The sequence below is a fragment of the Heliomarina sp. genome, from assembly GCF_052826185.1.
On record NZ_JBRBUI010000054.1, the window covers coordinates 52,178 to 164,644 of the forward strand.

Consider the following 112,467-nt stretch of genomic DNA (forward strand, 5'->3'; position numbering starts at 1 on the left):
GGACCGGCTGCGGAAAATACCGCCTGAGGTTCTTGTGCCTCGCCTGATCCTGCGCCACGATGACACAAGGCGGCCCAAAATGAAAACCCGAGGGAGTGCAAGCGTGCCAAGAGAGCGTTTGAGTGTTGTCGTAACGCGACGGTTACCGGAGCAGGTAGAGGCGCGGTTGAGCGAATTGTTCGACACGAAATTACGCGGATCCGACGAGCCGATGTCGCGTTCCGAACTGGTAGAGGCGGCAAAGGGCGCGGATGTGCTCGTGCCGACCGTAACCGATGAAATCGACGCGACGCTGATCGCGCAGGCGGGCGACAGGCTCAAGCTGATCGCCAATTACGGCGCGGGCGTCGATCATATCGACGTGGCCACCGCGCGGCAGCGCGGGGTGCTGGTGTCGAATACGCCGGGTGTGCTGACCGATGATACGGCGGACATGACGATGGCATTGATTCTTGCCGTCACCCGCCGCATCCCCGAAGGTCTTGCGATCATGCAGCGGGGCGACTGGCAGGGCTGGGCACCGACGGCCTTGCTGGGCGGTCGGGTTGGCGGGCGTCGTCTTGGCATCCTTGGCATGGGCCGGATCGGGCAGGCGGTGGCGCGACGCGCGGCGGCTTTTGGCATGCAGGTGCACTACCACAACCGCAAGCAGCTGCGCTCGGAAACCGAAGAGGAACTCGGCGCGCGCTATTGGGAAAGTCTCGACCAGATGGTCGCACGGATGGACATTCTGTCGATCAACTGCCCGTCGACGCCCTCGACCTTTCACTTGATGAACGCGCGGCGGCTCAAGCTGATGAAACCGGACGCGGTGATCGTGAATACCTCGCGCGGGGAAGTCATCGACGAAAGCGCGCTGGTGCGGATGCTGCGGAACCGGGAAATCGCCGGGGCGGGGCTCGACGTGTACGAACACGGAACCGACATCAACCCCGAGCTGCGCAATCTCGATAACGTGGTGCTGCTGCCGCATATGGGTTCGGCCACCGTCGAGGGACGGATCGAGATGGGCGAAAAAGTCATCATCAACATAAAGACCTTCGAAGACGGGCACCGCCCGCCGGACCAGGTCATCCCGTCCATGTTGTAACCCGCGCCGATGGCGCAGAGGGAGAGTGCTGTCATGTTACGAAGACCGTTTGCGATCCTGTTCCTTGGTCTTGTGTCGGGCGCTGCTTTTGCGCAGCAGGCGGCGGATGCGGTAGAGCCTGAAACGGCGACGAAACCGGCGGTCACGCAAACTGCAGATATGTCCCCCGCCATTGCGGCGGCGCAGGCGGCAAAATCGGCGGGCGAGCCGGTCGAGGCGCAGAACTGGATGGTCGCTGCTGCCAACCCCCTTGCCGTTGAAGCCGGGGCCCAGGTTCTTCAAAACGGTGGCAGTGCGGCGGACGCGATGATCGCCGTGCAGGCGGTGCTCGGTCTCGTCGAGCCACAATCCTCGGGGCTGGGCGGTGGCGCCTTTCTGATCTGGTACGACGCAGAAACCGGCGAGCTGACCACGCTGGACGGGCGAGAGACCGCGCCATTGGCGGCCACGCCGCGCCTGTTTCAGGACGAGACTGGCACACCGCTGAAATTCTTTGACGCCGTGATCGGGGGCCGTTCGGTCGGGACGCCGGGCACGCCCGCGCTCTTGCAGGCGGCGCATGATCGCTGGGGCAAATCCGACTGGGCAACGCTTTTTGATCCCGCGATCCGTCTGGCCGAAGAGGGGTTCGCGGTTTCGCCCCGGCTTTCCGAACTGGTGGCCGAGGATGCCGACCGGCTGGGCCGCTTCCGGCCCACGGCGAACTATTTCCTGCCGAATGGCACGCCGCTGACCGAGGGGCAGATCCGGCGCAACCGTCCCTATGCCAAGACGCTGCGCACATTAGCGGAGGGCGGCGCGGATGCGTTCTATACCGGGCCGCTGGCGCGATCCATTGTCCGTCGGGTGAATCGGGCCGAGGGTTATCCCGGCGTGTTGTCCGAACTTGATCTGGCGATCTATCAGGTGCGCGAACGCGAACCGGTCTGCGTGACCTATCGTGCCCATGATGTCTGTGGCATGGGGCCGCCATCTTCGGGCGCGCTGACTGTCGGGCAGATCCTCGGGATGCTGGAACCTTACGATCTGGCGGCACTTGGTCCCGAGAGCGCCGAGGCCTGGCGGCTGATCGGCGATGCCTCGCGTCTGGCCTTTGCGGATCGCGGACGGTTCATGGCGGATGAGGATTTCGTGCCGATGCCAACGAGGGGCCTTGTCGATTCGGATTATCTGGAGGAGCGATCCGGGCTGCTGAGCGGCGACAGCGCGCTTGAAACGGTCGAACCGGGCGCGCCCGAATTCGATCATGCGATGCTTTGGGCCGATGACCAGTCCATCGAATTCCCCTCGACCTCGCATATCTCTATCGTTGACGGGGCAGGTAATGTGCTGTCGATGACCACGACCATCGAAAACGGGTTCGGCTCGCGCCTGATGGTCGGCGGGTTCCTTCTGAATAACGAACTGACCGACTTCTCGTTTGCCAGCCATGACGACGGCATGCCGATCGCCAACCGGGTCGAGCCGGGCAAACGGCCGCGTTCCTCGATGGCGCCGACCATCGTGATGAAAGATGGCAAGCCGGTGCTGGCCATTGGCTCGCCCGGGGGCAGCCGGATCATCGGATATGTGGCGCAATCGGTGATCGGCTGGCTTGACTGGGGGATGAATGTGCAGCAAGCCGTGTCCGCAGGACATGCGGTCAACCGATTTGGCCAATTCGATCTGGAAGAGGGCACGGTGGCCGCCGACATGGCCGCACCGCTCGAGCAGATGGGATACGAGGTTTCGGTGAGGAATTTGAACTCTGGCCTGCATGCGATTGAAATTGGGGCGAGCCTTTTCGGCGGTGCCGACCCGCGCCGCGAAGGGATCGCGCTGGGCGACTAGCCCGCAACAGGAGTAGAAAGTATGGTTCAGGTAAAGGATCTGCCGCGTAACGAGGCCGGGATTAACGCGGTGATCGACGTGCTGAAAAAGCGGTTTGGTGACAAGGTCCATACCGGTCATTCGATGCGCGAGCAGCACGGGCATACGACCACGTGGCTGACCAACCAGCTGCCCGATGCGGTCATCTTTCCGCAGAACACGGCCGAGGTTTCCGAGATCATGCGCAGCTGTTCGGCCCATGCGGTGCCGGTGATCGCCTATGGCACGGGCACGTCGCTGGAAGGGCACGTGAACGCACCGGCCGGCGGTATCTGCATCGACATGAGCGAGATGAACCAGATTCTTGCCGTCCATGCCGAAGATCTGGATTGCGTCGTGCAGCCCGGTGTGACGCGCGAACAGCTCAATACCTATCTGCGTGACCAGGGCTTGTTCTTTCCCATCGATCCCGGTGCCAATGCCTCGCTTGGCGGGATGACGGCAACGCGGGCTTCCGGAACAAACGCCGTACGCTATGGGACGATGAAGGATAACGTGATCGCGCTCGAGGCCGTGATGGCCGATGGCGAGGTCATCCGCACCGCGCAGCGGGCGCGCAAATCCTCGGCGGGATATGACATGACCCGGCTTCTGGTCGGATCGGAAGGCACGCTTGGCCTGATCACCGAGATCACGCTGCGCCTGCAGGGTATTCCCGAAGCGATCAGTTCCGCGCGCTGCTCTTTCCCTACAGTCGAGGCAGCCTGCCGGGCGGTGATGATGACGATCCAGTTCGGCATCCCGGTCGCGCGGATAGAACTGCTCGATTCGCTGAGCGTGAAAGCGGCCAATGCCTATTCCAAGCTGGACCTGCCGGAAGAGCCGCTGCTTTTGCTGGAATTCCACGGCTCCGAAGCTGGCGTCGTTGAGCAGTCGGAGACATTCGGCACCATCGCCGAGGAATTCGGCGGCAGCGGGTTCGAGGCCACAACCAGCACCGAGGAACGCAACCGGCTGTGGCAGGCGCGTCACGACATGTATTGGGCGTCGATGCAACTGCGTCCGGGGGCCAAGGGCTTTTCCACCGATGTCTGCGTGCCAATCTCGCGGCTGGCAGAATGTGTCGAGGCCGCGCAGCGCAAGGCGGATGAACTGGGGCTGATCTGCCCCATCGTCGGCCATGTTGGCGACGGCAATTTCCATACGCTTCCCCTGATCGACATGGACAATCCCGAAGAAATCGCCAAGGCCGAAGGCTTTGTCAGCTGGCTGGCCGAACTGGCAATCGGCATGGACGGAACCTGCACCGGCGAGCACGGGATCGGGCAGGGCAAGAAGGCTTATCTTGAAAAGGAGCTTGGCGCGACCCCCCGCTATATGGCGGCGGTCAAGGCGGCGCTGGATCCGGACAATATCCTCAACCCGGGCAAGATCTTTCCCATGTAAGCCCTTTGCGCGGCGGGTTTGACCGGGAATCGCCACGGAACCGGTTGACTCGCAGCGATCCATGGGTAAAAGGCGAACTTCATAAGTTTCACGGGGGCTCAACGCCTCTGGCGTAGGAGACCGACAATGGCCAAGCCAACCACCATCAAGATCCGCCTGAATTCGACCGCAGGCACGGGCCACTTCTATGTCACCAAGAAAAATGCGCGGACGATGACCGAAAAGATGTCGATCCGTAAATATGACCCGGTGGCCCGCAAACATGTCGAATATAAAGAAGGCAAGATTAAGTAAGCCTTTCTATTTCGACGTCAGAAGTTATGGGGTCGCGCCGAAAGGCGTGGCCCTTTTTCTTTGGAGGATTGATACGTGAGCGGATTTAGCCTGCGCCGAACAACGTCGCTGGACATGGCAGAGATCGACGCGCTGCTTGCGCGCAGTTTTCCAAAGCTGGTCCGGGATTGTTACCCTCCTTCTGTGATGGTGACGGCGCTGCCGCTGATTTCGCGGGCACAACCCTGGCTTTTGGATTGCGGGACCTATTACGCGGTCGAGCATGACAATCGTATCGTCGGGGTCGGTGGCTGGACCGTCGATCTTCAAACGCCTGATATCGGTCATATCCGGCACGTGGCCACCGATCCGGCTCAGGTACGGCAGGGCGTCGGTCGGATGCTGATGACGCATATCCGACGCGAGGCCGCCTCGGCCGGGATGCGGATACTGGAATGCTGGTCGACCCGGAACGCGGTGCCATTCTATGCCGCGCTCGGGTTTCTGGAGCTGGGGCCGATCGACGTGCCCTTGCAGCCGGGTATCACCTTTCCGGCGATCGAGATGCGGATGGTCTTGGCCTCGGCGCTGGCGCGCGATTAACGTTGTCTCAATTGAAGCTGCCTCTGTGGTAGCTCAAGTTAATTACGAGACTGCTAATTCCGGGCGCGATACAGGCTCTGGCGGCCTGTGAGAAGGGAAAAGGTGTGGGATTCAAGGGCGTTGGCGGTTCGACATCGCGCGCCGCTCAGGCCGCTTTTGGGCTGGAGTTCTCCGGGGCGACGGCTGCGCGGCAGGTTTCGGAGTGATCTGAAAGCGGCTCGCCGGGTTGGCTGTAACCGCGGAAAAGGGCGGTGCACAACCCGGCTGCTATCTGTACACCCCCTGTACACCCCCCGTGCACCGTTTTCGAGAATTCGGGCGATTCGGCACAGATATGCCGGGCCAGTTCTATGCGGAGAGGGCGGTTTTTACAGTGGCAAGGCGGTTATCTGACAAGCTGTTGCGCCATCAAAAAACCCGCCAGAGGAGGCTCTGGCGGGTTTCTTTTTGGGTCTGTTGCTGACGCTTATTCGCGGTTGCCCAGCAGTTGCAGCAGGAACATGAACATGTTGATGAAGTCGAGATACAGGCTCAGCGCGCCCATGATCGCGGCTTTACCCAGCCATTCGCTATCGCCCGAATGGGCGTGCTGCAGGTAGGTCGTCTTGATGTTCTGTGTGTCATAGGCGGTCAGACCGGCAAAGATCAGCACGCCAAGGATCGAAATCGCAAAGGCGAGGCCCGGCATCGGCCAGAAGATGTTGACGATCGACGCGACGATGAGGCCGATCACACCCATGATCAGGAAGCTACCCCAGCCGGAGATGTCCTTTTTCGTGGTGTAGCCCCAGAGGGACAGGCCGGCAAAAGCGATCGAGGTGATCAGGAAGACCTGCATGATCGAGTAGCCGGTGAACACGAGGAAGATCGAGCTGATCGATACACCCATCACTGCGGCGAAGGCATAGAACACGGTCTGCGCGGTTGCGGCCGACATGCGGTTGATCATGGCCGAGAAGCCAAAGACAAAGGCCAGCGGGGCGAACATCACGACCCATTTCAGCGGCGAGGCATAAAGCGCATAGCCGAAATCGGTCAGGTACTTGTCGGCACCGATCTGCATTTCGTTGGGAACGTTCGTCACGGCGAGACCGGACAGGGCCCATGCTGCAGCAAAGGTGATCAACATGCCCACGGACATGGTGCCGTAGACTTTGTTCATATGGGCGCGGAGGCCCTCGTCAATGTTGATTGCGCGAGATCCGGCCGCTCCCCGGCCAGCTACGCGGGTCGTGTCGAATTCAGCCATTTAGGTCTCCATCCAGGACAACAGGTTCAGCGGTGGCACATTCCACCAGCTATCGTTTTTGAATATCGGGAAGAGACCGTCGGTTTTCAAGTGTTTCCGACGCGAATAATTCGCATTTGCGTGAACGGAAAACACCCCGGCGAGGCGGGGTGTTCAGTTACGTGCTGTGTGCATGTGTCCGGCCCTGTTCAGCAGGTCCAGTTTGTCGGTGCGTCCCAGATCGGACGGGATGCTTCGCGTTCCGCTTCGCTGCGGGTCAGCCCGATATCGGCAAGCGCCGCGTCATCGAGCTTGCGCAGGCTCTGGCGCTGACGCCAGACGGCATGCATGTGGGCGAGGCTTGCCAGCGGCGAAAAGCTGCGCCGGCGAAGGGGGCGGTGGTGAACTGCAACGGTCATGATCCATGTCCTTTCATCATTATGTGATCGTATATCGCATCTTCATCAAATTCCTTGATGTATATGGCGGGATGTGGTTCATTTTGGAAACGAATGTTTTTGACGTTACCCATCAAGGAATGTGATGATGCGAAATCTGGACATAACGACGCTTCGTTCTTTCGTGGCGGTGGCGGACAGCGGCGGCGTGACACGGGCGGCCGGATTTCTGCATTTGACCCAGTCAGCGGTCTCTATGCAGCTGAAGCGGCTGGAAGAATTGCTGGGCCTCGAATTGCTTGACCGCTCGGGCAGGGGGATCGCCCTGACCGCCTCGGGCGAGCAGTTGCTGGGGTACGCAAGGCGCATGGTGGCGATGAATGACGAGGTGATCGGGCGTCTGACTGACAAGGCCTATGAGGGCGAGATCGTGCTCGGCGTGCCACATGACGTGGTTTATCCGGCGGTTCCGAGGGTTCTGCAGCAGTTCAACGCGGCCTTTCCGCGCTATCGGGTGAACCTGCTGTCATCGAATACGCGGGCGCTGAAAGAGCAGTTCGCGCGGGGCGAATGCGACATGATCGTGACGACCGAGGCGGAACGCATGCCCGGATCGGAAGAGCTGGCGCGCAAGGATCTGATCTGGGCGGGGGCAATCGGCGGATCGGCCTGGCGGCAGCGGCCGCTGGATCTGGCGTTCTGCCGACATTGCATCTTCCGTCCCTTGGCGCTGCGGGCGCTGGATAACGCGGGGATCGACTGGAACCTCGCGGTGGATTCCGATTCTGACAGGACGGTTGAAGCGACGGTTTCCGCGGATCTCGCCGTGCAGGCGCTGCTGGACGGGACTTTACCGCCGCATCTGGAAAAGGTCGATCACGGCGGAGACCTGCCGCAACTGCCGCAGCAGTTCATCAACTTCTACGGTGGCAGCGAGGCGCGGGACGAGGTGCACGAGACGCTGGCGCGGCTGTTGCGCGACGCTTTCGCGGAAACCCACGCGCGTCCGCGCCTCAAGGTCTCGGCCTGAGATCAGCGCATCCGGATCACGACCTTGCCGGTTGATTTGCGCTGGCGCAGCAGCTCCATGCCCTCTTCGACCTCGGAAAGCGGCAGAACGTTGCTGACATGCGGCTTTAGCCGGCCCTGATCGTACCAGTCGAGCAGGGTAGCAAAGCTGTCGCGTACCGCCTGCGGGCGGAAGTGCATATAGGCGCCGATGTAAAAACCGATGGCGGTGAGGTTCTTGACCATCAGGTGATTGGCGGGGATCTGCGGGATGTCGCCGCTCGCAAAACCGATGCAGATCAGGCGCGCCTCGGGGTTGCAGGCCCGGAATGCGGCCCGGAAAGCATCGCCGCCGACCGCGTCATAGACCACGTCGGCCCGCCCGAGTTCGAGAAGGCGCGCGCGCAGGTCCTCGCTGTCGTCGATCAGGTGGTCGGCCCCGGCGTCCTTGGCCACGGCCAGCTTGTCGGCACCGCGTGCATGGGCGACAACAGTCGCGCCCATCAGCTTGCCGATCTCGACCGCGGTGAGCCCGACACCACCGGCGGCCCCGGTTACAAGGAGCGTCTCGCCGGGCTGAAGCTGGGCGCGATGGGCCAGCGCCATGTGGCTTGTCCCATAGGCGATCTGGAATCCGGCGGCGATATCAAAGGGCATGGATTCGGGAATCGGAATCACCCTGTCGGCGTCGAAAACGCCCATCTCGGCCAGTCCGCCCTGTCCGGCGTAGACCATCACGCGATCACCGATGCAAAAATGCCCTACCGACTCACCGACGGCTTCGATTTCACCGGCGATTTCCATGCCAAGTGTAAACGGTGGGCTTGGAATCTCCTGATAGGTTCCATTTTGGATCAAAAGGTCGGCGAAGTTCAGACCACATGCATGTATGGTTAATCGTACCTGGTTCGGTCCTGGTTCTGGCGTAACAATTTGTTTTAAAACAGCTTTTTCTTTCGGAGCTTCTATTCTGTAGGCGAGCATCGGGCGAAACGCTTTTCTTTTGGTTGCAGACGTGCGGCTTTGGCTGTGCCATACAATAGCCATGAACGGCAACGGGCCGCCGGTTATCGAGGGTCCTTGTTAAAGAGTAAATGTTTGGCAACGAAACGGGAATAGCATCCACCGCATCAGGTCGTGTCGTGCATAGCGGCTCAACTTCCTTGATAAATGCGCAGTATACCTTATGTTTCGGCCCTATGATGTCCTCATGGGGTACAGAGGGGGGCGTTGACTGGGAAGAAAGTCGTACATCTTGCACGAATTTTTACCCGACCATGCGGGGGTGGTCCCAATCGGAAACCAGACCTGTATGTAATAAGTGTGGTAAGGAGAATAAGGGATGGCTCACCCGGTTGATGTGCATGTTGGAATGCGCGTTCGTCACCGCCGCTGGCTGATCGGAATGACACAGCAGCAGCTGGCCGAAAAGGTCGGCATCAAGTTTCAGCAGATCCAGAAATACGAAACCGGCGCTAACCGCGTCAGCGCATCGCGTCTTTGGGACATCGCCGAGGCGCTGGACGTGCCGGTCGCGTTCTTCTTCGAAGGTATCGAGGATCAGGCCGATGCCCCGGTCGAGGGCAACGCGATGCCCGCCGATATCATGGGTGACAAGGAAGCGCTGGATCTGGTGCGTTCCTATTACGCTATCCCGGAAAATCAGCGGCGCCGCCTGTTCGATCTTGCCCGGGTTCTGAGCGACGTCGCCTAAGCCTCCGCTTGCATCTCGGACTAGCTGATGGCAGTGGAAGCTATGACTTCTGCTGCCCTCACCGATATGGATGTTGCGCACTTGCTGGCCGATGCGGCCGGCAAGGCCATTCTGCCGCATTTCAGGCAGGCCCACCTAAGCGCCGAAAACAAGCTGACCGAAGGGTTTGATCCGGTCACCATCGCCGACCGCGCCGCCGAAGAGGCGATGCGGGCGGTTCTGGCAGAACATCGCCCCGAGGACGCGATCCTTGGCGAGGAATACGGTCAGCAAGAGGGAACCAGCGGACGGCAATGGGTGCTTGACCCCATCGACGGCACGCGCGGTTTCATTTCCGGCACCCCGACATGGGGCGTGCTTATCGCGCTGGGCGATGAGAATGGTCCGTTTCTTGGCGTGATCGATCAGCCCTATACGGGCGAGCGTTTCTCCGGCGGGCAGGGCCATGCCGGAATGACCGGCCCCTTGGGGCCGCGTGACCTCTTCGTCAAGAAAACCGCGACGCTGGCCGAGGCCATTCTGTTCACCACATTCCCCGAAGTCGGCACCCCGGCCGAGGGCGATGCGTTCCGGCGGGTGGCCGAAAACGTGCGCCTGACCCGCTATGGCGTGGACTGCTACGCCTACGCCCTGCTGGCTGCCGGGCAGATCGACCTCGTGATCGAGGCCGGGCTGAACGCCTATGACATTCAGGCGCCGATCGCGGTGATCGAGGCGGCGGGCGGCATCGTCACCGACTGGCAGGGCGGACCGGCGCATCAGGGCGGACGCTGCCTTGCAGCGGCGAACCCGGCATTGCACCGTGCCGCGCTGGACCTTTTGCGAGACACGCCAACCGCCTGATCCCGCGCCCGGAGCTTTGCCTTGATCCGGCCGGACCGGCTGCGTATCAATGGCCAATGCGCGATCTCTTCGTCGTTTTCCGATCGTGCCGATGGATGTTTTCCATGAGACGGCATTATCTTTGGCACGGGGACGTCAATGCAGGAAATACTGATCAAGGATGCCGGTCTGCTACTGACGATGGACGGCGACCGGCGCGAACTGGCCGGGTCCGATATCCTGATCCTAGACGGCAAGATTACAGAGATCGGCAAAGATCTTATCACCAAAGGTAAGGTCATCCCGGCGCGCGGCTGTCTGGTCACGCCCGGTCTGGTCAATACCCATCACCACATGTTCCAGTCGCTGACCCGCGCGGTACCGGCGGCGCAGGATGCGCTGCTCTTTGACTGGCTCAAGGTGCTCTACCCGATCTGGGCACGGCTCGGCCCCGAGGAAATCCACGTCTCGACCCAGGTGGCGCTGGCGGAACTTGCGCTGTCGGGCTGTTCGCTAAGCTCGGATCACCTCTACATCATGCCCAACGGGGCGAGGCTGGACGATTCCATCGCCGCTGCCTCCGAGGTCGGTCTGCGCTTTCACCCCACACGCGGCTCGATGAGCATCGGGGAAAGCAAGGGCGGCCTGCCGCCCGACAGTCTGATCGAAGCCGAGCGCGACATTCTCGAGGATTGCATCCGCGTCGTCGATGCCTTTCACGACAGCGCCGAAGGGGCCATGTGCCGGGTGGGGCTTGCCCCCTGTTCGCCTTTTTCCGTAAGCCGCGAGCTGATGCGCGACACGGCCCTGCTGGCTGCGGACAAGCAGGTCATGCTGCACACACATCTGGCCGAAAACGATCAGGACATCGCCTATAGCGAGGCTCATTTTGGCTGCCGCCCGGGGCAATATGCCGAAGAACTCGGCTGGACCGGGCCGCATGTCTGGCACGCCCATTGCGTGAAACTCGACGCAGGCGAGGTCGATCTTTTCGCACGCTCGAAAACCGGGGTCGCCCATTGCCCCTGCTCCAACTGCCGCCTCGGTTCCGGCGTCGCGCCGATCCGGGCGATGCGCGATGCCGGTGTGCCGGTGGGGCTGGGCGTCGATGGGTCGGCCAGCAACGATACCGGCAATCTCGTCGCCGAAGCGCGGCAGGCAATGCTGTTGCAGCGGGTCACACGGGGGGCAGATGCGATGAGCGCACGGGAAACCCTGGAAATCGCCACGCGGGGCGGGGCGGATGTGCTGGGCCGCCCCGATTGCGGCCGGATCGAACCGGGCAAATGCGCCGATATCGCGATCTGGGACATCTCCGGCGTCGACACCGCCGGAAGCTGGGATCCGGCCGCGCTGCTGCTCGCCGGTCCAATGCGGGTGCGCGATCTGCTGGTCCAGGGTCGCGAGGTCGTGCGCCACAGTCAGCTCGTGACACTCGACCTGCCGCATCTCGTCGAACGCCAGAACCGGCTGACCCGGCAACTTATGGAGTCCGCATGATGATCCGCTTTCTCGTTTCGCTGCTGATGGCAGCAACACTCGCCACCGGTGCGGCACAGGCCGAGCCTGTCGCCAACGCGACACAGGCGCTGAACGACTTCCGCGCCAGCGAAGGCCTGCCATCCCTGACGCAATCCGACAGGCTGCAACAAGTGGCCGAACGCCACGCCCGCGATATGGCGGCAAACGGCTTTTTCTCTCACACCGGCTCGGACGGGTCCGACGTCGGTCAGCGCGCAATGGAAACCGGCTATGCCTATTGCACCATCGCCGAGAATATCGCGAAAGGGCAGCCCTCGCTCGATGAGGTCATGGCGGGATGGATCGGCTCCCCGTCTCACAGGCGCAACATGCTCCTCGACCGAGTCACGGAATTCGCACTCGCCCGGCAGACCGGCAATATCTGGGTCATGGTGTTGGGCCGACCGGGCTGCTGAAAGACCGATCCTTCCTTCTTTGGGTCAAAAAATATCCCCGCCGGAGGCTGTCGCCGCGCCAGCGGCGGCATTCAGACCACGCGCCCTCCGCCGATCCAGACATCACTGACGGCCCGGTCATCGCCCAGCATGATCAGCGCAAACAGCGTCTCCCACATGTCCCCGGCCCGGGCGGTGCGCTGTGCGAGCACAGGCGTCGCGCCATAATCCAGCACCACAAGATCCGCCTCCATGCCGGGGGCGATATTGCCGATCTTGTCGCCCAGATGAAGCGCGCGGGCCGAGCCGCAGGTTGCAAGCCACAGGAGCTCGGCCGCGTGCAGCGCGCGGCCCCGCAACTGGCCGATCTCATAGGCGGCGGCCATGGTGCGCAGCATTGAAAAGGACGATCCGCCGCCGGTATCCGTGGCCAGCGCCACCTGCTGCCCCGTCCGCATCATCCCGTCCATGTCAAAGAGACCCGAACCGATGAAGGTGTTCGAGGTCGGGCAATGGACCAGCGCAGCGCCGGTTTCCGCCAGCCGGTCGCGCTCGCGCGGCTCTAGGTGGATCGCGTGGCCGTAAAGCCCGCGCGCCCCAAGCAGGCCATGCGCCTCATAGGTATCAAGGTAATCGCGCGCCTGCGGATAAAGGCCAAGTACCCATTCGATCTCGTCCACCTGCTCGGAAAGATGGGTCTGCATCAGGCAGTCCGGGTGCTCGGCCCAGAGCGCGCCCAGCGCTTCGAGCTGTTCGACGCTCGAGGTCGGCGAAAACCGCGGTGTGATCGCATAGGACAGCCGGTCCACCCCATGCCAGCGGTTCAGCAGGGCGCGGCTGTCGTCATAGGCCGATTGCGCGGTGTCGCGCAGGCCTTCGGGGGCGGTGTCGCGATCCATGCAGGTCTTGCCGGCGACAATCCTCTGCCCGCGCTTCTGCGCCTCGGCAAAGATCGCATCGACGCTTTCGGGATGGATCGTGCAATAGGTCGCGACGGTCGTCGTGCCGTTGGCGGTTGTCAGGTCGAGGTAACGCGACGCGATCTCACGCGCATAGCCGGGATCGCCAAAGCGCATTTCCTCGGGAAAGGTATAGCTGTTCAACCAGTCGATCAGCCGTTTGCCCCAGCTCGCGATGATCGCGGTCTGCGGGTAATGCGCATGGGCATCGACGAAACCGGCCATGATGATCTTGTCGCCGTAGTTTTCCACGCGAGCTTGGGGCGCGGCGGCGCGCAGCTCGTCGAGTGTGCCAAGCGCAGTGATCTGGCCGCCACCAATGCCGACGGCCTCATAGAAGCGGGCGGCGTCGGCCGCGTTTTGCCCGAAGGGAGAGCCGGTAAAGGACAGCACCTGCCCGGTGAGAATGGTCTCTGTCTGCATGATCCTGCCCGCTTGATTTCCGGCCGAGGATAATCGGACGGGACGGCCGGGTAAATTGCGCTATTGTCATTGTTTCTAACCGACAGCTTCTTCTAAGTTGCGGTCAATCGAGGAAAGGGCGCCGATGGAAACCGAAGCTGACGTAGAGGAACTGGACCTGTTGGACGACGAGGAGGACAACCCCCTCAATCGAAAGACGGTGGCCGCGATTCTCTATGCGGTGGACATCGATGACCGCGAAAAGCTGATCGAGCTGATGGAGCCGCTGCACGCGGCCGACATCGCCGACCTTCTCGAACAGATCAATGCCTATGACCGGACCCGGCTGGTCCGGCTGTACGACCGGGAATTCGACGGGGAAATCCTGTCGGAACTCGACGAGTCGGTGCGCGAAGAGGTGATTTCGCTGCTCTCGCCGCAAGTGCTGGCCGAAGCCGTGCGCGAGCTGGACAGCGACGATGTTGTCGACCTTGTTGAGGATCTGGAGCAGGGGCAGCAGGATGCGATCCTTGGCGCGCTGCCCGACGCTGACCGGCTTGCGGTGCAGCAGGCGCTGAGCTACCCGGAGGAATCCGCTGGTCGTCTGATGCAGCGCGAAGTGGTGATGATGCCCGAGCACTGGAATGTCGGGCAGGCCATCGACCACATGCGCAGCAACGACAACCTGCCGGACCAGTTCTATCACATCATCCTTGTCGATCCGCGCCTGCATCCGGTGGGCAACGTGGCGCTGGGCCGGATCATGGCCGCGCGTCGGGAAATCGCGTTGGCCGACCTGAAAGAGGACATGTTCCGCGTGATTCCGATTGATCAGGACGAGGAAGACGTGGCCTATGCGTTCAACCAGTACCACCTGATCTCGGCCCCGGTGGTCGATCAGGAAGGTCGGCTGGTCGGGCAGATCACCATCGACGACGCGATGATCGTGATGGGAGAGGAACACGAGGAAGACCTGCTGCTGCTTGCCGGTGTCAGCGAAAGCTCTCTGACCGACCGGGTCGTGGACACGGTTAGGGGCCGCTTTCCTTGGCTGCTGGTCAACCTTGCCACGGCGATCCTTGCCTCGCTGGTCATTGCCCAGTTCGACGCAGTTATCGCGCAATTCGTGGCACTGGCGGTGCTGATGCCCATCGTGGCCTCGATGGGCGGCAATGCAGGAACGCAGTCGATGACGGTTGCGGTACGGGCGCTGGCCACGCGCGACCTGACCGGGTCGAACGTCTGGCGGGTGATCCGGCGCGAAGTGCTGGTGGGCGTGGTCAACGGTACGGCCTTTGCGCTGACCATGGGGATCATCGGGCTGATCTGGTTCGGGTCGGTCAGGCTTGCAATCGTGATCGCGGCGGCGATGGTCATCAACCTTGTCATGGCGGGGCTGGCAGGTACTGTCATTCCGATTGCGCTTGAGAAATTCAAGGTCGATCCGGCGCTTGCCTCGGGTACTTTTGTCACCACGGTGACGGATGTGGTTGGTTTCTTTGCCTTTCTCGGCTTTGCCTCGATCTACCTGCTATGACGCTGGACGAACAGAAAGCCGCGGCGCGGAAGGCCGCGTTCGAGCGGCGCCGCGTGGCCCATGCGGGCGCCTATGCCGCGTCGGGTTACCTGTCGGAAGTACTGGCCGGATATCGTGGCGTACCGCTCGCGGGCTATATGCCCATGCGTACAGAGATCAACCCGCTGCCCGCGATGGCCGAAGCAGCCGCCCACGGGCCGGTTGGTGTGCCCGTGATCATGGGCGCGGGGCAAGCGTTGCGGTTTTCCCTGTGGGAGCCGGACGGCGAGATGAAAGATGGCCCGTTCGGCGCGCAGATTCCGGTGGTCGAGGCATGGATGGAACCAGAAATCCTCATCGTGCCACTGGTCGCCTTTGACCGGCAGGGCGGGCGGCTGGGTTATGGCGGCGGGTTTTATGACCGGACGCTCGAGGGCTTGCGGGCGAAGGGACCGGTTCTGGCCATCGGCTTTGCCTATGGCGCGCAGGAAACCGAAACGCTGCCGCTTGAGCCGACCGATCAGCCGCTTGACATGATCGTGACGGAAAGCGGTGTTTTGCAGCTCTCGGGGCGCTAGCGACGCGTGGTCGTGGCAAAAGGGCCTTGTCCTTGTTCAAACCGCCACTTACCAACCTCTTCATGAGACTTCTTTTTCTAGGCGATGTGATGGGCCGCGCCGGGCGCAAGGCCATCCAGGAAAACCTGCCCCGTCTGCGCGAGGAATGGCGCGCCGACTTCGTGGTGGTAAACGGTGAAAACTCCAGCAACGGCATGGGGTTGAGCGGCGATCATGCCAAGCTTTTGCTCGACTCGGGGGCGGATTGCCTGACGCTGGGCGATCATGCCTTTGACCAGCGCGACATGATGCAGTTCATCGAGACCGAGCCGCGCATCATCCGCCCGATCAATTTCGCCAAGAGCGCGCCGGGCAAGGGATACCGGCTGTTCACCACGAGATCCGGCAAAAAGGTGCTGGTGGTGCAGGTGCTTGGGCAGGTGTTCATGAAGCGCGCCTTTGACGATCCGTTTTCCGCCATCGAGCCGGTGCTGAAGGCGCATCCGCTGGGCGGGCAGGCGGCGGCGGTGCTGGTGGACATGCATTGCGAAGCGACCTCGGAAAAGATGGCGATGGGCCATTACTGCGACGGCCGCGCCAGCCTCGTCGTCGGCACCCATACCCATGTGCCGACGGCGGATACGCAGATTTTGCCCGGCGGCACTGGCTTTCAAAGCGATGCGGGCATGTGCGGCGATTACAATTCGGTCATCGGCATGGACAAGGCCGAGCCGATGCGCCGCTTTATCACCGGGATGCCCAAGGGACGGTTCAGCCCGGCCGAGGGCGAAGCGACCCTGTCGGGTGTCTTTGTCGAAACCGATGACAAGACCGGCAAAGCCGAGCGGATCTCGATGATCCGGGTGGGCGGAAGGCTGCAAGAAGCCACCCCATGAGCCTGCCCGCCACGCCCGACATGCCCCGCCGCGAGCTGCTGTTCTTTACCGGCATGCTGGTGCTGATCGGCGCGGGCTGGGGGCTGACCCAGCCGCTGGGCAAGATCGCGGTCAGCACCGGACACAGGCATTTCGGGCTGATCTTCTGGCAGCTGGTGATCGGCACGGTGGCCTTTGGAGCCGTATCGCTGGCGCAGCGCCGTCGCCTGCCGTTCAACCGCGATACTTTGCGGGTCTATCTGGTCGTGGCGCTGGCAGGCACGATCATTCCGAACTCTGCCTCTTATCAGGCGATTGCGCATCTGCCATCGGGAGTTCTGTCGATCTTGCTGTCGCTGGTGCCGATGCTGGCCTTTCCGATGGCGCTTGCGCTGGGGCTTGAAAAATTCGCGGCTCGCCGCCTGCTGGGGTTGCTGGCAGGGCTGGCCGGTGTGTTGCTTTTGATCCTGCCGGATGCGTCCTTGCCCGATGCGGCGATGCTGGCCTGGGTCCCGCTGGGGCTGGTTGCGCCGCTGTTCTACGCTTTTGAGGGCAACTTTGTCGCACGCTGGGGCACTGCCGGCCTTGACTCGATCCGCGTGCTGTTCGGCGCATCGCTCGTCGGCGCGATCATGGCGCTGCCGCTGGCCCTTGCGACGGGGCAGTTCATCTCGCCGCTGCGCCCCTTTGGGGCGCCGGAATGGGCGCTGATTGGCTCGGCGCTGATTCACGTTGTTGTCTACGCGGGCTATGTCTGGCTCGTGGGCCGGGCGGGCGCGGTTTTTGCCGTGCAGGTCAGCTATGTGGTGACGGGGTTCGGCGTTTTCTGGGCGATGCAGATCCTTGGCGAGACCTATTCGCCCTATATCTGGGCGGCGCTTGGTATCGTGCTGGCCGGTGTGATGCTGGTTCAGCCGCGCAGGAACGAAGCTGTTGCCGAACAGGCCTCAATCGGCGAAAATACGCATTAACCGGCGTCTGTTTTCTGGTGCCAGAAAGAATTTTGTAAATGCAGTTACTCGCCCTCTCGGAAACCGGCAGCGCGGTTCTTTCGCTGATCATCGTAGGGGGCATGTTTGCGCTCTTCCTGCGCGAGACCTTCCCCACAGAAGTCGTGGCAATTGCCGGGGTCGCCCTGATGCTGGTGACCGGGGTGTTGCCCTATGATGCAGCGCTGCCCGTACTGTCGAACCCGGCGCCCTGGACGATTGCGGCCATGTTTATCATCATGGGCGCGCTGGTGCGGACCGGCGCGCTCGATGTTCTGACACGGGCGGCTGAACGCTATGGCCGCACCCATCCCAAACTGGCGATAACGGGCGTGATCGCGATGGTGATGGCAGGATCGGCCGTGATGAACAACACACCGGTCGTGGTGGTCATGATCCCGGTTTTCGTGCAGCTGTCCCAGACACTGGGTACCAAGGCTTCCAAGCTGCTGATCCCGCTTAGCTACGCGGCGATCATGGGCGGGTCGCTGACCCTGATCGGGACCTCGACGAACCTGCTGGTCGACGGCGTTGCCCGGGCGCAGGGGCTGGAACCCTTTGGTATCCTTGAAATTATGCCGATTGGCCTTGTGGTCTGTGCCTGGGGTCTGCTCTACATGATCGTCCTTGGCCCGCGCCTGCTGCCGGATCGCGACAGCATGGCGAACATGCTCTCGGACCGGTCCAAGATGAAATTCTTCACCGAAGCTGTGATCCCGCCCGACTCCAACCTGATCGGCCGCGAAGTGACGGGCGTCCAACTCTTCAAACGCGAAGGCGTGCGGCTGATCGACGTGATCCGGGGAGATGTTTCGCTGCGTCGCAACCTCAAGGGCGTGGAACTGCGAGTCGGCGACCGGGTGGTCCTGCGGACCCAAATGACCGAGCTTTTGAGCCTGCAGAACAACAAGGAATTGAAGCGCGTCGATCAAGTTTCGGCGGTCGAGACCAGCACCGTCGAAGTGCTGATCACGCCGGAATGCAAGATGGTCGGCCGCGCGCTGGGCGGGCTGCGGCTGCGGCGGCGCTATGGTGTCTATGTGCTGGCGGTGCATCGCAGGAACCAGAACATCGGACGTCAGCTTGACGATCTCGTGGTGCGGGTTGGCGATACGCTGCTGCTCGAAGGCGCACCGGCCGACATTCAGCGCCTCGCAAGCGAAATGGAAATGGTCGACGTGTCACAGCCTTCGGCCCGCGCCTATCGCCGGGGTCATGCGCCGATTGCGGTCGCCGCGCTGGCCGGCATCGTTGTCCTTGCCGCATTGAACGTCGCGCCAATTCTTCTTCTTGCGGTTCTCGCTGTCGCTTTGGTTCTGGTGACCGGCTGCATCGACGCGGACGAGGCATTTTCCTTTGTCGACGGTCGCCTCCTCGCGCTCATCTTCGGGATGCTGGCTGTCGGGGCGGGACTTGATAACACCGGCGCGATCGCTCTCGTCGTCGACGGGGTGGTGCCGGGGCTGCAGAGCCTGCCGCCCTCGCTTGTCGTTTTCGTGGTATTCCTGATGACCACGACGCTGACCGAGATCGTTTCCAACAACGCAGTGGCTGTCATCATGACACCGCTTGCCATTGGTCTCGCAGCGGCTTTGGGGCTCGATCCGCGGCCGCTCGTGGTGGCCGTGATGATTGCTGCGTCCTGCGCCTTTGCGACGCCGATCGGGTATCAGACCAACACGCTCGTCTACGGGCCGGGGGGGTATCGTTTCTCTGACTTCATGCGGATCGGGGTTCCGCTGAACCTGAGCATGTCTGTGTTGGTTTCTCTTGTCATTCCCTTCATCTGGCCCCTCTAGACTGAACCGAGGTGACGTAACGGGCCTCCGCGCCGTCCGACAAGGCGGGAGCCTCCGGCGGGGATATTTTTTGACCCAAAGAAGCAAGGAAAATTTAGGGGGTGTCCGCAAACCGTGTTGGTCCGCTATGCGGGACTTTGCTGCCAATTAGATGAGTCCAAGAGGTACCCACTCCATGAAGGCCAGCCCCCATCCAAGTAAGAGAACCAACAAAACCAAACAGAGCTTCACAACCCTATGTTTCTTGAGACGTTTTTGTATCCATTCGATAAGGGAATCCAATACGATTTCCATAGCTCTCGGCACCCTTCTGGTTCCCAGCACGGCATACAGCAAACTCAAAGAGTCTGTCCAATAAAGCAACTTGGGCTCGAAACAGACCTCTGTGCGACACCTCGTCTACGATGCACGGACAATCTCCGCCGGGCGCATACTTGCCAGCCGCACCTCCAGCCAGCGGATGTAGCCGCTGAGGTTCTTCGTGGCTGGTCCGCAGAAGGGCTTGATGAACCTTTTGTAGCTGGCGTGGAGCGAGTTCACGTTCTGAATGTGATAGCAGTCTGAGGCCACTCTCGTGCCTGGCTTGCTGCCCACCACGAAGTGCTCGAGACCGCCTGCTGCCGCGACGTTCTTGTAGCCGTTGGCGCCGTCGGAACAGAGGACGGCATCGCTCGGAACCAGCGGCTTCATGGCGCGCTCGAGCGTCACGCTCTTGCGGTTCGGCAATCGTCGGAAGAGGCGCGCGCCGCCGCGGTCAGCGACGGTGAGTATGGGGAGCTGCCACTTCGAGAGGCCTCGCATCATCTTCAGCCCCTTCGTGGTGAAGTCCTCCCACCTGGGGCGGGGCGGCGGTGCAACCTTCTTCGGATCTGCGAAGTGCCGGACCCATTCGCGAGAACCCTTGCGCGATTCCCGCTGGAAGGTCTCATCTGCCTCCACGATCCCGGAGAAGCTCACGGCCGAGCTGCTGCCGATGATGGAAAACACCAGCATCCGCCAGCGCCAGACCGTGTATTTGTTGAGTCCCAGCTGCCGCGCGAGCTTGCGCACCGACTGCGGTGCGGCAGTGCCGAGCATATCCCGCAGCGCGACCAAGAACAGGTCCGGACGATGGAGCCGGCCGATGGCGCTGCCCGTCCTGCCCGAATAGGTCTTCTGGCAGCCGGTGCAGCGGTAGCGCTGGACCTTGGTCCGGGTGCGGCCCCACTTCTGTCGGCGCTCGTCGCCACAGTAGGGGCACTTGTGATCTTGGATTGCCCGTGCTTCGATCTCCGAGATCGCCTCGGTCTTCCGTCGGAGATCCCTGATCTTCGACTGGGCGTCCTCGATCTGGGCCGGGTTCAGGCGGTCGAGGGCATCGAGAAACCGGCGAAAGTCGTGGTGCAGCATGGGTATCCTCCGCGTAAAAAGCCGAGTGATATAGGCCCTTCTGCGAAATCACGAAGCGCACCAACACGGTTTGCGGACACCCCCAAAATTTATCCTCTTCTTTGGGTTTCAAATATCCCGGGGGCTGGCGAAATCCCTGATTTCGACAGGTGGGGGGCAGAGCCCCCGCTTTGCCGGAGGCAATTGTTTCCGATTACGCAATATGGTCGGATCTGCCTGCGTTGCGACCCGAGAAGATGCAGCCGCCGAGGAACGTGCCTTCAAGAGCGTTGTAGCCGTGGTAGCCGCCGCCGCCAAAACCGGCGACCTCTCCGGCTGCGAAGAGACCGGGGACCGGATTGCCGATTGAATCGAGCATGCGGCTTTCGAGGTCTGTCTGCAGTCCGCCGAGTGTTTTGCGGGTCAGGATGTTGAGTCTGACGGCGATAAGGGGGCCGTTTTGAGGGTCGAGGAAGTGGTGAGGCGGGGCTGTCCGGATCAGTTTGTCTCCTCGGTACTGACGGGCATTGCGGATCGCCATGACCTGCGCGTCCTTGCAGAAAGCGTTGTCGATCTGGGAGTCTCGTGCTTCGATCTGTGTTCTGACCCTTTCGGAATCCAGCCGGTTGCCGCCGGCGAGATCGTTCATGCCCTGAATGAGTTCCTCCAGCGTTTTGGCCACGACGAAATCCTCGCCTTTGGATTTGAAGGCTTCGACCGGGGCGGGGGCGCCTTTGCCGGAGAGGAGCCTTGCCTTGATCACCTCGCGCCAGCTTTTGGAAGTCAGGTCGGGGTTCTGCTCCGACCCGGAAAGCGCGAATTCCTTTTCGATGACTTTCTGGGTCAGGATGAACCAGCTGTAGTCGTACCCGGTGGCAAGGATGGCGCGCAGCGTGGCAAGGCTGTCGAAACCCGGCAGTGCGGGTGGGTCGAAACGGTTGCCTTTTGCATCGAACCACATGGAGGAAGGTCCCGGCAGGATACGAATGCCGTGGGCGGGCCAGATCGGATCCCAGTTCTTCACGCCTTCGGTATAGTGCCACATGCGGTCGTTGTTGATGACATGACCGCCGGCCTTTTCGCTGATCGCGATCATGCGGCCGTCCACATGGGCGGGCACTCCGGCGATCATGTGCTTGGGGGCGGGGCCGAGCCGCTGTTCCGACCAGGCCTTGCGGACCAGGTCGAAATTGCCGCCGATACCGCCCGAGGTGACGATGACCGACGCGGCGTTAAGGGCGAAATCATCGGCGATCACGCGGTTGCTGCTTTGGCCGCGGGGCATGTCATCCGGGTCGAGAACCACCCCGGCCACGCCGCGGGCGGCGCCGTTCTGCATGAAAATCCGGTCGACCCGGTGGCGGAATTTCAGGGTGACGCGTCCGGCTTTTTCATGTTCTCGCACGCGGGCCAGGAACGGGTCCAGCGTGCCCGGTCCGGTGCCCCATGTGAGGTGGAACCGGGGCACGGAATTGCCGTGACCATCTGCAAAGCTGCCGCCGCGTTCGGCCCATCCGACGACGGGGAACCAGCGCATGCCCATCGCATGCAGCCAGGGGCGCATCTCTCCGGCGGCGAAATCCACGTAGGCCTCGGCCCATCTGCGGGGCCAGCGATCTTCTTTGCGGTCAAAACCTGCCGACCCCATCCAGTCGTTCAGCGCGAGGGCATGGCTGTCGCGGATGCCCATGCGGCGCTGTTCCGGGGTGTCGACCATGAAGAGCCCGCCCAGCGACCAGAAGGCCTGTCCGCCGAGCGATTGGGGTGGTTCCTGATCCAGCAGGATGACCTTTTTGCCCCGATCACCAAGTTCCGCCGCCGCGACCAGCCCTGCCAGACCCGCGCCGACGATGATCACGTCTGCCGATTCAACCATATCGTATCTCTCTCCCCGTTCGTGACAGCCTATGCCGGTGAACGGGCGCGGGGCAACCGGGTCAGAGTGGCCAGAAGATCAGGATGGAGGGAATGGATACGGCGATGACGAGAATTTCCAGAGGCAGGCCCATGCGCCAGTAATCGCCAAAGCGGTAGCCGCCCGGGCCAAGGATCAGCGTGTTGTTCTTGTGCCCGATCGGGGTGAGAAAAGCCGAAGAGGCGGCGACGGCAACGGCCATCAGGAACGGGTCGGGCGAAACATCGAGCGTCTTTGCCATCTGGATGCCAACCGGAGCGGCCACGATGGCGGTGGCCGTGTTGTTCAGCACATCCGAAAGCGTCATGGTGACGACCATCAGCACGGTCAGGATGACCCAAGCGGGCATGCCGGCGGTCAGATCGGTCAGCGCGTTCGCGATCAGTTGCGTGCCGCCCGATTCCTCGAGCGCGGCACCGAGGGGGATCATAGACCCCAGCAGCACGATCACCGGCCATTCCACGTGCTCGTAGATTTCGGTCACCGGCAGGATGCGGGTCAGCACATAGGCGGTGACGACGATACCCAGTGCGATGGGCAGGTAGAGCAGGCCAAAGCTCGCGGCGGCGACGGCGGCGCCGAAGATGCCAATGGATAGCCATGTCTTGTCATTGGCCGTCACGTTCAGTCCGCGCTGGGCAAGCGGCAGGCAGCCGAGCCAGTCGATCACGTCCGGGGCGCGGCCCTTGGGGCAGAGCAGCAGGAGGATATCGCCGGGCTGGATTTCCGTCCGTCGTACCTGTTCGTTGATACGCGTGCCCTTGCGCGAAATGCCAAGCAAGACGGAGCTTTGCCGCCATGCAAGACCGATCCCCATAGCGGTGCGCCCGGCGATCAGGGCGTCGTCGGGAACCACCGCCTCGACTACTTCGAGACCTTCGGCGTCGGCGGTCAGTTTCTTTTCCCGGTCCCGGTCGGAGAAGGCGAGGTTCAGGGCCGAGCGGAATTCGTCGAGCGCATCGGGGGTGGCGTCGATCACGAGGCTGTCGCCTTCGCGCAGCATGGCATTGGCAGAGCGGCCATAGCGGCGCCTGCCGTCGCGGATCAGGCCAAGGATCGCCACATCGGATTTCTCGGCCTCGCTGTCGAGTTCGCCGACACGTTTGCCGATCAGGTCGCTGTCGTCCGGGACGGTGAGTTCGGCGATATACTGTTGCAGGTCGGCGGCGGTGGCGTAGGTTTTGCCCCGGTCCGGGATCAGCCGCCAGCCGATCAGAGCGACAAAGATCAGCCCGGCAAGCGCGGCGATCCCGCCAACGGGGGCAAAGTCGAACATCGAAAAGGATTCACCCAGCGATTGCTGCCGGATCGAGGCGATGATGATATTGGGCGGGGTGCCGATCAGCGTGACCATGCCGCCAAGGATTGTCGCAAAAGACAGCGGCATGAGCGAGAGGCCGGGGGGACGGTCGGCCTTGCGCGCGGTCTGGATATCGACGGGCATAAGCAGGGCGAGCGCGGCGACATTATTCATGAAGGCCGAAAGCACCGCACCGATCCCGCCCATCAGCGCGATATGGGTGCCAAGGCGTCGCGAGCTGTCGACCATCGTCCGGGTGATCAGGAACACCGCGCCCGAGCGCACCAATCCGGCAGAGACGATCAACACCAAAGCGACGACAATGGTCGCGGGGTGGCCGAAGCCGGAGAATGCCATGTCGGTCGGCACGACGCCCAGCACCACGCCGGTCAGAAGCGCGCCAAAAGCCACAAGATCGTAACGGAATCGGCCCCAAATCAGCAGGGCAAAGACGGCTGCAAAGAGGCCGAACAGGATCATCTGGTCAGTGGTCATACGGTCGGTGTTCCGGCAATTCTGACAAGGCGCGGACAGCGTTTCGCAATTCCACTGTGAATGCAACGTCTTGCAGGATGCAGCGGTTCCCGGCACAGGTGGCGCGTCTTGCTCAGCGCGTGTGGGCTTGCGGGGCAGGGCGGGGCTGCCATATAGAGGCGCAAACCTGATCAGTACAGTCGGAGGCAATCCATGGCCGGCCATTCAAAATGGGCAAACATCCAGCACCGCAAGGGCCGTCAGGACGCGGCGCGTTCGAAACTCTTTTCCAAGCTCTCCAAGGAAATCACCGTTGCTGCCAAGATGGGCGACCCGGATCCTGAAAAGAACCCGCGTCTGCGTCTGGCGGTCAAGGAAGCCAAGTCGAATTCCGTCCCTAAGGACGTGATCGACCGCGCGATCAAGAAATCGCAGGCGGGCGAGGGTGAGGATTATGAAGAAATCCGCTATGAGGGCTACGGCCCGAACGGTGTCGCGGTGATCGTCGAGGCGATGACCGACAACCGCAACCGCACCGCGTCGAACGTGCGTTCTACCTTCACCAAGAACGGTGGCAACCTTGGCGAGACCGGCTCGGTCGGGTTCATGTTCGACCGCAAGGGCGAGATCACCTATTCCGCCGAGGTCGGCGATGCGGACACGGTGATGATGGCTGCGATCGAGGCCGGGGCCGAGGATGTGGAAAGCTCGGAAGAGGGCCATACGATCTGGTGCGCCGATACCGATCTCAACGAAGTGTCCAGCGCGCTTGAGGCGGAGCTTGGCGAAAGTGAATCGACCAAGCTGGCGTGGCGACCGACCACGACGACCGAGATGGATATCGAAGCGATGCAAAAGCTGATGAAGCTGGTGGATGCGCTTGAAGACGATGACGACGTGCAGCGCGTCACCACCAATTTCGAAGCCTCGGACGAGGTGATGGCGCAGCTGTAAGGCCAAGCCATTTTAGGGAATTTAGAAACCGCGGTCTGTCATGGGCCGCGGTTTTCTTACATCTGGCGCAACCTGTCGCGCGCGGCCCGTTTCACGGCGGCGGTCAGATCGGCCAGCGCCGGGGCCATGACGCGGCTGACCTGCCATGAGAGGGCCACATCCAGCGGCTGGCCGGGCGAAAGATCGATCAACTCGCGGCGCTCCAGCGGTCCCTGCAACAGGATTTCCGGGTTCATCCCCCAGCCAAGCCCGGCACGGGCCGCGTCGATGAAGGCATGGGTGGACGGGATTGTATGCGAGGGCGGAGACAGTCGGCGACCGCTTTGCGTTTCCAGCCAGAGGCGCTGCAACGCATCCTTGGCATTGAAAACGAGGCAGGGCGCTTTTGCCAATGCAAGGGCAGTAACCCCGTCGGGAAACCACTGTGCGGCGAAATCCGGGCTGGCGGTCGCAAAGTAGCGCAGGCTGCCAAGCGGGGTCGCATCGCAGCCGGTGACGGCGGGCGCGCTGGCGGTGATGGCGGCGCTGACCTCACCGCGTTTCAACCAGTCGGCGCTGTGATCCTGATCGTCGATCACGAGTTCGAACAGGATATCCTGCACTTCGGCCAAGGCTGGGATGAACCACGTGGCAAGGCTGTCGGCATTCACCGCGATGCGCAGCCGGGTCTCGCCGGACTGTTCCAACCGCAACTCGCGGGCAAGTTGCGACTCAAGGAGACCGATATTCTCGGCATGTTTGGCGAGCCGTTCGCCGGTCTGCGTGGCGGTGCAGGGCGGGCCACGATTGATGAGTGTCGCGCCAACCCGTTCCTCGAGCGCCTTGATCCGCTGTGACACGGCCGAAGGCGTGACCGCCAGTTCATTGGCCGCCGCGTCAAAGCTGCCGCGCCGCAGGATCGCGGTCAGCGCCGCCAGATGGTCGGGATCGAAGTGCATTAGCTAAACTTAATTAGGATGACGATAATTAACTGGATTACGGATATGGGCGTCTTTAGTCAAACCCGGGTCAGGTTCGGAGGACATATGAATACCGGGTTCATCTCAGGCTTTGCCCTTGGCTTTTCGCTGATCCTTGCGATCGGGGCGCAGAATGCTTTCGTGCTGCGTCAGGGACTGCGGCGCGAGCATGTATTCGCGATCTGCCTGACCTGTGCGCTCTCTGATGCGCTGCTGATTTCGGCGGGGGTGGCCGGGTTCGGGCAACTGGGTACGGCATTGCCGTGGTTCGAGCCGGTGATGCGCTTTGGCGGCGCGGCCTTTCTGCTTGCCTACGGAGGGCTCAGCCTGCGCCGTGCGATGACCGGAGGCGAGGCATTGCGTTCTGCCAACGGCGAAAGCGCGGGGCTGCGCAAGGCGCTGCTGACCGTGCTGGCGTTCACATGGCTTAACCCGCATGTCTATCTGGACACCGTGGTGCTGGTCGGGTCGGTGTCTTCGCAGGCGGAAAACAGGCTCTTGTTCGGGCTGGGCGCGGTTCTGGCGAGCTTTGTTTTCTTCTTTTCGCTGGGCTACGGTGCGCGGTTTCTGGCGCCGGTTTTCGCGCGGCCCGGGGCTTGGCGGGCGCTTGACCTTTGTATCGGCGCGGTGATGTGGGCGATTGCGGCCAAGCTCATCTTTATGTGACGAAAAAGTCACCGCGTGACGGCAAAATTGCCAGTCAAATCCTGATGGTATTGCCTTGTCTTGACTGCCGTTAACGTGTTCAAGGCATGTATGAGTACCGCAACGCCTTCACGTCCCATGGTTGGCATCTTCTGGATGTTGGTCACGGGTTTATGCTTCGTTGGGGTTAACGCGCTGGTCAAGACGGTAGGGTCGCGCCTGCCCGCAACCGAAGCCGCTTTCATCCGTTATTGCCTTGGCGCGATCTGGCTTTTGCCGCTGCTGGGCGCGATGCGGAAAGACCGTGTCACCCCAAAGCTGTTTTTCCAGTTCGGCGCCCGCGGGCTCTGCCATGCGATTGGCGTTGGGCTGTGGTTCTTTGCGATGACGCGTATCCCGATCGCCGAGGTCACCGCGATCAATTATCTTTCCCCGGTTTACGTGACTCTGGGTGCGGCGCTTTTCCTTGGTGAGAAGCTGGCAAAGCGTCGGATCGCGGCGGTAGTCGTGGCGCTGATCGGCGGGATGATCATCCTGCGCCCCGGTCTGCGCGAAGTCGATATCGGGCACTGGGCCATGATGCTCGCCGCCTTTGTCTTTGGCGGATCTTACTTGCTGGCCAAGGTGCTGGTCGACAAGACGAACCCGGCGCTGGTCAACGGCATGCTGGCGGTCTGGGTTTCCATCGCGCTGGCGCCGATGGCGATGTCGGTCTGGATAACGCCAACGTGGACGGAGCTTGCCCTGCTCGCCGGGGTCGGTCTGCTGGCGACGACGGGGCATTTCACGATGACGCTGGCCTTTGCCGCCGCGCCGGTCGCGGTGACCCAGCCGGTAACCTATCTGCAACTGGTCTGGGCTACGATGCTGGGTGTGCTGGTCTTTGGCGAACCAATGGATGTCTGGGTCGTGGTCGGTGGCGCTGTGGTGCTGGCCTCGGTGACGTTCATTTCGCTGCGCGAGGCGCAGCTGAAACGCCGCGCGATCACGCCCGTTTCGGGGGCGACCAAGATATGACCTGGCTGCTGAATGTCATTGGCGCCGCTTCGGTCTCGGCGCTTGCGGTGGCTGGCTTGTCGCTTGCTGCCCGGGGCGGGCCGGATCTCATGGTGGCGGCCACGCCGGTACAGGCCGATGCGAGCGAGGTGCCGGAACCGGCGCCGGCAACCCAGTTCGAAACCACGGGTACGTCACCGGGGGCGGCCATCGCGGAAAACGTGGTGTTCCAGGAATGCGGCGAAACGGCCCTTGGGGCCTATTGTGCGATGCACGGTCAGGGGCGCAAGCTCTTTGCCTATCAGGACGGAAGCACCGCAGACGAGGTGATGGAGTTCCTGAACGCGCAGGAACCCGGCGCGCCGCTGGCCATCGTCGGCCATGTCACCAAGAGCTTTGATGGTGGCGCGAACGTGGTGATGGACCTTGCCCTGCCGCGTGCGGCCGGGCCGCATGACCGCGTGCTGCATCAGCTTCAGGGCCACTGGTACGCGGCCGAGGATGCCAATGCGCAGTTCTCGATTCTGGGCGCAGAGCGGCAGAACGTGTTTCAGGGTGCGGTGAGCGACATGGAATACCTGAGCGTCGAAGACAGCTGCGGAGACTTCGCAGGCAAGGGCCCGTATCTCAACGTTTACGAACCCGATACCAAGGAAAAGCAGTGTTTCGCCATTGATTCCATCGATTTGCACCAAATGACGCTGATCTTCCTGCCGCGCGGCAACTTCCTGCAATACCGTCGCATGGAGTAAGCGTGCTGCCTCGTTCAGTTTTATTGATTGACGAGTCAATAAACCTTTTCTAGCCTGTCCCCGGACCGGACAGGGATAGATCATGCCAAAAGTTGGAATGGAACCGATCCGGCGCGAGGCGCTGGTCAAGGCGACAATTGCGGAAATCGGCGCAGCCGGTTCCCTTGACGTGACCGTCACCCAGATCGCCAAGCGGGCGGGCATGTCCAGTGCGCTGGCCCATCACTATTTCGGCGGCAAGGACCAGATCTTTCTCGCCGCGATGCGCCGCATCCTCCGCGACTTCGGAGACGAGGTGCGCTCGGGCTTGAAACAGGCCGAACCGGACTCCCGTGCGGCGGCTATCATTCGCGCGTCCTTTGCGCCGTCCTGCTTTACACCCGACGTGATCTCGGCCTGGATGACGTTCTACGTCCTCGCCCAGACCTCGCCCGAAGCGCTGCGCCTCTGGCGCGTCTATCAGGGCCGCATCCGGTCAAACCTGACCCATGCGCTGCGCCCGCTGACCCGGGATCCGGCCGCGGCCGCCGACACGCTGGCCGCGCTGATCGACGGTCTTTATATCCGTGCCGCGCTTAGCGATCCCGATACGCCCGAACGCGCCACCGTCCATGCGCTGGACGTGCTGAACCACCTCATCGGAAAACCGAAATGACCCAACCGAATATCCTGATCCTGATGGTCGACCAGCTGAACGGAACCCTGTTTCCCGACGGCCCCGCCGATTGGCTGCATGTGCCGAACCTCAAGAAGCTCGCGGCGCGTTCGACCCGCTACGCGAATGCCTATACCGGCTCGCCGCTCTGCGCGCCGGGGCGGGCCAGCTTCATGTCCGGCCAGTTGCCATCGCGCACGGGCGTCTATGACAACGCGGCCGAATTCAGCAGCGATATCCCGACCTATGCCCACCACCTGCGCCGGGCGGGCTATTACACCTGCCTCAGCGGCAAGATGCATTTCGTTGGCCCCGATCAGCTGCACGGGTTCGAAGAACGGCTGACCACCGATATCTACCCCGCCGATTTTGGCTGGACCCCGGATTACCGCAAGCCGGGCGAGCGGATCGACTGGTGGTATCACAACATGGGCTCGGTGACCGGCGCGGGCGTGGCCGAGATCACCAACCAGATGGAATATGACGACGAGGTCGCACATTTCGCCAAGATGAAACTCTACGACCTGTCGCGCGGTGGCGATGATCGGCCCTGGTGCGTGACGGCCAGCTTTACCCACCCGCATGACCCCTATGTGGCGCGCCGGAAATACTGGGACCTCTACGAGGATTGCGAACATCTGGCGCCCAAAGTGCCGGCCATTCCTTACGAGCAGCAGGACAAGCATTCAAAACGCATCTTCGACGCGAACGACTGGCGGAGCTTCAACATTACCGATGAGGACATCTCGCGTTCCCGTCGCGCCTATTTTGCCAATATCTCCTATCTCGACGACAAGATCGGCGAGATCCTGCAGGTGTTGGAAGACACCCGGCAGGAAGCGATCATCGTGTTCTGCTCGGACCATGGCGATATGCTGGGCGAGCGCGGCCTCTGGTTCAAGATGTCCTTCTTCGAAGGCTCGTCCCGCGTGCCGCTTATGATCTCGGCGCCGGGCATGGAGCCCGGGTTGGTCGAAACCCCGGTCTCAACCATCGACCTCACCCCGACTCTTGGCAAGCTCGCCGGTGTCGATATGGGGGAAATCGAACCCTGGACCGATGGCGAAGATATCTCGGCGCTGGCCAATGGCGCAACGCGGGAAAACCCGGTCGCCATCGAATACGCGGCCGAAGGTTCCAACGCGCCGCTGGTCTCGCTGCGGCACGGCCGGTTCAAGTACAACCGCTGCGCGCTTGATCCCGAACAGCTCTTCGATCTGGATGCCGACCCGGAGGAACTGACCAACCTCGCCGAAGACCCGGCACATCGAGAGACACTGGACGATTTCCGCGCCCGGGCCGATGCGCGCTGGAATCTGGACCGTTTCGATGCCGAGGTACGCGCCAGCCAGGCGCGCCGCTGGATCGTTTACGAAGCCTTGCGCCAGGGCGGTTATTACCCCTGGGACTACCAGCCGCTCCAGAAAGCATCCGAACGCTACATGCGCAACCACATGGACCTGAATGTGCTCGAGGAATCCAAGCGGTTCCCAAGAGGCGAATAGCTTTTCCTCTTGCACGAAATACTCCCGCCGGAGGCAAGAAAGTATCTGTCATGACCTATCCGACCCAACCCAAAGCGAGCCATTTCATTAACGGTACCTATGTCGAGGATGACGCGGGCGCCCCTATCGATGTGATTTATCCTGCGACAGGAGAGGTGATCGCGAAAATTCATTCTGCGACGCGGGCCATCATCGGGCAGGCGCTCGACGCGGCGCGCGCGGCGCAGGTCGAATGGGCAAAGATGACCGGAACGGAGCGTGGACGCATCCTACGCCGCGCCGCGGATATCATGCGCGAGCGCAATCACGATCTTTCGGTGCTAGAAACATGGGACACGGGCAAACCCTATCAGGAAACCAGCGTGGCCGATGCGACCAGCGGCGCGGATGCGCTGGAGTATTTCGGTGGCATGGCGGCGACTTTGGCCGGGCAGCACATCCAGCTGGGCGAAGACTGGGTCTATACGGTGCGCGAACCGCTTGGCGTCTGTGTCGGGATCGGCGCGTGGAACTATCCGACCCAGATCGCCTGCTGGAAGGGCGCGCCAGCGCTCGCCTGCGGCAATGCGATGGTGTTCAAACCCTCGGAAACCACGCCGCTCTCGGCGCTGAAAGTCGCGGAGATCCTCGTGGAGGCCGGTCTGCCCGCCGGTGTTTACAACGTGGTGCAGGGTCTGGGCGACGTGGGCGCCGCGCTGGTCTCGGATCCCCGGGTCGACAAGGTCTCGCTTACCGGATCGGTCCCGACCGGGCGCAAGGTCTATGCCTCTGCGGCGGCAGGCATGAAGCATGTCACGATGGAATTGGGGGGCAAGTCCCCGATGGTGATCTTTGACGATGCGGACCTCGACAATGCGGTCTCGGGGGCGATCCTCGGAAATTTCTATTCCTCTGGGCAGGTCTGTTCCAATGGCACGCGGGTGTTCGTGCAAAAGGGCATAAGAGAAGCGTTCCTGGCCCGCCTGACGGAGCGGCTGGGCAAGGCGGTGATCGGCGATCCGATGGACCCGGACACCAGCTTTGGTCCAATGGTCAGCGCCCGCCAGACCGAGATCGTCGAGGGCTATATCGCCAAGGGTGTCGAGGAAGGCGCGCGGCTGGTGACCGGCGGCAAACGGCTGGAGCGCGAAGGTTTCTGGCTGGAGCCAACCGTTTTTGCCGATGTCACCGATGACATGACCATCGCGCGGGAAGAGATCTTTGGCCCGGTCATGGCCGTGCTGGATTTCGAGGACGAGACCGAAGTCATGGCGCGTGCCAATGATACGGAATTCGGTCTTGCCGCGGGGGTCTTCACCCGCGATCTCGCCCGCGCCCATCGCGTCGCCGCCGGTTTCGAGGCGGGCACCTGTTACATCAACACCTATAACGATGCGCCGGTCGAAGCACCTTTTGGCGGGGCAAAGCAATCCGGGGTCGGGCGGGAGAACTCGGCGGCAGCCATCGAGCATTACAGCCAGTTGAAATCCGTCTACGTGCGGATGGGCGATCTTGAGGCGCCATTCTGATGCGAGGCGCTGCGAAAGCGGTGCGCTGTCGCGCATTCCTGTTGCGAAGGGCGAGAGGCGACGCATTTGCGCCTGCGGTCCCGTTTGGCGCGGGGCAGGGGGATTCTGCTGAGAAGTGCCTGAGGGATCGGTCCGATCCTCAGGTCACCTGTTCAAGTGTGATGGGGCGATTCCCTCCGGCCTCAAGGGCAAGGCGCCTTCGGCGCGGCTTTGCCACCTTGACCCCGCAGAGAATCACCGGGGTATTTGAGGTCATGGGCTGATGGAGGCGGATTTCGTTATCGTCGGCGCGGGCAGCGCCGGTTGTGCTATGGCCTATCGGCTGAGCGAAGCAGGGGCTTCGGTCATCGTGGTCGAACATGGCGGCACGGATGCAGGGCCGTTCATCCAGATGCCGGCGGCGCTCAGCTATCCGATGAACATGAAGCAATACGACTGGGGCTATATGTCCGAGCCGGAGCCGAACCTGAACAACCGCAGGCTGGTGGTGCCGCGCGGCAAGGTGATCGGCGGGTCGTCCTCGATCAACGGGATGGTCTATGTGCGTGGTCATGCCCGCGATTTCGACCATTGGCGCGAAAGCGGTGCGGATGGCTGGGGCTTTGCCGATGTGCTGCCTTATTTCAAGCGCATGGAAAGCTGGCATGACGGAGGGCATGGCGGCGATCCGGACTGGCGCGGCACGGATGGCCCGCTGCATGTGAGCCGGGGTCCGAGGGACAATCCGCTGCACGCCGCCTTTGTCGCGGCGGGGCGCGAGGCCGGGTATGAGCTGACCGACGATTACAACGGCCAGAAGCAGGAAGGCTTTGGCCCGATGGAGCAGACAGTCTGGAAAGGGCGACGCTGGTCCGCGGCCAATGCCTATCTGCGCCCGGCGCTGAAGCGGGAGAACTGTGATCTTGTCCGTGGGCTGGTCGAGAAGGTGGTGATCGAAGAGGGGCGCGCGGTCGGCATTGCGCTCTCTGGCGGCCGCGTGATCCGCGCGCGCCGACAGGTTGTGCTGGCGGCATCCTCGCTGAATTCGCCAAAGCTGCTGATGTTGTCGGGGATCGGCCCCGGCGCGCACCTGAAGGAACACGGGATCGAGGTCGTCGCGGACCGTCCCGGGGTGGGCGCGAACCTACAAGACCATCTGGAGGTCTATTTCCAGATGGCCTCGAGCCAGCCGATCACCCTTTTCAAGCACTGGAATTTTCTGTCAAAAGCGGTGATCGGGGCGCAGTGGTTGTTTCTGAAGTCGGGTCTTGGCGCGTCGAACCAGTTCGAGAGCGCGGCCTTCCTGCGCAGCCGGGCGGGGATCGATTATCCGGATGTGCAGTATCATTTCCTGCCGATCGCGGTGCGCTATGATGGCAAGGCGGCGGCCGAGGGCCACGGGTTTCAGGCTCATGTGGGTCCTATGCGCTCGCCCAGCCGGGGCGCGGTGACCTTGCGGTCTGCCGATCCGGGGGCGGCGCCGGTGATCCGGTTCAACTACATGTCGACGGAACAGGACTGGGTGGATTTCCGCGCCTGTCTGCGCATGACGCGAGAGATCTTCTCGCAGCCCGCCTTCGCGCCTTTCGTCAAGCATGAGATCCAGCCCGGGGCCGACAAGGTGAGCGATGCGGATCTTGACGCCTTTGTCGCGGAACATGCGGAGAGCGCCTATCATCCCTGTGGCACCTGCCGGATGGGACGGGCGGATGATCCGGAGGCGGTGGTCGACCCCAAGGGCCGGGTGATCGGTGTCGAGCGGCTGACCGTGGCGGACAGCAGTATTTTCCCGCGCATCACCAATGGCAACCTCAACGGTCCGTCGATCATGGTGGGCGAGAAGATCTCCGATCACCTGCTGGAGCGCGATCCGATAGCACCGTCGAATGATGCGCCGTGGATACACCCACAGTGGGAGAGCGCGCAGCGTTAAGCCTGTTCTGAGGGACGGCTTGTGAGTTTGTTAACTTTTGCCGTAGAGCGGCAGGATGTTAAGGATTTGTTCGCTTTTCATTCTGCTCATGCTGCCGCTGATTGCGCTGGCCGATCCGTCGGGTGTTGTCCGCGTCATCGACGGCGATACCTGGGATGTGGGCGGCGCGCGCGTGCGGCTCTTCGGGATCGACACGCCGGAGACGGACCAGACCTGTGAACGCGGGGGTGAGCTCTGGCGCTGCGGGGCTTGGGCCTCGCGCGAGGTCCGCGCGCGCTATCAGGGCAAGACAGCGACTTGCCGCGCCGTGACCGTGGATCGCTATCAGCGTATCGTCGCGCGCTGCAGCGTCGAAGGGCGCGACGTCGGGCGCGATCTTGTAGCGGACGGGCTGGCGCTGGCCTATCGGCGTTACTCGATGGACTACGATCTGGATGAAAAACGTGCGGCGGTGCAGGGCATCGGGCTGCACGGGGCCGACGTGCAGCGGCCTTCGGATTTCCGGGCGGCGCAGCGGCAGGTGAATGTGCAGCCCGCACCGGGCGATTGCCGCATCAAGGGCAACATCTCCTCCAAGGGCGAGCGGATTTATCACGTGCCGGGGCAAGAGCATTACAATCGCACGAAGATTTCTCCGGCCAAGGGCGAACGCTGGTTCTGCATCGAGGCCGAGGCGCGTGCGGCAGGCTGGCGCCGTGCGAAACGCTAGTTCACCTCGTAGGGCAGTACGCCACGCTGATCCGTATTGATCGACAACTGTCGTTCAAGCGGCGGGACGGACCGCTGGTGGCAGGTCTTGCGCTCGCAGATTCGGCAGGAAATTCCGATGGGTTCAAAGGCGCTGGCCTTGGTCACGTCGAGACTGTCCGCATAGACCAGCTTGTCCGCATGTCGCACCTCACATCCCAGCGCGATGGCGAAACGGCGCACCGGCGCGCCGAATGAGCCGCCCGGTTTCGAGACGTCCCGCGCAAGGTTGATATAGCGCACCCCGTCCGGCGTTTCGGCCAGCTGGCGCAGGAACTGGCGGGGCGTTTCAAAGGCGCGATGCACGTTCCAGAGCGGGCAGGCGCCGCCGAACCGGGCGAATTGCAGCCGGGTTGCGCTGTGGCGCTTGGTGATGGTTCCAGCCTGATCGACACGAACGAAAAAGAACGGAATGCCCTTGTTGCCGGGGCGTTGCATTGTGGACAGACGGTGCGCCACCTGTTCGATCGAGGCGTCGAACCGGGCCGACAGCAATTCCAGATCGTGGCGTACTTCCTGTGCGACCTCGAGAAAGGTGTTGTAAGGCATCAGCGCCGCGCCCGCGAAGTAATTGGCCAGACCGATCTTGGCGATGGCGCGGGCCTCGTCGCTTTGGAAGCGGGCGAAATCCAACGTCGCTTCGATCAGCTTGTCCTGCTGCAGCAGGGCCGTTTGCAGCAGCAGTTGGAATATCTGGGTCTGGGGCGCGGCGCGGGAGGAAATCTGGAGAACGCGGGTCTGGGCGTCGTATCGGCGCAGCTGCTCCATCTCGGTCATTTCGACCCGAATGCCCTGACTCGCAAGCGCGGCAAGCGCGACCGCGCGGATATCGCGCCCGCCGGTTGCCTGACTGGCAAAGCTTTCCGCCGCGCGGTCCACCGCGTCGATGTAATTGTCGCAGTAATGAAAAAAGTCGCGCACCTCGTCCCACGGGCTGGCCTGAACCCGGCTGTCGCCGCGGCCCAATGCCTCGTCGAGAGAGGCGAGACGTTCATGGGTCTGGCGATAGCTGCGATGCAATTCGATAAAGGCCCGGGCAAGGGCGGGCGCATTCGACGCGGCCAAGCGCAGATCGGCCAGAGGGGGCATGACATCGGCAAATACCGGATCGGCCAGAATCTCGCGAAGATCGCTCACCAGCCTTGCGCTGTCCCCGGTCGACAACTCGGTCACGTCCAGCCCGAATTCCTGAGCCAAGGCGAGGATCACCGTGGTCGACACCGGGCGGTTGTTGTTTTCCATCTGGTTGAGATAGGGCAGGGAAACGCCGAGCTTGGCTGCGAATTCCCGTTGGGTCAGCCCAAAGCGGGCGCGCATTTCGCGCAGTTTCGTGCCAGCGTAGAGCTTGTGCGGAGCCATCGGGTGCCTTTGCAGGTTTGCTTTTCCCGCAGGATATGTTTGCAAACCGCCCGGGGCAAGGTCATCTGAGGCCGAGTTGGCGTTCCCTGTAGATGACCAGCAGGATCGAACAGATGCCCAGCGCCGTGGTCGCCATCATCATGAACAGCAGGGGCAGGGGGCCAACGCCGGGTTTCAGCATCATGCCTGCAAAGGCGCTGAGCGCCGCGCCGCCGCCGAGCATCAAGGCCCCGCCAAGACCCGAGGCGGTTCCGGCCAGATGAGGGCGTACCGACAGCGACCCTGCGGTCGCGTTCGGGATGGTCATCCCATTGCCAAGGCCGACAAAGCACATGAAGCCAAAGAAGGTATAGGCGTTCGCATGACCCAGCATGGTAATTACCGTCGAGGTCGTGATCCCGGCAAAGATCATTATGCCGCCCCAGAGGACAAGTTTGTTGATCCCAAAGCGCACGGCGCAGCGCGCGGTGATGAAGTTCCCGATGAAGTACCCGACCGCCGGTGCGCCGAAATAGACGCCAAGTTCGGACGGTGTCAGGTGAAAGACTTCGCTGCCAACATAGGGCGCGCCGCCGAGATAGGCAAAGAAGCTGCCCGAGGTGAAGGCCGCCGCCAGCGAATACCCCCAGAAGCGCGGCGAGGTGAGCAGTTCCGGGTATTCGCGAAACTGCTGGCCTAGGGTCTTGCCGCTCTTCATCGCGGTTTCGCCAAAGTCGTAATAGGTCACGACAAGCGTCAGGATCCCGATCAGAAACAACGCCCAAAAGGTCGATTTCCAGCCGAATATCTCATCCAGTACGCCACCAAAGGCCGGGCCGATCATTGGCACGACTGCCATGCCCATCGTCACGTAACCGATCATGCTTGCGGCCCGGTCGGTGTCGAACATGTCGCGCACTGCCGCGCGGCTTAGCACCATGGCAACAGCAACCACCGACTGGCACATGCGAAAGAACAGGAAGATTTCGGCAGTGGGCGAATAGATGCAGCCCAGCGTTGCCAGCAAAAACAGAGCAATCCCCCACACGATCAACGGACGCCGCCCGAACTTGTCCGAAATCGGGCCGATCAATACTTGCAGGATCGCGTTGAACCCAAGGTAGAGTGCAACCGAAAGTTGCATAACCCGGTATTCGGTATGAAAATACTCCGTCATGCCCGGCAAGCTCGGCAGAAACACGTTCATCGCCAGCGCCGCCAAGCCCGTCACAAGGATCAGGGTCGAAACATGCGGAACTGTCTTGCGATCAAGGTAACGGGAAACGGGGTGTCTTTCCATTTGCACGGAGTTAGTGCTTCAAGTGTGAAATGTCCATTGAGGACGCGACCGGCGTATTCATTTAGCTGGCCGCGCCCTTTGCCGGACGTCGGGTGGTCACACCAGAATATCATCTCCCAGTTGTGCAAGCGACATGTTCAGGACGGTCAGGCTGTTGCCGTCGCCGAAATCGAAAATCACGTCATCGCCAACATCTTGCCCGGCATCGATTATTTGCTCGGTGTCGGAATACGACCGGAACTTGAGGAGATCTTTGTCGTCCTTGAAATCGGTGATCGTGTCATCGCCGAATTTCTTCTTGAACAGGAACTTGTCACGGCCCGCGCCTCCGGTGAGCGTATCGTCGCCGCGCCCGCCGTCGATCTTGTCCTTGCGTGCGCCACCGTCCAGCGTATCGCGCCCGCCGCCACCCTTGAGCTTGTCCCGAGCGGCCTCGCCGAACAGCGAATCGCGGCCCTTGCCGCCTGACAGCTTGTCCCGCCCACTGCCGCCAAGCAGGGTGTCATCGCCGTTGGCGCCGATCATGCGGTCATCCCCTGTGCCGCCTTCCAGCCGGTTGCCCAGTGCGTTGCCGGTGATGTCGTCGTCAAAGGCGCTGCCGACGGCATTCTCGATATCGACGCCATACGCGATCACCACGTCGTCATAGGCGCCGAATTGCGAAAACGCGCCCTGGTTCAGGTCAATGACCACTGCGGTGCCATTTGCACCTGCATCAAGGCTGTCGATGCCGCCCGTATCCCAGATCGTGTCGACCGTATCGGTACGCTTTCCGGTATAGGTGTCGTTGTCGGTGTTGTAATCCGCCGCTCCCCAGATGTCCTGCAAGGCATAGACATCGAACAGCATCATCGCGTCAGAATCCTCGCCATTGTCCGGGTTGGATTCATAGGACATGACCGAATACTTGTTGCTGTCGAATGCCTCGTCCAGCGTCGGGTCCGCATGGGGGTGCTTCAGACCCATGGCATGGCCGATCTCATGCAGGATGAGGTCATCCTCGCTGGCCTGTGACATGTCGATGTCGTTCTTGAAAACCGCGCTGCCGTCCCACTTCGTGATGGTATTGCCGCTATAGAGATACCAGCTGCCGCCAAGCCCGGTGGTTCCTGCGTATTCGCCGGCCATCGAGATCTTGCCAAGGTTCAGAACCGGGTCGGTCGAGCCAAAGGTCTCGACAAAAGAAACGTTCAGGAAGGTTTCGATATGGTCCAGCTGTGTGCGGATGTTCGACTTTTCCGCCGCGTTCAGCGCGGTCCATCCCGTATAGGTTCCCGAAAAAGCAAGATCGTCGGGCTGGTAGGTCGTCGCGAACTGGTAGGTGATGGTATAGCGCGCCGCCCCGGCCACATTGACAGGGTTCAGGGCGCGCAGCCCTTCATATTGCAGCCCTTCGAAAATATCCGTCGTCATGAAACAAACCTGTGAATGCCTGTTGTGCGCTCTCTCCCCGCGCAGCTTAACTCATTCACACTTAAAATCGTCAAAACAAGGGCAATTTGCTGATTTGCAATATATTCACACGGCAAAGAGGGTGGTTTGCAAATTTGCGAGATTTTCCTGTGTGATTTTCCGAATGACGTTATGGTGGCCCAAATTTGCGAGGGAAGCTGAATCATGAAGGATATCCTGTCGGAACTGGAAAGCCGCCGCGACATGGCCCGTCTGGGTGGCGGCGAGCACCGGATCGAAGCCCAGCACAAACGCGGCAAGCTTACCGCCCGCGAGCGCATAGAGCTGTTGCTGGACGAAGGCAGTTTCGAGGAATTCGACACGTTCGTCGCCCATCGCTGCACCGATTTCGGAATGGAGAAGCAGCGCCCCTATGGCGACGGCGTCGTGACCGGATGGGGCACGATAAACGGCCGGATGGTCTATGTGTTCTCACAGGATTTCACGGTCTTCGGCGGCTCTCTCTCTGAAACCCATGCGCAGAAAATCTGCAAGATCATGGACATGGCGGTTCAGAACGGCGCGCCGGTGATCGGCATCAACGATTCCGGCGGTGCTCGCATCCAGGAAGGTGTCGCCTCGCTGGCCGGATATGCTGAAGTGTTCCAGCGCAATATCATGGCCAGCGGCGTGGTGCCGCAGATCTCGGTGATCATGGGGCCCTGCGCCGGCGGCGCGGTCTATTCCCCGGCGATGACCGACTTCATCTTTATGGTCAAGGACAGCTCTTACATGTTCGTTACCGGCCCCGACGTGGTCAAGACGGTGACGAACGAAGTGGTTACCGCCGAGGAACTTGGCGGTGCCTCGACCCATACAAAGAAATCCTCGGTCGCGGATGGGGCCTTCGAAAATGACGTCGAAGCCCTCGCCGAAGTGCGCCGACTCGTCGATTTCTTGCCGCTCAACAACCGCGAAAAACCTCCCGTTCGCCCTTTCTTCGATGAACCGGGCCGCGTCGAGAAAAGCCTCGATACGCTGATCCCGGAAAACGCGAACACGCCCTACGATATGAAAGAGCTGATCGAGAAGACCGCGGATGAGGGCGACTTCTTCGAGATCCAGGAGGATTTCGCCAAGAACATCATCACCGGCTTCATCCGGCTTGAGGGCCAGACGGTCGGCGTCGTCGCCAACCAGCCGATGGTGCTTGCGGGCTGCCTCGACATCGACAGCTCCCGCAAGGCCGCGCGTTTCGTGCGCTTCTGCGACTGTTTCGAAATCCCGATCCTCACCTTCGTCGATGTGCCCGGTTTCCTTCCCGGGACCAGCCAGGAATACGGCGGCGTCATCAAGCACGGCGCAAAACTGCTCTTTGCCTATGGCGAGGCGACGGTACCGAAAGTCACCGTCATTACCCGCAAGGCCTATGGCGGCGCCTATGACGTGATGAGCTCGAAACACATCCGCGGCGATTTCAACTATGCGTGGCCGACGGCGGAAATCGCGGTGATGGGCGCCAAGGGCGCAACCGAGATCATCCATCGCGCGGACCTCGGCAACGAAGAAAAGATCGCCGCCCATACCAAGGATTACGAAGACCGTTTCGCCAATCCTTTCGTCGCCGCCGAGCGGGGGTTTATCGACGAGGTCATCATGCCCCATTCGACACGCCGCCGTGTCGCCCGGGCCTTTGCCTCCCTGCGCAACAAGCAACTTAGCAACCCGTGGAAAAAACACGATAACATCCCGCTCTGAGTGCTCTAGTTTCCTCTTGCTCCAAATACTCCCGCCGGAGGCTCCCACGCCTGAAGGCATCACCACGGCCCGACAGATCATGATCCGGATGCAGACCGCACAGACGTCAAACGGCCCGACCGGCGGAACCCTTTCCGCCGGTAGCGGTTTCCTTTTCAAAGGAGCCAGCCATGGGAAAGACACCAGGACCGTCTGTCAAAGATCAGGATACCTACGAAGCGCTGCGCGATCAGGGCGCCTCCAAAGAAAAGGCCGCGCGTATCGCCAACGCGAAAGCCAATTCGGATATGCACCCTTCCAAAAAGGGCGGCAGCCAGCCGCCTTACGAGGACTGGACCGTCGAGGAACTCTACAGCCGCGCGCAGGAGCTGGAGATCAAGGGCCGCTCGGACATGAACAAGTCGGAACTCATAAAGGCTCTGCGCAACAGCTGAACCACGCCCCTGCCTTGCAGAAACAATTCTCGCAGAGCGAAAGGAATCAGCGGGGCAAAATTGAGTGTCCTGCAAGCGCGCTTCGATATGCGGAAAACGCTCTCTTGGGCCGACTGGCGAGGGCGAAATCAACCTATGGATGCGCGGATTGCCGAATATTTCACCTAAAAGGTGAATCTCCCCTGTTTCTTATCGTAAAGCCCCAACATGTGCCGGCTCGGCTTTACTCACCCACTATAGGTGGGGGTGGGGGCGGTAAACGTCGCGCCTCAAAACCTGCGAGCCAGCGGGTCTGGACAGCTGTCATTAGCCGTCTGCGGCGCGCGAGCCAATCACGCGTGTCCGGAAATTTCAAGATTGCAGGACATAAAATCACCACAGTGTTTGACACTCGGCACGAAGTTGCGCCATGATCGCGAAATACGGAACAAAGTTTGCGCGCGTGACGAACGTAGCGCCTGCGGCCCCGACAGGAGGAGCTTGCCCGAAAGGACAAGGTTGGGGCCGCGGTCTAATTGGACCGGCGCTTTCCCTGCTTATGCTGATCTCGGTCCCCGAAGCGCTCCGGGCCGACCAGCCCGTCAAGGTTCCTTCCGGCCAGAGCGTCACCCTTAGCGAGGTCCTGATTGATGACTCCATCGACGGGTCGCTTGCCCGGTTTCGATTCCTTGCCCCGGCCATTGCGCGCGACGGTGGCACAGTTGATTTCGAAACCGCGTCGAACGACATGGCCGATCTCTGCGTCCAGCTTGTGCTACCCTACCTGGAAAAATATGACCTGGACGTTGCCAGCGTCGTGATATCGATGGCGGATCGCGAAGTGCCTTTCGGCTATGCCGATCCCGAGGCCACGCAGTTCTTTGAGTCCTACCGCCCGGATGATGGTGGCTGTATCTGGGAGCCATTCTGATGCGACGCCCCCCATACCAATACCATGAAAAAGACAAGGCGGCTGGACCATGCTGAAACATCGCGGATTTCCCGGGCGGCTGCCCGGCACAGATTACCAGTTCGTCATTCGCCGTCCCAATCCAAAGGGCATAACACCTCTGACCCGGCGCGAGCGTTTTGCCGACCGTCGCCCGCCTGACCGGCGGGCCGATGCCGGGTTCATGACGGCGCTATGGGAACATTTCGGCGAAGAACCGTTCGAGCGAGGAAACCTCGATGCGGGGCGGCTGAGCTGGCTATTCGGACGTGAAGTGATTCCGGCCGAGGAGCCATTCGATCCGGCCAGCTATGAATCGCTTCTGAAGATCGACGTGGCTGTGGCCCGCCTGTCCTTCCCCGAGGTGTTTCGATGAAACTGACATCCCGGATCGGCGGGAATCTGCACGCCAGCGCAGCTTTTCGGCGCGAAATAGCTGATACCCGTAAAAGTTGTAATAACTGCTTGGCGGGGGTTAACTTTTCATTAAAAGTTGACCTTGCGACAATCTATTTCGGATCTTTCCGTGTCGCGTCCCAACTATTCTGTACCCCTTCCTTAGGCAGGCAGGTCACCGCACCCCGCGATGGCCTGTCTGTCTTTCTTTGGGGCGATGGTGCCGGTCCGGCACTCCGCAGGCGGGAAGCCGCTGAAACCCGGCGCGGGCGCGATTTATCCTTGTGGAACCAAAGAAGCCGTTCATTTGTTTTTCCATCGAGCAATAAAAAAATCGAAGGAATTACCCCATGCTACGTGCATCTTTCATCGTTAAATCTGCAACGGTTCTTGGGCTCGTCGGCGGTCTGGCGGCCTGTGGCGACACGACCGGCGAACGCGCGCTTTATGGTGGCGCAGCAGGGGCAGGCGCAGCAGCCGTCCTTGACACCAACCTTGTCACCGGTGCTGCCGTCGGCGCAGCCGGTAACCTTATTTACTGCCAGGAAAACCCAGGCAAGTGCTGAACCTGATCTGACGGGCCGTCGCGCAACGCGCGACCGCCTGTCAGTTCACACCTATCCGAATCCGAACGCCGTGACGTGGAGTGATCCGCGTCGCGGCGTTTTGCATTTCCAACGCTTCCAGACGAAGGGCACTCCATGTTCAAGAAAATCCTGATTGCCAACCGGGGCGAAATCGCCTGCCGCGTGATCAAGACCGCGCGCAAGATGGGGATCGGCACGGTCGCGATCTATTCTGACGCCGACCGGCAGGCCTTGCACGTGGAAATGGCGGATGAGGCGGTTCACATCGGTCCGCCGCCCGCCAACCAGTCCTATATCGTCATCGACAAGGTGATGGAGGCGATCCGATCCAGCGGGGCCGAAGCGGTCCACCCGGGCTATGGTTTCCTGTCGGAAAACCCCAAATTCGCCGAGGCTCTGGCCGCCGAGGGCGTGGCCTTTGTCGGCCCGCCCGTTGGCGCCATCGAAAAAATGGGCGACAAGATTACCTCGAAAAAGATCGCCAAAGAGGCCGGCGTCAGCACGGTGCCGGGGTATATGGGCCTCATCGAGGACGCTGACGAAGCGGTGAAAATCTCGGCCGAGATCGGATATCCGGTGATGATCAAGGCCAGCGCCGGTGGTGGCGGCAAGGGCATGCGTATCGCCTGGGACGATGACGAAGCACGCGAAGGCTTTCAGTCTTCAAAGAACGAAGCCGCGAACTCTTTCGGCGATGACCGGATCTTTATCGAGAAATTCGTCACCCAGCCGCGCCACATCGAGATTCAGGTGCTGTGCGATGCGCATGGCAATGGCCTCTGCCTTGGCGAGAGGGAATGTTCGATCCAGCGCCGGAACCAGAAAGTGGTCGAGGAAGCGCCGTCGCCCTTCCTTGACGAAGCGACCCGGAAAGCGATGGGCGAACAGGCGGTCGCGCTGGCGCAAGCGGTTGGCTACACGAGCGCGGGCACCGTTGAATTCATCGTCGATGGCGACAAGAATTTCTACTTCCTCGAGATGAACACCCGTCTTCAGGTGGAACACCCGGTGACTGAATTGATCACCGGCATCGATCTTGTCGAGCAGATGATCCGCGTCGCCAATGGTGAAGAACTGACGATCACCCAGGACGATATCAAGCTGAACGGCTGGGCGATTGAAAACCGGCTTTATGCCGAAGATCCCTATCGCAACTTCCTGCCCTCCATCGGGCGTCTGACCCGCTATCGACCGCCCGCCGAGGTCGCTGCGGGCCCGCTGCTGGATAATGACAAGTGGCAGGGAGAGGCCCCCAGCGGCCCTATCGCGGTGCGCAACGATACCGGTGTCTACGAGGGCGGCGAGATCTCGATGTATTACGACCCGATGATTGCCAAGCTCTGCACATGGGCGCCAACCCGGGCCGAAGCCATCGAGGCGATGCGCGTTGCGCTCGACAGTTTCGAGCTGGAGGGGATCGGGCATAACCTGCCGTTCCTGTCCGCTGTGATGGATCATCCGAAATTCATCGCGGGCGAGGCGACCACCGCCTTTATCGCCGAAGAGTGGCCGGAAGGTTTCGAAGGCGTCGAACTCTCCGAGGACGTGCTGCGACGGATCGCGGCCAGCGCCGCCGCCATGCACCGCGTGGCTGAAATCCGTCGGACCCGGATCTCCGGAAGGATGGACAACCACGAACGGGTGGTCGGCGAAGACTGGGTCGTCAACCTTCAGGGGCTTCGCTATGAGGTCAAGGTGCAAGCCGATCCCGAAGGAGCGACGGTCGTCTTCGAGGATGGCTCCAGCCATCGCGTCACCAGCGACTGGACACCCGGCAAGCAGCTTGCGGAACTGATGGTCGATGCCGAACGGCTCGTGCTCAAGGTTGGCAAGATTTCCGGCGGGTTCCGCCTGCGCAGCCGTGGCGCGGATCTCAAGGTGCATGTGCGCAGCCCGCGTCAGGCGGAACTGGCCGACCTGATGCCCGAGAAGCTGCCGCCCGATACCTCGAAAATGCTGCTCTGCCCGATGCCCGGTCTGATCGTGAAGATCAACGTGGCCGAGGGGGAAGAAGTGCAGGAGGGCCAGCCGCTCTGCACGGTCGAGGCGATGAAGATGGAAAACATCCTGCGCGCCGAACGCAAAGGCGTGGTCGCCAAGGTCAATGCCGGACCGGGCGACAGCCTTGCCGTCGACGATGTGATCATGGAGTTCGAATAAGGCGATGCAGCTCGGCGCGTCTCATATGTCGATCAATTGTCCGGTGCCTTGCAGCACCGGACAGTATCGTCTGCGCGGATCAGATGAACTGAAAGTCGTCCGCCCCGAGGCTGTCGGCAGACACGCCAAGCAACAGCATTTCGGCATCGCCATGAACCACCAGCGCGCCGCGCTTGGTGTCAGAAATCTCGATGTTATCCATGCTGCCGGCGGAGGATCTCAGAAAATCGCTCTGGCTGGTGAAATCCGTGACGATATTCCGGCCACGTATCGTGAATACGAAACAGTCGTTGCCGTCGCCACCCGTGAGGGTGTCCCTGCCGCCGTCGCCATAAAGCTCGTCGTCGCCTTTGCCGCCTATCAGCATATCGGCGCCGTTACCGCCAACAAGGAAGTCATTGCCACCGTCGCCGGTCAGCTGGTCTTTGCCTTTGCCACCCATCAGGAGGTCACTGCCGCCGCGGCCTTCCAGCGTGTCGTTGCCACTCCCGCCTGTCAGGTAATCGTCGCCTCTCCCGCCTTTCAGGTCGTCATCGCCGTCACCGCCGTTCAGAACGATACTTTCGAAGTCGGTCTGCGTGTCGCCGCCGCCGGACGGGGTGTCGTCTCCATTGCCATCGTCCAACGCGTCATCGCCGCTGTCAGTCGGCGCGCCATCATCGCCACCGCCAGTTGGCGTGTCGTCATCGCCGCCGCCAGTTGGCGTGTCGTCATCGCCGCCGCCAGTCGGGGTGTCGTCCCCATTGCCATCGTCCAACGCGTCATCGCCGCTGTCAGTCGGCGTGTCACCATCGCCAACGCCAGTTGGCGTGTCGTCATCGCCGCCTCCAGTCGGGGAGTCGTCCCCATTGCCATCGTCCAACGCGTCATCGCCACTGTCAGTCGGCGCGTCGTCAACTTTATCCCCAGTTTGCGTATCGTCGTCTTTACCGCCCTTCAGGGCAAGAAAGTCCTCCGACCCGAGGCTGTCGGCAGACACCCCAAGCAACAGCATTTCGGCATCACCATGAACCACCAGCGCGCCGCGCTTGGTATCGGTGATCTCAAGGTCTTTCATGTAGGCATCGACGGAAATCTTGTCGCGGCCGTCGGCGAAATCCCTGACCACATCCCGGCCACGGTCGGAAAACACAAAGATGTCGCGACCGCCGCCGCCCGTCAGGGAGTCTTTGCCGCCGCCGCCTTCGAGCCGGTCGCCGCCACCGCCGCCCTTGAGCTTGTCGCGTCCGGTACCGCCCAGCAGGGTGTCGCCGCCACGTCCGCCGAGAAGCACATCATTGCTCTCGTCCCCGATCAGCTTGTCCTTACCCTGCTGTCCCAGCAAACGGTCTTCGCCGGTGTTGCCGTGGAACACATCGTTGCCTTCGCCGCCATCCATGAGATCGTTGCCGGCACCGCCAAAGAACCTGTCATTGCCCTTGCCGCCGAACATCTGATCGTCGCTGGCGAAGTCGAACAAGGAGTCGGGCGCCAGCCTGTCGTCATTGTCCGAGCCGGTGACCATGTATTCACCCGCAGCAGTTATCGCGTCTGTCAGGCTGCCGAGATCGAAGGTGTAGCCGTAGATGGTGCTTTTGGCGAATACGCTGTCAATCCCGACGCCCAATCCGTAGAAGTTGGCAATCAAGGGCGGCGTCGGGTCGGTGTCGTACTTGATGAGTTCGAATGCAGAGCTGCTGATCGCGCCGGTCAGTGTCGCGACATCGAAATTACCTGTCATGCCCAACTCATAAGACTTGCCCGAACCTACGCTGCTTTCGAAAAATGTGATGGATCCAGTTTTGTAACGCATGAGCGTTTCATTTTCGGCGTAGTCCAGTATTTCCCAGAAATAGCTAAGATCGCCGTTCAGGTTGAGACGTCGCATTTCGTTCCTTTGAATCCCGTCAGGCCACGCTTGGGCCTGCGGCACGTTTCTTATGATTGGAACCGAAAGACTAGGTGCTCGGAACTGGTCTGTCACCCGCAAACAACCCAAAGTGACGGAAGGTCAAATCAGTTGCTTTGGCGCCGTTCGTCTATTTCGCGCTGCCGGTTCGGCATCTTGTCGATGGACCGGGTCAGTTCACGCACGGTCCAGGGCATCGGCTTGCGCAATTCGACATTGCCGTCCTTGTCGACCAGCACCAGCATAAAACCTCTCGGGCGGAGCTGCATTCGGATTGGCGAGCGCGCCTCCGGGTCGGTATCGGTCAGGACTATCACGTCGCGGACGCGCAGCATCTCGGCCTCTGCCGTGAGATATTCGATCTGCTCGATAAACCGGGGGTCCTGCGGGGAATCGGCAAAAACGACGACCGGGCGCGCGATCCAGTGGAATTCGCTGAGCTCGCTTTCACCGGCGGGTTGGATGATTGAGGTTTCAGAGGCGTTCAAGGCCTCTTTTCCGGTTTCCTGTGCGCTCGCGCCCAGAGGAACGAGGAGCGATAGAACGAGGGCTGAGATGCGCGGCATTGGGTCTCCTGTTGCAGTGAATATAGGGAGCCGAACCGCGAATGCGAAGCAGGAAAGCGATAAAACCGGGCGGGTTAACAGGATTGTCACGCCGGTTGAACGGCTGCCCCGGACAATGGGGCGGGTGAATGCGGGCGCGGCGGCCTGACCTGACGGTCGCTGGCGTCGCGCGGATGGGAATGAACACGAGGATGCTGTTATGACAAAAAAAGCCGAATGGCAGAAGCGCGCCGAATCCGAGCTGCGCGACAGGCCGCTGGAAGACCTGACATGGAAGACGCTGGAAGGCATCGATGTTTCTCCGGTCTACTCGCAGGAGGACCTTTCGGATGTCGCTCATCTCGGCTCGATGCCGGGCGAGGCACCCTATACCCGTGGCGTCAAAGCGACCATGTACGCGGGACGTCCCTGGACGATCCGCCAGTATGCGGGCTTTTCCACCGCCGAGGAATCCAACGCTTTTTATCGTCGCAACCTTGCCGCTGGGCAGCAAGGCGTTTCGGTGGCTTTCGACCTTGCCACGCATCGGGGCTATGACAGCGATCACCCGCGCGTTCAGGGCGATGTGGGCAAGGCCGGTGTGGCGATCGACTCTGTCGAGGACATGAAAATCCTGTTCGACGGCATTCCGCTCGACAAGGTGTCGGTCTCGATGACGATGAACGGCGCGGTGATCCCGATCCTCGCGAATTTCATCGTGACGGGTGAAGAGCAGGGGCACGACAAATCAGTGCTGTCGGGCACGATCCAGAACGACATCCTGAAAGAGTTCATGGTCCGCAACACCTATATCTATCCGCCCGAGCCCTCGATGCGGATCATCGCGGATATCATCGAATATACCTCGGGCGAGATGCCCCGGTTCAACTCGATTTCGATCTCAGGCTACCACATGCAGGAAGCCGGCGCGAACCTTGTGCAAGAGCTCGCCTATACGCTGGCGGACGGGCGCGAATACGTACGTGCGGCCATCGCGCGCGGCATGGATGTGGACAAGTTTGCCGGGCGTCTGTCCTTCTTCTTTGCCATTGGCATGAACTTTTTCATGGAAGCGGCCAAGCTGCGGGCGGCGCGTCTGCTCTGGAGTCGTATCATGGAGGAGTTCGAGCCGAAGAACCCGAAATCCTCGATGCTGCGGACTCATTGCCAGACTTCGGGCGTGTCCCTGCAGGAACAGGACCCCTATAATAACGTGATCCGCACCGCCTATGAGGCGATGAGCGCGGTGCTCGGTGGCACCCAGTCGTTGCACACCAACGCGTTGGACGAGGCGATTGCCCTGCCGACCGATTTCTCGGCACGGATCGCGCGGAACACGCAGCTTATCTTGCAAGAGGAAACCGGCGTCACCAACGTGGTCGATCCGCTTGCCGGTTCCTATTACGTCGAGAAACTGACCGCCGATCTGGCCGACAAGGCGTGGGAGCTGATCGAAGAGGTCGAGGAGATGGGCGGCATGACAAAGGCGGTGGCCAGCGGAATGCCCAAGCTGCGGATCGAGGAAACAGCCGCAATGCGGCAGGCCCAGATCGACCGGGGCGATGAGGTCATCGTCGGCGTCAACAAGTACCGCAAGGACAAGGAAGACCCGATCGATATCCTTGAAATCGACAATGACAAGGTGCGTGCCAGCCAGATCGCGCGGCTGGAAAAAATCCGCAGCACCCGGGACGAGGCCGCCTGCACGTCGGCGCTTGATGAATTGTCCCGCCGCGCGGCAGAGGGGGGCAACCTGCTTGAAGGCGCGGTCGAAGCCGCGCGCGCACGGGCCAGCGTAGGAGAGATCAGCATGGCTATGGAAAAGGTGTTCGGTCGTCACCGTGCCGAGGTCAAAACGCTCGCCGGGGTCTATGGCAAGGCCTACGAGGGCGACGAAGGTTTTGCCACGATCCAGAAGTCGGTCGAAGCCTTTGCCGAGGAAGAAGGCCGTCGCCCCCGCATGCTGGTGGTCAAGATGGGGCAGGACGGTCACGACCGGGGGGCCAAGGTGATCGCCACCGCCTTTGCCGACATCGGGTTCGACGTGGACGTCGGGCCATTGTTCCAGACACCCGAAGAGGCCGCGCAGGATGCGGTCGACAACGACGTGCACGTGATCGGTATCTCCAGTCAGGCGGCCGGGCACAAGACGCTTGCGCCGCAGCTGGTCAAGGCGCTCAAGGAGGCGGATGCCGAGGACATTCTGGTCATCTGCGGCGGGGTCATTCCGCAGCAGGATTACGATTTCCTCTACAAGGCAGGGGTCAAGGCGATTTTCGGGCCGGGGACCAATATCCCCAAGGCGGCCGAGGATATCCTTGCCTTGATCCGCAAGGCCCGTGGCTGAGAGGCGCACCATACTCGCCGGAATGGCGGGCGGTCTGGTCTGGGCCGTTGCCGTCATATTTGCCGGTTTGAACGGTGGCGGCGCTTTCCTGCCGCCGCCGCTGGCCATTCCGGGTGCGCTTATCGGACCCGGTCTGGTCATGATCGCAATGATCGGGAGCCTCGCGCGCAGGCGATTCTTTGACGACTCGCATATCGACGGGCAGGCGTTCGAGACCGGCTCTCCGGGCTGGGTCGATCAACAGGTTTTGAACAATACGGTCGAGCAGGCGGTGCTTGCCATGCTGATATGGCCATTTGTGGCGCTGACGCTTGGCGGAACAGTCGTCATCTGGATGGGGACAGCATTTGCCGCCGCCCGCGTATTGTTCTGGATCGGTTACCGACGTGCGCCTGCTTTACGTGCATTCGGTTTTGCAGCGACTTTTTATACAACAGTTCTTGCCGGCATCTGGACATTGATCGTCTGGCTTTAACCTGCATTGTTTTCATCTTCTGATTGTTCAGTTATGCTGACCTATGTCTTTTGTACGAGGTAGATTTTATAATGAAATTGGATCATCTGGCAGTGTCCGGGGAAATGATCGGTTGTGCCACCGATCTGGTCGAAGAGTCTCTGGGCGTTAAAATGCAGCCGGGCGGACAGCACCCGGTATTCGGCACCTACAACAACCTTCTCGGGCTTGAAGACGGGCTTTATCTCGAAGCCATCGCCATCGACCCCGAAGCGCCACGACCGGAACGGCCCCGCTGGTTCGATCTTGACAGATTCTGTGGTCCGGCGCGGCTGACCAACTGGATCTGCGCCACCGAGGATCTGGACGCGATCCTTGCCCAGATGCCCGAGACGGCTGGAAAGCCGATGGAACTGTCGCGCGGCGAGTTGTGCTGGCGCATGGCGGTGCCGGTCGACGGCGTGCTGCCTTTTGACAACATGTTCCCGCCGCTGATCGAATGGTCCAAGGGGCAGCATCCTTCCAAGGCGCTTGCACCGTCGGGCTGTGCGCTCAAGATGCTGGTGGTTTCCCACCCCAAGGCGGATGCCCTGCGCCGCTCGCTTGCGCCCCACCTTGATGATGTTCGTGTGCAGTTCGAAACCGGCGATGCCGGTCTGATGGCAGAGTTCTCAACGCCGCACGGCAGACGCTGTATCGAGAACAGCGAAAACTCTTTCGCTGCACATGCAAACTCTGCCTGACAGCGGCAGTGTGCTGAAGTAAGCTCTTGCCATGTCGATCTGGACCAGAATTTCCGATGCGCTCTCGGCGCTTGCGAATGGCGAGAGCCTTTCGGAGGTGTTCGACCGCCTGCGCACGCCACCCGAACGCAGCATAGCCTTTACCATCGCTATCATTGCCCTTGGCGCGAAGATGGCCAAGGCCGACGGGCAGGTTACAAAGGACGAGGTCACCGCCTTTCGCGAGGTCTTTCAGATCGCCCGTGAGGACGAGGCGAACGCCGCGCGGGTGTTCAACCTCGCCCGGACCGATATCGCGGGCTATCAGGAATATGCGCGGTCCATCCAGCGTATGTTCGCCGACGATCCCAACACGCTGCGCGACCTGATGGAGGGGCTGTTCCATATCGCGATCGCGGACGGACAGTATCACCCGGACGAAGACAGGTTTCTGGGCGACGTGGCCGAGATATTCGGACTGTCCGAAGCCGGGTTTCAGGCGCTGCGCTGCCGGTTTGTCTCCGATGCCAAGCCCGATCCCTATTCGGTGCTGGGGGTCACGCCGGACACGCCGCCCTCGGAAATCCGCAAGGCTTGGCGCAAGCTGGTGCGCGAGACACACCCCGACAGCATGATGGCGCGTGGCGTACCTGAAGAGGCGATCAAGCTCGCGGAAAAAAGAATGCGCGACATCAACCGGGCATGGGATGAGATCAACGGCGCGCTGACTTGATGCGTCTGGCCACCTATAACGTCGAATGGTTCGCCAATCTCTTTGACAACGACAATGCGCTGATGGTGGATAACGGCCCTTCCGGGCGTTTCGAGGTGCGGCGCGGCGACCAGATCGATGCGCTGGGCGCGGTCTTCACCGCGCTGGATGCAGACGGCATCCTGATTGTCGAAGCGCCGAATACCGGGCGCAAACAGAACTCTGTTGTCGCGCTTGAAAACTTTGCCCGGTATTTCTCGCTTCGCCAGAGCGCGGCGGTCTCAGGGTTTTCCAACGATACCCAGCAGGAAATCTCGCTGCTTTATGATCCGGCCCTCTTGAAAGCCCGTCACGATCCGCAGTCGAGCCCTGCCGCGCCGCAGTTCGATGCGAGTTTTCACATCGACCTCGATATCGACGCCCATGCCGACACGATCCGCTTTTCCAAACCACCGCTCGAGCTAGCCGTTGAAACGGTGTCCGGAACCGCGTTTCGCCTCATCGGTGCGCATCTCAAGTCCAAGGCGCCCCACGGGGCTAGGAACGAAGCCGCCATCATGCGCCTGTCGATCGCCAATCGGCGCAAGCAACTGGCGCAGGCGGTCTGGCTGCGCGCCCGCATCTCAGATCACCTAGCGCGCGGCGACAGCCTGATTCTGATGGGCGATCTCAACGACGGGCCGGGGCTTGACGAATACGAGAACCTGTTCGGGCGGTCCTCGGTCGAAATCCTGCTTGGCGACGATCTGTATGACCCGCACGCCCGGCAAGCGCTCCAGCGCAAGCTGGGAGCATCACCAACCACGGCCCGGTTCAATCTTCCCGGCAGCGAACGCTATCTTCAGGCGCTGCTCGATTACGTGATGATTTCACAGACCCTGATGGCGAAACGCCCCGCGTGGCGGATCTGGCACCCGTTCGACGATGCCCGCTGTTACCGCGACCCGAATCTCCGCGATGCCCTGCTCACGGCATCTGATCATTTCCCGGTTACGCTCGATATCGACATCTGACCCTTACGAGCGCCCGGATTTGCGCTATATTGGTTTTATGCGACATTCTATAGCCCTTGCCCTAGCCATCTGTCTCACCGGCGCACCGCTTGCTGCCCAGACCGGGGAGGACGAACCGTCGCTCATGGAAAAGGGCATGCAGCAGTTCTTTGAGGGGCTGCGGGATGAAATGTCTCCGGCGTTGCGCGATCTTCAGGGCCTGATGCTGGAATACGGCCCCAAGATGCGCGAGTTCCTTGAGGAGATGGGCCCCGCCATGGGCCGCGTGCTGGACGAGGTCGAAGACTGGACCATGTACGAAGCGCCCGAGATGCTGCCGAATGGCGATATCATCATGCGGCGCAAACCCGATCCCGAAGCCGAGCCAGAGCCGGACACGGAACCCAAAACCCGCGAGCCGGATCTTCCGCCCTCGGGCGTGACCGACCTCTGAGAGTAGCCTAGCGAACGGTCTTGACGGTAACCTCGGCGTCCATCGTCTGGGCCAGCGACATCAGCCGCGCCTCGGCGACCTCCCCGTAAAGCGGCATGGCCTGCTGCGGTAGCTTCAGGATCAGCTGCTTTTTCTTGGGCTGCCAGACGAATTCGCCCATTTTGGCATCGGCCTGCATCCAGAGCATCGCCCCGAACCGCATCGCCTTGCCAAGAATTTCGGCCTGATGCTGGCCCTTTTCATCGAGCAGCGAATAGAGGTTCTCGAACGAGGTCCCTTCGCGCTTGTTCTTGTAACGGTGTAGCAGCGCCAGCCCGAGAAACACCCTTTCCGAATGTTTCAGCCCGCCAAGGTTGGCGCGAGTCGCGTTCTCGAAACAGACCTCGGCGCGGTAATCGGGATGGGCGCGCCAGCTGACGTCATGCAAAAGACAGGCCGCCTTGACCAGCCGTTTCTGCGTGGGCGGGGCAGAGCGGAACAGCGGCAGGACAAAATTATAGAGCGTGCGTCCGAAACCGGGCAGGCGCGCGTCCTTCTTTTCCGCGAAACGCGAGGCTTCGATCAGGGGGTCACGGTCGCGCAGCGCCTGCGGCATCTGTTCGTAAAGAAGACCCTCGCGGATCCCATAGCTCGAAACGGCAATGTCCTTCGGGCTGAAGGTCTGCACAAGGCGGCTGAGTACATCCGACGCAAGAGGGACAAGCGCCATACGTGCCGATGAAATCCCGCATTCGCTGCGCAATGCTTCGAGATCGGCGGATTCGATATACTTGATCGTGGCCCGCACGGACTTGGTGGTCATCCGGTATTCATGCAGCACCTTGAGCGGATAGCCGCGCCGGTGCATATCGATCCGTGCGATGGCCCGCCAGCTGCCGCCGACAAGAAACAGGCGGTTATGCTGCTCGCCCATGTATTCGGACAATTCGTTGATCGTGGACTTGATGTATTCCTTGCGGCCCTTGCGCCCGCCCTTGATGCCTCCGATCTTGAGCGGACCAAGCTGGGAGCTGACCCGTTTCCCGACACGCCCGTCGTTGATTTCCGCCAGCTCCATCGAAGAGCCACCGATATCGCAGATCAGCCCGTAGGCACCGGGCCAGCCGAGTAGGACTCCTTGCGCGGATAGCCGTGCTTCCTCTTCGCCGTCGATCACCCAGATCCGCAGCCCGGTCTCCCGCAGGACCTCCTGGCGGAAATCGGGACCGTCGCTTGCATCCCGGACCGCCGCCGTGGCCACGGCAGTCAGCTGTGGCAATCCCATACCGCGCGCCAGATGCTGAAAACGGCGCAGCGCATTCAGGGCGCGTACACGGCCTTCGGGGTTCAGATGGCCTGTATCGGACATGCCCGCGCCCAAGGCGCACATGATCTTTTCATTGTAAAAATAAGCCGGTGACCGTGCAGCGCCGTCAAAAACCACCAGCCGGACAGAGTTCGAACCGATGTCGATGACACCGACACGCGACAGGGCGCGGGCGGAAGGGTCTTCAAATAACGGGTGCCCGAAAGGGCCCGGCTCAGGCTGCGAGGGATCTGTCTGCACGCTGGTCTTTTCCCCGTTCATACCGGCACAATCTGCGGCAATAGGCCAAGAGGGTCAATTGCAGTCCGCGACAGATATTTCGAATTCTGGCCGACCGAAATTCTCGTTGAAACGACGGAAAGGGGGCTCTGCCCCCACCGCTCGTCCCGAGCGGCTCCCCCGGGATATTTTTGACCCAAAGAAGAACAGGCCAATTCCCCTGCTTCTTTGGGTCTTAAAATATCCCCGCCGGAGGCATCTGGACTATCCACGAATAACGGCGCCTGCTGAGTCAATCGTCGGTATGGGTCAACTTTGGCACGTCCGAAGCCCCGGCCGAGCCGCGACCCGAGAGCGAAGGGTTTTCCATGAAGAACCGGTGGCAGTTGAACGCGAATTCGCCTTCCTTGATCGGGGTACGTGTAAAGCTTCCATCCGGGGCCATTACCCAGCTTTGAGCCACGTCGGCCAGGTTTGCCGCCATGATCTGGCTGACGATCTGCGCCTTGACCGTGGGGTTCTCAATTTCGACGAGGGTTTCGACACGGCGGTTCAGGTTTCGGCCCATCCAGTCGGCGGAGGATATGAACACCCGGGCCTTTTTCGAGGGAAGGCCACTGCCGTTGCCGAAACAGACAATACGCGAATGTTCGAGGAAGCGGCCGACGATCGACTTGATGCGGATGTTTTCGCTGAGCCCCTTGATTCCCGGGCGGATCCCACAGATGCCGCGTACGACGAGCGAGATTTTCACACCGCCCTGGCTGGCGCGATAGAGGGCGTCGATCACCTCGCTGTCGATGATCGAGTTCATCTTGGCCCAGATCTCGCCCTTCCGGCCTGCTTTCACATGCTCGATCTCTGCGTCGATCAGTTCGAGCAGGCGCGGTTTGAGCGTGATCGGGGAGATGGCGAGGTTTTCCAGCGATTCGGGCTGAGCGTAGCCGGACAGGTAGTTGAACACCTTGGTGGCGTCGCGTCCGAGCGACTTGTCGCAGGTAAAGAAGCTGAGGTCGGTATAGATGCGGGCGGTGATCGGGTGATAGTTGCCGGTGCCGTAGTGGGTGTAGGTCACGAGGTTGTCGCCTTCGCGGCGCACCACGGTCGAGATCTTGGCGTGGGTCTTGAGATCGAGGAAGCCGTAGACCACATGGGCGCCCGCCCGCTCGAGCCGTCGCGACTGCCGGATATTGGCGGCTTCGTCGAAACGGGCCTTGAGCTCGACGAGGGCGGTGACGGATTTTCCGTCCTCGGCGGCTTCGCAGAGCGCTTCGACGATGGGCGAATTGCGCGAGGTCCGGTAGAGCGTCTGCTTGATCGCGACCACGTCGGGATCGCGGGCGGCCTGCTGGAGGAAGCGCACCACCATGTCGAAAGTTTCATAGGGGTGGTGCAGCAGCATGTCCTTTTGGCGGATCGCTGCAAACATGTCGCCTTCGAAATCGCTGACCCGTTCGGGGATGCGCGGCGTGAAGACTGGCCAGAGCAGATCGGGGCGGGAATCGATCACCAGCTCGCTCAGGTCGGCCACACCGATCATGCCATCGACCTCGATCATGTCATGGGGCGAGACGTGCAATTCGTCCATGATCGTCTTGAGCAGGTTTTGCGGCGCGCCAGCGGAATGGGTCATCCGCACGACTTCGCCGCGGCGTCGGCGTTTCAGAGCGACTTCGAACTCGCGCACCAGATCTTCGGCTTCTTCCTCGACTTCGAGATCGCTGTCGCGCAGGACGCGGAATTCGAAATGGGCTTTCAGCTTGTAGCCGGGGAACAGGCTTTCGATTTCCAGCAGCAGCAGTTCTTCGAGCGGCAGAAAACGGTGGTTGCCCGGTTCCGCGTCCAGCGACACGAAACGGTCGATCTGCGCCGGGATTGGCAGCAGCGCCTGCAGGCTGCGCTTGTCGCGGCTGCGTTCCAGCTGCAGGGCAAGCGAGTAGCCGGTGTTCGGGATGAAGGGGAAGGGATGCGCCGGGTCGATGGCCAGCGGCGACAGCACCGGGAACACCTTGTTCAGAAAGAAATCCGACAGGTCGGTTCGGTCCGCCGAGGTGAGATCCTTGCGTGTCAGGACGGAGATCCCGGCGGATTCCATCTGTTGTTCGAGTTCCACGAGCACGCGTTGCTGGGCCTGCATCAGGCGACGCGCATCCTGGCCGATAAGCATGAGCTGTTCGGCCGGCGTAAGACCATCGGCAGCCGGGGTGGTGTTGCCCGCATGGGCCAGTTCGCGCAGACCGGCCACGCGCACGGTAAAGAACTCGTCCAGATTGGCGGCTGAAATCGAAACGAACCGCAGCCTTTCCAGCAGGGGAACGCGCAGGTTCTCGGCCTCTTCCAGAACGCGCCAGTTGAAGCCGAGCCAGCTCAGTTCACGGTTATAGAACCGCCCCGGGCCGGTCAGGTCCAGTTCGGGGAATTCGGTCGCCGGAGGAAAGCCGGACTCTAGAAAATCTGCATGTGTCATGGCTGCGTTATGTGGTTGAGATGTAACCGTTCGGTGACAGGATTACGCTTTCTCATCGGTATCACCCACAAGCCGTGCGGCCAAGCTTCGTGAAATCGTTCGCCCCTCTTCGAGTGAAAGCTGATCGAGCCGTGCGACGATTTCATTCGCCGCCGCAAAAGAACGTTCGGTGTGGCGCAGAAGAAAGGGGATCACGTTGTGTTTGGGCGTGATCTGGCGGTCGGCGAACAGCTTGCCCAGCACGGCCGCGAGCAGCGTGTCATTGGGGGGCGACATCTCGACCTGAAAGACGGAATCGATGCGACTTTGCAGGTCGGGCAGGGCGAGGTTCCAGTGGCGCGGGGCTTCGCGCCCCGTCATCAGCAAGGGCTGACCTTCGGCGCGCGAGAGGTTGTAGAGATGAAAGAGCGCGGTCAACGCCGTGTCATCGGTTGCGATCAGCGGAATGTCCTCTACGATGCAGGGCGCCGAGGCGAGGGCGGGGATGTCTTGCCCAGCCATGTCCGTCGCGGCGATCACGGGTGCGCCGCTGGTATCCGACCAGACCTGCGCGAGATGGGTCTTGCCCGAACCGGCGGGTCCGGTGAGGATCAGCTGCTGGGTGGGCCAGCTGGGCGCGGCATCGATCATTGCCACCGCCATGGCGTTGGACGGCGCGACGTAGAAATCGCCACGTCCAAGGGCCGCGCGAACGGGCAGATCAAAGACAAGCTGACGGGCCATGTCAGACGCTGCCCGGGCCGTCATCGCCGCGATAAAGGCGGCTGTCGAGATATTGGTTCACGGCAAAACGGGTGATCACGCCAAGCGCGGCGGCGACCGGCACGGCCACCAGCATGCCGACGAATCCGAACAGCGCGCCAAAGACCGCCAGCGCCAGCAATAGCCAGACCGGGTGCAGGCCGACGGAATCGCCGACCAGCTTGGGGGTCAGGAAATTGCCCTCGACGATCTGGCCGATCACGAAGATGCCCGCGACGATGCCGATCGAAAGCCAGTCGCCCCAGAACTGGAACAGGGCAAGCCCGATGGCCAGCACGCCACCGATCAGCGCGCCGAGATAGGGGATGAAAGTGACCAGGCCGGCGATAAAGCCGACGACAAGGCCGAAATTCAGCCCGACGATCATGAGCGCCACCGCGTAATAGGTACCGAGGATCAGGCAGACCAGCCCCATGCCGCGCACGAAAGCGGCCATCGTTTCATCGATTTCGGCGGCGAGGCGGCGAATGGTGGGGGCGTGTTCGCGGGGCAGAAGTTCATCGATGCGGGCGATCATGCGGTCCCAGTCGAGCAGCATGTAGACCGACACCACTGGCACGATCACCAGCAGGACGACGACATTGATCAGCGACAGCGCCGAACCAAGTAAGGTTTCGGCCACCTGCGGGGCCCGTTCGCGGATCGACTCTCCGATTGAGACGAGGGTTTTCCGGATCGTCGAGCCTTCCTCGAGTAGTTCCGGAAACCGTTCGCCAAGGAAGGCCTGGAACCGATTGGTCAGTTGCGGCAGGGTATCGATCAGCCCGGCGGTCTGCGAGATGAGGGTCGGTACGATCAGCAGGGTGACCAGCGCGAAAGTCAGGATCGCGGCAATGGTGATGATCGCGGTGGCGGCGGCCCGGCTGAGCCCGGCGCGTTCGAGCCGGTCGGCCAGCGGATCGATCATGTAGGCGATGGCGCTGCCGATCACGAAGGGCAGCAGTACATCGCCGAGCAGCCAGAGCATCAGGGCGAAGACCGCCGCCGCGATGCCCCAGTATTTCAGCTGTTCATTCACCGGTAGCGACATGGCGCGGCCCTTGCTGGATTTACCTCCCTTCACATCGCCCAAGGGGCGCGGGCTTGCAAGGGGTGGCGCAAAGATGAGCAGTTTGGGGGACGTCGCTTGACTTCGTTTCACGCGGAAGTGTTCCATGCGCGCAATAAACAGGAGAGCCTTGGATGCGCACAGAATTCGACAGCGAACTCGAAGACCGGCTGACCCGCTACGCGGCCATCGATAGCCAGAGCGATGCGGATTCGCCAAGCTCTCCGAGCACCGAGCGGCAGCTCGACATGTCGCGTCTGCTGGTGTCCGAACTGGAAGCGATGGGCGCCGAAGAGGTAGAGCTGACCGACTATGGCGTGGTGCTGGCGAGCGTGCCCGCGACGGTGGAGCACGCGGTGCCGGTCATCGGCTTTGCGGCCCATGTGGACACGGCCCCGGCGTTCAATGCGACGGGGGTGAAACCTGTGGTGCATCGCGGCTATAACGGCGGCGAGATCGCCTTTGCGGATGCGCCGGATCTGGTGCTCTCGCCCGAGGTGTCGCCCTATCTGGGCGAAAAGCAGGGCGAGGATATCATCACCGCGAGTGGCACGACGCTGCTCGGAGGGGATGACAAGGCCGGGGTGTCGATCATCATGACCATGGCACGGCATCTCTTGGAAAACCGCGACATCCCGCATGGCAAGCTGCGGCTGGCTTTCACCCCGGACGAGGAGATCGGACGCGGCGTGGACGCGCGGCTGCCGGACGATCTGGGCGCGGATTTTGCCTATACGCTGGATGGATCGAAACCGGGTGAGGTAGAATTCGAGAGCTTCTCCGCCGATGCGGCGCTGGTAACGGTGACGGGCGTGGCCGCGCACCCGGGCTGGGCCAAGGACAAGCTGGTGAACGCGCTGCATCTGGCCTCGAAGATCGTGATGACCCTGCCGCATGCGACACTGACGCCCGAGACGACCTCGGGGCGCGAAGGGTTCATCCATCTGGCCGAAATGCGTGGTCGGGCCGCAGAGGTCGAGTTGCAATTCTTCCTGCGCGATTTCGAACTGGAAGGTCTGGCCGAGAAGGGCGCGCTTTTGCAGGAGGTCTGCGCCGCCGTCGCCAAGGGCGAGCCCCGGGCGCGGATTACCTGTGAGATCACGCCGCAATATCGCAACATGCGTTATTGGCTGGAAAAGGACATGACGCCGGTGGAACTGGCGCAAGAGGCGGTGCGGGCGGCGGGAATGGAGGTGGTGTCGGTCCCGATCCGCGGCGGTACGGATGGCTCACGCCTGACCGAACTGGGCATTCCGACGCCGAACATCTTTACCGGCATGCAGGAAATTCACGGGCCGCTGGAATGGATCAGCGTGCAGGACATGGCCCGGGCGACGAAGACCTGCCTGAACCTTGTCGGTCTGGCGGCGCGGAAAGCGTAAGGGCCGGATCGTGCCGAAAGCGGGGAGGGGGCTGTCTGCCCCCGCGCCTGACGGCACTCCCCCGAGGATATTTGAGACCCAAAGAAGAGTTAATCAGAGCGTTTTCGCGTAGTCGATGAGCTGGTCAGCGACGATGTTCCAACCCTCGATGAAACCCATCTTTTCGTGCTGTTCCCGGGCCTCGGCGCTGCGATGGCGGGCGGTGGCGGTATAGAGCGTGCCGCCTTCTTCATCGGGTTCAAGCTCGATGATCGCGGTCAGGAAGGGCTCGGGCGCGGGTTTCCAGCCTTCGGTATAGGCATCGGTGAAGACGAGGCGGCGGTGTTTGTCGACTTCGAGATAGACGCCGCGGTTTTCCATCACGTTGCCTTCGACCTCGAAGGTGGTGTCGAAACGGCCGCCGGGGCGCAGATCGATGTCGCAGGCGGTGACCCGATGGGGCCGGGGGACGAAGAACTGCTTGATATGCTCGGGCGTCGTCCAGCAGGCCCAGACCGTTTCTGGCGCGACGGGCAGGGTCCGGGTGAAGGTGAGATCGGTTTCGGGATCGAAATCCATTTGGCTGTTCCTTGTCGGTTTGGGGGAAAGCTAGCGCTTTGCGGCCTTTCCGCCAGCAGACAGAAGTATCGGTGGGTGTCCCTGTGGGTCTTTGGTTTCCGGGAAAGCGCGGCGCGATCGTTCGCACCGGCTTGTCTCGCTGCGTGCAAATGCCTAGACCCTGTGAAAACCGTTTCGATTTGGAGCCGACATGCGCCTGAGCCGCTATTTCCTGCCCGTTCTCAAAGAAAACCCTGCCGAAGCGCAGATTGTCAGCCACCGATTGATGTTGCGGGCGGGGATGATCAAGCAGGCGCAGGCAGGGATCTATTCCTGGTTGCCACTGGGCTTCAAGGTTCTGCGCAAGATCGAGAATATCGTGCATGAGGAACAGCAGCGCGCGGGACATATCCCGCTGTTGATGCCGACCATGCAATCGGCTGATCTGTGGCGGGAATCCGGGCGTTACGACGATTATGGCGAGGAAATGCTGCGTATCACCGACCGTCACGGGCGCGACATGCTGTTCGGGCCGACGAACGAGGAGCTGATCACCGATATCTTCCGCAGCCATGTATCGAGCTACAGGGACCTGCCCCTGACGCTCTACCAGATCCAGTGGAAATTCCGCGACGAGATCCGGCCGCGGTTCGGCGTGATGCGGGGGCGCGAGTTCCTGATGAAGGACGGCTATAACTTCGACATGGATTACGAGGCGGCGATGCGCGCCTATGACCGTCACATGGTCAGCTATCTGCGGACCTATGAGCGCATGGGCCTGAAGGCGATCCCGATGCGCGCGGACTCTGGCCCCATTGGCGGCGAGGACACGCATGAGTTCCTCGTGCTGGCAGAGACGGGCGAGAGCGAAGTGTTCTATGACAGCGCGATCACGGATCTCAAGCTGGGCGACCGGGAAGTCGATTTCGCCGATGCGGCGCAGTTGCGGGCGATCTGCGAGGAGTGGACGACGCCCTATGCGCGTACCGACGAGACCCATGACGAGGCCAGGTTCAAGGAGATCCCGGAAGAGCGTCGCCGGTCGTCGCGGGGGATCGAGGTGGGGCAGATCTTTTATTTCGGCACCAAGTATTCCGAGCCGCTGGGCGCGAGCGTGCAGGATGCAGAGGGCAAGAAGGTCGACGTGCACATGGGCAGCCACGGCATCGGTGTCAGCCGCTTGCTGGGCGCGATCATCGAGGCGAGCCATGACGAGAACGGGATCATCTGGCCCGAGGGGGTCACGCCGTTCCACGTGGGAATCGTCAACCTCAAGCAGGGCGACGAAGCCGCCGACGCGGCCTGTGAGCAGATCTATGCGGCGCTGAACATGGTCGGGCTGGAACCGCTCTATGATGATCGCAAGGAGCGTGCGGGTGGCAAATTCGCCACCATGGACCTGATCGGGCTGCCCTGGCGGATCACCGTGGGGCCGCGCGGACTTAAGAACGGGGTGGTCGAGCTGACCTCGCGGCGCAGCGGTGAAAGCGAAGAACTGCCGCCGGAGGATGCGGTCAAGAAACTGGCGGAAATCTATGCGCCGCACCTTGTGAAAGGCTTGTAAGCAAGGGCCGATCCCAAATCTCGGAATGTCGGCGGGTCGATTGGCCCGCCGTTTTCTTTTGGCGCGGCTACGAAGCCGGACCGGGCGCGCTAATGCCACCCAAAGCCGGGTTCCGCATCCAATCCGTGTCCTGCAGTCCGGATTTTTTCTTATTTATCAACAGTCCGTTTTCACCATAGGCGGAACTTTTCCTATGCCTCCTGTGTTATGGTCCCGAAGTAAGGGATCAACGTGGAGACCTGGTTATGAAACGGCCGCAGTATGTTATTGGTGCAAGTGTTACAGTAGGCGCGTTGGCGCTGGCCACATGGGCGTTCGCCGTGCCCTTGGGTGTCAGCGATCTGATTTCGCCCATGCTGGGAGAGAACAGCGGGATGCTTGGGGCGAACGCCTCGGTGATCGCGACCGACCCGATGATGGGTGACGATGTGCCGGAAGGGACGGTTCTTGTGTTTGGAGAGGACGGCACGCTCGACGCGGTGGTGTCCGATGACCGGACCGAAGCGATACAGGAAAACAACACCGCCCTGCACGAACTTTAAGACACAAGACAAATCAGACATGGAAAGCCCGCTCACCCGATCGTGAGCGGGCTTGGTTCGTCTTTGGGCCTGATTGCTCTAACCTTGCAGTGGTGGGTGACACCCGTTCCGCCCCTAAGACTAGGACCTGTGCCATGAAAATTTTGACCTCCTGTTCAATCGCAATTTCCTCCCTTGCCCTTGGCGTGTCGGCCTGTGCCGAGCCGGTGGCGCAGGGGGCCAAGAACGTGCCGGAGTTCGAGCCCGCCTTTGAGAACCAGACCCGGGCGCCCGCGATGCAAAGCGATATCGGCATTGCGGTCGAAACCGTGGCCTCTGGCCTGTCGCACCCCTGGGGTATTGCCGAACTGCCGGGTGGCGGTTTCCTGGTGACCGAGCGCGAGGGTCGGCTGCGTGTCATCAGCGCGGATGGAGAGTTGCTGGAGACAGCGGTTGAGGGCGTGCCCGAGGTGCATGCGGTCAAGCAGGGCGGTCTGCTCGACGTCGCGCTGGGACCGGATTTTGCCCGCGACCGAATGATCTATTTGACCTACTCCAAACCGACGGGCGGCGGAAAATCGGTGACAGCCGCCGCGCGGGGCGTGCTGAGTGAGGACATGATGCGGCTGGAGGAGGTCGAGGACATCTTTGTTCAGGATCCGCCCTCGCCGACGCCGATGCATTACGGATCGCGGGTCGTGTTCGACGGCGATGGCCACGTGTTCATCACCACGGGTGAGCATTCCTCGATGGCCGAACGGGGGATGTCGCAGGATCTCTCTACCACTTACGGCAAGGTGATCCGCCTGAACCTCGATGGCAGTGTGCCGATGGACAATCCGTTTGCCTCGGAGGAAGGGGCGATTGATACGATCTGGTCCTACGGCCACCGCAACGTCCAAGGCGCCGCCTATCGCGATGGCGTTCTCTGGACGCTGGAACATGGCCCTAAAGGTGGGGATGAGCTGAACAAGGCCAAGGCGGCCCTGAACTACGGCTGGCCCGTCGTCAGCTATGGCGAGACCTACGGCGGCGCACCGGTTGGCGAAGGCATTCCCCGCGCGGAAGGAATGGAAGAACCTGTGTACTACTGGGATCCGGTGATCGCCCCCGGTGGTTTCGATTTCTATGATGGCCAAATGTTTGAGGCCTGGCAGGGCGATATCCTTGCCGGATCGCTCAGCCCCGGTGGTCTGGTGCGGCTGAAGCTGGACGGTGACGGTATGGTTACCGGCGAAGAGCGTCTGGTCGAGGATCAGGGCCGCATCCGCGATGTCGAAGTCACCTCGGACGGGTCGGTTCTGCTCTTGGTGGACGAGGCGAACGGGGCGGTTCTTCGCCTGACTGCGCAGGATTGATTTCCCGGGTCGGGGATCGGCTTGACGCTGGCTGTGGCCCGGCGCAATGTCCGCCCGACCCGGAAATCGGAGCACGACTTGCCTAAAACTCCCCCGCCCTTTGCGGCCTTCGAATGGCTTATTGCCTGGCGTTACCTGAGAGCGCGTCGCGCCGAGGGCGGCGTCAGCGTGATGACATGGATCAGTCTGATCGGAATCACGCTCGCGGTCTTCGCGCTGATCGCCACCCTTGCCGTAAGGTCCGGATTTCGCTCGGAATTCGTGGGCACGATCCTTGGCGCGAACGCGCATGTGACGGTTTACTCGACCGGCGAGGTCGACCCGCTTGGCAATGTGAATCGCACGATTGCCGATTATCCGGCGATGGCCGAGGCGGTCGCGCAGGTGCCCGGTGTGACGCGGGTTGCGCCGCTTATACGGGGGCAGGTGCTGCTGAGCGCGCAAGGCGAAAGCACCGGTGTCGAGGCCTTTGGCATCGCGGCAGAAGATCTGCAATCGCTGCCCGGTATCGCGCAGGCGGAACAATCCGCCGGCGACCTGTCGCGCTTTGACGAGGGCATCGCCATCGGGTCCGAAGTGGCGCGGATCATCGGGGTTTCGGTCGGCGACCGGGTCAAACTGACCTCTCCTGACGGGTTGCAGACGGCGATGGGATCCAGCCCGCGCGTCAACGCCTATGAGGTGGTCTATGTCTTTACCGCCGGGCGCTATGACATTGACCGGACGCGGATTTACATGCCCTTTGCCGAGGCGCAGGCCTTTTTCAACCGCGAGGGTGTCGCGGATGAGCTTGAGGTGATGGTCGACAACCCGGAAACCGTGGACCAGCTGGTGCCGCAACTGTTCCGGGCTGCCGGTGATCAGGCGCTGATCTGGACGTGGCGCGATGCCTCGGGCAGCTTTTTGCGCGCGCTCGAGGTCGAGGACAACGTGATGTTCATCATCCTGTCGATCCTCGTGCTGATCGCGACCATGAACATCGTCTCGGGACTGATCATGCTGGTCAAGAACAAGGGCCGTGACATCGGTATCCTGCGCACCATCGGCTTGAGCGAAGGCTCGGTGCTGCGGGTGTTCTTTATCTGCGGTGCCTTTACCGGGCTGATCGGCACGGCGATGGGCGTGCTTCTGGGCTGTCTCTTTGCGCTTTACATCGACCCGATCTTTTCCTTCGTGAATTACGCGATGGGCGGCGGCGTCTGGGATCCGTCGATCCGGGGAATCTATGCGCTTCCGGCAGAGCTGCACCTGTCGGACGTTTTGTCGGCGGTGGCCCTGTCGCTGGGGCTGTCCTTTTTCGTGACCTATTTCCCGGCCCGCCGCGCGGCCCGGATGAACCCGGTGGAGGCGCTGCGCTATGAGTGATGTTGCGCTGGATCTGGGCGGAATCTCAAAGACCTACAACAAGGGCCTGCCGGGCGAGGTGCGGGTGCTCGACAACATCGATCTGAGCGTCGGCAAGGGCGAGATCGTTGCCCTTGTCGCGCCCTCGGGGGCGGGAAAATCGACCCTTTTGCATATCGCGGGGCTGCTGGATACGCCCGATACCGGAAGGGTTCGGATTGCCGGTCAGGACATGACCGGCGAGGGCGATGCGGTGCGCACGCAGGTACGGCGGCGCGATGTCGGGTTCATCTACCAGTTCCACCACCTGCTGCCCGAGTTCACGGCGGCGGAAAACGTCACCCTGCCGCAACTGGCGAACGGTGTGGACAGGAGCGCGGCGGCTGCACGAGCCACGGAGTTGCTGACCCGTGTCGGCGTCGGCCCGCGTGCAAGCCATCGTCCGGCGGCGCTGTCGGGGGGCGAACAGCAGCGGGTCGCCTTTTGCCGCGCCATGGCCAATGGCCCGCGTCTTTTGCTGGCGGACGAGCCGACCGGCAACCTTGACCCGGCGACGTCCGAGACCGTGTTCGGGGCGCTGATTGATCTGGTGCGTACCACCGAAATGGCGGCGCTGATCGCGACGCATAACCTTGACCTTGCCGCGCGGATGGACCGGGTCATCCACCTGACCGATGGCCAGCTCATATGATCGAGGTTTCGCTGAAGGAAATCGGTGAGGCCACGCAGGCGGCGCTGGAAAGCCACGGGGCCGCGCCATGGGTCGCGGCCGAAGTAACCGCCGCGGTGGTCGAGGCCGAGGCGGTCGAAAACCGGATCTGCGGGCTCTACTACCTTGAAAGCTATTGCAAACAGCTCGTCTCGGGCCGGGTCGAAGGCGATGTCGAGCCCACAGTCGACCGCCCGCGCCCCGGATTTGTCCGCGTCGACGGGCGCATGGGGTTTGCGCAACCGGCCTTTGCGCGCGGCCTGCCCGAGGCCGTGGCGGCGGCGCGGGAAAACGGCACCGCTTCGCTTGCGGTAGGGCATACGCATACCTGCACCTCGCTGGGCTTTTTCACCGGGCAGATCGCGCGGGCGGGGTTGATCGGGATCGGATTCACCAATGCCTCGCCCATCGTTGCGCCGCCAGGCGGACGGTCGCGGGTGATCGGCACCAACCCGATCGCCTTTTCCGTGCCGGACGGGCAGGGCGGCGTGGCCATGCAGTTCGACCAGTCGACCACCACCGTCGCGCTGGGCAAGATCACCATGGCCAAGGCGGCGGGTGAACCCATCCCCGAAGGCTGGGCGCTTGACGCCGAAGGCCGCCCGACCACCGACCCAGACGCCGCGCTGGGCGGGACGCTGGTGTCGATGGGGGGCTACAAGGGCTGGGGCTTTGGCGTGATGGCGGAATTGCTGGCTGCGGGCATGACGGGCGGCGTCAATTCGCTGGATGTCAAACCGCTGAAGTCGCCCGAGGGTCCGCCGCATGATCTGGGCCAGTTCTACCTGCTGATCGATCCGGGTTGTACCGATACTTTCGGTGCGCGTTTCGCGGCACTGGCCGAGGCTGTCGCGGCCGAAGAGGGCGGGCGGCTGCCCGGTCAGGGCAAGCGGCATGCCGATCCGATTGCACTGGATGAGACTCTTTGGGCACAGGTGGGCGAACTCGCCGCGCCCAAGCCATAAGCGGCACAGTTTTTGCCCGGGCCACTTGCCGAACGGCTCGCGCTCCGGCAGACTCGCCATGTGGGTTGAGAGGATAAAAGCCAATGATCGCCAAAGCTTTGTGGAGCCTGCCGGCCTTGTTCATCGCGGCCGCTTGTGCCGTTGACGTGATGCCCGGCCCCGATGAGGGAGAGATGCTTTTCGCGCGGAATTGCTCGGGATGTCATACCGCTACGGCAACCGGCATGCGGTTGAATGACGGCACCGTGGCCCCGGACCTGACGCGTATATCCGAGCGCAACGATGGCGTTTTCCCGCGTGCGCATGTTCTGTCGCAAATTGACGGCTACGGGCGGGGCAAGGCCGCCAGCGTCATGCCTGAATTCGGCGACCTTCTCGAAGGCGAGCTGGTGCCCGTCGAGGTCGAAGGCACGATGACGCCGACGCCACGCCCGCTGGCAGCGCTCATGACCTATCTGGAAAGCATACAGGTCGGCACCGAAGGCTGATCACGAACATATCCCCCTGAGCTCGGCCCCGCGCCATGGCAAAAGGACGTCCCTTTCGCGCTGGCGGTTCTGGGGAAGGTCGGCGACGGGAAATGCCCCGCGCAGCATGTCATGCAGCCGTTTCGTGCGGGCCGCGGCGGGGTCGAGCGCGCGGCAGCAGATGTATTCCTCGACAATCGCGCCCTGTTGTTCATAGCCGTATTGCAGAAAGTCCGGCGCGCCCTCGAGTTCAAACAGGTAGGGGTCTTTCATATACCCGTGCTCGGCCGCGGCGCGTAGCGGTGAATAGCCGGTTTTCTGACGGTTCTGCCATTGCCAGACATGGGTCAGTTCGTGCCCCAGCAGCATCGCGGCGGTTAGGTTGAGCAGCTCCGGATACTCGGACAGGAAATCCTCGGAAAACCAGTCGCGCACGAAATAAACCTTGTTGAACAGGGTCATGGCTGCTGGCTTTGCGGTCACGATCCCCTCTTTCACCGGCGGTAGAATGCGTTCTCGGCAGGTGGTGCGGGGCCGTGCTTTTCTGTGAAAGGTGACTGGGGCGACAGGCGCGCCCTCGACCAGCCGGACCTTGTCGACGTTGAGTTCTTCGCCATGCAGAGACGTAGCAAAGGCAAGCTCGGCCCGGGTCAGGGGACGACCGCAGCCCGTTACAAGCAGGGCCAGGCACAGGCAGATCCGGATCAGCATCCTGGCTCAGCCGGCGTAAAAGGAGGCGGTCGCGGTCGAGACCAGCTTGCCGCTTTCCTCATCGCTCATCTCGGCGCGGGTAAAGGTCATCGCCTTGCCCGCCCGAACCACAAACGCGCGGCAGAGGATTGCCTTGCCGGAAGCCGGGCGCAGGAATTGCGTGCTGAGATCGGTCGTGGCGAAGGGGCGGAATTCGCCCGCATGGGCCAGCGCCGCGAGCACCATTACCGTATCGGCCAGCGCGGCCATGGCCTGCCCGGAAACGATCCCGCCGACGCGGATCAGATGCTGGCCCACAGGCATACGAACCAGCGCGTGTTCCTTGTCGATGGACAGCACCTCGGGTTGCAGGGCAAGCACCCATTCGGCGAAGTTTTCATCGAGAATTTTCTGCGCGTCCGCTGGCGTCATCCTGCTCTCCTGGCTGATCTTTTTGCAAACCTAGCGGGGGTTTGTGGGCCTGTCGACTGGCGACAGATCAATCACTTGCGAGTGCTTCGCTGATGGCTTTGGGATCGACCGGCGCGATCGGTGTCGCGACGCTCTGCGCGGCGATTGGCTGGGCCTTGATGACATCTGGCCGGGCGGGTTGTTCTGCGGCTGGCGGGGGCACCGTTGCGGCCACCTCAGGACGCCGGGAGACTGCCCTTGCGCTCGCGCTCGGCGGTCGCTGCGCGCTCAGGTCCGTTTGCGCGGCGGGTGTGACACTGGCGGCGGCCTCCGTGGGGAGGGGGAGTGCATCCGGGGTCACGATGATGCCTTTTTCCTCAAGCTCCATGCGCAGGATTTCGTCCTGATGCGCCTCTTGGCAGGCGCGGACCTCTTCGAAGGCGCGCCGTGAGCCGCGCAGGGTGAACTTGCCCAGCTGGGTATCGCCATAGGACCATGTCATGCCTGCTTCGCGCTGAAATTCATCGACAAAGGTTTCGGAGCGGTCCATCGAAGCGTCGATCAAGATGTTCAAACCCGGCGTGCCGTCCATGTAGACCCCCAGCATGTCGAGCGTCCACGGCGGCTGATCCCCGAAGACGAGGGAGATCGGATAGCGCGAGTTCTGTTCAATCGATTCCCAGCGCCCGTCGAGCACGGTGATATCCAGCGCGGGCACGTCTTCGTAAGTGTCGAAGCCGATAAAGAAATCGGTATCGTCAAAGCGCGCGAAAGCGAGGCAACCGCGCGTCGCCGGGTAAAAGCCCACGTCCCAGTCGTCTATCAACGCCCAGCGGATGGGATCGGACATAGCCGGAAGTGAGATCAGAACAAGCGCCATACCAACGACGCCGCGCAGAAAACAGGTCATCCGACCCTCGCAACACAACAACAGGGAAAAGTATAGAGGGACGATAGGTTAAGGCGAAGTAGAGAAGCCGTGCGTGAAATGAGGAGGTTCGGCGGGATTTCCAGGATTATGTATCTAATTCAATGGCATGTGGAGAAAACGGGGTTGGTCGAAGGTCGATCATAAAGAGTTTTGACCGTAAACGGTGCGCGGCCTTTGCGGGGTATTGTTTCTGATCTGGGAATGGTCAGGCGTGCTGCACTTGCAGCATTTGGGCTTTCTCATGCCCGGTGACATCCGTGCAGCACCTGTGCACCCCCTGTACACCGCCGCAGTGCGGCATGGCGTGTCAGGCAGGGTCGGTCGGGATTTGCGGGGTCCAGTGTTCGCCCATCGCGACGATGCAGGATGTGCCGTGGGCATAGGTGACCACCAGCGTCCAGTCGCCCTGCGCGTCGGTCCAGACCTCCATCACCTGTTCCGGGTCGCGGATGCCCGAGGCCGCCCGGCTGGCGCCGAACTGACCGGTCAGTTTCTCATGCATCGCGGGCGTCGGCTCGCAGATCGCCTCGGCAATGGGAGAGACCGCCGAGGCCGGCGTGGCGAGGAGAGAAAGCAGGAGGAGGGCACGTTTATACATGCCGTGGAGTGTAACGGTTATGTGACTGTTTGTATATACAAATGGTATACGTTTGCGTGAGGGCCGCGGAGAACGCATTCCCCGAGGATCGTTGGATCAGGTTGTTTTCCGGTTAGCGGCAATGTCCCGCCCGGCCGCAGGCCGGGCAGCCCCCGACCGCCCCCCTGGGCGGGGGCTTTGCCCCCACCCCAACAATTCATCGGTATTATCTAAAGAATAATATTAACATTCTTACAATATCTTAACTTTATTTTCCTGCGTCATCTTGCCTTGAGCAGTGGAAGCTAAACTCACCATTCTCTTGAGATTTCGAGACCGATTTCAAAATCATTCAAAGATCGCATCAAGGGTTTGAATTGACGTGTGCTTTCTTAGGTATTAGGTACGCAGGGTGATTAGGTTTATCGGTTGGCACGTAAACAGCTTATCCACGTGCGTCTAAAATCCCACTGGTATAAAACCAAGTCTCGTCTAGCTCATCTTGATATGCTCGTTCTGCAGCCTCTTTTTGAATGTTGCTATAGCATATTTGGCAAACAAACTTTTCTGTGATGCCAAAATCGTTAGCAAGAGTGGCTCTACCTTCAGAAAATTCCCACTCAAATATCTCGTCTGTTTGGTAAATTTCGTACTCGGGAAAGTTTTGGCAACATCGATCACATTCGATTACATTGCAGTCGTTGTGGCAAAATAGGCAGATACACTTTCCGTCTAGTTCAACCAGAAAATCTTTACCGCATTCTACGCAGTTCCAGCAAACGTCGTGCTGTTCCAGACTTTCCTTGGCGCGCTTTTCTATTTCCGAAATTTGTTTTTGAACAGCCAGTAGATCATCAATTTTGTCCCGCGATGCCAACTCGTCCGCGCCGATCTGCAGATGGTATCTTAAAAAATCACGAAGAAATGCAAAAATTTCAAAGAATTTGGCCTCAAGCGCTTTGCTGTTCTGTCCGATAGTGCCATGAGCAACGTCATTTCGGTAGGCTACGGCAGTTTCAATTCTTTTCATGTCCTTAGGTGATAAATTAAGTCCGTATATATCTCTATTCGTTAGTCTTTGAAAAGTCTTTTGCAGCGATGTCGTTTTTCCGGGCTTATCAATGACTTCGTGGATGAACACGGCGTTTTGTTCAGCTAGCAATGCTTTCGAGAAATGTTCAAGGCTAATCACTAAGTGGAAGATAGCCAAAGGCCAACGAGCCTCAGCTTTTTCTTTAGCTGATAAAGCATTGTCTATTGCTTCTTCAGCGAAAAATTTGGCGCTGGACGTTAAGTTTGCGACGAGAGTACTTGGGTTTTTCCGAGGTTTCAGGCTCAAACATCCAGCTCCTCGACGAACTTCGCGTTCTCCTGGATATACTGAAAGCGCAGTTCGGGTTTCTTGCCCATGAGCCGTTCGACGAGGTCTCCGGTTTCGCCGGGTTCGTCTTCGTCGATGGTGACGCGGATGAGCTTGCGGGAGTTCGGGTCCATCGTGGTTTCCTTGAGGTCCTTGGCGTCCATTTCGCCAAGACCCTTGAAGCGGGAAACGTCGATCTTGCCCTTGCCGCCAAGTCCTTTTTGCAGCCATTCGTCGCGCTCGGCCTCGTCGATGCAATAGACGCGCTTGGCGCCCTGCGTCAGGCGGAAGAGCGGGGGGCAGGCGAGGTAGAGGTGGCCTGCGTCGATCATCGGGCGCATCTGGGTAAAGAAGAAAGTCATCAGCAGCGAGGCGATATGCGCGCCGTCGACGTCGGCGTCGGTCATGATGATAATCTTGTCATAACGCAGATCATCAAGGTTGAAGCGCGTGCCAAGTCCAACGCCAAGTGCCTGTGACAGATCGGAAATCTCGGCGTTGGAGCCGAGTTTCGACGAGGCCGCGCCGAGCACGTTGAGGATTTTGCCACGCAGCGGCAGCAGGGCCTGTGTCTTGCGGTCGCGGGCCATCTTGGCGGAGCCGCCCGCCGAGTCGCCCTCGACGATGAACAACTCGGTGCCGTCGCGGGCGGTGGCGGAGCAGTCGACCAGCTTGCCGGGCAGGCGGAGCTTCTTGGTCGCCGTCTTGCGGGCGGTTTCCTTTTCCTGACGGCGGCGCAGGCGTTCCTCGGCACGCAGCACGAGAAAGTCGAGGATCGCGCCCGCGGATTTGGTGTCGGCGGCGAGCCAGTTGTCGAAATGGTCGCGGACAGAATTCTCGACAAGACGCTGCGCCTCGGTCGTGGCGAGACGGTCCTTGGTCTGGCCGACGAATTCCGGTTCGCGGATGAAACAGGAGACCAGTGCGCAGCCCCCGGTCACGAGGTCTTCGCGGGTGATCGAGGCGGCCTTGCGGTTCGAGATCAGCTCGCCATAGGCACGGATCCCCTTGAGGATTGCGGCCCAGAACCCGGCCTCATGGGTGCCGCCCTCGGGCGTGGGGACGGTGTTACAGTAGGACTGGATGAAACCGTCGCGCGAGGGTGTCCAGTTGATCGCCCATTCGACCTTGCCCGGCGTGTTGAACTTTTCCTTGAAGTCGACGGTACCGGCAAAGGGACGTTCGGCATAGGTGGAGGAACTGCCCAGCGTTTCGGTCAGGTAGTCAGCGAGGCCGCCGGGGAAGTGGAAAGTTGCCTCGGTCGGGGTTTCACCGTCGTCGATGGCGGTTTTCCAGCGGATTTCGACGCCTGAAAACAGATAGGCCTTTGAGCGGATCGATTTGAAAAGCCGCGCGGGTTTGAATCGATGTGAGCCGAAAATCTCTTCGTCCGCGTGGAAGGTGACGGTGGTGCCGCGTCGGTTGGGGGCCGCGCCGACCTGTTCGACCGGGCCAAGGGGAATGCCGCGAGAGAAGCGCTGTTCGTATAGCTGGCGGTCGCGGGCGACCTGCACCACCATCGAATCGCTGAGCGCGTTCACCACCGAGGCGCCGACCCCGTGCAGACCGCCGGAGGTCTCGTACGCCTTGCCGGAAAACTTGCCGCCCGCGTGAAGTGTGCAGAGGATCACCTCGAGCGCGGATTTGCCGGGGAACTTGGGGTGCGGGTCGATCGGGATGCCGCGACCGTTGTCGCGGATGGTGACCGAATAATCGCTGTGCAGTTCAACCTCGATCCGGTTGGCATGTCCGGCGACGGCCTCGTCCATGGAGTTATCGAGCACCTCGGCCACAAGATGGTGTAGCGCGCGTTCGTCGGTACCCCCGATATACATGCCCGGGCGTTTGCGGACCGGTTCGAGACCTTCGAGAACTTCGATGGAAGAGGCGTCGTACTCGGTGGGCTCGGCCCCGGAGAGGAGATCATTCATGCGGCTGCTCTTTTGTTGGTTGGGCGGCAGTATGTCAGAGCCGGAAGGGTGGGGGAAGGCGAATCCGGGATCGGGCCGTTCGAGATTCAGAGAATTTGACCCATGTGACCGGAGGGTGCCATCGGGTGGCTGTTGAGCGGCGGCAGTCACTGGGAGGATAGCCCAATGATGGGCCGAATCGCGGGCGGGTTCGCCCGACCTGTTCCGGGCATATCACGGGCAGATCGGTCGAAAATCCTCGCCATCGCATTCTATTGCAGAACAGCCGGGAGCCTTCGGCGTGACAGCCGCAGGTTGCGGAGAGAGAAAGGCCCGCGCGGATGCTATGGAAATTGTCGAAACCTGCGGATCAGGGTCAAATCTATCTGTAAGGCTATTTTTTTCTGGAAAGAAGCCGTCTGACGAGTCACCGTAATGGTGATTGAATAAAATTTTTCACCTCTGTTGCAGAATGTTCGAGTTTGTTGCGAGGATTGAATGAATAAGACTACCCAAGGATCGTCGCCGCAAAAACGAGACTGGTCGAAGATAATTTTTCTAACCATCGCGGGGTTTCTCCTGCTGTTTGGTTCGTTCTGCTACGGAATCCTCGCGATCCGGATGAACCTGCAACCCTGGCCGCTGATGCTGCGCGGGATCATCACGGTGAAGGAAGTGCTCGCGCCGAGCGACAAACTGCTGCAATCGACACGTGCGCCTTCGGAGACCCCGATCGATTTTCCGCTGCCGGATCAGGTCGCGCCGGGGCTGGTTGCGGTCGCGGGGGATTACAAGACCCGCCATACCGAGGTGAAGGTGATGGACCGCGAGGGTCGCGTGATCCATTCATGGAAGCCGAACTGGCAGGAAATCTGGCCCGGTGACGAGGGCGATTTTTCGCCCCGGCCCGCCGACAGCATCTATCTGCACGGGGTGATGATCCTCCCGGACGGATCGCTGGTTGCAAATTTCGAGCATTACAGCACGTTCCGGTTGGATGTCTGCGGCAACCTGATGTGGAAGCTCGACAATCTCGGGCACCATTCGGTCAATTACGCGCCGGACGGGACGATCTGGGCCTCGGCCGAACGGCGGCCGCAGGAAGGTGTTATGCCCTATCCGATGCACGCGGCGAACCTGCGCGACTGGACCATGCAGAACATCAGCATGGACGGCGAGATCCTGCGCACGATCCCGGTGATCGACGTGTTGCTGAACAGCGATTACGAAGGCCTGCTATACGTATCGGACAGGGCTAATCCGGGCGACGGGGTCTGGGGTGATACGTTGCATCTGAACGACATAGATACCTTTCCCGAAGGCATGGAGTCGGAGATATTCGAGACCGGCGATGTCATGTTCTCGCTGCGCAATATCTCGGGGATCTTCGTGATGGACCCGGACACGCTGGCATTGAAATACGTGAATGTCGGCCAGGTAATGCGCCAGCACGATCCCGATTTTGTTGAAGGCGACTGGATTTCGGTGTTCGACAACCGGACCTTCAGCATGGATGCGCAGGAGCCGGCCACGGGCAGCCGTATCATCGAGTTTAACGCGGTGACCGGGGAGCGGCGCGTGGTGATCGACGGAGCCGACCCGGAAACGGAATTTTTCAGCCAGATCATGAGCGTCCATCAGCCCCTGCCAAATGGCAATACGCTGATCGTCGTTTCGGATGATGGCCGCTTGGTGGAATATACACCCGACAGGAAATTAGCCTGGCGTTACGAGAACCAGACCGAAGAAGGACTGCTTCGGATTTACTGGGCCGAAGTACTACCCCCAGAACTTGACGAAAATTTTTTCAGAGAGGCTGAACTGACATGCAACGGAAATTGATGACCCTTGCTCTTGCTCTGAGCATTCTGAACGCGGCGGGCCCCGCCCATGCCTATATCGGACCGGGTGCCGGTCTGGGTGCCATTGCCCTGACCATCGCGCTGGCTGTGGGCGTTGTGCTGCTGGTGGTCGGGTTTGTCTGGTACCCGGTCAAGCGGATGATGAAATCGCGCAAGTCCGACACGCCGACAGTACCCAGCCGCGATAGCTGAACTTGATCGGTCCTGTACTTGTCTGCCTTGTTGCCGTGGTCGGATTTGGCCTCGGCATATGGAAAACGCGTCTTGTCGCTTCGTCGCAGGGCGTCTTTGCGGCGATCTCTGCCGGGATCGCGGCCATGTTCGACCCTGCCCTGTCGGATGACGAAAAGGAGGCCAGTATCCGGCGCACCGGGCTGGACCTGATCAAAAAGACCGGCGGTCTGGCCCTGCGGCTGATCCTGTCGCTGCTTGCGGCGGCGGTGCCGATCTATATGGCCGACTGGCTGGGGCTGGTGCCGCTTGAGGCGTCGATGGATATGATGCTGAGCTGGGAGTTCATCGTCATCGTGTCGGTCGTGGCAATCGTGGTCGGGTCGATCCTGTCGCGACTGCTGGGCGGCAAGAAAGAGGCCGAGCCAAGCGAAGGCTACAGCGCGGGCGACCAGATGGTGCATACGCTTGCCTTTGCCTCGCCGGGGCTGATGCGGCGGCTGGCGGCGAGCGATGACAGCCTGTTTTCCGGCAAGGTGGCGGGGGTGAAACCGGCGGGGCCGATATTCATCACTTCGCTGGCGCGGGGCGGGACGACTGCCCTGCTGAACGCGCTGCACGACCTGCCGAACGTGGCCACGCATCGCTATGCGGATATGCCGTTTCTGACCGCGCCGCTCTTGTGGAGCAAGCTGGGCGGGAACCGTTCGGTCGCCCGGCGGGAGCGGGCGCATGGGGACGGGATGGAGATTGATCTTGAGAGCCCCGAAGCCTTTGACGAGGTGCTTTGGCGGCTTTACTGGCCCGAGAAATACAATGGGAACAAGATTGCGCTTTGGCGTCCGGGGGATATCAAGGAAAAGGCGCGGGACGTGATGCGGCGGCACATGTCCAAGATCATCCTGCTGCGCAAGGGCGACAGGGCGGCGGGCGGCGATGTGCATTACGTGTCGAAAAACAACGCCAATATCGCGCGGCTGACGGTGATCCCCGAGATGTTTCCGGGGGCCGAGGTGATCGTGCCGCTGCGCCATCCGGTGACCCATGCGGCCTCGCTCCTCCGGCAGCACAAGAATTTCCTTACCCGCCACGCGGAGGACCCGTTTTCGCGGCGCTACATGAATGACATCGGCCATCTTGAGTTCGGCGAGTTGATGCGTCCGATTGCCTTTGAGGGGTTTGCACCGGGAGAGCGGGAGTCAACGTCTCCCGATTACTGGTTGGCCTACTGGATCGCGGCCTTTCGCGAGATCCGGCAGAACGGGGAGGGGTGTCACCTCGTGGCGCAGGACGATCTGCGATCCGATCCGCAGGGTACGATGCACGCGCTTTGCGACCGGATCGGTCTGGATCACGGGGACGTGGATTTCACGAAGTATTTCCGGCCCGGCGCGGATTTGGGGGATAGCTCTGCCTATTCGTCCGAGCTGCTGGTCGAGGCGCAGGCGCTTTATGAAGAGCTGAATGCGCGGGCGGTGCGGGGGGCGGTTCCGGTAGAGGCTTAGGTGCCGTCTTTCGGGGGGGCAGGCCGCTCGGTTTAATCGGCCAGCTTAGTTGCCGATGACAGGGATGACCTCTGCCCCTACGATGATGGTTTCGCGGGCTGACAATTTCACGACGACATCCTAACCTGCGCGGGAAGTCACATAATCCAAGTATAAATATGCTGATACACGTCGGGCAGGAGCGTACAGAACGAATTAACCTGGCGCTTGCCGGTATTCTTGCGACGATTGCCGGGGCTCTGAACGCGGCGGGGTTTCTTGCAGCGGGGGTGTTCACGGCGAACATGACCGGCAACGTGTCTGCCTTTGCGGATTACCTTGTGACGGGGCGATACGCCTTGGCCCTGTGGCTGGTGCCGTTGGTTGTCGCTTTCGTCTCGGGGGCTTATTCCGCTGCGGCTTTAATCTATCACGAACTAGCAAGGCGGGTTCACGGCGCATTCGCATGGGCGATCGTCGTGGAGGCATGTCTATTGATTGTGCTCTCCGCCGGACTGGCGGTCGCATCTGGCGGGGTGTCAGCTGCTCTCATGACCATCACGCTAAGTTTCGTTATGGGGTTTCAGAACGCGGTCACGACGCTGATCTCGGAGGCCCGGGTGCGCACGACGCATGTGTCCGGCATGGCAACCGATATCGGGATCGGGCTGGCGTCGCTTTCCAGTGATTCCGAGGGCAGGAGCGAGGCGGCCGCCCGGCTCAAACTTCACACCCTCACGCTTTCGGCCTTTGCAGTTGGCGGCATCCTCGGAGCCATCGTGTTCAACTGGGTTGGTAACTGGTTTTTCGCGATTGCTGCCGGGGCGCTACTATTGATTGGCTTGCCCGAGATCGGGCGGGCGCGTCGGCTTGGCAGGGGCTGATTTTGAAGCTGTTTCGGCTTTGAGCGTCGAGTGATTGAAGAAGCATGACTGGAGAGCGGCCCGGTCTTTGCTGAAACCTGCCGGTTTAGGGCTTGGCGTTTGCGAATGGCAAACTGTCGATCCGCGACCTTGGAGTCACGTACGATGTCTTTCGCAGATTTGCGAATGACTGGGTAACAGCCGCGCCGGTCGCGATGTTCAATCCGGCATCCACTCTTTCACCATCCCCGCAATCTCCTCCGCGTGGGTGTGGATCAGCCAGTGATCGGCGTCGGGGAGGTTTTTGCGGGTGAGGTCGGGGGCGAAATCCTCGAGGCCCTCGTTGGCTTCGGGCAAAAGCGCGCCGTCCTGTTCGCCCCAGATCAGAAGGTGGGGGCAGCGGACCATGAGGCGGTCGGAGGGAAACTCGGGCAGGTCGGTGATCGGCTCGCCCGGTTTGGCAAGGCGCAGGGGCGAGGCGCGGTACCAGTTGATCATGGTTTCGAGCCGTCCGTCACGGGCCCATTCGGTCTTGTATTCCTCGGCCCGGTCGGGATCGACCCAGTTGGTACCCATGTGCCGGGTGAAGAAATCCATCATCTTTTCGAAGTTGTTCTCGGCGAGCTTTATGTGGGAATCCGGGCGGCGGAGATAGCCGATATAGGCCGAGGCCTCGGATTGCGCGCCGCCTGATGCCATCGCGCGCTGGAAGGGCACCGGGTGGACACCATTGGCGATGATCAGGCGCGAGACGTGATCGGGGTAGAACATCGCCAGCCCATAGGCGACAGCTGCGCCCCAGTCGTGGCCAAAGACGGTGACCGGTCCGCTGCCGTAATGGTCGATCAGCGCGACCATATCCTTGGTCAGGGCGGAACCGGTGTACATATCCACGCCATCCGGTGCCCAGCTCTGGCCATAGCCGCGCTGGTCGGGGGCGATCACGTGAAAACGGTCGGAAAGCTTGGGTGCAAGATCGCTCCACGCGCCGCCATATTCCGGAAAACCGTGCAGGAGCAGCAGCTTGGGCAGGGACGGATCGCCCCAGCTGCGGACAAAGAACGGGTGGCCATTAAGCTCGACGGTTTCCGATTGCATGTAAAATTCTCTCCCTTGTCGGGGCAGGTTAGAGTGACTTGGGTGTGAGGGAAAGAGGTGGCCCGCCCAGGCAGGCCACCTGTCTGGGATCACTCGCCGGCGGGCAGGGTTTCGAAGCGCAGACCCTTGGCGGTGCGATCGGGAAAGCCCTTCCACTGGCTGTGATCGTCGGTTGGCTTGCCCGCGTCGTCCAGCGCGACGACACCGTCATCCGACTGTTCCACGAGGTCGAAATATTCGGCCATCTGCTGATCTTCCTTGAGGTGGAGATCCATGAAGGCGGTGGCGAAATGCTGGGTGATGTTGTTCATGCGGTTGGTGTCCCAGACCGCGTCGGCATAATGCTCGAACGGGGCGAAACCGAGCGCCTCGTCGAATTCCCAGCTTTCCTCGGGGGCGGGCATTGGTGCTGCGGCATTGTGGTTCGCACCGATGAAGGTCAGCAGGTGGCGGGTGGTGTTGGTGGTGCCCTCGAAAATCTGTCGGATCGCAGGGTAGACGGACACGTCATCGACACTGCCGGCCATCAGAAGGAGCGGTTTCTCAAAGCCCTTGAGCCCTTCGGCATCCCAGAAGCCAGTGTTCATGCCCCAGGGTCCGATGGCGATCATCGCTTTGACGCGCGGATCGATCAGGTCGGCATGGGTTTGCGAGCCCGCGAGGTGGCGCGAGAGTAGCCCGTTCGGTGTGCCCCAGCTGTATTCGGTGCTGGCCTGCGTGACGCCCGCGCCGCCAAAGATCATCGCGCCGTAGCCGCCCATGGAATAGCCGATGACGCCGGTGGTTTCGGCATCGGTGATCGCGCCGATGGGGCTGTCAAGCGCGGCCATCTGGTCGATCACGAATTTCTGGTCGATGGGGCGGTTCAGCAGGGTCGAGCCAAAGGCGCCCTTGTCGTCATAGGTGCTGTCCTTGTGGTCGATGGAGACCGCGACATAGCCCTTGGAGGCGAGGTTTTCGCCAAGGTGCGACATCAGGAAACGGTTGCCGGGATAGCCGTGGCTGATCACGACAAGCGGAAAGGTTTCCCCGCTGACCGGGGTGGCATCGCGGGCGGCGCGGCCATGCAGCGTGACCTCGGTCACGCCGTCGCGCAGGATCGCCTGATAGGTGCCGCCCGGCTCGGTGCCTTCCTCCGCCGGGTACCAGACCTCGACCGTGAGGGGGCGGTCATAGGTCGGTTCGCTGCCCTCGGAGGTGTTCACGATGTCGATCTGGTCAGGATTGGTGAATTCCAGCGTTGTCACACCGATGGGCATGGCGCCATAGGCGGCAAGTTCAGGCGCGTCGGGGCGAATCCGGTCGATCCGGTTCTCGGCGTGGACGGTGCCGGCGGCGAGGCTGGCGGTCAGGGCGAGAGATGTCAGGGCAGTACGCATGTCGTCTCCGGTCTTGTGCATTCAGTTCGGGGGTTCATGGTACATGGTTAATGTGACGTGACCATAATAATCTTATCCACAGGCGGGATTTCCCGAAATATTAGAACGTGCTCGGCCGGGTTTGACGGGACGGACGCGTGATCTTGACAGCCCGGTTCGTGGCCTCTTGCGGGGGGCGTGCAATACACATATTGCACAATTTATGAGCGTTCACATGACATATGGTGGCCATGCCAAGGCGATCCTTTTCCTGGGTCTGCCCCTCATCGGAGGGCATCTGGCGCAATATGCCATTGGGCTGACGGATACGGTGATGCTGGGCTGGTATTCGGTCGAGGCGCTGGCCGCCGTGACCCTGTCGCACAGCTATTTCTTTGTCTTTTTCATGCTCGGGTCGGGATTCGCGCTGGCGGTGATGCCGATGGTGGCGGCGGCTGCTGCGCGCGACGACGAGGTTTCGGTACGTCGGGCGACCCGGATGGGGTTGTGGCTGAGCCTTGGCTTTGCGCTTTTGGTGATGCCGATCATGTGGAAGGCGAAGACCCTTCTGGGCCTGCTTGGGCAGACACCCGCAGTGGCCGAAGCCGGGGGCGAGTACCTGCGGATCGCCGGTTTTGGGCTGATCCCGGCGCTCTTGGTGATGGTGATCAAATCCTATCTCGCGGCGCTGGAGCGCACGCGGATCGTGCTTTGGATCACGGTTCTGGCAGCCATCAGCAATGCGCTGGCGAATTACATCCTGATCTTTGGCAATCTTGGCGCGCCGGAACTGGGTCTGCGCGGGGCGGCGATTGCCTCGGTTCTGACGCAGAGCATTTCGCTGGTCGCCATCGTGTTCTACGCCATCCGGGCGCTGCCCGATCACAACCTGTTTCAGCGGCTGTGGCGGCCCGACTGGGAGATGTTCGGGCAGGTGTTCCGGCTGGGGCTGCCGATTGGCATGACCACGGTCTGCGAGGTCAGCCTGTTCGCGGCGTCCTCGGTGATGATGGGCTGGCTTGGCACGGTGACGCTGGCGGCGCATGGGATTGTCATCACCGTCGCGGCGGCGGCGTTCATGGTGCACCTGGGCCTGTCCAACGTGGCGACGATCCGGGCAGGGAACGCCTTTGGCCGGGGGGATCGTGCGCATATGGCGCGAGGGGCGCTTGTGGTTTTCCTGCTGTCGCTGGCAATTGCATGTATCACGGTCACCGCCTTTCTCGTGGTGCCGGAACCTGTGATCAGCCTGTTCATCGAGCCGGACGATCCGGCGCGGCCGGCCATCCTCATCGTGGGCGTGCAGCTTTTGGCGATTGCGGCGCTGTTCCAGCTTGTCGACGGGGCGCAGGTGATCGCGCTAGGCCTGCTGCGAGGCGTGCAGGATACGGCGGTGCCGATGATGATCGCGATCCTGTCCTACTGGGCCGTTGGCCTGTCGGTGTCTTACCTGCTGGGCTTTGTCTTGGGCTGGGGCGGCGTGGGGGTCTGGCTGGGGCTGACGGCGGGGCTCGCCTCGGCGGCGCTTTTGCTGATGCTGCGGTTCTGGGGTAAATCGCTGGGCGAGATCGGTTACGCCTGATCCTTGCGGGCGGCTTTTTCGCCTTTCTCGAGCCGGTCGGCCTTTTTGCGCACCAGAACCGAGCGCAGGTCGTGCATGGCAAGCAGAAGCGCATCCGTAATGTCTTCGAGCTGGTCGTCGCTGGCACGCGACTGCGCCCATTGCGCGGTCAGGTTCATGTGGTCGATGGTCCGGTGGATATCGTCGAGATCGCGGCGGGCGAGCAAGGCCGTGCGCTCTTCCATCCATGCCCTGATTTCCGCGAGATCGGTGTCGGACAGGGTCCGGTTGCCATGCGGTTTGATTTCGCCATTGCGGATGTTGACCACGGCGATCTGGTCCATGTCGATCCGGCGCTGACGGTTCTCGGTATCGATACGGAAGACAAAGGCACCGTTTTCGCGGACGCGGAAGTAATAGTCGGGCAGGTTGGCCAAGGTTTACGCCTCCGTTTCTTCAAGCACGCGCCAGAGGCTGCCGTCCTCGTCGACAAGGGCGAACATGCGCGGCGCATCCTGAAGCTGGAACGGGGTGGTGAGGCGCGGGATCGACCGGTCGTCTTCGGGCAGGTCTGCGGTAGCGAACCGCGCATGCAGCGCGTCGATATCCGCGCTACGCAGGCAGGCGGAGAACCAGCTGTCGCGGGCGTCGAGCTTGGGGTGGGGAAAGAATTCCACCAAGGCATCGCCAAGCGCGAGGATCATCCAGCCATCGTTGCGAAAGCGCGTTTCAAAGCCGAGCCGGTGGTAAAAGGTCTCGGTCCGGTCGAAATCGCGGCTTGGCAGGTTGGCGGTAATCCTCGCGCCGGTCATGCGTTACTTGAGACCCGCGCAGAACTTGGTGATACGCGCGCAGGCTTCTTTCAGGTTCTCGTCCGAGGTCGCATAGCTGACCCGGAAGTTGGGCGAGAGACCGAAGGCCGCGCCAAAGACTACGGCGACGCCGGTGTCTTCCAGCAGGGCCTTGGCGAAATCCTCGTCATTCTCGATCTTGACGCCCTTGTCGGTGGTCTTGCCGATCAGGCCTTTGATCGAGGGGTAGACATAGAAGGCGCCTTCGGGAACCGGGCAGGTGATGCCGTCGATGGCGCTCAGCGCCTCGACCACCAGATCGCGGCGGCGTTTGAAGGTCTCGTTGTTCGGAGCAAGGAAATCCTGCGTGCCGTTCAGCGCCTCGACCGCGGCCCACTGGCTGATGGTGCAGGGGTTCGAGGTTGACTGGCTTTGTACCTTGCGCATCGCGGCGATCAGCTTTTCGGGGCCGGCGGCGTAGCCGATGCGCCAGCCGGTCATGGCATAGGCCTTGGAGACACCGTTGCAGGTGAGCGTGCGGTCGTAGAGACCGGGTTCGACCTGTGCAGGGGTGCAGAATTCGAACCCGTCATAGGCGAGGTGTTCGTACATATCGTCGGACATGATCCAGACATGCGGGTGCTTCATCAGCACATCGGTCAGCGCCTTGAGTTCATCATGGGAATAGCCCGCGCCGGTCGGGTTCGAGGGCGAGTTGAAGATGAACCATTTGGTCTTGGGGGTGATCGCCGCTTCGAGCTGTTCGGCGGTGATCTTGAAATTGTTCTCGAGCGTGGCCTCGACGGCGACGGGTTCGCCGCCCGCCAGAAGCACCATGTCCGGGTAGGACACCCAGTAGGGCGCGGGGATGATGACCTCGTCGCCAGGGTTCAGCGTGGCGGTCAGCGCGTTATAGAGGTTCTGCTTGCCGCCGGTGCCGACCGAGATCTGCTTGGGTTCGTAGGTCAGCCCGTTTTCGCGGGCGAACTTGGCGCAGATCGCCTGTTTCAGCTCGATGATCCCGTCGGGCGCGGTGTATTTCGTCTTGCCCGCTGCGATCGCCGCGACGGCGGCGTCCTTGATGTTCTGGGGCGTATCGAAATCCGGCTCGCCCGCGCCGAGGCCGATCACGTCGCGCCCGGCGGCCTTGAGCTCGTTGGCCATGGTGGTGACGGCGATGGTGGGCGACGGTTTGACGCGCGACAGGGTATCGGAAAGGAAGGACATTTGGGCCTCGGGTTTGTATCTACGGCTCGACTGTCTTATGCTGGGCACCATATCTGATCAAGACGCAACTCAAGAATGCAACTCAAGACGGAGCGCCACGACATGATGGATGATACGACGGATTGGTACGGACCCGATGCTGCAACTTTCGGAGACCGGGTCGCCGCAGCGCGGGAAGCGGCGGGAATGAGCCAATCGCATCTTGCGCGGTGCCTTGGTGTGAAAAAATCGACGCTGACGGGTTGGGAAGATGACATTTCCGAACCGCGTGCCAACAAGCTGTCGATGATGGCGGGGCTTTTGAACGTATCGATCACATGGCTGCTGACCGGCGAGGGCGAAGGCATGAGCGCGCCCGACGATGCGGCGGATACGGTGAGCGATCTTGCAGGCTATGCGGCGGAGCTGCGCGAAATCCGCACCGCCATGCGGGCCAATTCCGAGCGGGCCGCGCGGCTGGAAAAGCGCATCCGGCAGGCGATGAAAGCGGAAGAGACCGTATGAACGAAAGCCACGAAGACCGGCTCAAGCGGCTGAAGATGCGGTCGATGCGGCGCGGGATCAAGGAAATGGACCTGATCCTGACCGCCTATGCCGATGCCAATCTTGCCAAGATGAGCCCGGCGGCGCTGGATACCTATGACGCGCTGCTGCGCGAGAACGATCAAGATCTTTACCAATGGGTTACCGGGCAGGTCGCGCCGCCAACGGCTTACGCTGGATTGATCCAGGATGTCTCGCAAGTATTTCAAAAGTAAGATCAAATTAGCTTAACCGATTCTTCGGTTTTTCCGGTCACTTTCTGTTGAAGCAGATCGAGTCGGAGAGATTGATGAGTATGGAGATGCAATTGATGCCGTCGGATCCGAAAGGATTCATGGCCGGATACCTTGAGGCGCTGGCATTGGTCGAGCGTCTTCATCGTCTACTGCTCGACGTTATCAAGGATGAGTTCGAACGTGTTGGTGTTCTGGAGATCAATGCCGTGCAGGCGCTGTTGCTGTTCAATATCGGTGACAATGAGGTCACGGCGGGCGAGTTGAAAAGCCGGGGTTATTACCAGGGCAGCAACGTAAGCTATAACCTCAAGAAATTGGTCGAGATGGGCTACATGCACCACCAGCGCTGCGAGATCGACCGCCGGTCGGTTCGGGTGCGGCTGACGGAAAAGGGGCGCAATATCCGCGATGTTGTGTCGGGGCTGTTCCTGCGCCATGCAGAGGGGCTTGAAGAACGCGGCATCATCGGGCCCGGCGGTATCGAAGAAATCACGAGCTCGCTGAAGCGGGTCGAACGCTACTGGACGGACCAGATCCGCTATATCTACTAGGTTCGAGCAGCAGGGGGCGGCCCCTCGGGGGCGTCCTTTTTAATCAGACGGCGAAAGGTTATCCCGGTTCCCGGTTGCGCGGACGCAGATCGAATCCGACGGCGCGGGGCGTCAGTTCGCGTTCCAGCTTGCGCCGCATCGCGCGTTCGTAATCCTCGAAACTCTGGGCAATTTCCAGGAATGCGCCGGGGCCGTAGATCACCGAATTGCGGTAAAAGCTGATCAGCGAGCGTTCGGCTTCGTAATCCGAGTTGTTCACGACAAGCCCGTTGACGGTCACATCGGCAAAGGGGAACTGGGCATAGGCCTGCTCGGGGCCGAAACCTTCGTTATTTATGCCATCTCCGGCGATATCGATGGTGCGGAAAAGGCAGGCGGGGGCACGGCTGAGCAGGCGCGCGCCATAGCCAAGCGCATAGCCCATCGCGGTCGGGAATTCGCTGTGACTGCGGTTGGAGAGGCCAATAACGCTGGCCGCGTTCAACAGATCCTCTCGAGTACCGATCAACTGCCAGTCGAGGAGCAGTTCCTGATTGTACCGGCCGCTCCACTCAAAAACAGCCAGCGCCACCGGTACGTCCACCGCGAAGAAGGCGCGCTGCACCTCGGGCGAAAGCAGCGCGGCGGCAAGTCCCTTGCGCTGGAGCGCATCCTCTTCGGCATTGACCGAAGAGGAGACATCAAGCGCGAGGACAAGGGCGAGCCTGCAATCCTGTGCCTTTGCCGCAAGCGGCAAGAGCAGGGAGAAAACGCAGGCCAGCCGCCACATTACCAGTGTCCGGTATTGCTCATGGAGGCCCAGGGTTCCGCCGGTTCCCGGGAATCGCCGTTTTGCAGCAATTCGACCGAGACATTGTCGGGCGAGCGGACAAAAGCCATGCGCCCATCGCGCGGCGGGCGGTTGATCGTTACGCCATTGTCCATCAGATGCTGGCAGGTGGCATAGATATCGTCCACCCCATAGGCGAGATGGCCGAAATGACGGCTGTCATCGGGAAGCGCATCATCGCCATCCCAGTTGTAGGTGAGTTCCACGGGGCATTCCTCTTGCCCTTCGGGCGCCATGAAGACCAGCGTGAACCGGCCCTCTTCGCTTTCGTGGCGGCGGATTTCTTTCAGGCCCAGAAGCGCGTAGAACGCCATCGATTTCTCAAGGTCCTTCACGCGGACCATTGTGTGCAGATAGGTTAGCGGCATGTGTATTCTCCGTTTGCTCCCGCGAACTTTAGCGTTCTGAGCCGGAAGAACCAGACTTGCACTCTGCTCAGAAGGTGGATTTGATCCCGAGGGCCAGCGAAAAGTCGCGCGCGGAGTAGATCGAGATATTCGAATCCGTCTTGCTGGCCTGCAGCGTGAGGGTCGGGGCGAAACCGGCGTAATCGTATTCTTCGAAGAAAAAGGTCAGATCGCCGGCGATGGTCTTGTCATCGCGCGGCGCAAAGACGACCTGCCCGAAAGCGTTGAGGCCAGCTGCGATCAGGGGATAGTCGGTCGCGCCCATGGCAAGCCCCGCGCTGACGCGCGCAGGTCCCAGACGCTTGTCGAAAGTCACCGTGCCGCGCAGGCTCGCCCCGCTGTAGGTGCCGTTCATCGCCTGTGCCGAAACATCGCGTAGCGACAGGGACAGGCCAAGCCGGTTACCGCCCTGCAACCGGTGATCGAAGACAGCGGAGAGGCCGTAAACCCGCGCGTCGTTCGCTTTCGATTTCGCCTTGAAGCGGTCTTCGGCAAGGACGCCGAGGGTCAGGGAAGACGCTTCGGATAATGCCCATGTCCGGTCTCCGAAGAGACGTGCGAAATAGAAATTCCGGTCGCCGCCAAAGCGACTTTCGCCAAGGCTTGCAGAAACGGATGCGAAGTTGCCCTCGCGCGGGGCACCGATGGCAAAGGCGTGGCGCAGGGTCAGTTCGCCATAGGTCGAGCCGTATTTGCGACCGCTGACGCCGGGGGCGAGCGCCTTTGCGCTGTCGGAAAGGGCAACGCGCGAGATATAGAGACGTCCCAATAGGTAGGTTGCACTTTGCCGGTTGCCGCGTAACCGGTAGCCCAGCATCGTATCGAGCGTTGCAATGACGCCGGAAAGCGCCACCGCATCGGCAGGGCGCAGGCCGTAATCGGGCTCTCCATCGATGGTGTTGTACCGGCTGGACGAGCCGTTGTTCACATTGTCCGAGGGGCGGAGACCCGCGTTGACGGAAAAGCTCCACGGGTTGCGCTGGCGCAGAATGCGATAGTCGCGCGCGATCTGCTGCGAGACTTCTTTGCTTTCGGCGTGGATCGCGGTGCGGCGCAGCCAGATCTGGGCGAGTGTCGGACGGCCTTCGGCATAGGACAGCTTGGAGGCCAATTCGGCAGCGCGCATCCGGTCGGAACCGATGTCAGTCAGCCGATAGGCGCGGGCGGCAGCACGTCGGCCTTCGCGGTTGCGGTTCAACCCGGCATAAGCAAGCGCCTGCATGTAATGGGCGACGGGGTCTTTTGGATTGGCCTGAACTAGTCCGGCAGAGAGGCGCAGGGCGAGCGCGGGCTGGCCTGTTTCAAGCGCATGCCCCGCCAGAAGACGCGCCTGCGGGAGGGTTAGGGAAACCGAATTTTCAGCCGTCTGGGCCGGGGCCATGCCAGTGGCGAGAAAGACGCCAAGGGCAAGGAAGGCACCGGCAAGTCGTTTACGGATTGGGCTGGTCGCACAGCGCTGCATCGCCGGGTGTGCCGCATTTCGGCAGGACGAAGATGCCGTATTCGACTTCGTTCTGGACGCTGGTGATGTGGTTTTCGACATAGATACCGCCTGCAATCGTTGCCGCATCGTCGCCGCCAAATATACCGCCGTAGCTGCCGCGCACCTGCTGCTGGATCGACACGTCGCCGGCAAAAGTGCCCGAGGCCGGGTTGATCGCCGTCGGTGCGAGTTCCAGATCGACCATTTCCGTTCCGGGGGCGTCCACGTAGGTTCGGTCATAGATAATGCCGTTCACGGCGTTGTCGGTGAAGTCGGCATTCACCAGAACCTTGCCCGTTACTTCTCCCGCCTGAACCGGCCTGACCGAGGTGGGCGTGCCCGGGGTCACAGGAAGCAGGTCACCGCCGTCGCCGGGACCGTTCAGTAAGCCGACGTAGCGGCCGGCATAGCTTGCCAGCCCGCCGCTGCCGGTCACCGATGGCGGATCATAGGCGCCGGCGCGGCCATAGACGGCCCCGCCGAAGAAGTATTCGAACTGCCCGCCCGTCGTGACCACGGCGGCCCGGGTGCCGTCGATGTCACGCACATAGGCGGTTGTATGCCGCGACAGGGAACTGTCCTGAGTGGTGTAGGCCTCGTACCCGTTCCGGTCGAGCGCGGGACGCCTGCTGTAGACGGCTTCGAATTCTTCGTTGTCGAGGGTGATGCCGCGTACGGTCAAGGTCTGTGCGTCCGCATCGTAGGAAATGCCCTGAAGATCCTGCGCAACTTCGGCGGGGACGCCCGTTTCGGGATCGTCCGTGTCCGTATCCTCGATGAAGGGGTTGCCGCCGCCGCTACCGCATGCGGACAACATGGTCGCTGCTGCGAGCCCAAGCCAATACCGTTTCATCTGCCTCAACCATTGTTAATCAGGTTTTCCGGTCAGAGTCGGGCGGGGCGGTGCAAAAGTCAACGTCGTTGCGATTCGAAACGCCGTGGCGTGGCCGATAGGTTACCTTTATCTTGTGGGTCTGCTGCGGCGTGTGGGTACATAGAGTAGGGCGGCGTGGTTTCGCGCGCAAAGCTCAGGCTTTGCGATCCGGTGGATTCCTGTTTATCTGGAAGTGAAATTGAGGGCCGGATCGAATCCGTTCAGGCCGCGACCGAGACAGAGGAAATCACATGCGCCAATATCTCGATGCGCTCGAGACCGTTCTGAGCAAGGGAACCCGGTCGACCGACCGCACCGGCACCGGGACTATTTCCTATTTCGGGATGCAGTGCCGCTATCCTTTGTCGGACGGGTTCCCGCTGGTCACGACCAAGAAGCTGCACCTGCGCTCCATCGTGCATGAACTGCTCTGGTTCCTCTCGGGCGACACCAATATCGGGTACCTTAAGGAAAACGGTGTTTCGATCTGGGACGAATGGGCGGATGAAAATGGCGATCTGGGTCCGGTTTACGGCCATCAGTGGCGGCATTTTCCGACCATCCGCAAGGAGGTCGACAGCGATGGCAAAGCGCGGCTGCAGATCGGCGAGGTCGACCAGATCGCCAAGCTTGTCGAGGCGATCCAGAAAACGCCGGACAGCCGCCGCCTGATCGTCTCGGCCTGGAATCCCGGCGAGATCGACGAGATGGCCCTGCCGCCCTGTCATACGCTCTGGCAGGTTCGGATCGCGGACGGGAAACTGCATCTGCAACTATATCAGCGTTCTGCCGATATGTTTCTGGGGGTGCCGTTCAACATTGCCTCATATGCGCTTTTGCAGGTGATGCTGGCCAAGGTTACCGGATATGAGCCCGGCGATTTCATACATTCGATTGGCGATGCACATATTTACTTGAATCATCTCGAACAGGTGCAGACACAACTTTCGCGAAAGCCATCCGCGTTGCCTACACTGCGTCTGACGCGGGATGTTACCTCTTTGTTCGATTTCAAATACGAGGATTTCGAATTCGTCGATTACAATCCTCAGCCCGGTATCAAGGCGCCGGTTGCGGTCTGACGATGATTACATTGATTGTCGCCCGCGCGGCCAACGGGGCCATTGGAAAAGATAACGATATTCCCTGGCACTGCCCCGAAGACCTTAAGATGTTTCAGCGTGAGACCAGTGGGGGCGCCATCATCATGGGCCGTCGCACATGGGAGAGTCTGCCGGTCAAGCCACTGAAAAACAGGATGAATTGCGTGATCTCGCGCGATACTTCGGTTGCAGAGCATGTGTTCGGGGACGTGGCCGATGCAGTGCGGGCGAGCCAGGCGGCGGGTTATGGGCGCATTTACGGAATTGGCGGCGAACGGATCTACCGGGCGCTGTTTCCATTCGCGCACAGGTTGATGATCACCGAAGTGGATATGACCGTAAAGGACGCGGATGCATTCTTTCCGGCTTTTGAAGAAAACCACTGGCTGGAATTGTCGCGGCGCGAATTGGCTGTTTCGCCTTCTAAATTCATATTGCGGGAATTGATGCGTCGCGATGTGGCCTCTGCCGAGAATGTTTGATCTGTTGTAATGGCAATCGGGCGAATTGCGAGAGGGAAGGATTTCGAATTGCCGTTCGGAATTTAGAATAACCAGATAATTGCGGAGTTAATTAATTCTGCGTTGGCTGTTTAATTAGAAGGCGAAACACGGCAACAATCCCGGAGAGGTGGCTTTGACGTGCACGGGGGATTTCTGTCGAGGTGTTTCTTGACAGATTGTCTCGGGAATGCGTCCGAGCAGCGGGGGTGAAAGTTGCCCGCCCTGGACCGGGCGAAGCGAGGCTCAAAGGCTTGGTTCCGCTAGTAGGCGGAAAAACGGTAATTATTTGAGTTTCAAATCTGCAGCCATTTGTCGGCCATCGCGTCCGTCCTGCAATTGATAATCAACTTTTTGGTTATCAGCCAACCCCGTCAGGCCGGATCTTTCCACGGCAGAGATATGCACGAACACATCCTTGCCGCCTTCGTCTGGCGCAATAAAGCCATAACCCTTGGTCGTATTAAACCACTTCACGGTGCCACTTGGCATGTTTCCGCGTCTCCCTTTGCTTGCGTTCCGCGCGTCAATTGCGCAGAATCTTTAATGGCCCAATCAGACGTCAACTGTTTGTTAAGGCCAGTGTCAGCATCTCATGTGATTTGTAAAAATCAAGAAAAACGGGGTGCGGTGGGTTAAATTGCCGGTTATTTGCGCGAAATTGAAGGGGCGAACTATGTTGGTGTTTGGACTGAAGAACTGCGATACTTGTCGCAAGGCGTTGAAATCATTGCCAGACGCACAACTTTTGGATGTGCGGTCCGACGGTATTCCCGCTGAGGTTCTTTCGCAGGCCTTGGCGGAATTCGGCGACAGCCTCGTCAATACACGTTCGACCACATGGCGAAATCTTGACGATTCAGAGCGTGCGCGCCCACAGCTGGAACTGCTTGAGGCGCACCCGTCCCTGATGAAGCGACCGTTGATCGTGGATGGCGAAACCATGTACCTGGGCTGGACGCCGGATACCCGTGCGGCGCTGGGCGTCGCGTGATGCGCGCCGTCTAGCGCACGTTGAGCCGTTGCTTGATGATCTGGTCGACGGATACGGGACCGGCGCCGCGAAAGACGAGGATCAGCAATAGCATAACCCAAAGCGCCCGCTGGTCGAGGATCAGGCTGCCGGGGTCTTTGTCGAACCACGCGCCAAGGGTGTCGGGCTGGTTGATCGCGCCGTGACCGTAAAGGTCGGTCAGCGTCTGCACCACGACAAATCCGATCATGCCCGCGGCCGAGATGCGGGTGAAAAGGCCAATGATGATCAGGGCGGGGAGGATAAACTCGGCCCATGTTCCGGCGAGGATGGTGAATTTCTCAAAACTGCTGGCCGCGCTGATGTCGTAGCCGGAGGCTTCAGCTGCTTTCGGAAAGATCTGCGCATAGGCGTTGAAGGTCGGTTGCCACAGACCCGAGATATCACCGCCGAGTTTTGTCATGGCGGAGGTCCAGTAATAAAGCGCGAAGAGCGCGGCAAAGACGAAGCGGGCGAGGGTGGGCATCAGCACGGTGCCGAGCCGCTGTTCGATGGTGAATGCGATACGCAGGTAGAGATTGACGAGAGCGGTCATAGGCGTTGGTCTTTCAGGGTCAGCGACGTCAGGGCATTGTCCTGCAGCAGGATGGCGAGGGTGCTGGCAGGATCGAAATCCGGTGCGGTGGTTTGTACAACATCCAAAGCGTCTCCGAGGCTTTGGCCTTTGGAAATTGCGGCGATCCAGTCTGCCCCACCGCGGGGCAGCAGGTGGGGAACGGGGTCGAAGTCGCGACGGGTTATCAGGACATCCTGCGGCTCTGCCACCGGTTTCGGCGCGTCGTGTTGAGTATTGCGCAGCCAGATTGCATGGACCGGCCAGCGGGAGCGGACGAGACGCAGCGAGGGCGCGAATGAGAATGTGGCCTCGGTCAGATCCTGCGGTGACCTTTCGGTCAACCGTGACGGATCAAGGGCAGGTGCATCCGCCGCGTGATAAGAGGCGCGCAGGGCGAGCTCGAGCCGGGCGATGTCGGGCAGATAGCCAAGGTGGGAAAGCTGCGGCAGTCCGGCCAGAAATTCAGGCAGCTCAGTGCCAAAGGCGCTGAGCACGGGAGAGCGGGGCGGGTGGGCGCGCAGGTACAGGGCCGCGATGGCTTTCATGTTTTCGGTGCCGAGCAGCTTTGTGATAATTGGAAAGCCGGTGCGCAGCGCTTCGCCCAGAGAGCTCGCGACATTGTTGCGCAGCACGTTGAAACGGCGGCCTGCGGGCTGCCCGTTCCCGTCGGTCAGCCCATCGGGGAGGGCCGCATCGGGGTGCAGCAGGGCATTTGCGAAATTGCCGGTGCCGGCGGTCATCCGACCGCTACCGTTTGCAAGGCGTGTTCAGCGCGGCAGGCCTCATCGCGCAGGGTTGGCCAGTCTGGTACATCGTTGTCCCATTCGACCAGAACCGGACAGGGGCCAGTGCGGGCCAGAACTTCAGCAAGCAGGTCCCAGACCGGTGGGGCGACCGGGCGGGCATGGCTGTCGATCAGCAGGGGGGCACCGTGATCGTCGGCATCGTGGTCATGCCCGCCGACATGGATTTCCGCCACGCGGGACAGCGGAAAGGCATCGAGATAGCTTTGCGGCGTAAATCCCAGGTTCACCGAAGAGATAAACACGTTGTTAACGTCGAGCAACAGGCCGCAACCGGTGCGACGCGTGAGTTCGGCAAGGAATTCCGGTTCGGACCATGTGCTTTCTGCAAAGGCGAGGTAGCTCGACGGGTTTTCGAGCAGCATCGGGCGGCGAAGCGTGGATTGCACAGTATCGATATGCTCGGCCACGCGGGTGAGCGTGGCATTTGTATAGGGAAGAGGGAGCAGGTCGTTCAGATAGGTCTCGCCATGGCTCGACCATGCGAGGTGCTCCGAGAAAGACGCGGGGTCGAGCCAGCCGACAAGCCTGGCCAGCCGCGCGAGGTGGTCCTTGTCGAGCGGCTGGTCCCCGCCGATGGAGAGCCCCACGCCGTGGACGGAGATGGCGAAACGCTCGGCCAGTGCGCGCAGCTGGGCCAAGGGCCGCCCGCCATCGCCCATGTAGTTTTCCGCGTGGATCTCAAGCCAGCGGACCGGGCCTGCGTCCTCCATGATCGCGGCGAAATGCTGCGGCTTGAAGCCGACGCCGGGCGCGGCGGGGAGGCGATTGAGGCGGGCGGTATCGAGCATCTCGGTTGCTCCGGTGTGTAGGCGGCGCGGCCGCCCACTACGGGGTTATGCGGGCAGGTCGCGTTCCAGCGGTTCCAGCGATCCTTGGCGTTCGGTGCCATCGGCCATGTCCGGCAGGTCGATCTCGGAGCATGTACCGGTATCGACCAGCGTCCAGGCGTTGCCCTGATAGTCGACGGTCGAGGTGCCTGCACAGGTGGTGCCGGGACCGGCGGCGCAATCGTTCTGTCCGGCAAGCGACACGCCATAGCATTTCTCTTTGGACTGGGCGGTCGCCGTGGTGCCCTGCGCGGCGAGAGCGGCAGCGACGGCGCTGGCAACGGCGAGCGTTTTCGCGGTGTTTGACATGAGTTCTTCCTCCTTGATCATGAATCTTGGTCGGGCGTGCTCAACCCTAGCCGGGCCGGTTGCCGCACGGGTTTCACGAGGCCGTGCCTCACGCCGCTGTCAGCCGGTGTTAGGCTTTGACAGGAGAAACGCTGTTGAAAAGCGGGAATTTTGTCAAATGTTTCAAAGCCTGCCCCCGGTTTACGGCGGAAATAGGGGGCAGGCGAGGGATTTGTTACAACAGGTCCGGCGGGGTTGCTTCGATGCCAAGCGCCTTTGTTACAGCGGACAGATCCTGCACGCTGGTCTGTTTTTCGCCAAGGCGGCGGAGGGAAACGGTGCGTTCCTCGACCTCGCGATGACCGACGGCAAGGATGACCGGCACCTTGCCGACCGAGTGCTCGCGGACCTTGTAGTTGATCTTTTCGTTGCGGATGTCGGCCTCGGCGCGGACACCTGCGGCCTGCAGCTCGGCGACGACCTCGTGCACGTAGTCATCCGCCTCGGAGGTGATCGAGGCGACGACAACCTGACGCGGCGCGAGCCAGAAGGGCAGTTTGCCTTCGTGGTTTTCGATCAGGATGCCGATGAAGCGTTCGAAGCTACCGAGGCAGGCGCGGTGCAGCATGAAGGGGCGATGCTTGTCGCCATCCGCCGCGATATAGCTGGCCCCCAGCCGTTCCGGCAGGTTCGGATCAACCTGGAACGTGCCACATTGCCAGACCCGACCGATTGCGTCGGTCAGGTAAAAGTCGAGCTTTGGCCCGTAGAAGGCGCCGTCGCCCGGTTCCAGCACATAGTCGCGGCCCACGGCCTTGATCGCGTTTTCCAGCGCGTTCTCGACGTAATCCCAGCTTTCCTCGGTGCCGACCCGCTTTTCCGGCCGGGTGGCAAAGCGGATCTCGAAATCGTCAAAGCCGAGTTCCTTGTAGACATCCGCGAGGAAGTCGATGAAGCGGGCGCATTCCTCCTGGATCTGGTCCTCGGTGCAGAAGATATGCGCGTCATCCTGGGTAAAACCGCGCACGCGCATGATGCCGTGCAGCGCGCCCGAGGGTTCGAACCGCGCGCAGGAGCCGAACTCGGCCAGCCGCAGGGGCAGATCGCGGTAGGATTTGAGGCCCTGGTTGAAAACTTGCACATGGCAGGGGCAGTTCATCGGCTTGAGCGCGTTGATCCGGGTCTGGTCCTTGTTCTTGGCCGAGGCATCGTCGTTCTCGCCGTCGCGGCTTTCGTCGACCTCTACAAGGAACATGTGGTGCTGGTACTTGTCCCAGTGGCCTGATGCTTCCCAGAGCTTGCGGTCGACAACCTGCGGCGTGTTGATTTCACGATAGCCGCCGGCACGCTGCTTGCGGCGCATGTAATCCTGCAGCTGGGTATAGATGGTCCAGCCGTTCGGGTGCCAGAAGACTTGACCGGGCGCCTCTTCCTGCATGTGGAACAGGTCCATCTCGCGGCCCAGCTTGCGGTGGTCGCGCTTGGCGGCCTCTTCCAGCATGTGCAGGTGCGCCTTGAGCTTTTCCTTGTTCTGGAAGGCGACGCCATAGATGCGCTGCAACATCTGGCGGCTGCTGTCGCCGCGCCAGTAGGCCCCGGCAATCGACATCAGCTTGAAGGAATCGCCGGGCACCTGGCCAGTGTGCTGCAGGTGAGGCCCGCGGCACAGATCCTGCCAGTCGCCATGCCAGTACATGCGCAGCGGTTCGTCGCCGGGAATGGCGTCGATCAGTTCGACCTTGTAGGGTTCGTTATTGTCTTCGTAATGCTTGACCGCCCGCGCGCGCTCCCAGACCTCGGTGGTCACCGGTTCACGCTTGTTGATGATCTCTTTCATCTTTTTCTCGATGAGACCGAGATCTTCGGGTGTAAAAGGCTCGGCACGGTCGAAATCGTAATACCAGCCGTCCTTGATGACGGGGCCGATCGTGACCTTGGTGTCGGGCCAGATTTCCTGCACGGCGCGCGCCATGATATGGGCCAGATCGTGACGGATCAGCTCATTCGCCTGCTCTTCGTCCTGCAGGGTGTGGATCGCGATGTCGGAATCCTGGTCGATCGGCCATTGCAGATCCCAGTGCTTGCCGTTGACGGTGGCCGAGATGGCTTTCTTGGCCAGCGATTTGGAAATATCCTCGGCCACGGCGGCGGGGGTGACGCCCGCGTCGTAGGATCGTGCATTGCCATCGGGAAGGGTGAGAGAGATTTGGGCCATATCGGCACTCCTCGTCGGTTTGGCGCCCACTGAACGCCCGGTTGCGGGTTATGTTTCGCGCCCTATCTGCATCCCGGTCCAGGGCAAGTCAAGCGACCTTGGCGCGCATTTACCGACAGCAGGCACCGGAAAGGCACCCAGATGAGTCACGACACCGCGGAAGAGCTTTTCGAAACCCTGACCGGAGGGGCGGAAGACGACGTGGGCCTGTCGGAGGAAGCGGCGGCGGTCGAGCCCGCCAACGGGCTTCGCCATGTGGTAGCGCTGTCGATGACCAAGGTGGCAGACGGTCTTATCGACCCGAAGCTGATCCTGACATGGTTGATGAACAACCTCGGCGCGCCGGGATACCTGATTGCGATGCTGGTGCCGCTCCGCGAGGCGGGCGCGCTCTTGCCACAGATCGTGCTGGCGGGCGTGGTGCAGCGGATGGCGCAGCGCAAGTGGATCTGGGTGATCGGCAGCGCCGGGCAGGGGATATGTGCCGCGCTGATCGTGGTGTCGGGCTTCCTGCTGGAAGGTGTCGCGGCGGGGCTTGCGATCTGTGCCAGTCTTGGCGGGCTCGCCCTGTTCCGTTCCGCCTGTTCGGTGTCGTTCAAGGATATTCTCGGCAAGACCGTCGCCAAGACCCGGCGGGGTGCAATTACCGGAACGGCAGGGTCGGTTGCGGCGGCTGGCGTTCTGCTGCTGGCGCTGCTGCTGATCACCGGGGTGATCCAGAACAAAGCGCTGGTGCTAGCGGCCATCGGGCTGGCGGCGTTGCTCTGGGGTGGTGCTGCATTGGTGATGTCGATGCTGCGCGAGATGGATAGCGATACCGGCGGCGAAAAAGGCCGCGTGGACTTCAGCCTGCTCAAGGACAATCCTCAGCTCTGGCGGTTTATCCTTGTGCGCGGTCTGCTGGTGTCGACCGCGCTGGCCCCGCCCTATATCGTTCTGCTCGATCAGGAGGGCGGGTTGCAGCAGCTGGGCGCGCTTGTGCTGGCATCGTCGCTGGCGAGTTTCCTAAGCTCATACCTCTGGGGCCGCCTGTCCGACGCGTCGAGCCGCAAGGTGCTTATGCGCAGCGGGATCATCGGCGCGGTGGCGGTGGCGGCGGCGGTCGTGGTGTCGCTGATGGATCTGGCCGGGGTGGTGGCAGTGCTGCCCGCCTGCCTGATGGTGCTGATGATCGCCTATAACGGTGTCCGGCAGGGGCGGTCGACCTATCTTGTTGATATGGCGCCAGAGGATCAGCGCTCGGCCTATGCGGCGGTGTCGAATACCGTGATCGGCTGTATCCTGTTGCTGGTCGGGCTTGGCGGCGGCGTGGCGTCGATATTTGGGCCCAAACTGGCGCTGGCCGGTTTTGCCATCATGGCGCTGGCCGCCACATGGGTGGCGCGCGGGCTGGACGAGGTCGAGAAACAGGACTGATCTTGCACCTTGTCGCGGGGACACGCAGTATCCCGGCAAAATGCCGGAACTGGAGGAAATGAATGTCGGACCCTGATCTTGCCCGCAACCTTGAGGCCCGGCAATGAGCGCGCCTAAGTATCTTGAGACAGCCGAGGGCCGGCGGATCGCATATCATCTCACCCCCGGTGAGGGGCCGATGATCGTCTTTCTCGGCGGGCTGAAATCGGACATGCAGGGCACCAAGGCGGTGCATCTGGAGGAATGGGCGCGCGGGCAGGGGTTTGCTTTCCTGCGCTTTGATTATTCCGGTCACGGCGAAAGCTCGGGGCGTTTCGAGGACGGCTGCATCGGCGACTGGCACGAGGATACGCTGGCCGTGGTGGATCAACTGACCGAAGGCACCATCCTGCCGGTCGGGTCGTCGATGGGGGGATGGCAATCGCTGCTTCTGGCGCGCGAACGCGCGGATCGGGTCATGGGCCTTGTCACCATCGCCGCCGCACCGGATTTCACGGAAGACAGCTATTGGGCGGGGTTCAGCGACGCGCAGAAGCGCCAGCTTGAAGAGGAGGGGCAGGTCGAACTGCCGTCGGATTACATGGAACCCTATATCGTAACGCGCCGCATGGTCGAAGACGGGCGCAAGCGGCTGGTCCTGAGGTCTCCGCTGCCCCTGCCGTTTCCGGTGCGTTGTCTTCAGGGGACCGCCGATACGGCCGTGTCGACCGACACCGCCCTGCGTCTGCTCGATCACGCCGATAGCCCCGATATGCGGCTGACACTGGTCAAGGATGCGGATCACCGGTTCTCTGATGGTCCCTGTCTTGGCATCATCGAAACCGCGATCATGGAGGTGCTGGGCAGATGAAGATGGAGCAGCGGGTAAGCCTTGTCACGCTTGGGGTGGCGGACTTGGGGAGAGCAGCCGCGTTCTATACCGACCTCGGGTGGGAAAAGGTGGAAACACCGGATGGTATCGTCGTTTTCGACCTCATCGGTCAGAGCATCGGGCTTTATCCGCTGGAAAATCTCGCCGAGGACATGGGCGTTCCGGTGGAACGTCTGGGAACCGGTGGCGCGACGCTCGCGCATAACGTCCGTTCGCGCGAGGAGGTGGACGGATTGGTCGAGGCGGCCAAATCGGCAGGGGCCGAAATTCTACGCGCCCCGAGCGAAGTCTTTTGGGGCGGATACATCGCCTATTTTGCCGATCCCGACGGGCATATTTGGGAAATCGCGCATAACCCGCTGTCGCCCTTGGCCGAGGATGGCGCGTTTCGCTGGGAAGGCTTCGGCAAGAGCTGATGCGCAAGCCCGGATCCATGTGGAGCCTTGAGACCTTGGGCCGCGTGCGATTGTCTGAACATTTTTACATACGCGACTTTCTTTATTCCGAAATCGCGGCCTTTCACGGTTTTCAGAACATGCCCGAACGCCCCGATCTGGCCATCGAATGCGGGCGCGCGTTCTGTGGGGCGCTGCTGGACCCGTTGCAGGATACATTCGGGCGCGTTGCGATCCGGTCGGGCTATCGCTCACCCGAGGTGAACCGGTTTGGCAATGAAAACGGGCTGAATTGCGCGCGCAACGACAATCCGATCGAATGCCACATCTGGGACCGGGAGGAGGGCGAGAACCGCATCGCGGGTGCGTCGGTCGTTATCCCGTGGTTTGCGGATCGTTATGAAAAGGGACGGGACTGGCGCGATCTGGCTTGGTGGCTCCATGATCATCTGCCTTATTCCGAGGTGTTCTTCTTTCCAAAGCTCTGTGCCTTCAACCTCGTCTGGCGGCCAGTCGCCCGGCGCAGGATTGACAGCTATATCGCGCCGCGCGGCTGCCTCCTGAAACCGGGTGCTGAACCGGATGAGCCTCTATCGGTGCGGCGGGATAGATATGCTGATTTTCCAGTCTTTCTCGGGCGGCGGTAGGGGCACGCGAGGTGACTCTGTCGCTGCGTCGCTGTTAACGGGATCACAATACTAAGCAACCATCTTCCGGGCTGGAATACCCCGAGAGATCGTAGATGGCGCGTTTATCCATTCTGATATTGCCCGTGATGGCGCTGATGACCGGGCCGGTCATCGTGCTGGCGGGCGCGCCGTCGCGGGGTGATCGCCCCGTTCTTGTCGTCTCGTTGCCTTGGGGGCCTTCATCCGAGCAGATCGTCCAGCGCGCCGGCGGTCGCCTGCTTGGTCCTGAAACTGCGCCTTTGGGCGTTCTGGCGACCTCCGACGTCCCCGAATTTCGTTCTCGTCTGCGCGACGAAGGGGCCATTCTTGTGGTCGGTGCCTCGTTAATTGCTTCTATTTGTGGAATTTGAAATGAAAGACATTCCAGTCGAAGATTCCGGTAACCTCAGGGAAGCACGCATGATTGTTGCGGCGGCCTGGGTCGGAGCAGCAGTCAATATCGGTGTCGCTTTCTATCTTCAAAGCCCGGTGCTCTGGATCGGCGCTGCCGCGGCGATCTTTGCCTTCGTGGGGACGCTTATGCAAAGGGGGGCGCCCGTCGTGGCAAGGATCGGTGCTGCCCAGGCCCTGCTTGGACAGGCGGTTGTTATGAACGCGGCAATGGCAGGCCACGCATGGCAGATCGACGCGCATATGCTTTACTTTGCGCTGCTGGCGATCACGGTTTCGCTGAACGATATTCGCGCCGTGCTGGCGGCGACTGCGCTGGTCGCGCTGCACCATCTTACACTGACTTTCCTGATGCCAGCGCTGGTCTTCCCCTCGGCCACGATCGCTGAGAATATTCCCCGTACGGCGATGCACGCTGTCATCCTTTTGCTGGAGACCGGCGCGCTGATCTATGCCCTGAGCAAACAGCATCAGATGGACCGGGCGATGCGCGCCCAGAACGAGGCTCTGGAAGAGGCGAATGCAAAAGCCAGGAAATCAACAGATGACGCGTTACACGCGCTGGCCGATGCCGAAGAGGCCAAGAAGCAGGCCCAGCATTCGCGTTCGGAGGTCGAAGCGGCTTTGAAACGGGCGGAGAGCGAAGCGGAGCGGGCAGCGGCAGCCGATCGCGAAGCGCGCGAAGCGGCGCAGGTTGAAGCTGAAAACCGGCAGAAAGTGGCGGACCAGCAGCGCGTCGTGGTGGATACCTTACGCTCGAGCCTGAAGTTACTGCGCGAGCGCAATCTGCACGCGCAGATCAGGAACAGGCTTGATCCGCAATACGACGACCTTCGCGAGGATTTCAATCAGGCGGTCGACGCGCTTCGTCTGGCGATCGAGACCGTTCAGAGTTCGGCTCAATCCATAGGGTCCGACGTGCAGGCAATGGCAAATGCCGCGCAGGATATGTCCAATCGCACGGAACGGCAGGCGGCGACGTTGGCAGAAATTTCAACGAACGTGTCGCGGTTCTCGGCAACCGTCAAAGACACGGCAAAATCCGCCCGCGAAGCTGAATCCGAAGCCGGTGAAACAAAGCGCCAGGTGCTGGCGAGTGGTGATCTGGTGCAAAGAGCGGTCACGGCGATGGGTGAGATCGAAACAAGCTCGAAAGAAATACAGAAAATTGTCGGCGTTATCGACGAAATCGCTTTCCAGACAAACCTGCTCGCCCTGAACGCCGGGGTGGAAGCCGCCCGTGCCGGCGACAGTGGTCGAGGCTTCGCGGTTGTAGCATCGGAAGTTCGCAATCTCGCCCAGCGAAGTTCGGATGCGGCGCAGGAAATCAAGAAACTGATAAACGCAAGTGACAGCCGGGTCGGTGAAGGCGTCGGACTTGTTCGCGAAACCGGCAAGGCGAACGAAAGCGTCATGTCAGCCGTGAATGGTATCGTTCAGCGGATCATCGATATCGCCGCCGGGGCTGACCGCCAGTCGGGCGCGTTGAACGACATCAGCGAAGCGATCGCGCAGCTCGACAATGTCACCCAGCGCAACGCGGCAATGTTCGAGGAAACATCGGCGGCGAGTGAATCTATGATGGACGGCACCCGAAAACTGACCGAGGTCATTTCCGCTTTCGTATTGAAACCCTCCACCCCATCGATTCATTCCGACGACCGAACTGCCGCTTAGAGGCTGGGGCGGGTGAAACTTGGAAAGTCCCGCTTGTGAGCAAATAGGTGCCGGGCGGCCATTGCGAACGTGAGCGCAGATGCTGCATTAGGTGCCTGGCTGCGATGTTCAGTTCTTTGGGAAGAAGATCCGCAGACTTAGGATCGGACCAGCGCCTGACGTTCCTTCTTGTCTAGAACGTGGATCGGCGCGGTTGGCGCGCCGGACTCGATATCGAAAAACGGGGTGTCCCGCCACTTGCCGGACATTCGGGCGGCGGCGGCGCGCTTTAGAACCTGCATTGTCATCGTAAATGCGCCCTTGTGCCGCCTCGCCCCGTCCTTTCCCGGTAGAAAGCTTTGGGTCACGACCTTTCCAATCCGGGCAGGGTCCTGCAGGCGATCCACGATCAGTCCTGCAAACGGAATCGTTGGTTTCGGCAATGTGTTGGACAACGGTGCTTTGCAGCAATCAGCATACCAGCGCATCAAGCCTTTGGGTCCCAAACGCAGAATGCGCAGATGCTCGGTGCCTTGGGTGAAATGCACCGTTTCCGGGCTGATCTGGAATATGTGGACGCCGTTCGGGTGCGGATCAGGCTGGCCGAGATAGATATGGGCCGCACGACAATCGACGCAGAAACATTCAACATGGGTCCCGGCTTTTGGCGAGGCCGGCATAACCTCGCCCGCAACGGTGCCACAGGAACACTCAAAGCAGGCGGGGGATGAGTCTTTCAATCGATGCTCCGGTTTCAGGCGGCGTTCTTGTTCGCCGCCTTGCGGGTTTTGGTCGTCGTTCCGCTGTTCGCGTCGATGAATTCGAGCACCAGAGGACGAATATTGTTACGCCATGACTTGCCCGCGAAGATGCCGTAGTGACCGGCTCCGGGCTCAAGATGGCTCGCCTTTTTCGAATCCGGCAGGCCGGTACAGAGATCGAGAGCGGCAACACACTGGCCAGGGGCCGAGATGTCGTCATTCGCGCCTTCGACCGTTTTGACGGCGACGCTTGTGATCTTGCCAATATCGACCATGTGCCCGTCTACCACGAATTGGTTCTTCGCGATCTCGTTGTTCTTGAAGATCCGTTCAACCGTAGAGAGGTAGAATTCGGCCGTCATGTCCATCACGGCTAGGTATTCGTCGTAAAAGCGGTTGTGGGCATCGTGGTCCGACGCGCTTCCATGTGCGACGCGAGAGATCTGTTCCTTGAAGGCATCGGCATGGCGTTCCGCGTTCATGGCCATGAAGGACGAAAGCTGCAGGAGGCCCGGATAGACCAGCCGTCCGACACCCGGGTACTTGAAGCCGACCCGCTGGATCATGGCCTGCTCCAGCTGACCCATGGTGACACGTGCGCCGAAATCGGTGACCTCGGTGGGGGTGGCTTCGGGGTCGATAGGCCCGCCGATCAGGGTCAGCGAACGGGGCTGTGCTTCGGGGTCCTGTTCGGCCAGGTAGGCAGTTGCGGCGAGGGTGAGCGGCGCTGGCTGGCAGACCGCGATCACATTGGTGTCAGGTCCAAGTTCTCGCATGAAGTCAACGAGGTAGAGGGTATAATCCTCGATGTCGAACTTGCCTGCACTTACCGGAATGTCGCGCGCGTTGTGCCAATCCGTCACATAAAGGTCGACATCGCCCAGCAGACTTTGCACAGTGGAGCGGAGAAGAGTAGCGTAGTGTCCCGACATCGGGGCAACAAGCAATACCTTGCGAGAGCTGGGTTCACGCCCGGAGACGTTAAAATGAATCAGGTCGCCGAACGGCCTTTCGATCACGGTCTCAATTTCGACCAGATGATCCCGACCGTCATCGCAGGTGACACTGTGAATGCCCCAATCAGGCTTGACCACCATTCGTTCAAAAGAACGTTCGGTGACCTCGCCCCAGGCTTCGAACCAGCGCAGCGCGGGGTTCGGCAACATGGCAAACATCGGGTAGGACGCGACGGCCTTTGCGGAAGCACCCATCCACTGATTGGTATTCCGCATCGTTTCCATCAAGTCGTAGGTAAACATAGATCGCATATCGGGTCTCCTGCATCAAAGGCACCGGCGTGGCGGATGTTGCGTCGCTTGTGCCTCCCGAACGCGGCGACGGTATTCTGCATAGCAGCATGATAGGGGGGAAAAGTTAAAATGACAACTATGGACAAAGGTAGCAACGTCCCTTCCGTGGAACACGTTGAGCGTATGAAAGAAAATCTGGAAAAAGTTGAGGCGTTATCGCGGCGTCTTGTGGACGTGATGGCGCACAAGACATCCCACAACCCCGCGTTGGACGCTCCGAGCCAGGAATTGTTTGCAAATGCAGCAACGGCTTACTGGGCGGAATCGCTGCAAAATCCGGCGCGGATCATCGAGCAGCAGGTCGCCTACTGGGGTAAGACTGTCACGCATTTCGCCGAGGCTCAGCAAGCGCTTGCGCGCGGCAAGTTCGAAGCGCCAGCCGATCCCGGCCCCAAGGATCGCCGCTTTGCGAACCCGCTCTGGGATTCGCATCCCTATTTCAATTTCATCAAGCAACAGTACCTGATCAACGCGGACGCGATTCAGGAGGCCGTCGACTCGGTTGAAGATCTGGATGACAAGGAAAAGCGGCGGCTGAAGTATTTTTCGCGCCAGATCGTCGATATGCTGGCGCCGACGAATTTTCTGGGGACAAACCCGGACGCGCTGGAAAAAGCGCTGGAAACCGAGGGGCAGTCGCTGGTCGACGGGCTTGAAAATCTCGTCTCGGATCTTGAAGCGAACAATGGCGAACTGGTTGTCCGGCTCGTGGACGAAAAGGCCTTTGAGCTGGGCGGGAACATCGCGACGTCTCCCGGCAAGGTCGTCTACCGCAACCGGATGATGGAACTCATCCAGTACGAACCGACAACCGAGAAGGTGTTTCAGACGCCTCTGGTGATCTTCCCACCCTGGATCAATAAATTCTATATTCTCGACCTGAAAGAACAAAACAGCCTTATCAAATGGATCACGAGCCAAGGCTACACGCTGTTTGTGGTGAGCTGGGTGAATCCGGATGCCGCCTATGCCGAGGTGGGAATGGAAGATTACATCGAGGACGGATATTTCGCGGCGATCCGTGAGATCAAGGCGATCACAAAGGTGCAGCAGATCAATGCCATTGGTTATTGCATCGCGGGCACGACCTTGGCGCTTGTGCTGTCGCTGATGAAACAGCGCGGCGACAAATCGATAAAGTCCGCAACCTTCTTTACGGCGCTGACGGATTTCGCCGAACAGGGTGAGTTCACGCCATTCCTGTCTGATGATTTCATCGACGGGATCGAAGCCGAGGTCGAAAAGCAGGGCTTTCTGCGGTCTTACATCATGGCCCGCACCTTTAGCTACTTGCGGTCCAACGATCTTGTCTATTCGCCGGCCATTCGCAGCTACATGATGGGCGAGACGCCTCCGGCCTTTGACCTGTTATACTGGAACGGCGACGGGTCGAACCTGCCGCGAAAGATGGCGATGCAATATCTCCGCAGGCTTTGCCAACGCAATGAGTTCGCGCAGGACGGGTTCGATTTGCTGGGGCACAAGCTGAAGCTGGAAGAGGTGAACGTGCCGCTGTGCTCGATCGCCTGCGAGACGGACCATATCGCCGCGTGGAAGGACTGTTATCGCGGCGTGCAGAAAATGGGCGCCAAGGATCGGACCTTTATCCTGACCCAGTCAGGCCACATCGCGGGCATTGTGAACCCGCCGAGCAAGAAGAAATACGGCCATTACCTGAATGACGACCTGAGCCTTTCAGCGGAAGACTGGCAGGCAGGCGCCGAATTCCATGAAGGGTCATGGTGGCCGAACTGGGAGGGTTGGCTTCGCAAGCGTTCTGGCAAGCAGATCGCCGCGCGCACACCCGGGGATTCGGAGCACCCATCACTGGCCGATGCACCCGGTACTTACGTAACTACTAAGGCAAGTCGTTGATTTCGAATAAAAGGATTTTTGCTGCATTGCAGCGAAAACCCTTGAAATGCTGCGGTGCAGCATGTATATTCCCTGCCATACGAGGATCATGCGGGACGTACCCCGCGAGTTCAACCGCAAGGCGAATAAAGGAATTTAGAAATGGCTGCTAAGACCCAAGATTTCACAACCGTAATGAAAGACATGATGGGGGCATTCCCTGTCGATACCGCTGCATTCGAAGACGCATTCAAGACCACCGCCACGCTGAACGAAAAGCTGTCGGGCGTTGCTCTCGAAGCGGCTGAAAAGTCGGCCGAGATTTCGAACAAGTGGACCAAGGACACGCTGACCAAGCTGGCCGACATGTCCAAGGCGAAAACCGAGCCTGCCGACTATGCAAAGGCGATGTCCGACTTCGCTTCGGCTTCGGCTGAAAGCGCTGCCGAAAACATGGCTGCTTTTGCTGAAATCGCGAAGAAGGTCCAGATGGACACCGTCGAACTGATGATGGCTGCTGGCAAGGACATGACCGAAGACGCCACCGCCGCTGTCAAGAAAGCGACGAACGACGTGACCTCTGCCGCCAAAAAGGCCGCAACGTCGAAGTAATATCGCGAAAGCCACACCGTTCCCCCAAATGGTGTAATCGCGAGGGCAGGTCGTAAGACCTGCCCTTTCTTTTTGTTTTTTGCTCGCATAGGCTTTGCCAAGGCATCACGCCGGGAGTGGAAAAATGGCAGACGATAATAAACCCCTGCTGATCAAACGATATGCCAGTCGAAGGCTCTACAATACCGAGACCAGCGATTACGTAACGCTTGAAGATATCGCTGGATTCATCCGCAGCGGACGCGAAGTTCAGATCATCGACCTGAAGTCCGGGGATGACCTGACGCGGCAGTACCTTTTGCAGATCATCGCCGAGCATGAAAGCCGCGGCGAGAATGTCCTTCCGGTTGGCGTGCTCAACGATCTTGTCCGCAGCTACATGGTGCCGGGCGGTGGGATGATGCCGCAATTCCTGCAATCGTCTTTTGACATGCTCCGCGAGAGCCAGACGAAGATGATGAAAAATATGACCGCCATGAACCCCATTGCCAAGATGCCCGGGTTCGAAGCTTTGCAGGCGCAGCAGGAAGCATTTCTCAAGGCGATGACAGGCGCCTGGTCCGGCAGCAGCGGGCCAGAGAAAGAAGCCGGCGAGGAAGAGGGTGGGGAGGATCTCGACGATATCAAGCGGCAGTTGGCAGAGCTGAACAGCAAGCTGTCAAAGCTTAAATGAGCCTGAAAAAGTTTCGGAATGAAAAAGGGGCAGGAAGCTATGCGGTGTAATGACCTGCAATTTATGCCTTAAAAGCAAAGGCAATCTTCAATTCAAGGTTGAGGAATTTTTCGATCCGAAAGTTTCTTCTCGGGCTCACACGCCCAGACTGTAACCTCGTTTACCGCCGCTTGTTCCCGATATGAGCGAATCAGGCGGTCCATCGCCTGACGACTGATGTGACGGTGTTTTTCGGCGAAACCCAGCGATGCGACCATCTTCCAGTGGCCGTACATGAGACACACGAAGAGGTAGGAAAGTTCTTCTGCCGAGGCGGCGTCGAGTTCGGAATACTGAACCTCGAATTCCTGGCTGAGGACCTGACCGATCATCTTGTACTGCCCTTGTAGCTGATGCTTTATCGGTTCTGACCGCGCGGCCATGCAGAGCATGGCATCATAGATCTGATCGTCCCGCGGTTTCGGCGTGTTATCGAGAAAATCGAAGTAAAAATCGAGAAAAGCGTCTACCCGCGCCGATCCGTTGAGCTTTCCGGCGGTCGAGACAAGGGCTTCGCGGTAGAGGGAAGCGAGGTAATCGCAGACCGCGATCATCAGGTCTTCGTGTCGGTCAAAGTGATAGCGGACGAGCTGACGCGTCATCCCTGCTTCGTGGGCGACCGCGTCATAGGAAAGGTTGGGCAATCCCGACTTTCGCAATGCTTGGAATGCCCCCAAGACAATCTGATGCTTGCGGGCCGATTGGCCTGAATGTCTATTCATAATGGAACCTGGTCTAAATATAACCAAGTATTCATCATGTTTGGCTTAGCTCTCAAGCCAGTATTTACAACTTTTTCGTTGTGAAAGTTTTTGCAAGGGGACCCCAACCACTTACTGGGCGGGGTCTTTTAAGTGTCTCACGTTCCGTAAGCGCGTGACGGCTGTGTGGCCTGATCGATCGCATCGAGCAGGATTTCGGCGACCGCGTCATAGTCGTCGCGGCTGAGATGCACGGGGAGCCGGACATCGCAGGCGCGCATCAGCATGGCCCGGGTCCGGGGTAATTCAGGCAGGTTGGGAATGAACTGCCAGTTCCAGAATGCCCGCGCATTGTCGGAAGAGCGTCCAAAGATCTGGACCTTGACGCCACGGGCGTCGGCAGCGGTCGAAAACGCGGTGATTTCGGCATCTTCCAGACCGACAAGGTTGAACTGGATGGAATCCGGGGCACGTTCCTCGGGGCCCAGTTTGGCAGGGACCTCGATATAGGGTGAGGCGTTCAGACGTGTTGCCACATAATCGTGCCCATCGCGCCCGTCGCGGACCCGGCGGGCCAGTTCCGGCAATTGCGGACGAATGACCGCTGCCGACAGGTTGCCCATCCGGAGATTATAAAGCGGCACCTTGTTCTGCCACTTGGCGAAGGCGTCGTGCAGGACGGGATGTTTCTTCCAGTTATGCTCGTATGCGCCCGACATGATGATCGCACGGGCCACGAGATCGGGGTCGTCGGTGATCAGGATACCGCCTTCGCCGGCATTGATCATCTTGTAGGACTGGAAAGAAAAACAACCGATCTTGCCGATGGTCCCGATGTTCTGCCCGTGCCACGTGGTGCCGAGCGAATGGGCCGCGTCTTCGATCACGGGAATATTCCGCGCATCGCAGATCGCCATGATCGCATCCATGTCCGAGGTATGGCCCCGCATGTGGCTGATGATAACAGCCGAGATATCGTCGTCGATCTTGGCTTTGAAATCCTCCAGATCGATCCGGTAGTTTTCGCCGACCTCGCAAAGAACCGGGTAGCAGTCGGCGTGAACCACAGCCGAAGGAACGGCTGCAAAGGTAAAGCCGGGGATCAGCACGCGCGCATCCCTGGGCAAGTCCAGCGCCTTGAGCGACAGGAACAGCGCGGCGGAACAGGAAGAGACCGCCAGCGCGTATTTTGATCCGAGCAACTCGGCAAACTCAGCTTCGAGCAGCGCGACGGGGGCGTTCTCTGGTGCGGTGTAGCGGAAAAGGTCGCCCGATTGCAGCAGCGCATCAATAGCTTCGCGCGCGGATTCGGGAATGGGTTCAGCCTGATGGACGTCCGGAGCTTGCCTCATATTTCGATTTCCTTAATTGAACCTTTGGGAAAGGTAAAACAATTAGCGATTACGACAAAGCGGAATCTGCCTCAACCTTGTGACATTTTCATGTCGCTAGGCTGGTTCAGGTCCGAACGTTGGGTATGGGTTGGGCTTAGATGCCGAGCCGGTCGCGCATGGAAAACCATGTCATCGCGAGAATGAGCATGGGATTTCTAAAGGCGGCACCGCCGGGGAAGGGCGTCGTCGGGATGCGCGCCATCGTATCGAAACCATCGCTTTCGCCCTGAACCGCCAAGGCCATAAGCTGCCCGGCCTGCGTAGCCGAGCCGACACCGTGGCCGGAATAGCCCGAAGCCGACAGAACGTTCGGTGCGAGCCGGGTCAGGTAAGGCAGGCGTTTCATTGTAATGCCAAGCGTTCCTCCCCAAGCGTAGTCTATACGGATATCGCGCAGGTGCGGAAAGATCTCGACCATTGGCTTGCGCACCTTTGCGGCGATATCGGCCGGGAAACGGTAACCGTAGCTTTCGCCACCGCCGAACAGGAGCCGTTTGTCGGCGCTCAGGCGGAAATAGTTAATGACGAATTTCGTATCGGCCACGGCGACGTCCCGGGCTAGTACGCGGTCGGCCTCATCCCCGAGGGGTTCGGTGGCGGCAATGAAATTGTTGATCGGCATGACACGCGCTGCCACCTTGCGGTTCAGCGAGCCGAGATAGCCGTTGCAGGCAAGGATCACATGGTCGGCCTGCACTTTGCCGCTATCGGTTTGGACGGTCGCGGGGCGGCCTTCGTCGATGTGGTGAACATGCGCGCCCTCATAAATGCGCACGCCTGCTTTATGCGCCGCCCGCCCCAGCCCGAGCGCATAGTTCAGCGGATGCAGATGCGCCGCCTCCGTGTCCAGTATGCCGCCCTTGTAGGCGGGTGAGGGACACATGGCATGGCAGGCCTCCTCATCGAGAAGCTCGATCTTGTCATAGCCATAGCGGGTGCTGAGGTGTTCCGCGTATTCGTGCATCTCGCGGGTTTCTCGGTCGTTGTACCCGGTATGGGCCACGCCCGGCTTGATATCGCAGTCGATCTCGTTTCGCGCGATCAGCCCCTTGACCAAGGCCTTGGAGTCTTCGGCCAGTGCCCAGAGTTTGGCGGCATCCGCATGGCCGACCATCTTTTCAACGACATCCTGTTCCTGCCGCTGACCACTGCCCAGCTGACCGCCATTGCGGCCGGACGCGCCAAAGCCGACGCGCTGCGCCTCGAGCAGGACCACGTCGAGACCGGCCTCGGCAAGGTGCAGAGCGGCGGATAGTCCGGTATAGCCTGCGCCCACGATGCAGACATCGGCACGGGTCTCTCCTTTGAGCGGGGGGAACGGGTCCATGGGCGTGGCCGTTGCCGCGTACCAGCTGGCCGGGTACTGGCCTTTTTTGTCGTTCGAATAAAGCAGATCCATGGGTTCAGACGTTCAGCAAGAGATGTTCGCGTTCCCAAGGGCTGATGACCTGAAGGAATTCCTGGTACTCGGTGCGCTTGACGATGGAATAGACGCGGGCAAATTCCGGGCCGAGGATTTCATGCAGCTCGGTTGCCTCGTCGAACATGTCGAGCGCTTGACCAAGAACGGCGGGGATATCGCTGTCCCCGTCGTAGGCGTCACCACGGAACTGCTTTTCAGGGCGCAACTCGTTGACAAGGCCGAGGTAGCCGCAGGCCAGACTTGCCGCGATCCCAAGGTAGGGGTTGCAGTCCATCCCGGCGAGCCGATTCTCGATGCGGCGCGATTCCGGTCCCGACAGGGGGATGCGGATACCGGTCGTCCGGTTGTCGCGACCCCATGCAAGGTTGATCGGCGCGGCATGGTCTTTCACGTATCGGCGATAGCTGTTCACATAAGGTGCCAGCACGGCGATGGCCGAGGGCAGGTGCTGTTGAAGCCCCGCGATAAAGTTAAAGAAGGCATCCGTGTCGCCACCCTGCGGCCCGGCAAAGATATTGCGGCCGGTTTCCACGTCGATGATCGAATGGTGGATATGCATGGCGCTGCCCGGCTCATCGGCGATGGGCTTGGCCATGAAGGTCGCGAAACAGTCGTGGCGCAGCGCGGCCTCTCGGATCAGCCGCTTGAAGTAAAAGACCTCGTCCGCCAGTTTAACCGGATCGCCGTGGCGGAGGTTGATTTCCAGCTGTCCGGCGCCGCCTTCCTGCGTGATGCCGTCGATCTCGAAACCCTGCGCCTCGGCAAAGTCATAGATATCGTCGATGACGGGGCCGAATTCATCCACCGCCGTCATGGAATAGGCCTGCCGCGCGGCAGCCGGGCGACCAGAGCGGCCCATCATCGGCATGATTTCCTTGGCGGGATCAAGATTCCGCGCGACGAGGAAAAATTCCATCTCGGGCGCGACCACCGGCTTCCAGCCTTGTTTGTGGTAGAGATCCACCACGCGTTTCAGCACATTTCGCGGGCTGAAGGGGATCGCATCGCCGTCACGGTCAAAGGCGTCGTGGATCACCTGAAGCGTCCAGTCACCCGTCCATGGCGCGGCGGTTGCCGTCGACATGTCGGGCTTGAGGATCATGTCGCGTTCGATGAAACCTTCCTCGCCCGCCGCTTCGCCCCAGTCACCGGTGATGGTCTGGAAAAAGATGCTGTCAGGCAGGTGAAAAGAAGTCTGACGGGCAAATTTCGAAGCGGGCACGGCCTTGCCGCGCGCGATGCCCGGAAGATCGGAAACGATACATTCGACTTCGTCCAACCGCCGCCCCTCGAGAAAGTCGCGGGCAGGTTGCGGAAGCTTGTCGGTCCAGTCGGCCATCAGGCCCTCTCTTTCTTAAAAAATTCCGCCATCTCGCGGGCAATCGCGGGGCTGTCGGTCGGGCCCTTGCGCAGCTCTTCGCGGGCTTTATTCAGTTGGTCTTCCGGCACGACACCCTTGCCGCGCGTATCGATCAGGCCCTCGATGAAATCCGCGCCGTATTCCGGATGCGGCTGCATCGTCCAGATCGTGTCGTCATAGGCCAGGATCGCGTGCTTGCAAAAGTCATTGCCGCCGACGACACGCGCC

General features: G+C 61.0%; 110 protein-coding genes (1 of these 110 running past the window's edge). 64 read left to right on the forward strand and 46 right to left on the reverse strand.

What is annotated here, in order from left to right:
• Positions 1-103: 103 nt before the first annotated feature.
• The 5 genes from ACU0FH_RS18455 to ACU0FH_RS18475 all read left to right on the forward strand — a co-directional run bounded on the left by ACU0FH_RS18455 (position 104) and on the right by ACU0FH_RS18475 (position 5,221).
• Complete coding sequence (locus ACU0FH_RS18455) at positions 104-1,090, forward strand: 2-hydroxyacid dehydrogenase (RefSeq protein WP_446196204.1); 987 nt, start codon at positions 104-106, stop codon at positions 1,088-1,090.
• 33 nt (positions 1,091-1,123) lie between these two features.
• Complete coding sequence (ggt, locus tag ACU0FH_RS18460; protein ID WP_446196206.1) at positions 1,124-2,920, forward strand: gamma-glutamyltransferase; 1,797 nt, start codon at positions 1,124-1,126, stop codon at positions 2,918-2,920.
• A gap of 21 nt (positions 2,921-2,941) precedes the next feature.
• Positions 2,942-4,345 carry an FAD-binding oxidoreductase gene (locus tag ACU0FH_RS18465; protein WP_446196208.1) on the forward strand — a complete coding sequence of 468 codons (1,404 nt, stop codon included), beginning with the start codon at positions 2,942-2,944 and terminating at the stop codon, positions 4,343-4,345.
• A gap of 126 nt (positions 4,346-4,471) precedes the next feature.
• Positions 4,472-4,639, forward strand: a complete 168-nt coding sequence (gene rpmG / locus ACU0FH_RS18470; RefSeq protein ID WP_057816833.1) for a 50S ribosomal protein L33 — start codon at positions 4,472-4,474, stop codon at positions 4,637-4,639.
• Positions 4,640-4,714: 75 nt separating this feature from the next.
• Entirely contained in the window at positions 4,715-5,221 is a 507-nt protein-coding gene (locus ACU0FH_RS18475) for a GNAT family N-acetyltransferase (RefSeq protein WP_446196211.1), read from the forward strand.
• A gap of 466 nt (positions 5,222-5,687) precedes the next feature.
• Here the strand turns inward: ACU0FH_RS18475 and ACU0FH_RS18480 are convergent, their stop codons facing one another.
• Both ACU0FH_RS18480 and ACU0FH_RS18485 read right to left on the reverse strand, forming a co-directional pair.
• Complete coding sequence (locus ACU0FH_RS18480; protein WP_446196213.1) at positions 5,688-6,470, reverse strand: Bax inhibitor-1/YccA family protein; 783 nt, start codon at positions 6,468-6,470, stop codon at positions 5,688-5,690.
• Positions 6,471-6,658: 188 nt separating this feature from the next.
• Positions 6,659-6,868, reverse strand: coding sequence for a DUF1127 domain-containing protein (locus tag ACU0FH_RS18485; protein ID WP_088633904.1), 210 nt, complete (start codon positions 6,866-6,868; stop codon positions 6,659-6,661).
• A gap of 127 nt (positions 6,869-6,995) precedes the next feature.
• Here ACU0FH_RS18485 and ACU0FH_RS18490 point away from each other — a divergent pair, with 127 nt between their 5' ends.
• Complete coding sequence (locus tag ACU0FH_RS18490; RefSeq protein WP_446196978.1) at positions 6,996-7,877, forward strand: LysR family transcriptional regulator; 882 nt, start codon at positions 6,996-6,998, stop codon at positions 7,875-7,877.
• Between the two features lie 2 nt (positions 7,878-7,879).
• Here the strand turns inward: ACU0FH_RS18490 and ACU0FH_RS18495 are convergent, their stop codons facing one another.
• A complete protein-coding gene (locus ACU0FH_RS18495; protein ID WP_446196215.1) occupies positions 7,880-8,839 on the reverse strand; it encodes an NADPH:quinone oxidoreductase family protein in 960 nt (319 codons plus the stop codon).
• A gap of 358 nt (positions 8,840-9,197) precedes the next feature.
• Here ACU0FH_RS18495 and ACU0FH_RS18500 point away from each other — a divergent pair, with 358 nt between their 5' ends.
• The 4 genes from ACU0FH_RS18500 (at position 9,198) to ACU0FH_RS18515 (ending at position 12,328) form a co-directional block, all read left to right on the forward strand.
• Entirely contained in the window at positions 9,198-9,569 is a 372-nt protein-coding gene (locus ACU0FH_RS18500; protein WP_088633902.1) for a helix-turn-helix domain-containing protein, read from the forward strand.
• A gap of 27 nt (positions 9,570-9,596) precedes the next feature.
• Positions 9,597-10,412 (forward strand): histidinol-phosphatase, encoded by an 816-nt coding sequence (gene hisN, locus ACU0FH_RS18505; RefSeq protein ID WP_446196218.1) that lies wholly within the window; start codon positions 9,597-9,599, stop codon positions 10,410-10,412.
• 138 nt (positions 10,413-10,550) lie between these two features.
• Entirely contained in the window at positions 10,551-11,891 is a 1,341-nt protein-coding gene (locus tag ACU0FH_RS18510) for an 8-oxoguanine deaminase (RefSeq protein WP_446196220.1), read from the forward strand.
• Complete coding sequence (locus tag ACU0FH_RS18515) at positions 11,888-12,328, forward strand: CAP domain-containing protein (RefSeq protein WP_446196222.1); 441 nt, start codon at positions 11,888-11,890, stop codon at positions 12,326-12,328. Before ACU0FH_RS18510 ends, ACU0FH_RS18515 begins: the two co-directional genes overlap by 4 nt.
• A gap of 71 nt (positions 12,329-12,399) precedes the next feature.
• On the opposite strand, the gene guaD is transcribed toward ACU0FH_RS18515, so the two are convergent.
• Entirely contained in the window at positions 12,400-13,689 is a 1,290-nt protein-coding gene (gene guaD, locus ACU0FH_RS18520) for a guanine deaminase (protein ID WP_446196223.1), read from the reverse strand.
• Between the two features lie 124 nt (positions 13,690-13,813).
• Between guaD and mgtE the strand changes: the two genes are divergently transcribed.
• From mgtE to ACU0FH_RS18545, 5 genes are all read left to right on the forward strand, one after another.
• Positions 13,814-15,205, forward strand: a complete 1,392-nt coding sequence (gene mgtE / locus ACU0FH_RS18525) for a magnesium transporter (RefSeq protein ID WP_446196225.1) — start codon at positions 13,814-13,816, stop codon at positions 15,203-15,205.
• Positions 15,202-15,762: a 5-formyltetrahydrofolate cyclo-ligase gene (locus ACU0FH_RS18530; protein ID WP_446196227.1), complete on the forward strand. Its 561-nt coding sequence runs from the start codon at positions 15,202-15,204 to the stop codon at positions 15,760-15,762. The genes mgtE and ACU0FH_RS18530 overlap by 4 nt, the downstream gene beginning before the upstream one ends.
• A gap of 62 nt (positions 15,763-15,824) precedes the next feature.
• Positions 15,825-16,637, forward strand: coding sequence for a TIGR00282 family metallophosphoesterase (locus ACU0FH_RS18535; RefSeq protein ID WP_088633953.1), 813 nt, complete (start codon positions 15,825-15,827; stop codon positions 16,635-16,637).
• Complete coding sequence (locus ACU0FH_RS18540; RefSeq protein WP_446196229.1) at positions 16,634-17,587, forward strand: DMT family transporter; 954 nt, start codon at positions 16,634-16,636, stop codon at positions 17,585-17,587. Before ACU0FH_RS18535 ends, ACU0FH_RS18540 begins: the two co-directional genes overlap by 4 nt.
• A gap of 38 nt (positions 17,588-17,625) precedes the next feature.
• Positions 17,626-19,404 (forward strand): SLC13 family permease, encoded by a 1,779-nt coding sequence (locus tag ACU0FH_RS18545; RefSeq protein WP_446196230.1) that lies wholly within the window; start codon positions 17,626-17,628, stop codon positions 19,402-19,404.
• Between the two features lie 399 nt (positions 19,405-19,803).
• Here ACU0FH_RS18545 and ACU0FH_RS18550 read toward each other — a convergent pair whose 3' ends face one another.
• From ACU0FH_RS18550 to ACU0FH_RS18560, 3 genes are all read right to left on the reverse strand, one after another.
• Positions 19,804-20,793, reverse strand: a complete 990-nt coding sequence (locus tag ACU0FH_RS18550) for an IS1595 family transposase (protein ID WP_446196231.1) — start codon at positions 20,791-20,793, stop codon at positions 19,804-19,806.
• A 193-nt stretch (positions 20,794-20,986) separates the two neighbouring features.
• Positions 20,987-22,648, reverse strand: coding sequence for an FAD-binding dehydrogenase (locus ACU0FH_RS18555; RefSeq protein ID WP_446196233.1), 1,662 nt, complete (start codon positions 22,646-22,648; stop codon positions 20,987-20,989).
• Between the two features lie 61 nt (positions 22,649-22,709).
• Positions 22,710-24,482, reverse strand: coding sequence for an SLC13 family permease (locus ACU0FH_RS18560; protein WP_446196234.1), 1,773 nt, complete (start codon positions 24,480-24,482; stop codon positions 22,710-22,712).
• Positions 24,483-24,674: 192 nt separating this feature from the next.
• Between ACU0FH_RS18560 and ACU0FH_RS18565 the strand changes: the two genes are divergently transcribed.
• Complete coding sequence (locus ACU0FH_RS18565; RefSeq protein WP_088633892.1) at positions 24,675-25,415, forward strand: YebC/PmpR family DNA-binding transcriptional regulator; 741 nt, start codon at positions 24,675-24,677, stop codon at positions 25,413-25,415.
• Between the two features lie 56 nt (positions 25,416-25,471).
• Here the strand turns inward: ACU0FH_RS18565 and ACU0FH_RS18570 are convergent, their stop codons facing one another.
• Positions 25,472-26,353 carry a LysR family transcriptional regulator ArgP gene (locus ACU0FH_RS18570; RefSeq protein ID WP_446196235.1) on the reverse strand — a complete coding sequence of 294 codons (882 nt, stop codon included), beginning with the start codon at positions 26,351-26,353 and terminating at the stop codon, positions 25,472-25,474.
• 87 nt (positions 26,354-26,440) lie between these two features.
• Here ACU0FH_RS18570 and ACU0FH_RS18575 point away from each other — a divergent pair, with 87 nt between their 5' ends.
• From ACU0FH_RS18575 to ACU0FH_RS18610, 8 genes are all read left to right on the forward strand, one after another.
• On the forward strand, positions 26,441-27,040 hold the full coding sequence (locus ACU0FH_RS18575; protein WP_446196236.1) for a LysE/ArgO family amino acid transporter: 600 nt from the start codon (positions 26,441-26,443) through the stop codon (positions 27,038-27,040).
• 90 nt (positions 27,041-27,130) lie between these two features.
• Positions 27,131-28,036 carry a DMT family transporter gene (locus ACU0FH_RS18580; RefSeq protein ID WP_446196237.1) on the forward strand — a complete coding sequence of 302 codons (906 nt, stop codon included), beginning with the start codon at positions 27,131-27,133 and terminating at the stop codon, positions 28,034-28,036.
• Positions 28,033-28,767 carry a hypothetical protein gene (locus ACU0FH_RS18585; protein ID WP_446196238.1) on the forward strand — a complete coding sequence of 245 codons (735 nt, stop codon included), beginning with the start codon at positions 28,033-28,035 and terminating at the stop codon, positions 28,765-28,767. The genes ACU0FH_RS18580 and ACU0FH_RS18585 overlap by 4 nt, the downstream gene beginning before the upstream one ends.
• An 82-nt stretch (positions 28,768-28,849) precedes the next feature.
• On the forward strand, positions 28,850-29,422 hold the full coding sequence (gene betI, locus ACU0FH_RS18590) for a choline-binding transcriptional repressor BetI (protein ID WP_446196239.1): 573 nt from the start codon (positions 28,850-28,852) through the stop codon (positions 29,420-29,422).
• The gene (gene betC, locus ACU0FH_RS18595) at positions 29,419-30,927 is read left to right on the forward strand and encodes a choline-sulfatase (protein WP_446196240.1); all 1,509 of its coding nucleotides are present in this window, start codon (positions 29,419-29,421) and stop codon (positions 30,925-30,927) included. Before betI ends, betC begins: the two co-directional genes overlap by 4 nt.
• Before the next feature lie 50 nt (positions 30,928-30,977).
• Positions 30,978-32,435: a betaine-aldehyde dehydrogenase gene (betB, locus tag ACU0FH_RS18600; RefSeq protein WP_446196241.1), complete on the forward strand. Its 1,458-nt coding sequence runs from the start codon at positions 30,978-30,980 to the stop codon at positions 32,433-32,435.
• Between the two features lie 262 nt (positions 32,436-32,697).
• A complete protein-coding gene (gene betA / locus ACU0FH_RS18605) occupies positions 32,698-34,347 on the forward strand; it encodes a choline dehydrogenase (protein WP_446196242.1) in 1,650 nt (549 codons plus the stop codon).
• Positions 34,348-34,402: 55 nt separating this feature from the next.
• On the forward strand, positions 34,403-35,056 hold the full coding sequence (locus ACU0FH_RS18610; RefSeq protein ID WP_446196243.1) for a thermonuclease family protein: 654 nt from the start codon (positions 34,403-34,405) through the stop codon (positions 35,054-35,056).
• Here the strand turns inward: ACU0FH_RS18610 and ACU0FH_RS18615 are convergent.
• From ACU0FH_RS18615 to ACU0FH_RS18625, 3 genes are all read right to left on the reverse strand, one after another.
• The gene (locus ACU0FH_RS18615; protein WP_446196244.1) at positions 35,053-36,453 is read right to left on the reverse strand and encodes a helix-turn-helix domain-containing protein; all 1,401 of its coding nucleotides are present in this window, start codon (positions 36,451-36,453) and stop codon (positions 35,053-35,055) included. The two genes, ACU0FH_RS18610 and ACU0FH_RS18615, sit on opposite strands and share 4 nt — an antisense overlap.
• 61 nt (positions 36,454-36,514) lie before the next feature.
• Positions 36,515-37,732 carry a multidrug effflux MFS transporter gene (locus ACU0FH_RS18620; RefSeq protein ID WP_446196979.1) on the reverse strand — a complete coding sequence of 406 codons (1,218 nt, stop codon included), beginning with the start codon at positions 37,730-37,732 and terminating at the stop codon, positions 36,515-36,517.
• 96 nt (positions 37,733-37,828) lie between these two features.
• Positions 37,829-39,145, reverse strand: a complete 1,317-nt coding sequence (locus ACU0FH_RS18625; RefSeq protein WP_446196245.1) for a M10 family metallopeptidase — start codon at positions 39,143-39,145, stop codon at positions 37,829-37,831.
• A gap of 204 nt (positions 39,146-39,349) precedes the next feature.
• Here ACU0FH_RS18625 and ACU0FH_RS18630 point away from each other — a divergent pair, with 204 nt between their 5' ends.
• The 6 genes from ACU0FH_RS18630 (at position 39,350) to ACU0FH_RS18655 (ending at position 45,387) form a co-directional block, all read left to right on the forward strand.
• A complete protein-coding gene (locus ACU0FH_RS18630; RefSeq protein WP_446196247.1) occupies positions 39,350-40,882 on the forward strand; it encodes an acyl-CoA carboxylase subunit beta in 1,533 nt (510 codons plus the stop codon).
• 170 nt (positions 40,883-41,052) lie between these two features.
• Entirely contained in the window at positions 41,053-41,316 is a 264-nt protein-coding gene (locus ACU0FH_RS18635; protein WP_446196249.1) for a DUF7218 family protein, read from the forward strand.
• Between the two features lie 538 nt (positions 41,317-41,854).
• Positions 41,855-42,226 carry a DUF6497 family protein gene (locus tag ACU0FH_RS18640; RefSeq protein WP_446196250.1) on the forward strand — a complete coding sequence of 124 codons (372 nt, stop codon included), beginning with the start codon at positions 41,855-41,857 and terminating at the stop codon, positions 42,224-42,226.
• Positions 42,227-42,275: 49 nt separating this feature from the next.
• Positions 42,276-42,620 (forward strand): hypothetical protein, encoded by a 345-nt coding sequence (locus ACU0FH_RS18645; protein WP_446196251.1) that lies wholly within the window; start codon positions 42,276-42,278, stop codon positions 42,618-42,620.
• A 370-nt stretch (positions 42,621-42,990) separates the two neighbouring features.
• Positions 42,991-43,206 (forward strand): hypothetical protein, encoded by a 216-nt coding sequence (locus tag ACU0FH_RS18650; protein WP_088633875.1) that lies wholly within the window; start codon positions 42,991-42,993, stop codon positions 43,204-43,206.
• 135 nt (positions 43,207-43,341) lie between these two features.
• Positions 43,342-45,387 (forward strand): acetyl-CoA carboxylase biotin carboxylase subunit, encoded by a 2,046-nt coding sequence (locus ACU0FH_RS18655; protein ID WP_446196252.1) that lies wholly within the window; start codon positions 43,342-43,344, stop codon positions 45,385-45,387.
• 79 nt (positions 45,388-45,466) lie between these two features.
• Here the strand turns inward: ACU0FH_RS18655 and ACU0FH_RS18660 are convergent, their stop codons facing one another.
• Positions 45,467-47,254 (reverse strand): calcium-binding protein, encoded by a 1,788-nt coding sequence (locus ACU0FH_RS18660; protein WP_446196253.1) that lies wholly within the window; start codon positions 47,252-47,254, stop codon positions 45,467-45,469.
• A 128-nt stretch (positions 47,255-47,382) separates the two neighbouring features.
• The gene (locus ACU0FH_RS18665; RefSeq protein WP_238369694.1) at positions 47,383-47,841 is read right to left on the reverse strand and encodes a DUF4174 domain-containing protein; all 459 of its coding nucleotides are present in this window, start codon (positions 47,839-47,841) and stop codon (positions 47,383-47,385) included.
• A 199-nt stretch (positions 47,842-48,040) separates the two neighbouring features.
• On the opposite strand from ACU0FH_RS18665, the gene scpA reads away from it, so the two are divergent.
• The 6 genes from scpA (at position 48,041) to ACU0FH_RS18695 (ending at position 53,501) form a co-directional block, all read left to right on the forward strand.
• Positions 48,041-50,167: a methylmalonyl-CoA mutase gene (gene scpA / locus ACU0FH_RS18670; protein WP_446196255.1), complete on the forward strand. Its 2,127-nt coding sequence runs from the start codon at positions 48,041-48,043 to the stop codon at positions 50,165-50,167.
• Positions 50,160-50,642 carry an MAPEG family protein gene (locus tag ACU0FH_RS18675; protein WP_446196257.1) on the forward strand — a complete coding sequence of 161 codons (483 nt, stop codon included), beginning with the start codon at positions 50,160-50,162 and terminating at the stop codon, positions 50,640-50,642. Before scpA ends, ACU0FH_RS18675 begins: the two co-directional genes overlap by 8 nt.
• Before the next feature lie 71 nt (positions 50,643-50,713).
• Complete coding sequence (locus tag ACU0FH_RS18680) at positions 50,714-51,364, forward strand: VOC family protein (RefSeq protein WP_446196259.1); 651 nt, start codon at positions 50,714-50,716, stop codon at positions 51,362-51,364.
• A 31-nt stretch (positions 51,365-51,395) separates the two neighbouring features.
• Entirely contained in the window at positions 51,396-52,076 is a 681-nt protein-coding gene (locus tag ACU0FH_RS18685; RefSeq protein ID WP_238369698.1) for a molecular chaperone DjiA, read from the forward strand.
• Positions 52,076-53,068 carry an endonuclease/exonuclease/phosphatase family protein gene (locus ACU0FH_RS18690; protein WP_446196980.1) on the forward strand — a complete coding sequence of 331 codons (993 nt, stop codon included), beginning with the start codon at positions 52,076-52,078 and terminating at the stop codon, positions 53,066-53,068. The genes ACU0FH_RS18685 and ACU0FH_RS18690 overlap by 1 nt, the downstream gene beginning before the upstream one ends.
• Before the next feature lie 37 nt (positions 53,069-53,105).
• A complete protein-coding gene (locus tag ACU0FH_RS18695) occupies positions 53,106-53,501 on the forward strand; it encodes a hypothetical protein (protein WP_446196261.1) in 396 nt (131 codons plus the stop codon).
• A 7-nt stretch (positions 53,502-53,508) separates the two neighbouring features.
• Here ACU0FH_RS18695 and ACU0FH_RS18700 read toward each other — a convergent pair whose 3' ends face one another.
• The 4 genes from ACU0FH_RS18700 to ACU0FH_RS18715 all read right to left on the reverse strand — a co-directional run bounded on the left by ACU0FH_RS18700 (position 53,509) and on the right by ACU0FH_RS18715 (position 59,285).
• Entirely contained in the window at positions 53,509-55,068 is a 1,560-nt protein-coding gene (locus ACU0FH_RS18700; protein ID WP_420485413.1) for a Ppx/GppA family phosphatase, read from the reverse strand.
• Between the two features lie 250 nt (positions 55,069-55,318).
• Complete coding sequence (locus ACU0FH_RS18705; RefSeq protein WP_446196263.1) at positions 55,319-57,493, reverse strand: RNA degradosome polyphosphate kinase; 2,175 nt, start codon at positions 57,491-57,493, stop codon at positions 55,319-55,321.
• 42 nt (positions 57,494-57,535) lie between these two features.
• Positions 57,536-58,216 (reverse strand): chromosomal replication initiator DnaA, encoded by a 681-nt coding sequence (locus ACU0FH_RS18710; RefSeq protein ID WP_446196264.1) that lies wholly within the window; start codon positions 58,214-58,216, stop codon positions 57,536-57,538.
• A gap of 1 nt (position 58,217) precedes the next feature.
• The gene (locus tag ACU0FH_RS18715) at positions 58,218-59,285 is read right to left on the reverse strand and encodes an AI-2E family transporter (protein WP_446196981.1); all 1,068 of its coding nucleotides are present in this window, start codon (positions 59,283-59,285) and stop codon (positions 58,218-58,220) included.
• Between the two features lie 152 nt (positions 59,286-59,437).
• Here ACU0FH_RS18715 and pepT point away from each other — a divergent pair, with 152 nt between their 5' ends.
• Positions 59,438-60,685, forward strand: a complete 1,248-nt coding sequence (gene pepT / locus ACU0FH_RS18720; RefSeq protein WP_446196265.1) for a peptidase T — start codon at positions 59,438-59,440, stop codon at positions 60,683-60,685.
• A gap of 93 nt (positions 60,686-60,778) precedes the next feature.
• Here pepT and ACU0FH_RS18725 read toward each other — a convergent pair whose 3' ends face one another.
• Entirely contained in the window at positions 60,779-61,243 is a 465-nt protein-coding gene (locus tag ACU0FH_RS18725; protein WP_446196266.1) for an SRPBCC family protein, read from the reverse strand.
• Positions 61,244-61,433: 190 nt separating this feature from the next.
• Between ACU0FH_RS18725 and proS the strand changes: the two genes are divergently transcribed.
• The 7 genes from proS to ACU0FH_RS18760 all read left to right on the forward strand — a co-directional run bounded on the left by proS (position 61,434) and on the right by ACU0FH_RS18760 (position 68,171).
• A complete protein-coding gene (gene proS, locus ACU0FH_RS18730; protein WP_446196267.1) occupies positions 61,434-62,786 on the forward strand; it encodes a proline--tRNA ligase in 1,353 nt (450 codons plus the stop codon).
• A 245-nt stretch (positions 62,787-63,031) separates the two neighbouring features.
• Entirely contained in the window at positions 63,032-63,328 is a 297-nt protein-coding gene (locus tag ACU0FH_RS18735) for a hypothetical protein (protein ID WP_446196268.1), read from the forward strand.
• Positions 63,329-63,462: 134 nt separating this feature from the next.
• Positions 63,463-64,665: a PQQ-dependent sugar dehydrogenase gene (locus tag ACU0FH_RS18740; RefSeq protein ID WP_446196270.1), complete on the forward strand. Its 1,203-nt coding sequence runs from the start codon at positions 63,463-63,465 to the stop codon at positions 64,663-64,665.
• Positions 64,666-64,743: 78 nt separating this feature from the next.
• Positions 64,744-66,030: a lipoprotein-releasing ABC transporter permease subunit gene (locus ACU0FH_RS18745; RefSeq protein ID WP_446196271.1), complete on the forward strand. Its 1,287-nt coding sequence runs from the start codon at positions 64,744-64,746 to the stop codon at positions 66,028-66,030.
• Positions 66,023-66,700 (forward strand): ABC transporter ATP-binding protein, encoded by a 678-nt coding sequence (locus ACU0FH_RS18750; RefSeq protein ID WP_238369711.1) that lies wholly within the window; start codon positions 66,023-66,025, stop codon positions 66,698-66,700. Before ACU0FH_RS18745 ends, ACU0FH_RS18750 begins: the two co-directional genes overlap by 8 nt.
• The gene (locus ACU0FH_RS18755; RefSeq protein ID WP_446196273.1) at positions 66,697-67,683 is read left to right on the forward strand and encodes an Ldh family oxidoreductase; all 987 of its coding nucleotides are present in this window, start codon (positions 66,697-66,699) and stop codon (positions 67,681-67,683) included. The genes ACU0FH_RS18750 and ACU0FH_RS18755 overlap by 4 nt, the downstream gene beginning before the upstream one ends.
• An 83-nt stretch (positions 67,684-67,766) precedes the next feature.
• Entirely contained in the window at positions 67,767-68,171 is a 405-nt protein-coding gene (locus ACU0FH_RS18760) for a c-type cytochrome (RefSeq protein ID WP_238369713.1), read from the forward strand.
• On the opposite strand, the gene ACU0FH_RS18765 is transcribed toward ACU0FH_RS18760, so the two are convergent.
• From ACU0FH_RS18765 to parE, 6 genes are all read right to left on the reverse strand, one after another.
• On the reverse strand, positions 68,172-68,861 hold the full coding sequence (locus ACU0FH_RS18765; RefSeq protein WP_446196274.1) for a hypothetical protein: 690 nt from the start codon (positions 68,859-68,861) through the stop codon (positions 68,172-68,174).
• 6 nt (positions 68,862-68,867) lie between these two features.
• Positions 68,868-69,272 carry a PaaI family thioesterase gene (locus ACU0FH_RS18770; RefSeq protein ID WP_446196275.1) on the reverse strand — a complete coding sequence of 135 codons (405 nt, stop codon included), beginning with the start codon at positions 69,270-69,272 and terminating at the stop codon, positions 68,868-68,870.
• 67 nt (positions 69,273-69,339) lie between these two features.
• Positions 69,340-70,161 carry a hypothetical protein gene (locus ACU0FH_RS18775; RefSeq protein WP_446196276.1) on the reverse strand — a complete coding sequence of 274 codons (822 nt, stop codon included), beginning with the start codon at positions 70,159-70,161 and terminating at the stop codon, positions 69,340-69,342.
• 328 nt (positions 70,162-70,489) lie between these two features.
• Positions 70,490-70,780, reverse strand: coding sequence for a hypothetical protein (locus tag ACU0FH_RS18780; RefSeq protein WP_446196277.1), 291 nt, complete (start codon positions 70,778-70,780; stop codon positions 70,490-70,492).
• Between the two features lie 424 nt (positions 70,781-71,204).
• Entirely contained in the window at positions 71,205-72,098 is an 894-nt protein-coding gene (locus ACU0FH_RS18785; RefSeq protein WP_446196278.1) for a hypothetical protein, read from the reverse strand.
• The gene (gene parE, locus ACU0FH_RS18790; RefSeq protein WP_446196280.1) at positions 72,095-74,050 is read right to left on the reverse strand and encodes a DNA topoisomerase IV subunit B; all 1,956 of its coding nucleotides are present in this window, start codon (positions 74,048-74,050) and stop codon (positions 72,095-72,097) included. Before parE ends, ACU0FH_RS18785 begins: the two co-directional genes overlap by 4 nt.
• A 477-nt stretch (positions 74,051-74,527) precedes the next feature.
• Here parE and ACU0FH_RS18795 point away from each other — a divergent pair, with 477 nt between their 5' ends.
• The 4 genes from ACU0FH_RS18795 (at position 74,528) to ACU0FH_RS18810 (ending at position 78,430) form a co-directional block, all read left to right on the forward strand.
• The gene (locus ACU0FH_RS18795; protein WP_446196281.1) at positions 74,528-75,871 is read left to right on the forward strand and encodes an arylsulfotransferase family protein; all 1,344 of its coding nucleotides are present in this window, start codon (positions 74,528-74,530) and stop codon (positions 75,869-75,871) included.
• Complete coding sequence (locus tag ACU0FH_RS18800; protein ID WP_446196282.1) at positions 75,871-76,083, forward strand: hypothetical protein; 213 nt, start codon at positions 75,871-75,873, stop codon at positions 76,081-76,083. Before ACU0FH_RS18795 ends, ACU0FH_RS18800 begins: the two co-directional genes overlap by 1 nt.
• A gap of 2 nt (positions 76,084-76,085) precedes the next feature.
• Positions 76,086-77,567, forward strand: coding sequence for a sulfotransferase (locus ACU0FH_RS18805; protein WP_446196283.1), 1,482 nt, complete (start codon positions 76,086-76,088; stop codon positions 77,565-77,567).
• 158 nt (positions 77,568-77,725) lie between these two features.
• Entirely contained in the window at positions 77,726-78,430 is a 705-nt protein-coding gene (locus tag ACU0FH_RS18810; protein ID WP_446196285.1) for a YoaK family protein, read from the forward strand.
• Positions 78,431-78,628: 198 nt separating this feature from the next.
• Here ACU0FH_RS18810 and ACU0FH_RS18815 read toward each other — a convergent pair whose 3' ends face one another.
• A complete protein-coding gene (locus ACU0FH_RS18815; RefSeq protein WP_446196286.1) occupies positions 78,629-79,507 on the reverse strand; it encodes an alpha/beta fold hydrolase in 879 nt (292 codons plus the stop codon).
• Positions 79,508-79,596: 89 nt separating this feature from the next.
• On the reverse strand, positions 79,597-80,886 hold the full coding sequence (locus ACU0FH_RS18820; protein ID WP_446196287.1) for an alpha/beta hydrolase family protein: 1,290 nt from the start codon (positions 80,884-80,886) through the stop codon (positions 79,597-79,599).
• Between the two features lie 214 nt (positions 80,887-81,100).
• Here ACU0FH_RS18820 and ACU0FH_RS18825 point away from each other — a divergent pair, with 214 nt between their 5' ends.
• Entirely contained in the window at positions 81,101-82,447 is a 1,347-nt protein-coding gene (locus ACU0FH_RS18825; protein WP_446196289.1) for an MATE family efflux transporter, read from the forward strand.
• Here ACU0FH_RS18825 and ACU0FH_RS18830 read toward each other — a convergent pair.
• From ACU0FH_RS18830 to ACU0FH_RS18840, 3 genes are read right to left on the reverse strand one after another with little or no spacing between them, the layout of a single operon-like run.
• On the reverse strand, positions 82,438-82,863 hold the full coding sequence (locus ACU0FH_RS18830; protein WP_446196291.1) for a hypothetical protein: 426 nt from the start codon (positions 82,861-82,863) through the stop codon (positions 82,438-82,440). The genes ACU0FH_RS18825 and ACU0FH_RS18830 overlap by 10 nt on opposite strands.
• 3 nt (positions 82,864-82,866) lie before the next feature.
• Positions 82,867-83,238 carry a bleomycin resistance protein gene (locus tag ACU0FH_RS18835; protein ID WP_446196292.1) on the reverse strand — a complete coding sequence of 124 codons (372 nt, stop codon included), beginning with the start codon at positions 83,236-83,238 and terminating at the stop codon, positions 82,867-82,869.
• 3 nt (positions 83,239-83,241) lie between these two features.
• Positions 83,242-84,444, reverse strand: coding sequence for a pyridoxal phosphate-dependent aminotransferase (locus ACU0FH_RS18840; RefSeq protein WP_446196293.1), 1,203 nt, complete (start codon positions 84,442-84,444; stop codon positions 83,242-83,244).
• Positions 84,445-84,546: 102 nt separating this feature from the next.
• On the opposite strand from ACU0FH_RS18840, the gene ACU0FH_RS18845 reads away from it, so the two are divergent.
• The 3 genes from ACU0FH_RS18845 to ACU0FH_RS18855 all read left to right on the forward strand — a co-directional run bounded on the left by ACU0FH_RS18845 (position 84,547) and on the right by ACU0FH_RS18855 (position 85,774).
• A complete protein-coding gene (locus tag ACU0FH_RS18845; RefSeq protein WP_446196982.1) occupies positions 84,547-84,948 on the forward strand; it encodes a helix-turn-helix domain-containing protein in 402 nt (133 codons plus the stop codon).
• Positions 84,945-85,202, forward strand: a complete 258-nt coding sequence (locus ACU0FH_RS18850) for a succinate dehydrogenase assembly factor 2 (RefSeq protein WP_446196294.1) — start codon at positions 84,945-84,947, stop codon at positions 85,200-85,202. Before ACU0FH_RS18845 ends, ACU0FH_RS18850 begins: the two co-directional genes overlap by 4 nt.
• 74 nt (positions 85,203-85,276) lie before the next feature.
• Positions 85,277-85,774, forward strand: coding sequence for a MarR family winged helix-turn-helix transcriptional regulator (locus ACU0FH_RS18855; RefSeq protein WP_446196295.1), 498 nt, complete (start codon positions 85,277-85,279; stop codon positions 85,772-85,774).
• A gap of 58 nt (positions 85,775-85,832) precedes the next feature.
• Here ACU0FH_RS18855 and ACU0FH_RS18860 read toward each other — a convergent pair whose 3' ends face one another.
• The 4 genes from ACU0FH_RS18860 to ACU0FH_RS18875 form a co-directional block, all read right to left on the reverse strand.
• Positions 85,833-86,543 (reverse strand): DUF1194 domain-containing protein, encoded by a 711-nt coding sequence (locus ACU0FH_RS18860; RefSeq protein ID WP_446196297.1) that lies wholly within the window; start codon positions 86,541-86,543, stop codon positions 85,833-85,835.
• Complete coding sequence (locus tag ACU0FH_RS18865; protein WP_088633836.1) at positions 86,543-86,971, reverse strand: VOC family protein; 429 nt, start codon at positions 86,969-86,971, stop codon at positions 86,543-86,545. The genes ACU0FH_RS18860 and ACU0FH_RS18865 overlap by 1 nt, the downstream gene beginning before the upstream one ends.
• A 67-nt stretch (positions 86,972-87,038) precedes the next feature.
• Positions 87,039-88,472: a hypothetical protein gene (locus ACU0FH_RS18870; RefSeq protein WP_446196298.1), complete on the reverse strand. Its 1,434-nt coding sequence runs from the start codon at positions 88,470-88,472 to the stop codon at positions 87,039-87,041.
• The gene (locus ACU0FH_RS18875; RefSeq protein WP_446196300.1) at positions 88,441-89,346 is read right to left on the reverse strand and encodes a thymidylate synthase; all 906 of its coding nucleotides are present in this window, start codon (positions 89,344-89,346) and stop codon (positions 88,441-88,443) included. Before ACU0FH_RS18875 ends, ACU0FH_RS18870 begins: the two co-directional genes overlap by 32 nt.
• Before the next feature lie 272 nt (positions 89,347-89,618).
• Between ACU0FH_RS18875 and ACU0FH_RS18880 the strand changes: the two genes are divergently transcribed.
• Both ACU0FH_RS18880 and ACU0FH_RS18885 read left to right on the forward strand, forming a co-directional pair.
• Entirely contained in the window at positions 89,619-90,449 is an 831-nt protein-coding gene (locus tag ACU0FH_RS18880) for a thymidylate synthase (RefSeq protein WP_446196301.1), read from the forward strand.
• Between the two features lie 2 nt (positions 90,450-90,451).
• Entirely contained in the window at positions 90,452-90,952 is a 501-nt protein-coding gene (locus ACU0FH_RS18885) for a dihydrofolate reductase (RefSeq protein WP_446196302.1), read from the forward strand.
• 303 nt (positions 90,953-91,255) lie between these two features.
• Here ACU0FH_RS18885 and ACU0FH_RS18890 read toward each other — a convergent pair whose 3' ends face one another.
• A complete protein-coding gene (locus tag ACU0FH_RS18890; protein WP_088633831.1) occupies positions 91,256-91,462 on the reverse strand; it encodes a cold-shock protein in 207 nt (68 codons plus the stop codon).
• Positions 91,463-91,646: 184 nt separating this feature from the next.
• Between ACU0FH_RS18890 and ACU0FH_RS18895 the strand changes: the two genes are divergently transcribed.
• The gene (locus ACU0FH_RS18895) at positions 91,647-91,964 is read left to right on the forward strand and encodes an arsenate reductase family protein (protein WP_446196303.1); all 318 of its coding nucleotides are present in this window, start codon (positions 91,647-91,649) and stop codon (positions 91,962-91,964) included.
• Positions 91,965-91,974: 10 nt separating this feature from the next.
• Here ACU0FH_RS18895 and ACU0FH_RS18900 read toward each other — a convergent pair whose 3' ends face one another.
• From ACU0FH_RS18900 to thrS, 5 genes are all read right to left on the reverse strand, one after another.
• Positions 91,975-92,538 (reverse strand): DoxX family protein, encoded by a 564-nt coding sequence (locus tag ACU0FH_RS18900; protein WP_446196304.1) that lies wholly within the window; start codon positions 92,536-92,538, stop codon positions 91,975-91,977.
• Complete coding sequence (locus tag ACU0FH_RS18905) at positions 92,535-93,299, reverse strand: HvfC/BufC family peptide modification chaperone (protein WP_446196305.1); 765 nt, start codon at positions 93,297-93,299, stop codon at positions 92,535-92,537. The genes ACU0FH_RS18900 and ACU0FH_RS18905 overlap by 4 nt, the downstream gene beginning before the upstream one ends.
• A complete protein-coding gene (gene bufB, locus ACU0FH_RS18910; RefSeq protein ID WP_446196306.1) occupies positions 93,296-94,153 on the reverse strand; it encodes an MNIO family bufferin maturase in 858 nt (285 codons plus the stop codon). The genes ACU0FH_RS18905 and bufB overlap by 4 nt, the downstream gene beginning before the upstream one ends.
• Positions 94,154-94,198: 45 nt before the next feature.
• Entirely contained in the window at positions 94,199-94,501 is a 303-nt protein-coding gene (locus ACU0FH_RS18915) for a BufA1 family periplasmic bufferin-type metallophore (protein WP_446196307.1), read from the reverse strand.
• A gap of 214 nt (positions 94,502-94,715) precedes the next feature.
• Complete coding sequence (gene thrS, locus ACU0FH_RS18920; RefSeq protein WP_446196308.1) at positions 94,716-96,695, reverse strand: threonine--tRNA ligase; 1,980 nt, start codon at positions 96,693-96,695, stop codon at positions 94,716-94,718.
• Between the two features lie 141 nt (positions 96,696-96,836).
• Between thrS and ACU0FH_RS18925 the strand changes: the two genes are divergently transcribed.
• From ACU0FH_RS18925 to ACU0FH_RS18950, 6 genes are all read left to right on the forward strand, one after another.
• Positions 96,837-98,111: an MFS transporter gene (locus tag ACU0FH_RS18925; protein ID WP_446196309.1), complete on the forward strand. Its 1,275-nt coding sequence runs from the start codon at positions 96,837-96,839 to the stop codon at positions 98,109-98,111.
• 103 nt (positions 98,112-98,214) lie between these two features.
• On the forward strand, positions 98,215-98,961 hold the full coding sequence (locus ACU0FH_RS18930; RefSeq protein WP_446196310.1) for an alpha/beta fold hydrolase: 747 nt from the start codon (positions 98,215-98,217) through the stop codon (positions 98,959-98,961).
• A 2-nt stretch (positions 98,962-98,963) separates the two neighbouring features.
• Complete coding sequence (locus ACU0FH_RS18935) at positions 98,964-99,398, forward strand: VOC family protein (protein WP_446196983.1); 435 nt, start codon at positions 98,964-98,966, stop codon at positions 99,396-99,398.
• A 17-nt stretch (positions 99,399-99,415) separates the two neighbouring features.
• On the forward strand, positions 99,416-100,024 hold the full coding sequence (locus ACU0FH_RS18940) for a hypothetical protein (RefSeq protein ID WP_446196984.1): 609 nt from the start codon (positions 99,416-99,418) through the stop codon (positions 100,022-100,024).
• Positions 100,025-100,119: 95 nt separating this feature from the next.
• Positions 100,120-100,416 carry a hypothetical protein gene (locus tag ACU0FH_RS18945; RefSeq protein WP_446196311.1) on the forward strand — a complete coding sequence of 99 codons (297 nt, stop codon included), beginning with the start codon at positions 100,120-100,122 and terminating at the stop codon, positions 100,414-100,416.
• Between the two features lies 1 nt (position 100,417).
• The gene (locus ACU0FH_RS18950; protein WP_446196312.1) at positions 100,418-102,133 is read left to right on the forward strand and encodes a methyl-accepting chemotaxis protein; all 1,716 of its coding nucleotides are present in this window, start codon (positions 100,418-100,420) and stop codon (positions 102,131-102,133) included.
• Positions 102,134-102,270: 137 nt separating this feature from the next.
• On the opposite strand, the gene ACU0FH_RS18955 is transcribed toward ACU0FH_RS18950, so the two are convergent.
• Both ACU0FH_RS18955 and phaZ read right to left on the reverse strand, forming a co-directional pair.
• Positions 102,271-102,852: a DUF6151 family protein gene (locus ACU0FH_RS18955; protein ID WP_446196313.1), complete on the reverse strand. Its 582-nt coding sequence runs from the start codon at positions 102,850-102,852 to the stop codon at positions 102,271-102,273.
• A 14-nt stretch (positions 102,853-102,866) separates the two neighbouring features.
• Positions 102,867-104,141, reverse strand: a complete 1,275-nt coding sequence (gene phaZ, locus ACU0FH_RS18960; protein ID WP_446196314.1) for a polyhydroxyalkanoate depolymerase — start codon at positions 104,139-104,141, stop codon at positions 102,867-102,869.
• Between the two features lie 111 nt (positions 104,142-104,252).
• Here phaZ and phaC point away from each other — a divergent pair, with 111 nt between their 5' ends.
• The 3 genes from phaC to phaR all read left to right on the forward strand — a co-directional run bounded on the left by phaC (position 104,253) and on the right by phaR (position 107,322).
• A complete protein-coding gene (gene phaC, locus ACU0FH_RS18965; RefSeq protein ID WP_446196315.1) occupies positions 104,253-106,058 on the forward strand; it encodes a class I poly(R)-hydroxyalkanoic acid synthase in 1,806 nt (601 codons plus the stop codon).
• Positions 106,059-106,199: 141 nt separating this feature from the next.
• Positions 106,200-106,649, forward strand: a complete 450-nt coding sequence (locus ACU0FH_RS18970; RefSeq protein ID WP_238369749.1) for a phasin family protein — start codon at positions 106,200-106,202, stop codon at positions 106,647-106,649.
• A 124-nt stretch (positions 106,650-106,773) separates the two neighbouring features.
• On the forward strand, positions 106,774-107,322 hold the full coding sequence (gene phaR, locus ACU0FH_RS18975) for a polyhydroxyalkanoate synthesis repressor PhaR (protein WP_238369750.1): 549 nt from the start codon (positions 106,774-106,776) through the stop codon (positions 107,320-107,322).
• A 92-nt stretch (positions 107,323-107,414) separates the two neighbouring features.
• On the opposite strand, the gene ACU0FH_RS18980 is transcribed toward phaR, so the two are convergent.
• From ACU0FH_RS18980 to ACU0FH_RS19000, 5 genes are all read right to left on the reverse strand, one after another.
• On the reverse strand, positions 107,415-107,963 hold the full coding sequence (locus tag ACU0FH_RS18980; RefSeq protein ID WP_446196316.1) for a TetR/AcrR family transcriptional regulator: 549 nt from the start codon (positions 107,961-107,963) through the stop codon (positions 107,415-107,417).
• A gap of 257 nt (positions 107,964-108,220) precedes the next feature.
• Positions 108,221-109,414, reverse strand: a complete 1,194-nt coding sequence (locus ACU0FH_RS18985; protein ID WP_446196317.1) for a DegT/DnrJ/EryC1/StrS family aminotransferase — start codon at positions 109,412-109,414, stop codon at positions 108,221-108,223.
• Positions 109,415-109,550: 136 nt separating this feature from the next.
• Complete coding sequence (locus ACU0FH_RS18990) at positions 109,551-110,855, reverse strand: NAD(P)/FAD-dependent oxidoreductase (RefSeq protein WP_446196318.1); 1,305 nt, start codon at positions 110,853-110,855, stop codon at positions 109,551-109,553.
• A 4-nt stretch (positions 110,856-110,859) separates the two neighbouring features.
• Entirely contained in the window at positions 110,860-112,218 is a 1,359-nt protein-coding gene (locus ACU0FH_RS18995; RefSeq protein ID WP_446196319.1) for a glutamine synthetase family protein, read from the reverse strand.
• Positions 112,218-112,467: the 3' portion of a type 1 glutamine amidotransferase gene (locus ACU0FH_RS19000; protein ID WP_446196320.1), read on the reverse strand. The gene runs 434 nt beyond the window's last position; the window shows 250 of its 684 coding nt (coding positions 435-684); the start codon falls outside the window, past its right edge; it ends in the stop codon at positions 112,218-112,220. The genes ACU0FH_RS18995 and ACU0FH_RS19000 overlap by 1 nt, the downstream gene beginning before the upstream one ends.

Bases quoted from the DNA above. Each gene is read 5' to 3' on its own strand.
- ACU0FH_RS18880 (WP_446196301.1), top strand. From the start codon at position 89,619: ATGCGCCAATATCTCGATGCGCTCGAGACCGTTCTGAGCAAGGGAACC.
- ggt (WP_446196206.1), top strand. From the start codon at position 1,124: ATGTTACGAAGACCGTTTGCGATCCTGTTCCTTGGTCTTGTGTCGGGC.
- ACU0FH_RS18895 (WP_446196303.1), top strand. From the start codon at position 91,647: ATGTTGGTGTTTGGACTGAAGAACTGCGATACTTGTCGCAAGGCGTTG.
- ACU0FH_RS18665 (WP_238369694.1), bottom strand. From the start codon at position 47,841: ATGCCGCGCATCTCAGCCCTCGTTCTATCGCTCCTCGTTCCTCTGGGC.
- ACU0FH_RS18765 (WP_446196274.1), bottom strand. From the start codon at position 68,861: ATGCTGATCCGGATCTGCCTGTGCCTGGCCCTGCTTGTAACGGGCTGC.
- ACU0FH_RS18740 (WP_446196270.1), top strand. From the start codon at position 63,463: ATGAAAATTTTGACCTCCTGTTCAATCGCAATTTCCTCCCTTGCCCTT.
- mgtE (WP_446196225.1), top strand. From the start codon at position 13,814: ATGGAAACCGAAGCTGACGTAGAGGAACTGGACCTGTTGGACGACGAG.
- ACU0FH_RS18535 (WP_088633953.1), top strand. From the start codon at position 15,825: ATGAGACTTCTTTTTCTAGGCGATGTGATGGGCCGCGCCGGGCGCAAG.
- ACU0FH_RS18865 (WP_088633836.1), bottom strand. From the start codon at position 86,971: ATGCCGCTAACCTATCTGCACACAATGGTCCGCGTGAAGGACCTTGAG.
- ACU0FH_RS18700 (WP_420485413.1), bottom strand. From the start codon at position 55,068: ATGAACGGGGAAAAGACCAGCGTGCAGACAGATCCCTCGCAGCCTGAG.
- proS (WP_446196267.1), top strand. From the start codon at position 61,434: ATGCGCCTGAGCCGCTATTTCCTGCCCGTTCTCAAAGAAAACCCTGCC.
- scpA (WP_446196255.1), top strand. From the start codon at position 48,041: ATGACAAAAAAAGCCGAATGGCAGAAGCGCGCCGAATCCGAGCTGCGC.
- ACU0FH_RS18995 (WP_446196319.1), bottom strand. From the start codon at position 112,218: ATGGCCGACTGGACCGACAAGCTTCCGCAACCTGCCCGCGACTTTCTC.
- ACU0FH_RS18610 (WP_446196243.1), top strand. From the start codon at position 34,403: ATGTTAAGGATTTGTTCGCTTTTCATTCTGCTCATGCTGCCGCTGATT.
- ACU0FH_RS18840 (WP_446196293.1), bottom strand. From the start codon at position 84,444: ATGTCCTTCCTTTCCGATACCCTGTCGCGCGTCAAACCGTCGCCCACC.
- ACU0FH_RS18635 (WP_446196249.1), top strand. From the start codon at position 41,053: ATGGGAAAGACACCAGGACCGTCTGTCAAAGATCAGGATACCTACGAA.
- ACU0FH_RS18715 (WP_446196981.1), bottom strand. From the start codon at position 59,285: ATGTCGCTACCGGTGAATGAACAGCTGAAATACTGGGGCATCGCGGCG.
- ACU0FH_RS18850 (WP_446196294.1), top strand. From the start codon at position 84,945: ATGAACGAAAGCCACGAAGACCGGCTCAAGCGGCTGAAGATGCGGTCG.
- ACU0FH_RS18625 (WP_446196245.1), bottom strand. From the start codon at position 39,145: ATGACGACGGATATTTTCGAAGGGCTGCAATATGAAGGGCTGCGCGCC.
- ACU0FH_RS18650 (WP_088633875.1), top strand. From the start codon at position 42,991: ATGCTACGTGCATCTTTCATCGTTAAATCTGCAACGGTTCTTGGGCTC.
- betC (WP_446196240.1), top strand. From the start codon at position 29,419: ATGACCCAACCGAATATCCTGATCCTGATGGTCGACCAGCTGAACGGA.
- ACU0FH_RS18680 (WP_446196259.1), top strand. From the start codon at position 50,714: ATGAAATTGGATCATCTGGCAGTGTCCGGGGAAATGATCGGTTGTGCC.
- phaR (WP_238369750.1), top strand. From the start codon at position 106,774: ATGGCAGACGATAATAAACCCCTGCTGATCAAACGATATGCCAGTCGA.
- ACU0FH_RS18555 (WP_446196233.1), bottom strand. From the start codon at position 22,648: ATGGTTGAATCGGCAGACGTGATCATCGTCGGCGCGGGTCTGGCAGGG.
- guaD (WP_446196223.1), bottom strand. From the start codon at position 13,689: ATGCAGACAGAGACCATTCTCACCGGGCAGGTGCTGTCCTTTACCGGC.
- ACU0FH_RS18545 (WP_446196230.1), top strand. From the start codon at position 17,626: ATGCAGTTACTCGCCCTCTCGGAAACCGGCAGCGCGGTTCTTTCGCTG.
- ACU0FH_RS18855 (WP_446196295.1), top strand. From the start codon at position 85,277: ATGAGTATGGAGATGCAATTGATGCCGTCGGATCCGAAAGGATTCATG.
- ACU0FH_RS18760 (WP_238369713.1), top strand. From the start codon at position 67,767: ATGATCGCCAAAGCTTTGTGGAGCCTGCCGGCCTTGTTCATCGCGGCC.
- ACU0FH_RS18580 (WP_446196237.1), top strand. From the start codon at position 27,131: ATGAGTACCGCAACGCCTTCACGTCCCATGGTTGGCATCTTCTGGATG.
- ACU0FH_RS18825 (WP_446196289.1), top strand. From the start codon at position 81,101: ATGACATATGGTGGCCATGCCAAGGCGATCCTTTTCCTGGGTCTGCCC.
- ACU0FH_RS18945 (WP_446196311.1), top strand. From the start codon at position 100,120: ATGGCGCGTTTATCCATTCTGATATTGCCCGTGATGGCGCTGATGACC.
- ACU0FH_RS18480 (WP_446196213.1), bottom strand. From the start codon at position 6,470: ATGGCTGAATTCGACACGACCCGCGTAGCTGGCCGGGGAGCGGCCGGA.
- ACU0FH_RS18465 (WP_446196208.1), top strand. From the start codon at position 2,942: ATGGTTCAGGTAAAGGATCTGCCGCGTAACGAGGCCGGGATTAACGCG.
- ACU0FH_RS18775 (WP_446196276.1), bottom strand. From the start codon at position 70,161: ATGACCTGTTTTCTGCGCGGCGTCGTTGGTATGGCGCTTGTTCTGATC.
- ACU0FH_RS18690 (WP_446196980.1), top strand. From the start codon at position 52,076: ATGCGTCTGGCCACCTATAACGTCGAATGGTTCGCCAATCTCTTTGAC.
- betB (WP_446196241.1), top strand. From the start codon at position 30,978: ATGACCTATCCGACCCAACCCAAAGCGAGCCATTTCATTAACGGTACC.
- ACU0FH_RS18940 (WP_446196984.1), top strand. From the start codon at position 99,416: ATGTGGAGCCTTGAGACCTTGGGCCGCGTGCGATTGTCTGAACATTTT.
- ACU0FH_RS18615 (WP_446196244.1), bottom strand. From the start codon at position 36,453: ATGGCTCCGCACAAGCTCTACGCTGGCACGAAACTGCGCGAAATGCGC.
- ACU0FH_RS18655 (WP_446196252.1), top strand. From the start codon at position 43,342: ATGTTCAAGAAAATCCTGATTGCCAACCGGGGCGAAATCGCCTGCCGC.
- ACU0FH_RS18710 (WP_446196264.1), bottom strand. From the start codon at position 58,216: ATGGCCCGTCAGCTTGTCTTTGATCTGCCCGTTCGCGCGGCCCTTGGA.
- ACU0FH_RS18815 (WP_446196286.1), bottom strand. From the start codon at position 79,507: ATGCAATCGGAAACCGTCGAGCTTAATGGCCACCCGTTCTTTGTCCGC.
- ACU0FH_RS18985 (WP_446196317.1), bottom strand. From the start codon at position 109,414: ATGAGGCAAGCTCCGGACGTCCATCAGGCTGAACCCATTCCCGAATCC.
- bufB (WP_446196306.1), bottom strand. From the start codon at position 94,153: ATGCTCGATACCGCCCGCCTCAATCGCCTCCCCGCCGCGCCCGGCGTC.
- ACU0FH_RS18755 (WP_446196273.1), top strand. From the start codon at position 66,697: ATGATCGAGGTTTCGCTGAAGGAAATCGGTGAGGCCACGCAGGCGGCG.
- ACU0FH_RS18515 (WP_446196222.1), top strand. From the start codon at position 11,888: ATGATGATCCGCTTTCTCGTTTCGCTGCTGATGGCAGCAACACTCGCC.
- ACU0FH_RS18585 (WP_446196238.1), top strand. From the start codon at position 28,033: ATGACCTGGCTGCTGAATGTCATTGGCGCCGCTTCGGTCTCGGCGCTT.
- ACU0FH_RS18885 (WP_446196302.1), top strand. From the start codon at position 90,452: ATGATTACATTGATTGTCGCCCGCGCGGCCAACGGGGCCATTGGAAAA.
- ACU0FH_RS18980 (WP_446196316.1), bottom strand. From the start codon at position 107,963: ATGACGCGTCAGCTCGTCCGCTATCACTTTGACCGACACGAAGACCTG.
- ACU0FH_RS18735 (WP_446196268.1), top strand. From the start codon at position 63,032: ATGAAACGGCCGCAGTATGTTATTGGTGCAAGTGTTACAGTAGGCGCG.
- parE (WP_446196280.1), bottom strand. From the start codon at position 74,050: ATGAATGATCTCCTCTCCGGGGCCGAGCCCACCGAGTACGACGCCTCT.
- ACU0FH_RS18780 (WP_446196277.1), bottom strand. From the start codon at position 70,780: ATGTATAAACGTGCCCTCCTCCTGCTTTCTCTCCTCGCCACGCCGGCC.
- ACU0FH_RS18750 (WP_238369711.1), top strand. From the start codon at position 66,023: ATGAGTGATGTTGCGCTGGATCTGGGCGGAATCTCAAAGACCTACAAC.
- ACU0FH_RS18630 (WP_446196247.1), top strand. From the start codon at position 39,350: ATGAAGGATATCCTGTCGGAACTGGAAAGCCGCCGCGACATGGCCCGT.
- ACU0FH_RS18925 (WP_446196309.1), top strand. From the start codon at position 96,837: ATGAGTCACGACACCGCGGAAGAGCTTTTCGAAACCCTGACCGGAGGG.
- ACU0FH_RS18990 (WP_446196318.1), bottom strand. From the start codon at position 110,855: ATGGATCTGCTTTATTCGAACGACAAAAAAGGCCAGTACCCGGCCAGC.
- betA (WP_446196242.1), top strand. From the start codon at position 32,698: ATGGAGGCGGATTTCGTTATCGTCGGCGCGGGCAGCGCCGGTTGTGCT.
- ACU0FH_RS18695 (WP_446196261.1), top strand. From the start codon at position 53,106: ATGCGACATTCTATAGCCCTTGCCCTAGCCATCTGTCTCACCGGCGCA.
- ACU0FH_RS18970 (WP_238369749.1), top strand. From the start codon at position 106,200: ATGGCTGCTAAGACCCAAGATTTCACAACCGTAATGAAAGACATGATG.
- ACU0FH_RS18705 (WP_446196263.1), bottom strand. From the start codon at position 57,493: ATGACACATGCAGATTTTCTAGAGTCCGGCTTTCCTCCGGCGACCGAA.
- ACU0FH_RS18660 (WP_446196253.1), bottom strand. From the start codon at position 47,254: ATGCGACGTCTCAACCTGAACGGCGATCTTAGCTATTTCTGGGAAATA.
- ACU0FH_RS18845 (WP_446196982.1), top strand. From the start codon at position 84,547: ATGATGGATGATACGACGGATTGGTACGGACCCGATGCTGCAACTTTC.
- ACU0FH_RS18575 (WP_446196236.1), top strand. From the start codon at position 26,441: ATGAATACCGGGTTCATCTCAGGCTTTGCCCTTGGCTTTTCGCTGATC.
- ACU0FH_RS18915 (WP_446196307.1), bottom strand. From the start codon at position 94,501: ATGTCAAACACCGCGAAAACGCTCGCCGTTGCCAGCGCCGTCGCTGCC.
- ACU0FH_RS18685 (WP_238369698.1), top strand. From the start codon at position 51,396: ATGTCGATCTGGACCAGAATTTCCGATGCGCTCTCGGCGCTTGCGAAT.
- ACU0FH_RS18510 (WP_446196220.1), top strand. From the start codon at position 10,551: ATGCAGGAAATACTGATCAAGGATGCCGGTCTGCTACTGACGATGGAC.
- ACU0FH_RS18770 (WP_446196275.1), bottom strand. From the start codon at position 69,272: ATGACGCCAGCGGACGCGCAGAAAATTCTCGATGAAAACTTCGCCGAA.
- ACU0FH_RS18490 (WP_446196978.1), top strand. From the start codon at position 6,996: ATGCGAAATCTGGACATAACGACGCTTCGTTCTTTCGTGGCGGTGGCG.
- phaZ (WP_446196314.1), bottom strand. From the start codon at position 104,141: ATGCGATCTATGTTTACCTACGACTTGATGGAAACGATGCGGAATACC.
- ACU0FH_RS18620 (WP_446196979.1), bottom strand. From the start codon at position 37,732: ATGGAAAGACACCCCGTTTCCCGTTACCTTGATCGCAAGACAGTTCCG.
- ACU0FH_RS18495 (WP_446196215.1), bottom strand. From the start codon at position 8,839: ATGCTCGCCTACAGAATAGAAGCTCCGAAAGAAAAAGCTGTTTTAAAA.
- ACU0FH_RS18900 (WP_446196304.1), bottom strand. From the start codon at position 92,538: ATGACCGCTCTCGTCAATCTCTACCTGCGTATCGCATTCACCATCGAA.
- ACU0FH_RS18540 (WP_446196229.1), top strand. From the start codon at position 16,634: ATGAGCCTGCCCGCCACGCCCGACATGCCCCGCCGCGAGCTGCTGTTC.
- ACU0FH_RS18560 (WP_446196234.1), bottom strand. From the start codon at position 24,482: ATGACCACTGACCAGATGATCCTGTTCGGCCTCTTTGCAGCCGTCTTT.
- ACU0FH_RS18860 (WP_446196297.1), bottom strand. From the start codon at position 86,543: ATGTGGCGGCTGGCCTGCGTTTTCTCCCTGCTCTTGCCGCTTGCGGCA.
- ACU0FH_RS18820 (WP_446196287.1), bottom strand. From the start codon at position 80,886: ATGCGTACTGCCCTGACATCTCTCGCCCTGACCGCCAGCCTCGCCGCC.
- ACU0FH_RS18485 (WP_088633904.1), bottom strand. From the start codon at position 6,868: ATGACCGTTGCAGTTCACCACCGCCCCCTTCGCCGGCGCAGCTTTTCG.
- ACU0FH_RS18835 (WP_446196292.1), bottom strand. From the start codon at position 83,238: ATGACCGGCGCGAGGATTACCGCCAACCTGCCAAGCCGCGATTTCGAC.
- betI (WP_446196239.1), top strand. From the start codon at position 28,850: ATGCCAAAAGTTGGAATGGAACCGATCCGGCGCGAGGCGCTGGTCAAG.
- ACU0FH_RS18810 (WP_446196285.1), top strand. From the start codon at position 77,726: ATGCTGATACACGTCGGGCAGGAGCGTACAGAACGAATTAACCTGGCG.
- thrS (WP_446196308.1), bottom strand. From the start codon at position 96,695: ATGGCCCAAATCTCTCTCACCCTTCCCGATGGCAATGCACGATCCTAC.
- hisN (WP_446196218.1), top strand. From the start codon at position 9,597: ATGGCAGTGGAAGCTATGACTTCTGCTGCCCTCACCGATATGGATGTT.
- ACU0FH_RS18640 (WP_446196250.1), top strand. From the start codon at position 41,855: ATGCTGATCTCGGTCCCCGAAGCGCTCCGGGCCGACCAGCCCGTCAAG.
- ACU0FH_RS18550 (WP_446196231.1), bottom strand. From the start codon at position 20,793: ATGCTGCACCACGACTTTCGCCGGTTTCTCGATGCCCTCGACCGCCTG.
- ACU0FH_RS18870 (WP_446196298.1), bottom strand. From the start codon at position 88,472: ATGCAGCGCTGTGCGACCAGCCCAATCCGTAAACGACTTGCCGGTGCC.
- ACU0FH_RS18725 (WP_446196266.1), bottom strand. From the start codon at position 61,243: ATGGATTTCGATCCCGAAACCGATCTCACCTTCACCCGGACCCTGCCC.
- ACU0FH_RS18935 (WP_446196983.1), top strand. From the start codon at position 98,964: ATGGAGCAGCGGGTAAGCCTTGTCACGCTTGGGGTGGCGGACTTGGGG.
- ACU0FH_RS18875 (WP_446196300.1), bottom strand. From the start codon at position 89,346: ATGAAACGGTATTGGCTTGGGCTCGCAGCAGCGACCATGTTGTCCGCA.
- ACU0FH_RS18795 (WP_446196281.1), top strand. From the start codon at position 74,528: ATGAATAAGACTACCCAAGGATCGTCGCCGCAAAAACGAGACTGGTCG.
- ACU0FH_RS18645 (WP_446196251.1), top strand. From the start codon at position 42,276: ATGCTGAAACATCGCGGATTTCCCGGGCGGCTGCCCGGCACAGATTAC.
- ACU0FH_RS18500 (WP_088633902.1), top strand. From the start codon at position 9,198: ATGGCTCACCCGGTTGATGTGCATGTTGGAATGCGCGTTCGTCACCGC.
- phaC (WP_446196315.1), top strand. From the start codon at position 104,253: ATGACAACTATGGACAAAGGTAGCAACGTCCCTTCCGTGGAACACGTT.
- ACU0FH_RS18565 (WP_088633892.1), top strand. From the start codon at position 24,675: ATGGCCGGCCATTCAAAATGGGCAAACATCCAGCACCGCAAGGGCCGT.
- ACU0FH_RS18530 (WP_446196227.1), top strand. From the start codon at position 15,202: ATGACGCTGGACGAACAGAAAGCCGCGGCGCGGAAGGCCGCGTTCGAG.
- pepT (WP_446196265.1), top strand. From the start codon at position 59,438: ATGCGCACAGAATTCGACAGCGAACTCGAAGACCGGCTGACCCGCTAC.
- ACU0FH_RS18890 (WP_088633831.1), bottom strand. From the start codon at position 91,462: ATGCCAAGTGGCACCGTGAAGTGGTTTAATACGACCAAGGGTTATGGC.
- ACU0FH_RS18905 (WP_446196305.1), bottom strand. From the start codon at position 93,299: ATGACCGCCGGCACCGGCAATTTCGCAAATGCCCTGCTGCACCCCGAT.
- ACU0FH_RS18930 (WP_446196310.1), top strand. From the start codon at position 98,215: ATGAGCGCGCCTAAGTATCTTGAGACAGCCGAGGGCCGGCGGATCGCA.
- ACU0FH_RS18950 (WP_446196312.1), top strand. From the start codon at position 100,418: ATGAAAGACATTCCAGTCGAAGATTCCGGTAACCTCAGGGAAGCACGC.
- rpmG (WP_057816833.1), top strand. From the start codon at position 4,472: ATGGCCAAGCCAACCACCATCAAGATCCGCCTGAATTCGACCGCAGGC.
- ACU0FH_RS18800 (WP_446196282.1), top strand. From the start codon at position 75,871: ATGACCCTTGCTCTTGCTCTGAGCATTCTGAACGCGGCGGGCCCCGCC.
- ACU0FH_RS18570 (WP_446196235.1), bottom strand. From the start codon at position 26,353: ATGCACTTCGATCCCGACCATCTGGCGGCGCTGACCGCGATCCTGCGG.